We start from the raw sequence: 96,057 nt of genomic DNA, 5'->3' as shown, positions 1-96,057 counted from the left end.
CGTCTACAAAGTCTAATGAACAATCAAGAGATGAAGCATACCTCTGTTAATCTCTTCTCTCAGATATCTTTTATCCTAGTTGAAGATACGAATGAAACTTATACATTAATTCATAATAATGCTCATTATAATATCTCTCACCTCCTTAAAGAAGGTAGTCAGCGCATCACCCAAGAAGATAATTTTACTGTGACAAAAGGAACAATTGGGAGTTATCCAAATACAATCTTTCGCATGAAAGAATCTCAAATCCCTAATTTTGTGAATGCAATTAAAAATACTAAATCAGAAGCAAGTTATAGCAGGCTTCTTGATCGCTATGGAGTAAGAAGAAGTGACAAGAGGTTTTGGCCAACTCTCGATAAGATTCACGACATTGCTTTAAAAATAAAACCTATTGAATTTGGTCTCTATGATTTAAACCGTCTCGAAAATCGTTAAAGACACCAAATTTTAGTTAATATTTTAAAACGATCCTCCGACAGTTAAGTCATGGATAAAGTATTAATTTCGTGGGCGGGAAATGATGAGGTTGAATCCTTCTCTCCGTATTGTGCAACTATAAATAGAATTTTTTCATATTTGAATATCGATTTTAAACTCAAAACAGTTCACGTGAATTCTCAAATTCAAGGTGTGCCAGCTAAGATGAGTAGCCTACCTGCAATTATCGACGGCGAAAAAAAATTCCTAGGCCTTAGAAATTGTATCAATTACTTTAAGGATCTACGTGGGCAATCAGACTTATTTCTTTTAACAAGTGAAGAAGCAAGACAAGAGCAAGTCATACAGGATTGGTGTCTTAATTCATTATGGGCAAGTATCATTTACTTCTCATACAAAGATAATAGTGGCCTTAATGCTATGAAGAAGAAATTTGCTAAGCAAGCAAAGTATGTTCAAGACATCAATGAGACGCCGGAAGAAGTGATCTCATCAATAAGAGATGTCATTGTGAAAAAAATTTCTGAATATGAAATCTTTCATAAAGATCAAGACAGCGCTCTTGATCTCCTTGAATCGCAAATTATCTATATCAACGAGATCTTAGGTACGAAGAATTTTATTTTTGGAAATGAAATTAAATACATCGATATTCTTCTGTTCTGTCACTTAAATCGAATACTTATCACAGGGCTGGCCCCTGCTGACTTAATTAAGCAGAAGTACCATCGTATTATCAAGTGGCTACAAAGAGTTGCAGCACAAACACGTTCAAAAGATAATATCTATCCAACTCACTTAGAAAGTTAGGGGCAATATTTCTAATTATGTTCTTTTTCTATTAAACTTAGATAATAGTTATTAAATGGAGACATTATGAAGAATATTGCCATCGTCATGGCCATGGACTCAGAAGCGGCACCACTTCTTGAGAAACTAGGAATTGACTTCCAAGATAAGAAATTAGACCCAAACCTTCCAATGAAGTTATATCAGTGCGAATATCATGGGCACAAAATTTCAATCATCATTAGTGGTGAGTGTAAGCATCACAAGGTACAAAATGTCGGTACTTCTCCTGCTGTTGTTTCTACCCTTCTTGCTATTAGAGAGCTTGGAGCAGAAATGATTATCAATGCAGGTACTGCCGGTGGTTTTAGAAAACGTGGTGCAGAAGTTGGCGATGTCTATACGGCCGACACAACAGTATTCCATGATCGTAGAATCCCAATCCCTGGTTATGAAAATTACGGGGTTTATAAGACAACTCACGCTATTGCACAAGAATATGGAAAACTCCTGAACCTAAAGACTGCAATTATTTCAACAGGAAACTCACTTGATATGAGTGCAGAAGATGAGAAATTAATTGAAGCGAATCAAGCTGTTCTAAAGGATATGGAAGCAGGAGCTATTGGCTGGGTAGTTGATCAATTTAATATTCCAACACTCTTTTTAAAGTCTGTGACAGACATTGTTGACGGAGAGCATCCAACAGAGGAAGAGTTCTTTGCCAATTTAAGATTAGCATCGGATAATTTAGGTAAGAAATTAATTGAATTAATCGAAAAAATCTAAGGAGTGATTTATGAAACTACTAGCTGCGATGCTTTTTATCCTTCCAGTATTAGCTGCACCATGTGCTGGCCAAGAAGGTCAATATTGGATCAATAACGATGGGACACAAGGTGGATTCGTTGCTGATACTGCATATGTATCAAAGAATGTTTACATTGGGGAAAATGCACAAGTTTGTGATAAGGCCCAGGTAACAGGATTTGCAAAAATTACAGGAAACGCAATTATTTCAGACTACGCAAAAGTATGGGGAAATGCTCACGTGTATGAGAATGCACAAGTCTACGGCGAAGCGTCTGTATGGGATAATGCTGAAGCTTTTGGTGAATCTCGCATTTACGGATTTGCAGGCCTAAAAGGAAATGTAAAAGTATACGGAAAAGCACGTATGTTTGACGCTACTTACTCTTCAGGTCGTTATTACTAGGAATTAATATGAGAAAAATCTTTTTATTTTCACTGTCTCTTTTTCTAATTGTAGGCTGTAAGGAACAAACACAAGTAAAGCTTCGTGTTATTGAGACAACTGACCTTCATGGTTATTACAAAGACTACGACTATTATAAGAACAAAGAAAGTAAAAGATTTGGACTCGTTAAGACGGCGACACTCATTAAGAAGTATGCCGCTCAAGCAGATAATTATACTTTAATTGATAACGGTGATCTCCTTCAAGGGAATCCGATGGCCGACTTTGTGGCCACACATGGAAAAGAAGGAGTTCACCCTGCTTTTAAGCTAATGAATCATCTTAAATATGATGTTGGTAATATCGGAAACCATGAATTTAACTATGGTCTAGAATTTCTTGAGGCCTCTCTTAAAGACGCAAAATTTCCATATATTAATGCCAATGTCTACAAGGATGAAAATGGTAAACCTGGTCAAGCCTACTTCAAACAATATGTCATTTTAGAAAAGAAAGTGAAGGACACCAAAGGCCTTCCTCATAAGATTAAAATTGGCTACATAGGTTTTGTTCCGCCACAAATTTTGATTTGGGATAAGAATAACCTTGAAGGAAAAGTTGTCGCTCGCGATATTGTTGAAGTCGCAAAAGAATTAACGGCAAAAATGAAAAACGAAGGAGCTGACGTTATTATTGCAATTCCTCACTCGGGAATTAGCACTGATGAATACAAGCTCTACGCAGAAGATTCGGTTTATTACTTAAGTCGTGTTCCTTATATTGATGCCATTGCCTTTGGCCATACTCATGCCCTCTTTCCTTCTAAAGATTATGAAGGGATTCAAGGTATTGATGCTAAGAAAGGAACAATCAACGGTGTGGCCGCAGTTATGCCTGGCAAATGGGGATCACATGTTGGAATCATTGATTTAAAACTAAATTTTGATGGAAGTAAGTGGCATGTCATTGACGGTCAATCATCTGTTTACTCAATATATGATAAGGAATCAGACTCTAGTGTAAAACCAGATCTGGAGCTTGCAGAAATCATTGAAGATGATCACAAAAGAACAATTAAGCTGGCCGGCGAAAAAGTTGGTTTCTCTAAAGAGGAGTTTTACAGCTTCCTATCGCTAATTCAAGACGATGCTGCAACTCAAATTGTTTCAAATGCACAAATTGATTATGTAAAAAGAGCAATCCAAGGAGATGCGAACCTTAGCGGCCTTCCTGTTTTATCGGCCGTTGCACCTTTTAAAACTGGTGGAAGAAAGAATGATCCTAATGGTTATACAACTGTTGAGAAGGGAGTTCTTACTTTAAGAAATGCAGCTGACCTATACCTCTACCCTAATATGCTCTACGCTCTTAAACTTACGGGTAAAGAAGTAAAGATGTGGCTTGAATGTTCGGCCGGAATGTTCGCCCATATCGATCCGAAATATAGTAAAGATCAGCCACTTATTAATTGGGGAAATTTTCGTTCGTATAACTTCGACATGATTGATGGCCTAACATACGAAATCGACATCACAAAAAGAAGACACTACGATGAAAATTGTAAGGTTTTAAATAAGGATTCATTTAGAATCGAAAATCTAAAGTATCAAGGCAAGGCCGTAAGTGATAACCAAGAGTTTATTCTTGCTACAAATAGCTTTCGTGCAACAGGTGGAAAATTTCCAGGAGCTAAGAAGTCCAATGTCGTTTTCACGGCACCGGATAGTAATCGCCAAGTTCTTATTAACTACATTAGAAAAGAAACAAAAGAGAAAGGCTTTGTTGATGCACGTCCAAATGAAAATTGGAAAATCAAGCCAGTTCCAAACGCAGAAAAGCTAAAAGTTTACTTTGAAACTTCACCGTCAAAGAAAGCAACAAAGTACATAAGAAAGAATTCTAAATTTAAGCTTAATCGCATTAAGGGCCTAGATGATGAAGGCTTTGCAAAGTACTATATAATCCTCAAATAGACACATTGCTTCCACGAATATCCAAGGCGTAAGTCACTGAATTTACGCCTTGACGTATTAATAATATGACATTTACGCAAAGTTTAGATAAAATCTACGGTCCGAGGATTAAGTTCTCAAACGATTTAAAAGGATTTTATATGTCAGTATACGTCAATAGAACATTGAATATGAAAAAGATCAAGGCCATTGGTTTTGATATGGACTACACATTAGTTCGCTATAAAACAGAAGCATTCGAAAAATTTGTTTTCGAATTAGTACTTAAAAAACTAGTGGATGTTAAAAATTATCCAAAAGAAGTAACAGAATTAAAATTTGATTTTAACCAAGTTATTCAAGGTTTAATTATCGATCGTCTTCGTGGAAATATTCTACAAACAAACCGCTACGGAAAAGTGAAGATTGCAAAGCACGGTACAAAACCAATGGACTTTCATGATCAAAATGAAATCTACGGAAATAGTATCATTGATCTAAACTCTGATCAGTATCAATCACTGGATACAAACTTCTCTATTTCAAATGGAGCAATGTTTGCAAACCTTGTTGATCTAAAAGACCAAGGAATGAAGCTTCCTGATTACGAAACTCTCTCTCACGACATTAAAGAAGTTATCGATATCGCTCACTCTGACAATTCTCTTAAGGGTTATGTTGAAGAGCACCTTGAAGACTTTATTATCAAAGATCCAGAAGTAGCAAAACTTCTTGAGAGGTTTAAGCGTTTTGGAAAGAAGCTAATTCTTATTACAAATAGTGAATGGTCTTGGACGAAGAGATTAATGGAATACACAATCAATCCATTCTTAAAAGAACATGAGACTTGGACTGACCTATTTGATATTTCAATCTGTCTTGCATGTAAGCCAAGATTCTTTAACGTAAGTAATATGTTCCTAGAAATCCAAACGGATACAGGACTTATGACAAATGCCGAAGGACCTCTTGAGCAGAATAAAGTATACCAAGGTGGATGGGCAGGAAAGCTTCAAAAAGATCTAGGCCTTGAAGGTGAAGAGATTCTTTATCTTGGAGACCATATTTACGGTGACGTTCTTACATTAAAGAAAACATTTAACTGGAGAACGGCCCTTATCCTAGATCCACTAGAAGCAGAGATTGAAGCAATTAGACAGTCAACTCCGACACAAGCTCTTATAGATGCAGAAATGGAACAAAAAGAAAAACTGGAACATGAGCTAAACAAGCTTGAGCTTCTAAAGCACGAAGATCCAGAAAAGTATAATAAAGAAGATATTGGTAAAATCTTTAGTGAGATTGATAAGATCAACTCAAAAATTTCACATCATCTCGATACTTATCGTCAGTTCTTTAATGCCCATTGGGGTGAGATGATGAGAGCAGGCCTTGAAGAATCACGCTTTGCTGATCAAGTTGAGAAGTATGCATGTTTCTACATGGCAAAAATTACGGATCTTCTAGAGTACACACCACGTACTTACTTTAGGCCAAAGAAGAGAATCTTGGCCCACGAAGATTCGACTATGCTTTAAATTTAGATTGTACAAATTGTTGAAAGACTCGGTAAACTTCATCACCGTATCCCCCGGCCATAACCCATGCTTGGGGGATGCCTTTCGACTCTAATAATTCATACATATAATTATCCCTTTCAAGACATTGCTCTAAACTTAGCTGAATTCCCTTCGCACTTTCAAGAATATCTTTTTCATAAACATCCGCACCTTGAACGACAATACATAGATCGTAATCTTCTTTGATAAAGTCCCCTATCTGCTTGAGCTTCTCAAGATAGTTGTCTTCAGGTGTCACCGGAATATCAAGAGTACTTGGGATATAACTAGAGTTAGTTTTATCAGGGTTATCAAGAGGCCATCCATCTTTCATATGAATTGAGACACAGTCAATTGATTCATCATTAGCGACAATTTGTGCCGTTCCATCACCCTTATGCGCGTCCATATCCACAACGAGGCACTTCCCTAATCCTTTTTCCTTTTGAAGTTTTCTAATCGCAATCACAATATCATTAAACATACAAAAGCCACCAGGCCCATCACTCTTTGCATGGTGCATGCCTCCACCTAAGTGATACGAAAAACCAGATTCGAGAGCATTACAAGCAGCAAGAAATGTTCCTTCACAATGAGAAAGCGCACGATTAATAAAATCACTTAAGGGTTTCGTTGCGGCCATTGGATCATAACGATGGTAACTTCCATCATCATTAATAAGCTCGTAGGCTTCAAGGACAAGTCCAGTTGGGTCAAGCTTTGTTCGTGCACAAAAATCACGCTCATGAACAAGAGCAAGGTCACTTAAGAAAAAGTGAGTTGATCTTCTGCGCTCAAGAAAGGGAGAATTCTTAAATTCTTCTAAAATTTTTGTCACTCTTTCATCTTTTAAAGGAACACCAATACCGTAATCAGTATAGCTTCCAAGGGAGTCTTCCATATAATAGAGTCGACTTTTTTCTGGATGGTATTTCATAATCATTCCTTTATTAATGAAACTTAGCTTGCTTGATTATCCTAATATTATATAGTTATACCTTAAAATCGCCTGTAAATCTTACAAATTTAAGTATGAGACAAGGCCCTTTGCTATAGTAATCTATTAGCTTTGCTATAAGTATACGATTTTTTTGGGAGATTAAATTTCATGACAAATAGGACAATCTGGCTTCGCCATGAAACAAAACCATTTGAACAGCGTAGTGCTCTTACGCCACAAGCTGCCTTAGAGCTTAAGGAGCTTGGTCATGAAGTAATTATCGAACGCTCACCAAGTCGTATCTTTAAGGACGAAGAATTTGAGGCCCTAGGGCTTAAAATGATGCCGACAAATTCATGGATAAACTTTGCACCGGCCAATGCTTTTATCCTTGGACTAAAAGAACTTGATATTCACGAGTTCCCTCTAAGTCATCGCCATATTCACTTTGCTCACGTTTATAAAAACCAAACAGGTTCAAAGGAAATGCTTGATCGCTTCATTCAAGGAGACGGAAAGCTATACGACCTTGAATACCTTACTGACAGCAATGGAAAAAGAATTGCGGCCTTTGGAAAATGGGCAGGTTTTGTTGGAGCGGCGCTAGGACTTAAGAATTGGATTTGTCAGCAACGAGGAGCAGACTTCAATGAAAGTGCACCTCTAAGTTCATATTCATCTCAACATGATCTCGTAAACGAGTTATGTAAAGAGCTTGATGAGCTTGGCTCAAGGCCAAGAGTTTTAGTCATTGGAAATCGAGGGCGTTGTGGACGAGGAGCAAAAGAGCTTCTAGAGGCCGTAGGTGTTGAGATGACTGGTTGGGGAAGGGCCGACACGAAAGTTGCTAGGCCAATCAAGCAGATTCTTGACTATGATATTCTCGTTAACTGTACTTTAAATAAAACACCGGCGGAGCCATTCTTAGACTTAGATATCCTAAAGAATGAAAGAAATCTCTCTGTGATTTCAGATGTTAGTTGTGACCCGACAGGGCCGTGTAACCCACTTCCTATCTATCCAGATATCACAACGATTGATAAACCTACTTTCAAAGTTGAAGAACTAGATCAACTTCTCGAAGTTACGGCCATTGACCACTTACCTTCACTTCTTCCGAGAGAGAGTACTGAGGAATATGTAGAGCAACTACTTCCTTATTTAATTAATTTACTTAATGGTGATATTGAAGACTCTCCGTGGGAAAAAGCACTTGAGATCTTCTATCAAAAAACAATTGAGCTAGGATTAGAAAAGAAATTAGTGGAAGAGCCTCAGTTACTGATGTAATTTTCGATCGCTCTGACTTCATCGTAATTTTCAAAATTTTCGTACTTTTCATACCCTTTAATAAGGTATTGGCACTTCTTTAAGCAAAGCTGTGTTAGCACATCTACTCTTTCTTGCGAAAGCTGGCGATTTGCTTTGGCCCAGGCCATGGCCTTGACTCTCCAGTAGTCCATCGCAAAGAATTTAAATGACAGTTGATCGTCATGCCCAGCATGCTTGATAACGAAGGCTTCTTCTAAGAAAGCGATTTCATACAGAGACGTAATCTTAAGCCAGAGGTCATAATCTTCACAAACGATAAAGTCTTCATTAAAGCCACCCATTTCTTCAAATAAGCTACGCTCCATTAAGACACTTGATGGTGAGATTACACAATTTTTTAAGGAGCGAATAAACATATCCCCTCCAACTTTTTGATGTACTTTCTTTTGCTTTACAACCTCTCCATCTCTTAACCAATGCTCACCCGTATGGCAAAGACGAAGCTTAGAATTCTCCAGTAGGCCTAGTTGACTTTGAAGTTTGTTTTCACTCCACTCATCGTCTGAATCAAGGAATGCAATATAGTTTCCTGATGATTGGCCTACACCAAGATTACGAGCAGCAGAGACTCCTCGATTTTGTTGAAAGATATATTTGATACGCTCATCAGAAAAAGACTCGACGATATCTTTTGAATGATCACTCGAACCATCATCAACAATGATCAGTTCAAAGTTTTGAAAGCTTTGTTTTAAAACTGAGTCAATTGCACGGGCCAAGAAATTGGCCCTATTATAAGTGGGAATAATAACACTAACTAACACTATTAATGATATCTTCCAGCATATCTTTGGTTACTTTCTTTTCAAGAGAATTTAGAACTCCATCTAACTGATCATGATTTCTAGCACCACAAAGCACTGTACTTAATTCATCATGAGAAAGATTAAAATGAATTGCAAAGTCTAATCCGCTAAGCCCATGCTTCTCAAGTGCCGGCTGCATTCTTGCAACAATATCATAGCGACTCTCTTTATCCATCGCCTTCCACCATGGTGCCCATGAGCGGCAGTCACTTTTGTCAAACTTACGATCTTTTGTCACTCTTCCTGTAAGGATCCCCTTATCAAGAGTTCCCCAGCTCATGAAGCTTATGTCTTCACTTTTAATGATTGGGAAGATGTCATTTTTTACGTCTTGTTCAAAGAAGTTAAATTGAGATTGAATCACTTCGATCTTATCAATTTCAGAAGCTAACTTAAACTCTTCTGGCGTTGTATTACACAGGCCAATATGCTTAATTTTGCCTTCATGCTTGGCCTTCGCAATAACCTCAAGAGTTTTTCTAATATCCACTCTCTCATCAGGCCAGTGAACCATATAGAGATCAATATAGTCTGTATTTAAATCCCTAAGAGACTGTTCAATCATTCTTTGTGTAACGACTGGATCATTAGTCATATCCACGCGTTTATTCTCATGCCAAGTCACTCCTGACTTAGAGACAATAAATACTTTTTCGCGATTATTTTTAAAGGCTTCACCAATTCTCTTCTCACTCTCGCCAAAACCATAAATTGGTGCTGTATCGAAGATCTTAACTCCACGATCAAAGGCGTATTGTAAGAGACTAATAGAGTCTTCCTTACTAATATCACCAAATCCATAACCTGCGCCCTCTCCAGAGATGCTGGCGCCACCAAATGCGAATTGTCCAAATTGATCTAATATTTTCATAAGTCATGAATATCTATTTCGCCTAAATGCGTAAAGACTTGACGCACCGACAAGATAAGCGTTATCTCCTAGTTATGGATTTACTTGTATTTGCCCACCGCGGCGAGGCCCAAACATTTTTAAAAGAGATGGATTTTAAGTCCCATCCAGAATTTAACGACCTCTACTTAAGTGGTGATCAGAGTTACGGTTTAGTTCTCACAGGAGAGGGCCCACAGAATGTCATGATGGCACTTACCTATGCGATGGGTGTTCTAAAGACACAGGGAATCCAGCTAGGCCTACTTATTAACCTTGGAATCTGTGCCTCTTTTAATAAAGATCTTCGACAAGGTGAAATATTTGAGATTAGAACGATCTATGGGCAAAATGAATTCAAAAGCTTTCAGTGCCTAGGTGAATCTTCAAAGCTGGATCTTATTACCGCAAATGAACGAATTCTCGATACTGAGCTTGCAAAGGAACTTTCTCACTTTGCCCCACTTGCTGACCGCGAGGCCTGGGCCATTGGGTTAGTGGCCAAGAAATTTCAAACTCCTTTAAGAGCTTTCAAGTTAATTTCAGATCACGTTACGGATGCACCAATTTGTGAATATATCAAAGAACATGCACAGGATTACTCTCAAGAGCTCTACCGCTACTATGTAAGTTCGGTATCAAAAAAAGAAAAGTCCTTAAATAGTGAGCTTCCTCTTCTCGATGATAAAGACTTCTATTTTACTCTTTCTCTAGAACGTGAAGTGAGAAACTTAACAGGGCAAATCCTTGTTAAGTATGAAATGAACCTGAAAGAACTTTTAAACTTAAGTGCCATAAAAGATATTAAGGCCCTTGAAACAACGCCAAAGAAGAAGGCATTAGAACTTAGAGACTTCTTAAAAGAAAAGCTCTATCCGACTCGAACAAAAATTATTAAACAACTTGATAGCTTTGTTAAAGACACAGGCTTAGAAAAGAATGAACTAACTTATGATCCTTCACTTGAGAAAGTTATCCTTAATATACGATCAAAAGTATCTTCTGAAAAAGAACTGGTGAATCTCCAAAAGAAACTCTCTAAAATTGACTGGCAAAGATTTAACTCCCTAATGAATGGAGAAGAGCTTTGAAGATAGAAAAGATCTTTATTGAAGACTCAATTAAGGATGCCATTGTCGCAGCTCAGTTACCACTGAAGTTTCCAAAAGCAAAAGTCGAAATTATTTCAAACTATGCTGATATTTGGGGAAGGGTAAAAAAGCCTTATCTGCAAAAGAGAGACTCACTAAACCTCTTTATTGCTCGAAAGCAAGGCCAACTTGTAAAAGAAGCTCCTAATGCCTATGGTATCTCAGGAGAGCCCCACTACTATTTTATTCATGCCTATAATTGTATTTATGAATGTGACTATTGCTACCTACAAGGTTATTTCAATACTCCAGATCTAGTTCTCTTTGTGAATCATGAAGAGATCATTAATGAAATGCAGAAGCTGGCAGATAGGTCTCCAGAAAATATGTGGTTTCATGCGGGAGAATTTAGTGACTCTCTTGCCCTGACTCACCTTACTGGGGAGCTAAACTATTACCATGAATTTACGAAGAAAAATCCTCACTGCTATATTGAGCTAAGAACAAAATCGGCAAATATTAAAGAGCTTCTAAAGCTTGCACCACTGCCAAATTTTATTACGTCCTTTTCTCTTTCACCAAAGAGTAAGGTTAAGTCTCATGACCTAAAGACTCCAAGTCTCTCGGCCCGTCTTAGGGCCATTAAGAGTCTTTATGAAGCAGGCCACCCTATTGGTATTCACTTTGATCCTGTCATTCACAGTGAGAGTTTTGAAAGTGAATATGAAGAATTAATTAGTGAACTAAGTGAAGTCATTCCCTTAAGTAAGGTTGAGTATATATCAATTGGAGTTGTTCGCTTCACAAAGGATGTCTATTCTCAGGTGAAGAAGAACTACCCACAAACAACTTACTTTCATTCTGAATTAACAAAGGGTGAAGATGGAAAGATTCGTTATCCAAGGCCTATGAGAATGTGGATTCTAGGAAAGATAAAAGACCTTTGCCTAAGAGCAGGTGCCAGCGAAAAGAGTACCTATCTTTGTATGGAAGAATAATTACTCGTTTAAGAATTCTGGATAATTAAAATAGAGAATCTCAACCACAGAAGAAGAGAATCCTCGTTGTCTTTCACGATAATTGCGATAAACCTCTCCAGGGTTTACAACCTTAGCGTTCTTAGCTGAAGCCTGATCAAAGCCTGCCTGAGAAGTCGACATCTCATCATAAATTGCTTCAAGCTCAGAGAAGTACTCTTGATTCTTACTTGATAAACTTCCTACGGCCTTTAAAAGAGTAAGAGACATAAGAATATTGTCTTGCAAGCTATCAGTCTCAAGACTAACGACAAGTTTATTTACAGCACTGTCTACGATCTCCGCTCTTTGTGCATCCGTTAGCTTACCTTCACTCGACATTTCAATAATAGTTTCAAAGAGAACTGTAATATTGGACTGGCGGCAAACAAGAGGTGCTCGCATGATCGTTGCCATATCCTCTTCACTTATCTCATCCACACTATCAAGGGCCTCTTGCGCGTACTGAGGAAAGCGCTTTGCTATCGCTCTTCCTTCAAGATTCATCAGTAGATCTAAAGACCTATTTACCACATTTACGATGCTTTCATCTTGGGCGTAGAAGCTAGAATCAGGATCAATAATTTGAGCTGGGGGCAAATATTCATTAAAAGTAACTTCACAGTCAGAATTACTTTTTTTTAACTCTTCAATAGTTGAACTCAACTCAGAGAAGACGCCACTATCCGGTCCAAGCCCATTAAGTGCTACAACCTGATCATCAGACCTCTTATAGTCTGCCTGCTCATGGAATTGCTTGCGTGGAACGAATTTCTTCTTAGGTAGTGCGCGATCTGTAAAAGCGATTGGGGCATTCTGAGAGTACTGCTCCCTCAAGGCCTCTGGGTGGTATTCATCATTGTAATAAGTGTAGAAATAGTAACCGAGGGCCATTAAGACCAAGACCGACAAAAACAATAATATTCGTTTTTTCAAATCTCTTCCCTCGAAAAAAGTTCTAACTAGCTAGAATTACACTTAATAATAACTATATGATAACGACATTCCGCTGCTATGTCCAAATAACTTTGGTTTTTTGCAGTAAAAACCGTAGGATATTACGCAATTTGTACAAAAGTAGTTGCACTTTTACGACGTTATGTTTATATTCTACAACCTAATAACCCATATATTAATGTAGAGTTTATATAAATAAATAAGGATGAAGTGATGGCACGTACATGTGATTTAACTGGAAAAAGAAGACTTGTTGGTAACAAAGTTTCTCACGCTAAAAATAGAACTAAAATGACTCAAAAACCAAACCTTCAAACGAAGAGAGTTTTTGATCCTGTAACAGGTGAAACAATCAAGCTTAGACTTTCAACTAGAGCAATCAGAACTCTAGATAAAGTTGGTTCACTTTCTAAGTTCCTTAAGAAGTACAAGCACCTTTGGAACGCTTAATTAGATTATAATCGATTTAAGATAAAGAAAAGGCCAGCATTTTGCTGGCCTTTTTATTTGGGTAATTTTAATTTTTCTTAGTATTGAACATCTACTTGATCAATAGCAAATCCCCACTTCTGAACTGAACGATCAGACTTGAAAATAAGCTTAAGCGTATCACCTTCAGCGAAGAAAGAAGTATAGTTCTCACCTGAACCTGTAATCTTCTCAATTAGTACACCTCTAGCATCTCTAACTTCGATAAAGTCATAACGATTCTCAAGATCAAATTTACGAACTCTAACTCTCATAAATTTTGCACCTTCAACAGTGTAAGTCGTCTCAAGAGTTTGGTTCTCTAAGTATGGGTGCTCAGATTCAAAAGAAGAAACATTTACTGTTTCCCAATCTTCTGGATTTGGCTCATTTCTTTCAGGAACTGTATCAGTTAAAAGGTTGTAAGCATTGATACGACCAGCGTTGATTGTCTTACCTCTTAGCGCTGCTACAGGATCAGAAGTAACCATTACCTTATTTCTAATTTGTAGTGGAGTAAGTCCTTTGTTTTCAGAAAGGAAAAGACCAATTACACCAGAAACATGTGGCGTTGCCATTGAAGTTCCAGAGTAAGAAGCATAACGTCCACCCTTAACAGTTGAAAGAATCTCGTGTCCTGGAGCACCAATATGTACCGTTGAACGTCCGTAACAAGAGAAGCTTGCTAGTTCATCTGCAGCAGTTGTTGCAGCAACAGAAATTACGTTATCAACATTGTAGTTTGATGGGTAGTGTGGCTTTGAATCATTGTCTGTTGAAGAGTTACCAGCAGCTGCAGTGAATACGATCCCTGCTTCATTAGCTCTTTCGATTGCTTCTTTAAGAGCTTCTGAGCGGCCACCGCCTCCCCAAGAGTTTGACATAATATCAACACCAATTTTCGTTGCATAATCAATCGACTTAATTGCAGCTTCAGTTGATCCTGAACCACTATCTGTTAGGAATTTAATCCCTACGAATTGAACATCTCTCATTACACCAGCAACACCAATTGCGTTATGTGAAGCACCGATTGTCCCTGCACAGTGAGTTCCGTGAGAGTGACCGTCCATTGGATCACCATCATTATTTGCGAAGTCATATCCGTGGATATCATCGATATATCCGTTTCCGTCATCATCAATTCCGTTACCTGGAATTTCACCTTCATTTGTCCACATTTGATCTCTTAGATCCGGGTGGTTGTAATCAATCCCTGTATCGATAACTGCAATCTTAATTGCACGATCACCTTGAGTAATTTCCCATGCTCTTAGTGCATCAACGTCTGCACCTTCAAGACCAGAAACACCTCTTGGAGCATTTGAACCAGTATTTCTTAGTCCCCATAGTTGACCAAATTTTTCATCAGCTGGCGTGTAGTAAACACCTTCATCTGAAGAAGTGTTATAACTTAAGATCTCTTCTAATACATTTGTGTGTACGATTGGCTTAACGATTTCATAGATAAAGTTTGGCTCTGCATACTCTACCTCTGCTCTTTCGTTCATTTGCTTTGCAATCGCATCAATTGATACAAGAGACTCATTAAACTTAACAACATATAAGTCACCAGACGTTAGTTCGATACGACGGTCAAGTGAACTTCCATGTAATGATTGTCCAAAGAAACTTTCAACAGATACATCTTTCTTTAACTTTACGATTAGTTCACCTGGAACGTAATCAGCAGCTAATGGAGAAAGTGCCATTGCTGAAACAACAGCGGGTGCTAAAAATGCTTTTAATCTCATTAGATCCTCCTAATCTTTTTGTCTCCCTTCCATGGGAGACCCTATGCTAAGACTTTTGAATAATTGTCTATCAACTAGTTTAGCACTCTTTCAGAGGCAAAAATTTCAAAAGATACAAAATATTGAAAATGTGAGAAAATGTTAGTTAATGATACACGGTAAAAGTAGCGACCCAGTCCTAATAAAGAGAATCAAAGTTAACGTTTGGACACTTCGAGATGAAGTGGAAGCAGCGGTAAAACTAAGATACAAAAACGGCGAAAAGCCTAATATTGACGACCTCATCGAGATTTATAAGGATAAGGGCGAACTACCTATCAACGATAGCATTGAAGATGAAGAGGCAGCTCTTGATCCACAAGCTTTGGCCGATGCTGCCATGGCCGGAGACAATGTAACGCCGATCAAAGAAACAAAAATCATCAAGCAATTTATTCCTGATTTACCTCCTGCGAAGGTTTACGTAGGAAATATTCTCCTATCAGAACTCTATATGGATGGTATGTATTTCTTCTGTGAGAAGCAATTTACTCAAGGTCAATCAATTGTTGTTGATATTCAAATTCCAAATCGAATTATTCTAAATGGTGTCGTGATCTTCTCACGTACCTACAATATGAAGAGTCGTATTATCTCACAAACGAGCATGCCTTTCCGAACAGGTATCAAGTTTACATTCCTTAAAGAAGGTGAACGTACCCTACTTAGGAATTTTATCAAATCTATTGAGCCAGAAGTTAGAGAAGAACCTACTGCTCCAGCGGCGGCCAAAGAAAATAGCTCAGATGGTGATGATGACTTCGATCTCTTTGACGATCTCGAATAAGAATTCTAGAATTTCTTATGCAAAATATTAAACGTAATTACTTTTCAGCTAGCCTTGTCTCAATACTCTTTATTACTCTCCTATTTGGAGCAGTTATTAGTGAGTTTTTTCAGGCACCAGTTATTACATCAAAAGAACTTTCTAACCTCCAATTTCTTTTCACAAGTGATCAGGTTGATAAAGTTGATAATATTTCCCTTCAATCAAACCTTGGACGCTTTAGCCTCGCTAAAAACAAGAACCAATGGATTATTACAAAGCCTAGAAGAATTAATGCCAATGAGGCAATCATTAATAAACTCTTAGACTCACTAAAGAATGTGAAGATTAAAAAGATCTTTCCAAAGGATCCGATTAACCTTTCTAACTTCTCTCTTGATAACCCAACTTCGATTGTTACACTAAAGGGTGAAGATGGATCAGATGAAACAATCTCATTTGGTTTAATCAATCCAATTGATAACTCGACTTATGTTGTAAGTGATAAGGACAATGCTATCTATCACGTCAACGCAGTAAAGTTCTCTCTTGAAAAAATTGACCTTCCCTCTCTTATTGACTCACGAGTCTTTAGCTATGCACCAAGTGATATTAGAGGTGTTACAGTTATTAACTCTGGGAAGTTACGTTTTGAATTTAGCCGTAATGATAAAGATATTTGGGTTTCAGGAAATAAGGCCCTTGATGATGAGGCGGTACAAGAGTTCTTAGTAAAGCTAACAAGCTTTAAGTCAAACTCTATTCTTGATAAGAGAACAGAGAAGATGGATAAGGCAATTGAGCGCTATCTGGCCAAGCCATACTTTAAAGTCATCGTTAAGATCAAAACAGGTGAAGAAATTGAGTATGACCTCTCTTGGGTATTAACAAGCTTACCTGATCTTAATATTGAGAAAAAAGAGAATTTTATTATTCGAGCATCAAATAGAGAGCACCCTTTCTTAGTAAGCAAAGAGTACTTAAATGTTTTATACAAAAGGCTAAGATCTTTTAGACCAAGCCCTTTGAATAAAATTATTTATTAAGCGATTAAATTATTAAGGATATCAGAAGCCGCGCCTTCAACTTCATCAATGACGTGTTGAATGGCCTTACCGATACGGTGATGTTTGATTGGAAACTTCGCAAAAGGAATGAACATATAGTATGTCTCACCTTTGCAAGTCTCAAGAGCATTTAAGTCCTTAAAGATATTTTCATCAAAGTCAATTTTTACAGATTTTGCTTTTGTGCAATTTCCAATGACTTCATCAAACTCTTCGAATTTTTTCCCTGTAGCGCTGAGGAGTCCCCCAACCTCAGCACTAAGAGATATTTGGTCGGACTGCGATAGACTTAAGAAGTTCTTATGACCTTCAATTGATACAAGGATTCCCTTGCGACTCAATTGAACAATCTGTCCATCAACAGGTTTTAAAATAGAATTCCAAAATGAGAATTTAGCTTTTAAATTTGTATTCATTCTAAAGTCACGATGACTTAGAGAAAGATTATTAAGTAGGCGATCATAGACAAATAATTTGTAGATATCATAATCAACCCATCTCATTGAATGAAGATGCATAAATGGCCCGGCCTTATGCTTTAGAGAAATAAGCGTTTGCTTATTCACATCAAACCATAGGTGCTTAAGCCTAGGATCAATATAGAAGTTATACAGATCAAAGAGAGTTGTCTCCATCTCTCCTTTCTTATTAACAAGCCAAACTGGAATCTCTTTAAAGTTCTCAAGCTCTTCCTTTACTTCCTCAATACTCATTGAAGAATCACCATTTAAGTGTCGCTCTTTCATTGCACAAATTAGCTTTGACCAATTCGACCAATGTAGACTGTATGAACTGTCATCAAATAGTTGAATTGATTCAAATAATTTCGGGTCAGCAATATAATCTTCTAGATTCTTTAGCGCACTCATGGCCTTCTCACTTGTCAAAATTAGCTCAACATTCGTTCTATTCATTCAATATAGCAACTTAGTTAATTAATTCGAGACTTATTCAAATTAGCCTTTAATTTCTATTAATTCCGAGTGCTTAACTTATAAACTAAGGCTTTCTCCAATAATTTATAAAATTGCGAAATATTGCCTATTATTCTTGGTATTTAATGATTTTAGCGACTTAAGCTATAATATGAACATATGAAAGCAGAGGATATCTTCCGTAAATCACATTTAGCTTTAAACTTGACCCCTTTTACTATTAGGGAGCTTTTTAATATTCCAACAACACCATGTGATGTTTATATCTTCGAAGATGGAAAGTTTAAGCACAATCTCCATCGTGGCACATATGTTTCAAATGACACACTTAAAGAGATGATTGAAAAAGGTCATACGATTGTTTTTGCAACAACAGAGCAAAGACAAGAGCTTAAAGAATTGCAACAAGATTGTCTTAGACAAGTGACTCGCTCATTTTCCATGGGTGATACTTATCAGAATTGTAAGAGTCAATTGAATCTGATTACCATCAATCTTCGTTATCTTTTTGAAGATCCAACAGATGATAATGCATTAAATTTGCAGTATCAAAGTTTAAAAGTTCTGGCATCTTTCTTGATTAAGAACCCAAAAATGCACGAGGCCCTTTATCGCTACTTTGCGGCACAAGGACATCACTATATTTTTGCTCAGCCCCTACTTTCATCTATTTTTCTCGTAGGGATTTTGAAAACATCTCAGCTTTATAATGATAAGGATATTGAGAACTTTTTTATCACAAGTTACTTTAAAGATATTGGAATGTCGGCCATTCCAATTGATAAGTACGATAAAGAGAATCTCTCAGAAATGGATAAGGTGCTCCTTGCAAAACACCCTATTATTTCAGCGCGAATTCTTCAAGGGCGCATTCAATTAAGCCCTGCTCATATGAAGGTTATTGAAAACCATCACACGTTCAGTATTTTAGATAAGTATGATTCAGATAACCAATACTTAAAAAATTTAACTGTCACAGGTTTTGAAACAATCATGGTAAATATTTGTGATATTGTTGCGGCCATGATCTCTCCACGCCCTTATAGAGAGGCCCTTACAATCTTTGATGCCCTAGAGAAAGTCCGTTCACATATTAGTAAGGACTACCCTCACGAGTTTAAAATTATCATTAATTATTTTCGTAATTTCTTTACAACTTCAGTCAAGTAAAAAAAACTTTTCATAACGTTTTAAATATTTCACAATTATAAGTAACCAAGGACTAAGGTTAATATATTTTTTATTACATATATTTAAATTCAACATTTGCCAGATTCTAGGGAGGGAACATGGCCAACGAAGTAAGCCCGGTAACGGGAATTATTGCAGAAGAAAACGTCTTTATCGATTTTGGTGAACACGAAGGTAAATCAATTTTAGAAATCCAGGACACTCTGCCTGAGTACTACGATTTCCTCATTAACAAAAGAGAAGAAGGAATCTGTACGATCCGTCGTAACCAAGACAAGTCCTTCAGACTTTACGTATCAAATACATTACAATAATCACGCAGGGCGACATTGTCGCCCATTTTTTTAACAAAATCTTAATAAACACCATATTTACCATGTGCTAAATTCAATAAAACACTGAATTTAGGAGACACACATGATTAAGAGAATAATTGCACTTTGCCTTCTACTGGCAAGTTCAAGCACATTCGCTTTAAAGATTAATGCCGCTGGAGCATCTTTTCCATACGCAATTTATTCAAAATGGTTTTCAGAGTATTCAAAGCTTCACCCTGAAGTTCAATTCAACTATCAACCAATTGGATCAGGTGGAGGTATTCGCCAACTTCTAAAAGAAACTGTTGATTTTGGAGCTTCAGATGCTCCAATGAAAGCAAAAGATAAGAAGAAAGCTAAATGGCCAGTTCTTCACGTACCAATGGTGCTAGGAGCAGTTGCTATAGCTTATAATCACCCTCAAGTTCCAGATCAGCTAAAGCTTGATGGGCCAGCACTTGCAGATATCTACCTAGGTAAAATTACAAAGTGGAATGCAGCTCAAATTGCAGCTCTTAACCCAGGTGTAAAACTTCCTTCAGATGATATTCTCGTTGTTCGTCGTGCAGATGGTTCAGGGACAACAAAGAATTTTGCAGACTACCTTGTGGAAGTAAGTACTGAATGGAAGCAAAGAGTTGGAACAGGAAAGTCACTTCGTTGGCCAACTGGTGTTGGGGCCAAAGGAAATGACGGTGTAACTTCAATTGTAAGTAACACTAAGGGATCAATCACTTATATGGACCTTGCTCACGCAAGAAAGAATAATATTAAGACAGTTGCTCTTAAGAATAAGTCTGGTGTATTCATCAATCCAACAGTTGAGGCCGTATCAGCATCAGCTAAAGAGTTTAAAACTGATGGAAAAGAGTTAACAGGTTCACTTATCAACAGCAGCGCCAAAGACTCATACCCTATCAGTGCCCTTACTTATATTCTTCTACCAATGGTGGAAAAAGATCAGAAACAAGTTGAGATTTACAAATTTGTCGAATGGGCAATCAGTAAAGGTCAAAGTTATGCTAAAGAACTTTACTACGCTCCACTACCAACTGAACTTTCCAAAAAGGTATTAGAAAGGGTAAAATCTCTTTAATGAACCTACTTAAAAAAATAGGGCCAGCTTCTCCTTCAAAACAGGATAAGTTGGCCTATATAACACTTCGATTCTTTTCTCTTATTGTCATTGTCCTACTAATACTTATGATTGGTCAGCTATTCTACGCCAGTCGTGAAGCATTTAGTGAATTTGGTTTTAAATTCATCACTGATGATTTTTGGAACCCAATTGATGATGAATTTGGTGCGCTACCATTTATCTTTGGTACAGTTGTCACTTCCCTACTAGCTCTTCTCATTGCAGGGCCAGTTAGTATTTCAGTGGCACTCTTTATTACAGAATATCTTCCAAAAGGTATTTCGAGTATTTTAGGAACTTTCGTTGAACTTATCGCTGCCGTTCCTAGTATTATTTTTGGACTCTGGGGCCTTTACTACCTCGCTCCATTTGTAAAAGAAATGCTTACTCCGGCGCTAAAAGCAACACTTGGTTTCCTCCCATTCTTTCAAGGGCCAAGCTTTGGAATCGGTATTCTTACGGCCTCAATTATTTTGGCCATCATGATTATCCCAACAATTACTTCAGTTGCTCGAGAAGTATTTCGATCAATTAATATTCTCCACAAGGAAGCGGCCCTAGGTCTTGGTGCAACAAAATTTGAAATGATCAAGATTGCAGTCTTAAGGCCAAGCTTTTCGGGAATTGTTGGTGCCCTCGTTCTAGGACTTGGACGTGCTCTTGGAGAAACAATGGCCGTTGCTATGGTTATTGGGAATACACCACAAATTTCAAAATCTATCTTTGCCCCGGCCTCAACAATGGCCTCGGTTATGGCAAATGAATATGCAGAAGCAGAAAGTGATCTTCACCTTTCGGCCCTATGCTTAGTTGGTTTACTTCTTTTTGTTGTCACATTTGTCGTTAACTTAGTTGCACGTACAATTGTATGGAAGCAAACGAAGGGAGCATCAAAATGAAACTTCAAAAAAGTCGTATCATTAAGAACCAGGCCTTTAAAGGTCTACTTGTTCTCTCAGCATTACTCGTCATTCTTCCTTTAATTCTTGTCTTCATCTTCCTTCTTCAAAAGGGATCGACTTCAATTAGCTTAGACTTCTTTTTAAATGATCCAAAACCAGTTGGTGAAGTTGGTGGCGGAATGAGACATGCCATTTTAGGAACACTTATTATGGTTTCAATTGGCTCACTCATTGCTGTCCCTGTAGGAACACTATGCGGTGTCTACTTAAGCGAATATGGTAAAGGCAAGATTGCAACTTCTCTAAGATTTACAATTGACCTTTTAACAGGAGTACCTTCAATCGTTGTTGGTATTTTCTCTTACCTAATCTTTGTTGTAAGCTTCAAGTCATTCTCGGCACTGGCCGGAGCATTTGCTCTAAGTATAATCATTCTGCCAATTGTCACAAGAACGACAGAAGAAATCTTAAAACTAATTCCAAGACACGTAAGAGAAGCAGGTCTTGCCCTTGGACTTCCAAGATGGCGAGTGATCTACAATATCATTCTTAAAGGTTCAAGAAACTCTCTTATGACAGGTGTTATTCTGGCCATCTCACGTGCGGCCGGAGAAACAGCTCCCCTACTTTTTACAGCATTTGGAAGTATGTACATGAGCTACAATGTAACGGGCCCAATGGCCTCGCTTCCGGTACAAATTTATAACTATGCAATTAGTCCGTATAAAGAATGGCAACAACAAGCTTGGGCCGGATCATTTACACTTATCATTATTGTTCTAGGACTAAATTTAAGTGCAAAGTTTTTATTCAATTCAAAGAAACTTAAGAAATTCTTTGTGAGGAAATCATAATGTCTAATAGCGATATCATTTTAGAAGTTAAAAATATTCAAGCATGGTTTGGTGACTTTCACGCCGTGAAAGGAATTGACCTTAAGTATCATAAGAATACCGTGAATGCGATTATTGGGCCTTCAGGATGTGGTAAATCAACATATATTCGAACTCTCAATCGTATCCATGAAGAAGTACAAGGGGCACGAGTTTCAGGAGAAGTTCTACTTGAAGGAAATGATATTTACGCGCCTTCAGCAGACCCTGTTGAAATACGCAGAAAAATTGGAATGGTATTCCAAAAGCCAAATCCATTTGCGGCCATGAGTATCTATGACAATGTCGTCATTGGCCCAAGACTTTGGGGTAAGAAGAAAAAGAGTGAACTCGATGAGATCGCCTACAATTGTCTCTCAAAAGCTGCTCTTTGGAATGAAGTTAAGGATAAGCTACACCAAGAAGGAACTTCTCTATCAGGTGGTCAGCAACAAAGACTTTGTATTGCAAGAACACTAGCGACAAATCCTCCAATTGTTCTTATGGATGAGCCTACTTCAGCACTAGATCCAATTGCCACAGGAAAGATTGAAGACCTAATGAGTGAGCTTAAAAAAGACTACACGGTAATTGTGGTAACTCACAATATGCAACAAGCTGCTAGAATTGCGGACTATACAAGCTTCTTCATTCTAGGAGAGCTGATTGAGCATGGATTAAGTAGTGATGTCTTCACTAATCCAAAAGAAAAGAAAACAGAAGATTATATCACTGGCCGTTTTGGCTAAGGAGCATTCAATGGAATTAACTGTTGAAACACTAAGAAAAGATATTACAGAAATGGCAGCAGTTGTGGAAAAAATTCTCCACGTTGCAGTTGATGAAAAATCGAAAATGGAAAATCTTTATGAGCTTGAGAATGAAATCAATGAATTTCACAAGCTTGTGGATGACCATGTCTTTAAATTTATTGCTCTAAAGTCTCCTACTGCAATTGATCTTAGAACGGCCCTTGCCATCATGAAGATTAATTCTGAGTTAGAAAGACTTGGTGATGAGGCCGTAAACTTAAAGCGCTACCTAATGCGAATTTCAAACCAAGAAAAACACTGCAGTATTATTCAAGCTGAAGTCTTTGAAATGGTGAGAAAGAGTTTAATTGCCTTTGCTTCAAATAATATTCAAATGGCAACAGATGTTATCAAGGCCGACCACGAAGTTAACTCTCTCCACAGAGATCTTGTTAAGAAGTTCTACCAACTTCTAAAAGATGGGAAAGCAGAAGTTGATGAAGGTTTTGCAGTTATTCGCGTTTCAAAAATCTTTGAGAGATGCGGAGATCACGCAACAAATATTTGTGAAGATATTATCTTCCTAGAGTCAGGAAAAGACGTAAGGCACACAGAGGAACAGTAAGGCAAGTAATGAAAGCACTTATCGTAGAAGACGAACAATCTATTGCAAAATTAATTGGGGTTAACCTCAAGGCCATCGGAATTGATTACGATATGGCAAATACAGGAAACGATGCCATCTCGGCCATTGAGAATAATCAGTACGATCTCTTTGTTCTAGACCGAATGCTACCGGATCTAAGCGGTGTTCAAATTTGCCAATATATTCGAAATACTAAGAAGCTTAAGAGCGTTGGTATCCTATTTGTTACAGCATTAACTTCAAGCGAGTCAATTATTGAAGGACTCGATGCAGGAGCTGACGACTATATTACAAAGCCATTTGATATCGGTATTCTAAAGGCAAGAGTTAGTAGTCTTAAAAGACGAGTTGAAGGCCATCGCGACAGTTCACCTATCAATAATAAGAACACTTACAATCATATGGGTATCAAAATCGACGTCGACGGAGTGAAGACACTTATTGATGATAAGGAAATTAAACTCACAGTTTCAGAGTTCAAAATTCTTTGTGTCTTAATATCTTCTCCTGGAAAGGTTTTTACACGTAAGCAAATTGTTGATCTGATTAAAGGTGAAAATATCTACGTTACAGACCGTACTGTTGACACACATGTATTTGCCTTGAGAAAGAAGCTTGGGAGCAAATCAAAAGTTGTCGAAACAGTTCGTGGAATTGGATATCGAGTAAAGAGTGAAGAATAATTTTTTCAACTTTCTAAAAATAAAGTTCTTGAATGATATCATTTTTTATCAAACGATAATCTTTTGTTTATCCCTACTCTTTTTAGGGACATTCTTTATCATTAATTTTAAAGATAATTTTATCCACTCAATTGTCGATCAAGAATTAAACTCGCTTCGCCAAGATGGTATCGCTCAGATATGTGACAAGCAAACAAAACGCACACAATTCTATATTTTAAATGCAAATCGCACAATCAGGTGTGCTGCTCCAGGCTTTAAGATTGAAGACTTCAAAAATATTGTAATCGGTGGATATGACAGTGATGATAAGTATGTCTATCACCACCGTGTTCTTCACTCAAAAGGTAAAAGCTATACATTATTTTTAAGAGTTGAATCAGACGCACTGAAATTAATTTCAACAGAAGTATTTTCAAAGCTTTTTATGGCAATGGGAATCCTTGGAATTATCTTTATTGCTGGCCAATTCTTCCTCTTTCGTCACTACTTCACACCTCTTTATGACCTCTTTCATATCTTTAGAATGAAAGGAGTTATCGATACGACAGATAGCCGTGATTACTGGGACTATATTGAGTCTAAGTCGATTAAGAGCTTTAACAAAAGAAGAAAATTACAAAGAGACCTATTTAATACGAAACAGTACTATTCCGTTATTATCAATTCAATTGATGACCCTGTTGTGGTTACTGATTGTAAAGGCAAGATCATCTTTTGTAACAATGCCTTTAGAAAGTCATTTGCATCTTTTAACGGACGCTACCGTGGAGCTGAGCTCATTAGTATTATTAGAGACTATGACTTTATCAACCTAATTAAAAAGCATGGCTATCAAGCAAATCTAATTCACAACACACAGATGGCCCTGACAAAAGTAAGTGGTAAGACAAACTCTTTCCAACTTAAGATCAGTGATATTGAATCTAAGAATAAGAATAAAGAAATCCTATTCTACTTTAGTGATATTACAAAACTTCAAGATGTAAATAATATGCGAAGAGACTTCTTTGAGAATGTCTCTCATGAAATTAAAACACCTCTAACTTCAATTAAGGGCTACACTCAAACTCTAAAGTCCATCAATACTGATGATGACCAGCAAGAGATCATGGATATTGTCATTCAAAATGTTGATCGTCTTGATGAGCTTATCAATGGTATCCTCTCTCTTTCAAAAATTGAGAATGAAGGAAAAATTGAAGTGGAAGAAATTAATCTTCCATCATTTATTAACGCTCTTATTAATGATCAACAGCTTAAGATTAATGCCAAGGACATGAGTGTCAACTACTCTCAAACTGGCCCAGAAACGATTGTGGCCAACGGAAAACTACTCTATCACTGTATTTCAAACTTAGTTTCAAATGCCATCAAATACTCAAAGGATAGCACTCTCATTACAATTGAAAGTGGTCAAAGGGATAATCATCAATATATTGCTATTACCGATGAAGGTGTTGGTATCCCAAATGATAAGATCGCCAGAATCTTTGAAAGATTTTACAGAGTCGATCAATCACGAAGTATTAACACGGGTGGAACAGGTCTAGGACTTGCAATTGCAAAGCACTCGGCACAAAAAATGAAAGCTTCTATTGAAGTTGAGAGTATGGTTGATAAGGGAACTACTTTTACGGTTCTCTTCCCAAATAAGTCTTAATCTATTTCAAACTTAATTGGTGCATCCATTAACTTCTTTAGCACTTCTTCCACATTGGCATCATTGTAAAGAACATCGTAGAGTCCAGTAAAGATTCTTGCGCGGATATCATACTTTTGAGCTAATAAGAAAGCGGCCTTTGTCGTCTTATAACCTTCGACAACAGTACGTTGCGAGTTGATTATATCAAGAGGCCTTCTTCCCTTTGCGATTTCAAGTCCAAAAGTTTTATTACGTGAAAGGCCACCAGTTGTCGTTAGAATGAGATCCCCCATTCCACTTAGGCCATAGAAAGTTTCAGGTCGAGCGTTAAAAACTTTACCGAAACGTAGCATTTCAACAATCCCACGAGTAATCATGGCCGCACGAGTATTGTGGTTATAGCCTAGGCCTTCAACAATCCCACCGGCAATGGCCAAAACGTTTTTAAGAGCACCACCTAAGAGTACGCCTTTAATATCATAATTAGGAAGCGCCTTAAAATAAGGTGTTTCAAGCTTGGCCGCAACATCCATTAAGACGCTCTTAGAGCGTCCTGCAATTGTGACAAGAGTGATCTGTTTTTCCATAATCTCTTTTGCGAAACTAGGACCAGACAAGAATGTGATATTATCACGATATTGTGGGAAGAAATCATTTAACAGATCATCACTTAACTCAAGTGTATCTGGATCAATCCCCTTTGAAAGACTAATTAATGGAATTCCTTTTCCAAGGTAGCTATTAAAGCGAACAAGGTTCTCACTAAAGAAAGTTCTAATTCCATGAGTCGGAAGACCAGAAACAATAAGTTCTAGGCTCTCTTCTTCTTCAGTTTCCAGCTCACTCCAGTCTAGAATGGCCTTAATATTAGCATCTAGCTTAATTCCTGGAAGATAGACAGAGTTGATACGATCGTCATTTATATCCTTGTAGATATCTTCAGAACGTACCTTAAGAATTACGTTTTCAAACTTATGTGCCAGAATTGATGCGATAGAAGTACCAAATGCTCCGGCACCAACAACTAGTGCAGTCTTATATTCGAATTTTTCTTTTGTCATAGTGCAAGTATACCATGAAGACGTCCGACTCGTTCATAAATCGTTAACACTTCATCTGAACTATTGCATGTAACATTGAATGTGAAAGAAATATACTTACCTGTTTTAGATGGTTTTTCATGGTGTGGCTTTTCACCTACGGCCATAATTAACTCATCACGGTTTGAATCATTTCCAATAAATTTAAAATTATAGACTGCTGGCCACTCGTATTGATCGTCTAATAGGGCCTTAAGTTTTGTTAAATCCATTTTTTATCAACTCCTACTTTGGCCATGAATGTTTGAAATCAATCGGCTTACCATCGAAGTCTAAGACTTCTGGAACAATGCCGTGTACATAGCGGAAGATATCGATAACTTCTCTAACCGCACCATGGCCACCTTCTCTTTGAGTGACGTAGTCACAATAAACTTGAATCTCATGAGACGCATGAGGAGTTGTCGCTGCAAAGCCTGCGGCCTTTAATAGCGGAACATCAAAGAACTCATCTCCCATAAAAAGAACTTCTTCTGGTTTAAAGCCAAGATCGAGAACTTTATTAAAGGCCACTCTCTTATCCTCATCACCAAGGAAGGCGAAATCAAGTTTTAGGTTATTCACAAAGCGCTCTTGAACACCTTTTGAGGCACCTCCAGAAATGACTCCTACTTTAAATCCTGCTCTCATAAGCAGTTTTAATGCGTAACCATCTGAAGTATGCGATGAGCGGTTAAATCCCATCTCATCATCTTGGTACCATACATGTCCAGGAGTTAGTACTCCATCGATATCAAAAGCAAGAACTTTGATATCTTTTAATTTCTCTTTGTACTTTTGTGCTTTTGTAAATAAATCCATTAATTATTCCGTAATTGCGTTTTTAATTCTTAATAGTCTTTGGATAATCGCTCCTGCCTGATCAAGCGGTAAGCTTGTTGCCGCATCAGACTTCGCTTCAGCTGGGTTAGGGTGAACTTCCATAAAGATCCCATCAGCACCTGCAGCGACTGCAGCTTGAGCAAGTGTTAAAATCTGCTCACGTTTCCCACCAGTTGATGTTCCAAGCCCACCAGGTCTTTGAACACAGTGAGTAGCGTCGTGAATTGCACGAACTCCAAATGACTTCATAATTTGAAAACTTGCCATATCAACAACAAGATTATTGTAACCAAATGAAGTCCCTCTTTCAGTTAGAAGGATTTTATCTTTTGTAATAAACTCTTCGGCCTTCTTTACAATATTTCCAGTCTCTTCAGGAGAAAGGAACTGACCTTTTTTAATTTTCAATTGAGCATTGTGTTTCTTACAAGCTTCAGCTCCAGCTAGAATCATATCTGTTTGACGACATAGGAAAGCTGGAATTTGGATTGTATCAACAACACTTGCTACTGCATCTGCTTGTTCAGCAGTGTGAAAGTCAGTGATAAGTTGAACTCCATATTGTTTCTTAACCTTTTCAAGAATCTGTAGACCTTTTTCAAGTCCAGGGCCTCTGAAAGAATCAATCGAAGAACGGTTGGCCTTGTCGAAACTTCCCTTATAAGAAAAGTTGATTTGATCCTTAACAGGCTCAAGCATTTCTAAAAGACGTCCGCAAACGTCCATACACATTTGTTCAGACTCGATTACACAAGTCCCCATGAATAGATCAAATTTTTTATTTTCCATATTTATCTGCCTCTTTAATAAATTCGCTAAATACTGGGTGGGCCGCATATGGCCTCGATTTAAACTCTGGGTGGTACTGGCATGCAAAGAAGAAAGGATGATCCTTAATCTCAATCGTTTCAACAAGATCAAGCTCAGGATTCTTTCCACTGATAACTAGCCCACATTCTTTTAATTGCTCAACGTAAAGGTTATTAACCTCTAGACGGTGACGGTGTCTTTCATGAATAAGTTTTTCACCGTACATTTCAATAGCACGGCTGCCATCAAGAAGTTCACACTCATAACTACCAAGGCGCATACTTCCACCCTTAGCTCCGTCACGAGTTTGTCCTTCCATGTAGTGAATCAAGAGATCACCACCATTATTGAATTCTTCCGACGTTGCGTCTTTTAATCCACAAATATTTCTCGCATATTCAACAATTGCCAATTGCATACCAAGACAGATCCCAAAGAATGGAAGCTTGTTTTCACGAGCGTATTGAATGGCAGAAATTTTTCCTTCTGTACCACGCTCTCCAAAACCACCTGGAACAAGAACACCTTGAACATCTTTTAAAAGTTTTGCTGCGCCCTCTTTTTCAATATCTTCTGAGTCAACGTAGACAGGAACAAGCTTAAGCTGGTGAGCAAGAGCTCCGTGCTTAAGGGCCTCATCTAGTGACTTGTATGATTCGACAAGCTCTGTATATTTTCCAACAATCCCGATCTTTACTTCTCTTAGAGGGTGATCGAAGTTGTAAGCAACCTTTTCAAGGTCATCAATCTTTGGCGATGAAGACCAGATTCCTAAGATCTTTGTAATCTTCTCGTCTAAACCTTGTGAGTGAAAGTTTAGAGGAACCTTATAAATTGAATCCAAGTCTAGTGATTGAAATACATTGTCTTTTGGTACGTTACAGAAAAGAGAGATCTTATCCATAATCGACTGATCAATTTCGCGATCACTTCGACAAATAATAATATGTGGGAAGAGACCTTGTGAGCGAAGCTCTTTCACTGAGTGTTGAGCTGGCTTTGACTTTAACTCTCCAGCAGCTGAAAGATAAGGAATTAAAACAAGATGAACAAATAGAACATTCTCTTGCCCTACATCGTGAGCAAATTGTCTGATCGATTCAACATATGGAAGTGATTCAATATCACCAATTGTTCCACCAATTTCACCAATAAGAATATCTGCATCTTCTGCTGCAATATGAATACGACGTTTGATTTCATCAGTAATATGAGGAACAACTTGAACAGTCTTTCCTAAATACTTCCCTTCTCTTTCGCGCTCAATTACCTCGAGATAAACTTGACCAGTTGTGAAGTTTGATTGCTTAGAAAGTGTTAGTGAAGTGAATCTTTCGTAGTGGCCTAGATCAAGGTCTGTTTCTGCACCATCATCTGTCACAAAAACTTCCCCATGTTGAGTCGGACTCATTGTTCCTGGATCAACATTGATATAAGGATCCATCTTTAACATATTGATACGAATTCCTCGTCTCTCAAGTAAAGATGCAATCGATGCAGCAGCCAGTCCCTTACCAAGAGAACTTGCAACACCACCAGTAATAAAAATATACTTCTTTTGGCTATTTGCCATTTATCACTCCCTCCACGAATGGAATATCTTCTGGAGTATCAACTCCACATAATGTCATATCTGTAATTGCTGCACCAATAGTGTAGCCGTTATCTAATAGTCTTAGTTGCTCAAGGCATTCAATCTTTTCATTAGTCGACTCACCTAGTGAGCAAAAGCTTTTTAATACTTCAGGCCTAAATGAATAAATACCAATATGGAGATACCAATTAAGTCCTGGTGTATTTTGTCGATTGAATGGATGCGGGCTTCTTGTAAAGTAATGACAAATATTCTTTTCTTTTGAAAAGACGGCCTTTACCTTATTTGGGTTTAAGTAATCCTCATGATCATTATCAATCGACATCTCCTTAATCACCGTGGCCACATCAAAGCCTTGAGAGCTGTGAATTCTAAGAAGTTCACTCAGTAAGTCTGCTTGAATTAGAGGCTCATCACCTTGCACATTGATAACGAAATCAAATTCTTCTTCTTTGAAGAAACGATCATAGGCCAAGAAAATTCTTTCACTTCCCGAAGGCACATCATCATCGATACGAACCACATTGCGGCCCGAGTCTTTTAACATATTTTCAATTTCATCATTATCCGTTACGACACAAACTTTTGAACCAGGAAAATTTTCTACAATACCAGCACATCCATCATAAACATGAGAGACCATTGCCTTGCCGGCGATATTTGCTAGAGGTTTTCCGGGGAAACGAGTCGAGGCGAATCTTGATGGTATTAATACCAAAGCTTTTAAGTTCATTATTTACCTTTTTGACAGTAAATAATAACAAATACCTGTGCTACTTGCAAAGTGTGATATCATAAATCTATGAAATACTTCGCCTTAACACTCAGTGCCATTGTTTTTATTTATACGGCCTTAATTGAGCATAGACTTAATGCGCAAACGATTTCAGATTCCATCATTACCGACCCAAGTATTTCCCGCCGATGTGACTCTTTGATGAACCAACGACAAGAAAAAGTTGAACACCGTCAAAGACTTCTCTTCTTACTTGATCGAAATAAAAATCTCTTAAAATCGACTCCAGATAATAAGAAATCTATTGCCTCAAAACTGCGCGATAATCAATACCGCGTCATTCAAGAATTAAAGATTACAAATCTCAAAGTTATCAAACTCGAAGAACAGATTGTTCGTCGTGGTTGCCCAGGACTCACTCTCTAACGAGCAAGAGTTGCCATCTCATATCACGCAAGTCATAATTTTAGCAGACGCACAAAATTAGCAATTAGCTAAACGAGAGGGACTTCATTTATGACTAAAACAATAGGCTTTGTTTGCGCCTACCTATTTCTATCAACCTTTTCCTATGCACTAGAACAATCTCCAGAGATCTTCATTCAAGAGGCCAGCGAAGATAAAGTTGACGAGAGTGCTTATCGCCCCCTTGATATCGGAACTGTCATCGAGCAAGGAATGCGAAGCTATCAAGATAATATCATTCGTCGCAAGAATATTGAGATCCTTAAAAATCGACTTGAAGATACAAAAGAAGAATTCTGGACACCAAATCCTAAGATTAACTTTCAGTTAAATCCTCAACGAATTGGTACCCTTAAAAGTGGTAATAACGATCTAACTCGCACGGCCCGCACTGCAAGTGGAAGCGTCGGACTAGAGCTTGGGGAATACACTCTATTTAACTGGGGTAAGGATTACTTAAATTATAAGAATGAAAAGGAATCTCTTGAGCGCCAAATTGATCGCGATAAGGAAACACTTCGTGAATTTAAGCAAGAGCTTGTTCGCGAATATGTGAAGCTTATTCATGCAAAGGATTTAAAGATCATTGCTCGCCAATATCTACAAAGAGCGACACTTGTGTATCGTATGAATCGTGAAAAAGTTCTTCAAAAGAAAGTTACAAAGCACGAGTACTACCAGTCACGTGCCGAATACCTAAGAGCACAAGAAGCTTATACAAATGCAAAGACTAATGAAAATATTGCATCTGAAGACATGGCAAAGCGCTTAAATGATCCCCCGGGAACACTCTACTTCATTAAGGATGATTATCAGTATGAGAAATCAACTTATAGTAGAGACAATGCCATTGCGACAGCAAGAAAAGTCTCACCTTTTATTCTTGATAAGAAGGTCGAGAGAAATATCAAAAATCGTGAATACGAAATTGCGGTAAGAGACAATCTTCCTCTACCAAAGATCACTGTTAACTTTGGAACGTACTCTCAAATTTTTGATGGTAGCTCTGTAACAAATGACTACTACACAACGTCAGTGGGCAATTCTAATATTGACCTTGTGGCAAGCCTAAACGCCAGCTGGACTCTATTTGGCGATGGCGGGCTCTTTAATCGCAGAAAGCTTGCAAATGCAAGACTTGAAAAAGAGAAGGCCATGTATGACCTAAGCCTGACAAGAAGAAAAGTTGAAGAAGCTATTGTTAATATTTTCAACTTTTTAAACTCTTCAGTTGAGCAACTTAATATTATCAAGTCTCGTAATGATTCATTAAAAAAGAGAATGGAGACGGCCCTGTATCAATATACAAATCGCAAGACGCGCTACTTAGAATATCAGCTGGCCATGCAAGACTACTTTGACTCACTTACTAGAGAGTCTATGATAAAATTTCAATACCTAGCTAAAAGAGTTGAACTTGCTCAAATTGTCGGTATCGAAAATCTCCCGGACCAAGCTTTTGATAAGGCGATTATTAAAGGAGGAGGACGTTAATGAAAAAATTAAGTTTAATCTCTACTCTACTTTTAACTTTAAACTCTTCAGTATTTGCACAAGACCTAACAAGTTTCGAAGATATCAACGTCGTGGATAAAGACTATGGCTACGAGACTTCTCGCTACAATATTAAGGATGATAATTTCTCTCTAGAATTTAATTATGGTGGAATTACAAACCTAAGCGAATTTGCTTCGACAAATACAATTAGTGGAACACTTACTTTCTACAGCGAGAGGTACTCTCTAAGTCTATACGGTGCCCTAAATACTCTTGATGTTGCAAGCGTAACTCAATTTGACAACCTCGATGCAAGTCTAAGTGTTTATACAGTAGGCCTAGGACTAAGTAGGCGCTCAATTTTAATTAATGACTTCATTAATATTAAGTCTATTTACGATGAAATTCATGCCCATATTACTTATAATATGACAGACTCTGAAGCCTTTGGAACTGAACTATCTGGACTTGGATTTAATGCTGGCTATGGTTTAATTTATCGAGCTAGTAGTGGCCTTCATTTTTCAGCAAGGCTTATCTATAACCTGATGGCCTTAAAGAGTTCTGATGACACAATTACTGCAGAGGCATCGGCAAGTTGGGTAAGTGCTCAACTTGGAGTAGGTTTTATTTTTTAAAAGAATTGGATAAATTATGATTGAAAGATACGAAAAGAAAGAGATTAGTGAGATTTGGAGCGAGCAATTTAAGTTTGAGAAATTTCTCGAAGTCGAACACTCTTTAACAAAAGCTCTTGAGAGTGCAGGTATTATCAAAGAAGCATTCTCTAATAAGCTTAATCTTGTCACGGTTAACCCTGAACGAATCAAAGAGATCGAAAGAGAAACAAGACACGACGTCATTGCTTTTTGTACTTCTATTACAGAGCAACTAGAAACAAATGAAGGAAAGTACTTTCACTACGGGGTTACATCATCAGATATCATTGATACGGCCTTAACTCTGCAGATAAAAGAAACCCTCAAGCGTATTCTTCCGGCTTTTGAAAATCTTTTAAAAACCCTCGATGAAAAATCTCAAGAACATATCGACACAATTTGTATTGGACGCTCACATGGAATTTTTGCTGAGCCGATGAGCTTTGGACAAAAACTTAGAGGTCATCTTTGTGAATTTAAAAGACGCTATAACGACCTAAAAGACTTCTATGAAAATGAGTTAACTGGACAAATGTCTGGAGCAGTTGGAAATTACACAATCCTAACTCCAGAGATCGAAGAAGAAGTTTTAAGCTTTCTCGGCCTAAAAGTAGAACCAATTTCAACGCAAATTATTCCACGTGATCGAATTGCAAAACTAACTAATATCATCGCTCTTTTTGGGTGTGCCTTAGAAAGACTATGTGTCGAAATCCGCCATCTTCAACACTCTGATGTTGCCGAAGTTTTCGAGGGCTTTAAAAAAGGCCAGAAAGGGTCTTCCACAATGCCCCATAAGAAGAACCCAATCTCTAGTGAGAATCTTACGGGTATGGCAAGGATGCTAAGAACGTATAATCAGGTGGCAATGGATAATTGTCTTCTTTGGCACGAAAGAGACATTAGTCACTCAAGCGCTGAGAGATTCTTTCTTCCCGATATGTTTGGAATCCTACTCTACTCGATTGAGCGCATGAGTAGCACAGTCGAAGACCTTGTCATTGACAAGGAAGCGATGAAAGCTAAGGTAGTCCAAAACTTCAAGCACCTTTCAAGCTTTGTGTTACATAAGTTAATTGAGGTTTCAAATAATACAAGAGAAGACCTTTACCGTGTGGTTCAAAAGGCATCATTTGAAGCAAGTGATCGTCAGAGCTTCTTTGCGATTTTAGAAAATGAGCTTACAGCTAATGACGACAAGAAGCTTATCGGGCAACTAAAAGACCTCAATGATCTTGAAATCTATAGTGCCCATACAAAAAGAGTATTTACTCGTAGCTAAATCTAAACAGTAAATTCAGTAAATGGATGCGGAAGAAGTTCTTTAAAAAGAACTTTTTTCGTAATCCCTTTAAGATTCCCCAAGTAAACAGGAAAGTCTGCTTTTACGAATTCTGACATAACTTGAAGGCAGAATGCACATGGAACGGCCGGATCTTCTTGGTCTGTCACAACGACGATAAATTCAAAATCCTTTTTTCCAAATTGTGCGACACTTGAAAGGACACTTCCCCTTTCAGCACAAATTGTTCCACCGTAACTTGCATTTTCAACATTACAACCTGGGATAGGGTCTTCAACACCGCTAATCTTTAGGGCCGAACCTACTTGAAATTTTGAATACGGAGCATGAGCATGTGAACGTGCTTTAATAGCAATGTCATATGCTTGCTTAACTTTGTCTGATACTTCAATTTTATTTTCCATAAGATTTATTATAAAGGAAAACGCATCGAAGTCTATTTGAAAAAAACCGGCCCCCTTTTTACGTAAATTGAAGAGTAGAAGGCCGGACAAAACCTGGAGGAGTTTTGATGAGATTTAAAAACTTAAGCTAATATTACCGATGATATCCTTTTGGTTAATTAGGCCATGACCTTGCTCCAACGTCTCAACTGAAATCTTTCCTAAATCCATGCCAACAAGAGGAATAAGGGCACCGGCTTCAACTAAATGAGTGACTTCTCTTAAATAATTTCCATAGTCCTCCTGATCTATAATCCCGGAAGATGACACTAGGACAAATTCTTGCTCAATATTTGGCAAGGCCGAAATAAAGTCGTTAGGAAAGAATTCATCACGAACAGTAAAAAGAGATACCATACGAGTTTTCTCATTTACTATTGCTCTTAACCTGCGGATATATTGGTTAGGAGTGCTTGCACAAATAATATAATCAACCTTATCAACACCAAGTCTCTTTAATTGAGCTGCGATAGGAAGAGATCCATTAATTGTAATATCTGCCCCCATCTTCTTTGAGAACACCTTAGACTTTGCATCACCTGCCGTTGTCACAATTGTTAAATTAGTCAGTTTGCTGGCCAACTGGGTTGCCATTGCACCAATACTATTGGTTCCATCGATAATTAAAATTGTTTGCCCACGACTCTGCTCAGGGTCAATTTGTAATTTATCAAATAAGCTATCAAAGGCCATAATCGAAGCAAGAGGTAGCGTTGCAGCTTGTGAGAAATCTAAATTCTCAGGCTTAAGGGAAACAAGTCTTTCATCCACAATTTGAAATTCTGAATTAGTTCCACTTCTTTTCATGTCGCTTATATAGTAAACCTCGTCACCCACCTTAAAGTCTTGAACACCTTCACCTACTTCCGCAACAATACCAGAAGCATCAAAGCCGAGAGTCTTGCCCATATGAGTTGGTCTCATCTCATTATCATAAGTTCCGACCGAGACCGCCTTCACTTGGATGAGAAGATCTCTTCCCTTTGCCTTAGGGCGATTTACTTTTATCTGGGAAAAGCTCATTGGATTAATTTCGTTTACAATAAATGTTTTCATAAAAAAGTCTCCATGTAGTAGTTGTGTGATTACCACATGCTTATTATGGAATTTGACTGCGTTAAGTTTGTGGAGAATTAGTCAATTCGCCGTAAATAATAATTTTTATTGTAACTTTAACGAAAAGATAATTTGATTTAGTGAACAAAGCCTTTAAATGTTGCGTCAAATACTATACTATTTAGCCTTACACTTAAATAGGAAGAGAGACATGTCAGCTGATAAAATCAAGCATAGTGAAGATGTGAGTGCTTCACTAAAGAACCGTTTCATTGATCTAACAATCAAGAAACCAGAAAACTTAAAAAATGATTTCCTTTCGGGATTAACTGTTGCCTTAGCACTTGTTCCTGAAGCAATTGCATTTGCCTTTGTTGCAGGTGTTCACCCAAAGGTTGGTCTTTATGCGGCCTTCATGATGGGACTTATCACGGCAATCTTTGGTGGACGTCCTGGGATGATTTCAGGGGCCACAGGAGCAGTAGCTGTTATCTTCGCTCCCCTCGTTTATAAAGTCATGGAAATGAGCAAAGACAGTGGAATGACTTTTGATGCGGCCATGGACAATGCTCTAAGCTATCTTTTTGCAGCTGTCATTATCATGGGTTTAATTCAAATTATTTTTGGATTACTTAAGCTTGGTAAATTTATTCGACTTGTTCCACATCCAGTAATGCTTGGATTTGTTAATGGTCTTGCCATCATTATCTTCCGCGCGCAATTTTCACAATTTACAGTTGGTGGAGAACTTCTTCCTTCGACTCAACTCTTAGTAATGTGTGGGCTAATTGCTCTTACAATGGGAATTAGTGTTTTCCTTCCAAAGTTAACAAAGGCCGTTCCAGCAACTCTTGTGGGAATCGTGGTTTCAACAGTTATTGGATACCTCTTAAATGAAGCGAACCCAGGACTAGTTAGAACTGTACTCGACTTTGTTCAAGACCAGGATAAGACAATCACTACGATTGCAGCAGGTCTTCCGTCTTTTAAAATTCCATTTGTTGAACTAACGATGGATAACCTAAAGCTTATTATGCCATATGCCTTTCTTGCAGCGGCCGTTGGTCTAATTGAATCTCTTATGACACTTCAGCTTGTTGACGAGTTAACTGATACTCGCGGAAAAGGAAATCGTGAATGTATTGGTCAAGGTCTTGCTAACCTAGTAAACGGATTCTTCGGTGGTATGGGTGGTTGTGCCATGATCGGTCAATCAATGATTAATATTCGCGGCGGTGGACGTGGGCGCTTCTCAGGAATTACAGCAGCAATCCTACTTCTAGGTTTCGTTCTATTTGGAGCACCTCTAATTGAGATGATTCCACTTGGAGCACTTGTTGGTGTTATGTTTATGGTTGTTATCGGGACTTTTGAATGGTCAAGCTTACGCCTATTCAAGAGAATTCCACTTTCAGACTTCTTAGTAATCGTCCTAGTATCAGTTGTTACAATTCTTGCAGACCTAGCAGTTGCAGTTCTTGTTGGTATCATTGTTTCGGCCCTTGTATTTGCTTGGGAGCATGGAAAGACAATGCATGCTAAGAAGAAAGAAGAAGATGATAAGACAATCTATGAATTAGATGGGCCACTATTTTTTGGTTCAGTAACTTCATTTAAAGATCTTTTTGATTTTAAAGAAGATAAAGAGCATGTGTATATCGACTTTGATAATTCACGTGTTTGGGATCACTCAGGAATTGAGGCCCTACAAAATATTACTGAGCGTTACGCACAGCAAGGTAAGAAGTTACACCTTCTTAATTTAAGTAAAGACTGTCTAGTATTACTAGATAAAGCATCAAATATAGTTGAATTATCTGTGATTGAGGATTTAAATACTCATATTGCAGATGATCGACTCGATGGGTAATTGATTTTTCTGTACAAAGAAAGTCTTTTCCTAAACAATTATTAGAGACACTAATTAAAGGATTAAATTATGAGTGAAGAAAAAGGATTAAAAAAACCAGTTAAACTTAAAGCAGATCTTGCAGCAATGCTAGGTGAAACAGAACTACCAAGAACTGAAATCACTAAAAGACTGTGGGATTATATTAAAGAAAAAGGTCTTCAAACTAAGACTGAAAATGGAAAGCCAGAGAATGCAGGAAAGTTCATCGTAGCTGACGCAACTCTTCTTTCTGTCTTTAAGCACACTAACTCGACTTCTAAGTCTGGTAAAGTAACTGACCTTCGTAATATGAAGGAAGGTGAAACAATCAACATGATGCAAATGGCAGCTGTTGTTGGTGCAAATATCGAAAAATAATTTGCAAAAAATTGTATAAAAAAGAGGGCCTACTTAGTAGGCCCTTTTATATGGATATCAAGTCCAAGTTCTTTTTGAATTCTTTTAAAATAATTTTCTTCACTAGGTGAAATATAAGAGATGGCAATCCCTCTTCTTCCCCCGCGCCCTGTTCGGCCAATCCTGTGCGTGTAATTTTCAATCTGCTGTGGCAGATTAAAGTTTAAGACATAGCCCACACCATCGATATCAAGCCCACGAGCTGCAATATCAGTGGCCACAAGAACGTGCATATTACCTTTTTGGAATTCCTTTAAATTATAAATGCGTTGGCGCTGATCACGATCAGAGTGAATTGCACAGGCCTTAATATGATTGGCCTTAAGATGTCTTTCTAATTTATTTGCCTGAGACTTAGTCTTTACAAAAACAATAATACTTTTGATATGACGGTCTTTTAAAAATTTTAAAAGAAAGTCGGCCTTCTTTTCCTCTTCCACGAGGTAGGCCATCTGGCGAATCCCTTCATGCTTTGCTTTAACTGGTGCAATCTCAATTCGATGAGGGTTATTAAGAATTGTGTTGGCAATGACCTCAACGCCTTTAGGCATTGTTGCTGAAAAGAGCAGGCATTGCTTATTCTCAGGAAGTCTTTTCAAAACAAATTCTAAATCGTCTTTAAAGCCCATATCTAACATACGGTCTGCTTCATCGAGAACTAAGTGTGTGACTTCATCAAGAAAGATTTTATCGTCTCTAATTAGATCAACTAAACGTCCAGGAGTTGCAACTAAGACTTGAACACCCTTAGCAAGCTTTTGAACCTGAAGCTTCTTTGCGCTCCCACCGTAGACAGCAAGAGTTGAAAGGGCCAGCCCCTTACCATACTCTTTAAAACTTTCTTCAACCTGCATCGCAAGCTCACGAGTTGGAGCAATCACAAGAGATCTAATATGGTACGGCTTAAGTTTTGACTTACTCTTAGAGATTAAATCGAGAATAGGCGTCGAAAACGCAGCAGTTTTCCCACTTCCCGTTTGAGAAATTGCAAGAAGATCCTTGCCTTCTAAGACAGCAGGGATTCCCTCTGCTTGAATCTGAGTTGGTTGTGTATAACCCTTCTTTGAAAGAGCATCTTCAATAGTTTGGGATAGACCCAATTGCGTAAATTCTGCCATTCGTCATTTTTAGCAGAGTTTATAGGGGCCAGTCAACGAGTAATCCATTATACTAAGCATATGGAAGTTACATTTGATAAAGAACATCTTTTAAAATTCGTTCAAACGACAATGCCTTTTGGTAAGTACAAAGGCAGACTTCTTATTGATCTACCAGATGAGTACCTTGTTTGGTTTTCACAAAAAGGCTTCCCGCAAGGTGAGCTCGGCAGACTCCTTGAAGAGCTTGCCGAGATCAAATTAAATGGACTTGAATTTCTATTCAAAGACCTACGTTAGAAGCAATCTTCACCGACTCTATTTGGCATTTCATGCGTGAGAATATGCATAAACTTAAAGCCACGAATATCTGCGAGAATCTTCTCTTCAAGAGAAATATTGCACAGGCCTTCTGAATTCTTAGAAAATCTTTTTGTGAGAGTAATTTCAAAATCAATATCTTCGACGCCAGGGTTGTCTCCAACAACATCTTCCAATTTTCTCGTGTCGTGTGTAAAAAGGCATGGGCCATCCTCACCTACATTACGGTGATTCATAATTGTTTCACCTGCAAGCTCTGGCACAATAACCTTCACAAAGTGAATGCTTCCATACCCAAGATTTGTCCACTTAAGTTTTGCAGTACTTACATCAACCGGTAAAGTTACTGTACGCTTTGATAAAACTTTTTGATTAGCAAATGTCATTAATGAAAATAATAAGACAAATAGGACCTTCATTTCTCCTCCTCGATTCCTTTTGATGAAGAAAGAATGGCCTTTTTATTAAGATAAATAAAATAAGAGTTCTAACCTACTGAGATAAGAAATATTTATTATAAAGAATCGTGCTCCAAAACGCTAATCCTATAATATTTAAGACAATAATTTGGGTAACTCGAAAAATTTTAAACTGTTCTTTGTTCTTAATTCCTAATCCAAATTTATAAAGAGATAACAGATTGAGGATGACAGGAACGAAGATCATGCCAAAGATAGCAAGCCTTAGAGAGTCGTGCATATAATCCACTTCTTTATCTGACTTACTCTCTTCAGGGCCTAGAACCTCGATGCCATTCTTTTCTAAGATATACTTAGCGTCCACATAGTATAATTCCTCAACAGAGATCGTATACTCTTGCGCGGATGCTGAGTTTAAATAGATATGTTCATTTAGATGGCCACTTGAAGATTGAACCTTAATGCCGGCCTCTTCTAATATCGCCCTTACTTGCTTAGCATCTTCTAAAATTAATGTTGTGTAGATTCGCTTTGTTTTCATTTAGTTTGCAATTAGTCCCCTTATTGCCTCTGCACAATTTGTCTTACGAATAAATTGCTTTCCACCATAGAAATTCGGATTAAGAGTATCACGATTAATTTGACCTTGCTCAGCGGACTCAAGACGAAGTTCTTGAAACTCAAGTGCTTCTGGATAAATTGGCCCAGTATAAGCTCTTGCCTCTGATGAAATCGCGGATTGTTTCCCTCTAGGTCTCACTGCTTGCTCCCATCCATCAAAAACAGGATTATTCACCAATTGGTCTTTAAGAGGACGATAGAATTTCATCTTTGTATATTGATCGACGTTTGCAAGCCCTTCACCAATGATTGGACGATACTCTCGCATTTCAAGTCCTAAGTCATCTGTCATTTTCTTAAGATCTTCAATAAGCCTTGCTGGATTCTTAAGATATTCTTCATGACTAACGCTTTGTAATGTACCGGAAATTTCATCTGTCGAATTTAAGGCCTTATTTAAGATGGCCCTGAATAACTTCATCTGCAGAGCACTCTCATATGCATCACGTGGTGCATTCATCAAACGAACTTCGGCCTTTCTAATTTTTGGATTAACTCTAAAGGCCGGACGCCATGGTACTTTTGGATTAGAGATATCAAAATCATCACTAATAAATTTTTCAGGAATGACATCTTGAAAATATGCTGACACATCTAAGTGTGTATAACGGGCCTTACGTCCAACACGCTTATTAAAGTAACCCTCGTTATAAAGGGCCTTCTTAAGCTGCGTTTCTGTTCCATTCCAATTTGCAAGTTTTTGGGCAAATTCTTCAGAGATCGCAACAGGCTCAGCACTCTTCACACGATTTAAGTCTTGAAACATAAAAGCAATCACTGATCGATACTCATTAAAAACAGCAAGAAAACGAGCAAACTCGTGAGGCTTGCCGTCAAAAACAGTGAGGTCAATATTTAAGTGACCTCCCCCTGCTTTAATATACGGAAGAGCATTATTCTTTTGAAATGTATCAAATACGGCCTGCATCTCATCCATATTCGGCTCAAACTTTGGAGTGACAACTTCGATTGAGCCGGCCCTTACAGAATCAATAATCACATCTCCCGCAGGTGTATAGTTTCGGCCAATACCATCCCACTCAACTCTCCAAGAGCGATCCTTAGAGTCACGAATCTTAAAAGCAATATCAAGTCCGTGACCATGGCCATCTTCATAAAGCCTTTCGATTTGTGCTTCACCACCTAATCGATCACGTAGATCAGTTGCAAGCTTTTCAAGGTATGCTTCTTTCTCATCTGGTGACATGTCCACACGAGTTTGTAGCCACGACATCTTACCATCCATTAGCCTTTCTCGGTTATAACCACCATCTTCATTTTCAATCATTGCAAAATCACCTTGATACTTAAGAGGAAATTTTGCAGAGTATTCAATACCAAGATCGACCTTATTAACATCAATTGGCATATTAGTACCTGGCCTAAATTTATGAAAATTTTCGCGATCAGAAAAACTTCTCTGTGGCATCATATACTTTCTTATATCTTCAGTGATATTTGATGAGGCAACCCACTCTCTTTGAAGAGAGATGATGGCCTTTTTTAAGTTATCTCGATTGGTGTGCCTAAGACTACCAACATCTATAAGAAAGTCTCTTGTTAAGTTTTTAAGAATCGTTTTCTTGGTTTTTCCAAGCATTGGACATTCGTTATACCAATTCCAAAGAACGACATTGTAGCCACCAAGTGCAGCTTCATTAAGTTTATCTGCGGCCCTCTTTGCTTGCTCCATTGTTAAACCAAATCGATGCTTTAAATCTGATGCCTCTGCATAGTGCATTGTTTGATCGTCAATTAGAGTCCAGGAGCGAATCTTTTCAATTCCACTAAAGTCATTGCGAGAAAAGCGAGAAGCAAGGGATGCTTGAATAAAGCGTGCAACTCTTGCGTTCTTTGTTCCCGATCGAAATTCAATTGATACCGAGTTATTGACAAAGCGACCTTCATAATCAACTCTTAAAGGACCTCGGTCTGTTTCTTCACCGTCGATAATACCATTTGAAATTTCCCAGTCGTCTAAAATCTCTTTATAGTCGGCCGTTTCAATACCTGAGCGACCGGCAATACCTTCAAGAACAATTAATGCTTGGGCCGCCTTTGTCAGCTCTGCCGCTTTTTGGCGATTAAAACTATCTCCAATAGGAACCACCATACGTTGATGCCCAGGAGCTTGAAATAACTCTCCATTTCTTCCCATGGTCTTTTTAAACCATGCAATCATTTCTTGGAATTCACCATATGACTTTTGAGGTTTAAAGAGAACTTCCCAGCCAACAGAAGTTGATTCAATCCCATCAATATATTTTTGAGCAACGCCAATATTTGGAATCATGCTATGATAAGGTATCTGGTCCCCATCAGTATGAGGAAAGTCTCCCTTAAAAAATTGTCTTCTCGTTAAAGGCGAAAGATAACTAAATGGACTGTTATTTGTTTTACTTCCCCATTCATTCCACATTTCTTCAAGTTCATCCAAAGACGCTTCTTTTGGATTAAAACCATTTAGAAATGACATATTGATGGCCTTATTTCTGCCCTTCTCATCAAAGAGTTCTTTAGCTGGATCGTGGCGAATACCCTTATCATCGACCCAAACACGTATCGACTGTCCAGGAGTATTATTCATCCATCTTGAAAAGAATTCGATTAAAAATTTGATTCGATCTGCCTCATCAGCAGGAAGTATATCAAAGAATGCCCCAGATTCAGGACCTAGAATTCTCGTTACATACGAAGACGAGCCTTCTTTCTCTGCCCCCCAAGTGATAGAGCGTCGGCCAGAGCCTAAAACACCAGTGGCCTTTGCACTATAGCCAACCGAGGCCTCCATCATCTCACCCCAAATTTCATAAGCACTCTTTTGAGTTGAAGCAGGTGTTCGCCAATCGATTTCGGCCAAATTATTTTTAACAAAGTAAACTTGTGGGAAGACACCAAGTAAGAGGGTGAAGATTAGGATAAAAGAAGGGTTCTTAAAAAACTTCATGAACGTCCTTAATAAAGATTAATTATTCATTCACTTTTCGGAAAACTAGTAACCTTACTTGACTAAAAGACTATTTTTAAAATAATTACGACCACTTACAAGTTTGCCTAAGTAAGATGAGATACATATAATCGCGCCCATGAAAAATAAAAAACCACTAAATTACTGGCGTATCAGTTTCAAATTAGTCCTCCTAGTTCTAAGTATTTACATTTGGTTTGTGCTCTATCAAGGGATGACTGGTAAATAATGAAGGCCCTACTCATTGGACTCCTTTCATTAAATATCTTAGGGGCAATACCAGCTCCGGGCCTTTGCCTTGCAGATTACGCAACAAAGAGATACATCCAAAATGACTTCACAGCGCCTTATCCAAAGGAAGTGATCTTTAGTTGTCAGTACGCATGTCGCGATATGGAAAGTGAATTAACTGAGAAGATTACAGGGATCTCAAAAGTAGTTGTTACAAGTCTTTCTGATGATGCCTTAAAAGTTGTTTGCCAAGGCGTTGTCGTAAAGAAGTCAAAATGGGGATACGACTACGACCGCACCGAAGAGTTCTATGCTCATCAAACAAAGATTAAAGAAATAAAAGAATGGGCGAAGCTCTATATCCCTACAGAGAACGAATACACAGTTAAGCTTCTCATTGAGTTCAAAGAGCATTTAAAGAAGGTCTACCCTAGCTATAAAGTAGCGGGCCAGTCTAATACCGAAGTGGCAAAAGAATTTGCTCAAGCGGCACATACCTTAGAAGAGATGGCGCAACAATTACCAGAGAGTAGAATTTTATTTGATGAATATCGACTTATGCTTCAAGAAAGAAATGGTGATTCGGGAAGTGAATTAACAGCACAAAAGTTAATCATGGACCAAATACTCTTTGGAGCAAATTGGTCCATGAATATTTAAAATTAATCGCGACTATTTAACTTTGAAAGAAGTCTTAGAACTTCAATATAAAGCCATACAAGAGTTACCATTAAAGAGAATCCCGCATACCACTCAAGATATTTAGGAGCACCTTGATCGACACTCTTTTCAATAAAGTCAAAATCAAGAATTAAACTAAATGCAGCAACCCCAACAACGATAAGGCTGAAACCAATTCCAACTGGCCCATTACCATGAATCATCGGAATCGATGCTCCAAAGAATGACATGATAAAGCTTACCAGATAAATTCCCATAATCGAGAACATTGCCGTCATAATAATCTTTCTAAACATTCCTGTCGCTCTTACGAAGCCCCAACGATAAAGGAAGAATAAAGTGATAAAAGCCGCAAAAGTGATTGTTACGGCGTTAAAAACAATTCCTCTAAATTGGAATTCATAGATAGCTGAAATAGATCCCAGGAGAAGCCCTTCACATAGAGCATAGGCAGGAGCTGTAAACATCGCCAATCGAGGCTTAAAGATTGTCACCATAGCGAAGATAAACCCACCAATACCACCAATCATTGGATACATTCCCATTTGTGGCTGCATTGAGTTCTCTAGCGTTCCAAGCGTTACATTCCAAGTATAAATGAATGTCATAAGCATTAATGCAAAGAGAATCATCCCCTTATTAAATACTCCAGAAAAAGACATTCTTTCGTCAGATAAAGTTCCCGTATTGAATACGTCATTTCTTAGTGTCGGGTTAGTCGACCTCATAATTCCTCTTTTGTTATAATTTTAAAATATTATATCAAAAGCAAGGAGCTTTGGTCTAAGAAAACAGAGTCTTTTTAAATAACAAGGAGAATTGTGTACCGTGATTGTCAGGTGATACTTCTTTAGTCTTTGAATGCACTGAGATCGTACCGTGACTGAGTTCAACAAATGTCTTAACGATCGACATCCCAAAACCAGTTCCCTTCTCCCCACTTGTTCCAACTCTTGAAGGGATGGAATTATTTTCAAATAAGACTTCTAATAATTCCTCTTCAATACCAACACCTCTATCAATTAGATGAACTTGAACACCATCACTTCTTTCATCAACAGAAATTTCAATTTCCTGTCCTATTTCTGAAAATTTGATCGCATTAGATAAGAGGTTTCCAAAAATCTGGTATTTTAAGGCCGTTGAATTCCCCATAAAATAAATATGCTCATTAGCAGCATAGTCATATTTTAATTTAATATTCTTATCATGTAGTTTTGATTCAAACACTCGATACAAGTACTCAATAACTTGATTTAGGTAAACTTTTTCAAACTTAAGTTCAACCTTTCCTTGCTTAATTGATTGCAGGTCTCGAATTTGAGTCAAGATATTACTTATTCCAGATGTACATGAGTTAATACGAGTTAAGCACTTTTGGATATCAGGGTCTTCATTTGTGGATAGTAACTTACTCAGTCTTTTTGCGGAAAGGTTAACAACAGTAAGAGGATTACTAATATCGTGTCCTACTAATGTTAGAAGTGTATCAATCTGCTCTTTCTTTTCGACAATTGCATGATAGAAGCGATCGCGATCCACCATGTAGGCAAACATGAAAAGAGAGTTTAATAAAATAAAACCAATCATGATTAAAACGCGCCCTAAGACTTCCCCCGTTTCATTTAAATAACTTTGAAGAACGATGCCATTTAAGTGCAGAATGAATAAATATGTAGCGGCCACAATCGATAAAATAAACCAAAGAAGAAGGTCCCTCTTTGTTCCAATAAGGCCAGCAATCATAGGTAGGACGGCAAACCAAATTGGTGAAACACTAAAGAATCCACCGGTTAAAATTGACCAAGAAAACTCATGGATAAACCCGGCCAAAATAGTAATATTTAGCGCAAGGGATAAGGACCCAAAGAAGTAATAAAGAATTGGACTAAAGAAATGAATCAGACATGTCCCAATTCCGATTTGATAAAGTAGCGGGTTGTGGCAAAAGAAGTATGCGATAACCAAGTGTCCCCACATTAAGGGCGCAGTTAAGAAAACTGTATAGATATACAGACTGAGCTGCGACAGATCGCGTACCGACATATCTGGCTCCCTCAGGGCCAGAAATCTGATAATCTTATTAATTGGGTTGACTGGATTCATAACCATTTATTAATACCACAAACATAACTTTTATTTAGATAATTTCATCACTTTTAGTGGATAAGCACTTAAAAATAAAGAAAAAAATAAGCGCTTCCATAATTTCGTATTTTTTATAGAAGCGCGATGCAACAATAAATATTGCCCAAATATTGTGGCAAATTAGAATTGGATACTGGCCGAGATTTTTTTCAGCGGCATATACTCTATCCCCTCTAATTTTAAAGATTTATCCAAATTTCTTAGCTCTTGCTTGAAGTTTTCTGCAATTTTTCTTTGCTTTGGATCTTTAAACTTGTAGCGAGCATTAATTAGCTTTGTCACTGTTGTGGGAGAAAAGAATAAGTTATCGGCCATGGAATACTTCATCTGATCAATTGCATTTACAAGCTTTGACCTCTTTATCATTTTTGTCTCTTTATACGGTGGAGCTTGTCTTAATCGTAGAGGAACTTTTCTCTTATCAAGAATTCCATAATTATAATGATCTGTAGCATGCGCCACTGTAACAGTGAAAAGATAAGTCGTAACAGCACGAATTAATTTATCATCTTCGAAAATTTCTTCACTTGAAGGAAAATCATTTACGTGTTGATTACAATAGTCGGCCCATTTACTTATCCAAAAATCATCGACGCTAACATCGGCCAAGATACCTTTTACAAATTTATAAAATACTTCATAATAACGACTCAAATAAATCCCATACTTCCCTTCTACACTTGGAGACTTAAGAGAGTAAGAGAAAGGAGGGTAAGAAAGATTTCCTTTGATACCTTTATAGCCTTCCACAAGTAGGTCTCTTAGGCCCTCAGGTCCCCCAGGATATGGAGCATAGGTCATCCACCACTTCTCCTGTAAAAGAGAGCTCTTATAATTTAGAACTGCGTTCTCTAGTGGCAGAGTAAATCTGAAGTGTGGAGATAGAAGTCTAAAGAGAATATGATCTTTTGGTAATGACGTTTTTGAAATGGCATTAATTGAGTCAAAAGGAAAATGCAACAGAGGGTGGACAACAAGAGTTGCACATAAGGCCCCGCCTTGAAGAACAAAGTACTTTGCTAACTCTAGGCCATCACAAGGATTAGAAATATCAAAAACAGTCTCAGTCTTTTGAACATAAATCGCTTGAACCTTAAAGCGCTCTCCTTCTTTATAAAGAAGTGTTTTTGTCGCACTTACATGAATTCCTTTTAAAGGCTTAACAACACGAACAGCGTCGAGGTCTACAATAAACCAATCCTTTTCGTCTTTATTATAATCACTAAAGCACTGCCAATCTTCTTCATCTAGCTTATCTGTTAAGAATTTACTCATCATGGAGTAATTCAAGAGGTCTTCAAATTCATTATTTTCTACTTTTTTTAGGCCAGGAAAAATAAGACCTTTGATAAAGTAATATGGAGACAGAGCAAGTGTTGCGACATAGCGCGAACCAATGAATAGCCACCAATCGAGAGTTTCCCTAAGAGGAACATGGATAACTGCAGGAGACTCTCCCCATGGGTGAACAGGAGAAGGTTGTGGCCATGGGCCTTTTCTCTCATACATGAAATCTTTTTGAGAATAGAGGTGCTTCGGTGAGGTTGCACTATTGATTTGAGAACGGATTTTATCCTTAACTCTTACAGAGAACTTTCCTTGATTCTTCATTTTGCCTTCCTAGCTTAAAAAAATATTATTCGATTTCAATACCAAAGGGACTCAATAGATTGAGAACTTCAGGCATTGAAAACTTACAGTTTTTTAAATTTGTATTTGCAATATCAATATAGAAATTACGTGCATTAAGAAACTTAGAGCCCTTTAAATTTGCTCTCGTAAAATTTGTTCCTTGCAGATCACTATCAGAAAAATCACCATTCTCAAAAGTGCCTTGAGTAAAATCAGTCTCTCTAAGAGTTGAAGAGATAAACTGCGCACCATAGATTGTACAATCTTGAAATGAAGCATAGTTTAGAATACTACGATTGAACTTAAGTTCAAAAAGAGTATTACAGTCACTGAAATTTAGGCCAATACATTTGGAGTCAACGAATGTCACATCACGAAAGCTTGTCCCAAGTAATTTTAAATTACTCAAGTTACAATTTTTAAAAGTACATTCGATGAATTTCGCACTCGAGGCATCGAGTTCACTAATATCAACGCCACTGAATTCACAGCAGATAAACTCACTACCTCTAAACTCACTAACCTCGTTAATATTTTCAGTATCAAAAACTTCATCTTCAAAATATGGCATACGAGTATCTTAAACTAAATTTATTAACGAGGCTATTTTAAAATTTATGAGAAAATTGGTACAGGTTTTCGATCATCGTTGATGGCCACTAATGTGAAGCTTCCCTTCACAGCCTCAACCTGTCCTTCTTCATACATTCCTTCTAGCATAAGCCTTACTTCAACCACGAGGCTACTATTACCAACCTTTGTAATTTCACCGACTAGTTCAGCAAAGTGTCCGCCAGGAATTGGCATATTGAAATCCACTCGGTCACTAGAAACTGTCACAAACTTTTTTCGGCCAAAGCGTGTTGCCGTAATAAAGGCCACTTCATCCATCCATTTTAAAGTGTTTCCACCAAATAAAGTATCGTAGTGATTTGTACTATTAGGGAAGACGGCCCTAACTACCGTAGTCTTTGCGCGTGCAATCGCTTCGCTTAATTGCGCTTCATTCATTGATTCCTCCTCGGGACTTAAAGATTTCACTAGCTTGGGATCGGACTTTACCGTTGCGGGACAGTGCTGGAATTTCACCAGCTTCACCACCTAGCGCTAACCATCCTAAATCTCGAAAAACTTAAAGGCAATAAGAATTACAATTAAGCTGGCTAATTACCTTGGACGTGGTATTGAGAGTCAACAATAATTAATTAAGGACACATATTATGAAGAAAATACTATCTATTGCGGCCTTACTTCTTAGCTTTAACGCTGCGGCCGTTCAAACAACAGCAAGGCCATTTAGCTTTGATTTTTATGCTCCAACTAATGAGTTAAACTTTAAAGTAACTCTTGAGCAAAGATGTCGCTATGAAATTCCAGTTTGGGGAGATAGCGCAAAATTTGAAGAGAAGAATAAGTCGACACCTCTAGTAGAAAAGAAGTCTAATCAATCAAGTGGACTTACTCGCTACACTTTCTCTTTAAAGCAAACACAAAGCTTAGAAATGGGTGGATTTTTTAAGTACGGAAAAGAGTGTACAACGGGTATTAAGATTGTTGTTCAAAGTGCAAAGTATGCGATTGGTTGGGCAAATCAATTTAGCCGCCCAATTGAGTTTAGCTTTTTAAATGAAATGTATGCTTATAAAGAATATGATACAGTATTTGAACCAAGGGATAATGAGAATATTAAGCGATTTGAAAATAATGAAATCTCACTTGCTTTTAAGACTTTCCCTAAAGGGAATCAAGTAAATGTAACGATTTTATCAAATGGCAAGAAAATACCAAGTACCTTTAGTACAGGTGTTGCAAAGAATCCCGAAACAAACTTACCTTACAAATTAAAGTAATAAAAAAGGCCTCTTAGAATACTCCAAGAGGCCTTATATTTTTAGTATCCTAATTTATCGTAAACAACTTCTTCTTGCTCAGTCACACAATCAGTAACTGCAAAGTAAAAATCATTATTTAATCTTGGCCAACCATTGCGAGAAACTTCAATCATTTGATCATACTTAGTATATCCTTTGATTTCGCAAGTTGCTTCATACTCAGTTGCTGAATAAGAATCATCATCTCCCCAAACTTCATCTAGAATAACAAAGTCTAGAACACAAGAGTTTGTTTCAGCATTACATTTGAAAGTATCAAATCTAAAATTGAAATCACCTTCACACCAAGTGTCCCCACAGATATTATCAATCTCTGTTACAACTCTGCTTTCTTCTTGTGCAGTTAAAGTATTTGCAAAAATTGATGATGCAAAGAATGCTAGAATAATGATTTTTTTCATAACTGATCTCCCAAATAATGATTTTCCGGGAATATAGGACGTGAAAGGATGTATGTAAATCCTATTAATAGTATTTACACGATCTAAATATTAGATAGCTTAAAATAACTGCTCAATCATCTCAACTCCACGTGCAAGCTTACTAGAAGCTTCAGAGTCTCTTTCATTTCGATCCGCAATATCTCTTAGGTCACTAGATTTAATCTTCTTAGAGAGCTTAAATTTGGCCGTCGTGGCCTTCTTATCCACAAAGCCTGTAATCACGGCCGAAACATAGGCTTCATTCACTTGTGCGATGAAATCATTAACTGGACGGTATCTCTTGGCCTCTTTAATAAGCTTCTTTATTCGAGCTCCATCTTCAGAAACCTTAAGGCCTCGCTCCTTCATTTGTCGCATAAATTCCTGCATAACCCCTGCCCCACGAGTGGCCAGTCCAAGAAAAACCGAATCAATATTTTTTTGATTAACAGGAATACGACTTATATTTTTATAAATAAAAATTTCGGCACTAACTAAACCAGTCTCACTTGAAAGTGTTGCCATATCTCTTAAGTAGTTCGGGTCAATTTCATTTTTAGGATCATAGGCCCCTAGACAAATATTACAGGCCGAAACCTTTGCAGACTTATTCTCAGAGAAGCAGCACACTTCACAACCATAACTCACATCGATCCCATGTCCATGGCGATAACCTAAATTATGTAGTAGCTCATGAAATACAATTCCTTCGAGTTCGTCTCTAGGAGGGCCATTTTTAATTGAGTTTAGAAACCCCGATTTCATTTTTGGATTTAGTGAAACATAAGGCCCATTGATTCCCAAACTCTTTAATTTGTTACTACCGACAGATGCGTTGGCAATGGTTCCATCCCAAGAATAATCTTTCTGATGACAGATAACTGATGTCGGCTTTACCTTTCCGCTTAACTGAATATTTAGAAGATTGATTATATTTGCAATCTCACCTTTTGCACCAGTCTCTTTATTATTAGTTCCCAGTTCTGAAAGACAACTCATTCCCTTATCGAGAGAGTTTCTCATAAGAGTTTCAAAATTTTCATCACCAAAGTTATCAAGACAACTTTTATGAATATTCACTCCTGGTGTGAATTCATAGAAGCCATTATTAAGCTTTTCAAGAATTGGATCAAAGTCAGAAATTAGGCCATCAAGTGAGTTGATCGAATTTAAAAAGCTTTCATACGAACACATATTTACAGCTTCACTGTGCTGAGTATTTTGAATTCTTTTTTCAATGGCCAAAACACGCTTACCATTTTCAATACGGTAGAGTTTGTAAATAGACTCTTTCTCAAGTTTCTCAATTAGCTCTACTCGATCAAACTTTGAATCGAAATTATTATCAGATTCAATCGTCGTAAGCTCTCCCACGACCTTCATTTGATAATCAAATTTTCCATCGTAATTACGATCATTCAAGTGTTCAACTAGACGCTGATTTTGATAACGAAAGATATTATCAATTTTTCCATCTTTATTATCATCAAATTCAAAGGCCTGCCTATCTTCTGACCTGGCCTGAAGGCCAAAGAAGGACAAAATAAGAAAGATAAGAATTTTTGAGTTTGAATTCATCATGATATTTATTTATCGGAATAATCATGAAAAAAATGACAAAAAAGGCCCACAATTGTAGGCCTTAAGTATATGAAAATATGTTGTCTAGATTACCAAGTGTTGTAACAACGTTGACGGCTTAACTTCTTTTGAGTTTGGTTATAGTAGATTGTACAGCTATGGTACTCGTAGTGAAGCATCAGCTTAACATGATGGTCCTCTTCCTCACCTACTGGCCAAAAATTTGGTGCATGTGAAACCTGAAGGTCCCATAGACGATCTGCTGTACAGAAAGCTTCGACAGAGTCGTAATTTAAAAGATCAGCAGTGAATTGGATTGCCTCAACCTTAACTGCATCATTTTCAAATCTTAGGCATTCATTTGATCCGTTGATTGCAAATACTTGTGTACTAACAAATAGCGCCACTAGCATCATAAGTGTGTTTTTCATTTTTCCCCCTTATAAAAGTGAGGAAGTTTTACCTATCAAACAATAATATGACAAAACATATTGCGTTAATTAGGCAGCATTAGCAAGAAAAGTGCTATCAAAAGTTTGGAAGTCACTAATAATAGATACCAGCTCGATATTTTTGAATTCTGGTAGCTCTATTGGATAACCTCCACCAATAACAACTTCTATCTTTCGCTCAAGCTTTTCATCAATTTTTTGTAGATAAGGCACGATGCTTTTGAAATAGTCCCAACTATCAGAAGAGACAGCGCCTAGGATAAGTCCTTTGCAATTAAGCGCATTAATGGCCTCAGCTAGGCATTCAGCAGGGTTTGCGGCACCAAGATAGAACGTCCCCACTCTTCTTGTTCGACACAGAATATCTGCAATCATAATTGAAAGCTCGTGAAGATTTCCCTCCGGTGTGGCAAGGACGTAGCGACCGTTGAGATCATTATTAGGCAAACGAATTTGGCTCATTTGATCACGTATTATCGTGGAAATAATATGCTCTTGAGTAACGCTGTAACTTCCTTCAAAGACAAGTCTTCCAATCTTTTGCATAACTGGAAGAACTACTGAGAAGATAAAGTCTTGGGCACTAAGACTTAGCCTTAGAAACTCTATTTCATTTCTCACGTTTTCAATTTCATATTTAGCTAATGCCGAAAAGAGCTTATCAATCGATTGATCAACCTTGTCTTCTTCCGACAGGCTTGACTCACTAATGGCAAGACTCAACTCTTTGAGCTCATCTAGTGATAGCTTGGCCACCTTAGAGATCGTTTGTCCTGACTTTATAAGAGAAGCAATCATCTTGGCACGGGCCAAGTCTTCTGGGCCATACAAACGTTGACCGGCCTCATCGCGAATTGGGCTAAAAGCATTATATCTCTTCTCCCACATGCGAATTGTGTGAGGCTGAACATTACAAATACCTGATATTATTCGAATTGCGACATTTTGCTTCATTTTTAACCTCAATATCTTACAATTAAGTGTTTAACTGCTGTATATTGTATTATATATACAAGACCTATACAAGGAGTAATTAATGGGAATTCTAATTACTGGTGCAACAGGGCTTATCGGCCGTGAATTAATTCATGAATTGGCCATTCATGGCCATGAAGATATTCGAGTGCTGAGTCGAAATCCTGAGAAGGCGCAGGCCTCTTTTAATATTCCAATAAAGTGTTTCTACTGGCACCCTGAAAAAGCTCAGGTTGATAAGGCCGCATTTGATTCAGTTCATACTATCATTCATCTTGCTGGTGAAAATATTGGAGCAAGAAGATGGTCGAAACAGCAAAAAGAAAGGATCATTAACTCACGTGTGCTATCAACTCGCCTACTTGTGAATACCATTAATGAAAATAATACTTTGAAGATTAAGAAGTTTATTAGCGCAAGCGCCATCGGAATCTATGGCAATCGAAGTGGAGACCAAGTCTTAGACGAGCAAGCAGATTATGGAAGTGACTTTCTCGCTAAGACTTGCATTGCTTGGGAGAAAGAAACAGCTAATATCCAAAATAAAGAAATTATCGTCAATCATGTAAGAACAGGTATAGTCCTTGCCCGAAATGGTGGAGCACTAGAGAAGATGCTTATTCCATTTAAGCTAGGAGTGGCAGGAAAACTAGGAAGTGGTGAGCAGATGATGAGTTGGATTCATCTTGCGGACATGGTTTCGATTTATCGCTTCTTAGTGGAAAATGACTTTGGTGAAAATGTATTCAATGCAGTAGCACCTAAGGCCCACTCAAATTCAAATTTTACGAGAATTATGGGGAAGGTTTTGAAACGTCCAACATTACTTCCAGCTCCAGGTTTTGCATTAAAGATCGCTCTGGGAGAAATGGCCACACTTGTGCTTGATGGACAAAATGTATACCCAAAGAACCTTCTAGAAAAAGGCTACAAATTCAAATTTGATCATCTGGAAGACGCTCTTACGAACCTCGTTGGCCCAGAACAAGAATTTAAGCAAGTACAATGGGTGGAGCATCCATTAGATGAAGTTTTTGACTTCTTTAGTGACGAAAGAAATCTTGAAACAATCACACCCGACTCACTTAGCTTTAAAGTTCTTGGAAAAAGTACTGAACAAATTGAGGCCGGTACAATCATTGACTATAAATTAAGCCTCTATGGTTTACCATTCAAATGGAAGACTGAGATTTCGAATTTCAATCGCAATAAAGAGTTCACTGATACACAGCTTAAAGGGCCATATAAGAAGTGGGTTCATACTCACGGCTTTAAGAAATACGCCAATGGAACATTGATGACTGATAATGTTTCTTACAAAGTTCCTATGGGTGAGATCGGAAGTATCGTTGCGGGCGCCTTTGTTAGAAAGGATATTAATAAAATTTTTAATTATCGTAGCCAAAAATTATACAAAATTTTTGGTGAGACTAATAACCATGTTGAATAAAATTATAAAGGAGAAAAAATGAAGAAGCTCATGTTACTTATTGCCGTTTTATCAAGTTCACTTACTTTCTCTGGATCTTCACTCCCCCTGGATACAGTTGATTATGTCGAGCTACAAAAGTACCTTGGTAAATGGTATGAAATTGCACGCTTTGAGCAAAGCTTTCAAAAAGGTTGTGCCGCAGTTACTGCTAATTACAGTCTGAGATCTGATGGAGATATCGAAGTTCTAAACACATGTCGCCAAGACTCTCCATCTGGAGAATTGAAAACGGCCAAGGCAAGAGCTTGGGTTGTTGATAAAGAAACAAATGCAAAACTTAAGGTTCAATTCTTCCTACGTGGAATTAAACTACCTATCTTTGCTGGAAATTATTGGATCTTAGACCTAGGTGATAATTACGAATATGCCATGGTTGGAGATAAATCTAGAAAGTATCTATGGATTCTATCAAGAACTAAAGAACTTGATGAAAAGATCTACCTTGAGCTAGTTGCCAAGGCCAAGGATCTTCACTTTGATACATCTAAACTAATAAAAACAAAACACTAGTCACTAATAAGGAGAACCCAATGTCTTTGCGACCAAAAATTGCCATTAGCTCTTGTCTTTTAGGTGAGAATATTCGCTACAATGGCGGTCACTGCCGTGAAGACTGGGTTTTCTCTGAACTTTCAAAGTTTGTAGACTTTGTACCAGTGTGCCCCGAATTTGAAATGGGCCTAGGAGTTCCACGAGAAGAAGTTCATTTATTCAAAGTTGATAAAGACTCTAACGAAGTTCGCTTAAGGTCGAAATTTTCTAAAAAAGACCTCACAGAAGAGGCCAATGAAGTATATCAAAAGATTCAAGAACGAATTTCACATGAAAAAATAAACGGCCATATATTTACAAGAAAGTCCCCTACTTGTGGAACTGATAATGTAAAAACAATTACCCTTAGTGATGAAAATTATGTCACAAAGTCCACAGGCCTTTATGCTCAATATATTATGGAGGCCATGCCAACCCTTCCCTATATCGATAGTGGAAGGATAAAGAACCTAGAATTAAGAGAGAATTTTGTAAAAAAAATCTTTTCGCATTTAAGATTTCAAGAACTTGATGGATCAATTCGAGAGCTTCAACTCTTTCATCAGATGTATAAGTATTCCATCATGGAGCATAATCAGAATAATTTAAGATTACTCGGAGCAATTGCGGCAAATCACGACAAGCTAGAAGCGAAAGAAGTCTATGTGAAATACTTCAACCTCTTTATGGAAACACTAGATATACTTCCAACGAGAAAGAATCGCCTCAATGCCTGTTTTCATGTATTCGGTTACTTTAAAAAAGATCTAACTTCTCATGAAAAAGATATCCTGTTAAAAATGATGGAAGACTATAAGAATGGTATCTCTAACTATCTAACAGTGAATTCCTTTTTAAACATTCTCACAAATACACACAAGAAAACTTACCTTCAAGATCAATATATTTTTGGGCCTTACCCAAAAGACTTGAAGCTACTTAAGAATATTGCATAAGATGAAAAAGAAAGAAGAAGTTAATATATTTTGGTTTAGAAGAGACCTAAGATTAAAAGATAATCGCGGACTTCTCTACGCACTCCAGTCTAAAAAACCAGTCATTCCTATTTTTATTTTTGATAAGAATATTCTTTCTAAATTAAAAGATGAAGATGACCTGAGAGTAAGCTTTATCCATGATGCAATCAAAGAGATTAAAGACGAGCTCAATGAAATGGGGAGCGATCTCTTAGTCTTTCACTCAACTCCTGAAGATGCATATCAAGAATTATGCAAAAGTTATCATATAGCAGAAGTCTTTACTAATGAAGACTATGAGCCCTATGCAATTAAAAGAGATAATAAGGTAGAGCAAATTCTTAAAAAGAACGAGATAAAGTTTTCTCGCTACAAAGACCACTGCATCTTTGCCAAAGATGACATTCTTAAGGAAGATGGCAAGCCTTATGTCGTTTACACTCCTTTTAAGAATAAATGGCTATCAACTCTATCTCCCAAAGATATTGCGACAATTGAGACACATAAATACTTCGATAACTTTCACAAATTTAAAGCGAAGTATTTCCCAAGCATAGAAAAGTTAGGCTTTCTCTATAATGAGAAGGCAAAAGATCAGGTTAAAACGATAAAGGGCAAAGTTATTGATAGCTACGATCAAAACCGTGATATCCCTGCTCTTGATGCAACTTCTAAGCTAGGCATTCACCTACGTTTTGGAACAGTTTCTCCAAGAAAGTGTGCACAGGTTGGTTTTAAAAGAAATCAAGTTTGGCTAAGTGAGCTTATCTGGCGAGAATTCTTTATTCAGATCATGTATCACTTTCCTCATGTCGTTGATGGGCCATTTAGAGAAAAGTATAATCAAATTAAATGGGACAATAATAAGAAGCTATTTAAGAAGTGGTGTGAAGGAAAAACCGGCTACCCTATCGTTGATGCAGGAATGCGAGAGCTAAACGAAACTGGACATATGCATAATCGCGTTCGCATGATTGCGGCTTCATTTCTTGTCAAAGACTTACTTATCGACTGGAGATGGGGAGAGGAATATTTCGCCCGTAAGCTTAATGACTTTGAACTGGCCTCTAATAATGGCAATTGGCAATGGGTTGCTGGAACAGGCTGTGATGCTGCTCCTTACTTTAGAATTTTTAACCCTTATACTCAGCAGAAGAAATTTGATCCTGACTTTAAATATATAAAGAAATGGGTACCTGAATATGGAACATCAGAATACCCAGATGAAATTATTGATCATAAAATTGCTTACCATGAAACGCTTAAGGCCTACAAGGCCTGTAGTTAAATGCTAACACATGGACCGATATTACGAGTCACACTGAAGTCTGATCCATAGTCATCACTTAGCTTATATTCCACAACGATTTCGTCGTTTGAATACTCATCTGTAGCAAGATTTTCAACACAACTTAGTATTTCGATACGATCGTGTGAGCCTTGGTAATAGCGTCCATTCATGTCATTAGCTGCTTGGTAGATCTGATGACAAACTTGAGTTGCTTCGCCTACAAAACAAAATAGACGTGCCCTGATTTTATCATTCTCATTGTAGTTAAAACTCGAGTCACTAAAACCAATAATGGCCCCAAGCTTTAAATCCGATGTAACGATAAAAGTAGAATTTGGTGAATTTGCAAATGCTGAAACAGCACTCACAAATATGAGTGTTTTTAAAATGTTTTTCATATTGAGCTCCCTAATACTAAATATGCTTGGCAATTTCTAGCATGGTAAACTCAATAAATAAAATATTAATACAATCTTAACGAAATCTAAAAATTGATAACGAAAGTAGTATTCTCACTTTCATTGTCGATAAATAGCTTATATCCGGAACGTTCAATAATCTGCTTTGTAATGGCAAGTCCTACACCATGGCCCTTACCGCTTTTCTTTCTTGTATCACCTAATTCAAAAATCCCTTCTTGAACTTGCATAGGAATACCTGTTCCACTATCAATGATCTTAATAAAGCGCTCTGTGGAAGAAGTAACAACCTTAATCCAAGGTGAATCTGTTGTCTTTATCTCATCTAAAGAGTTTTTAATTAAGTTAACTAGGCAAAGACTTAACTCAGTCTCATTTCCTTCAATAGCAAAGTCATCTATTTCAATATCAACCCTCACACTATGTCGTGCAATCTTGTCGCCAACAAGCTCAAGTGCTTCCTGTGTGATATGAGAAATTGAAATTTTTTGTTTTGAAGATGAGTAGTTCTTTTTAAAGATATTCATATAGAGGTCAGTTACCTCAAGAATCTTACCGATGTGGCGACGTAGCTTTTGCGTATAAGGAGAAAGATCTTTATCGATCATTTTATCAAGTCGATCATTTGTCGTATTTAGAACAAAGAGATGATTTCTAATATCGTGAGCAATACTTGCAGAGGCAAAACCAAATTGGGCGACCTTTGAAAGCTTAACCATATCTTTTTCAAGGTTATACATCTTAGTAAAGGCCAAGTCCTGGTAGTACATATTAAAACGCATCGATTCAAATACATAACCAAGATAATAGATCGGCACAAGGTAACCAATTGTTTCTGTTCCAATCATCGTATCCCAGCAAGACACAAATAATGTGAGAAGAATACCTGCCTTGAAAAGATACTCCTTGCCTTCTCTCTTATTAAGCTCGTTCCAAATGACAACCGTTGTATAAAGAATTGTAATAATTCCGAAGAATCCAACAACGACAACTAAATTGCTTGGGTATATTGTTAAATTTAAGGCCTGAGTAAAAAGAGTTGCTGGTGGAGTTGCGCGAGGAATAAACATAAGGTCAATATCAGTGAGAAGGTAGAGGAAGCCTCCAACGACCTGGAAGATAGAATGACCAATACAGAAAACCTTAGCTGGTTTTAAGAGCTTTATATCATGGCCAAAGAAACCTTCGATTGCCTTGATATAACAATAGTAAGTAAAGTATGCGAAAAACCAATAGGTAAGAAGTAGGAAGTTTGAAAGCTTGATATCTGTAATATGAGTATTAAAAGCAATTAAGATGGCGTATGAGCCCGCACTTAAGCACATAGCGATATGCCAGAAGACCTTGCGACTAAGCAACTTCCTAGAGGTATAAACCCCTATCGAAGCTTGGTACAAGAAAAACGCAAATGCGAAGGTCGTTACATATCTAGTAAGTACCTTGTATTCTTCGATGCTCATAAATTAAATATACTATATTTAAAATAATTAAAACACCTAAAAATACCCGAATTTATTAAAATTATCTCAAGACAGTTGGTAAAGGTCTTATCACACCAAATTTTGACTCAATTGAGTTCTTCTTAATACTCTGTTTCTTCATTAAATCGACAATTTCTAAAGCGCTCATATTCGGATTTTGTTCCTTCAGATGAGCTGCCATATTAAGTGCCATTGGTGATGCCATCGAGGTTCCAGAATGACGAATCTTCATATCTCCAAGAAGAGCGGCCTCAACTTTTGTACCAGGGGCAAAGAAGTCAACATAGTTAGAGCTATAATTTGAAAAGTCGGCCATCTCATAATTTTCATCACGACGCCACTCACTATCAGTTGTTGCTCCAATCGCCACAACATTTGGATAAGAGTAACAAGCTGGGTACATACAATCACGACTACCATTTAAGAAACGCCCATCATTTCCTGCGGCAACAAAGAAGACCACATTAGGGTTATTTAAAAACATATTTTGAAGGCTGCGATAAGTCTTACGATCCACAAGTCCTAGGGATTGATGAGGAAAAGAAAAACTCATATTCACAAAATCAACTTCTGAATTTTGTAGTTTTTTAGAAATCATATCCAAATACTTCGACTCTCCGAAGTCTCCAGCAAATGCAAGAAGTGAAGCTGATTTAAGTCCTTTTAGAGCAATTGAAGAGACATGTGTTCCGTGAGAAGTAATTGGGCCAGTTGTCCCCTTTGCTTTAATCGTCTCAAAAGGAATACCATAAATACCGGCCTTCTGACTTGATGCACCTCCTGTACGAGGAAGGAAACCAGAAAAAGGATTCATAAATTTGATATCGCTGTCTCCATCAAAGTGGACACCTAGAATATTGTCGACAAAGCCGTCACCATCATTATCTTCTTTATTAAAAGATTCAATGGAGTTGATGAGGATATGGTCTTGAATATCTTGGTGATTATGATCAAAGCCAGAGTCAATAACAGCTATCTTAACAGTTGCATCACGAGGCCCGCCAGCGACCTCTCCTATTTCATTCTGAATATAATCACCAATCTTGACGTCATTATTATTGAAGACATCAAAACCGATAATGCGTTTATCATCATAGATAAACTTATATTTAAAGTCCTCTCCATCAGGGTTAATCACTTTTCTTTCAACAATTAAGTCATCAGAAATTGTATCGATATTTTCTAAAATATGAGTTCTCTTATCAAATCCATACTCTTTAAGGACAATTTCTTGTTCACCGATTTTTTGAATTAAAACCTTAGATTGGACGTGATTATTTTGAGTGTTAAATACCGTCTTATAAAAAGTGGAGTCACTTTTGTACTCGTAAGTAACTCTTGAGATCTGTTCTCCTTCTATCGTGTAGAAGTTTTGCTTTATCATTCTATTATTTAAAAAGAATTCTTCGGATGAGATTTTATTATTCTTTTCAAAGTATTTAGAAATACTTTTCTTAGTACCGTCAATACATGTTTTGACATTACCATCAAGAGTGCATGACTCTGTTGCTAAAATATTTGTAACTGAAACAAGGGAAATAAAAAAAGGGATTATTTTCATAATCCCTTTATATCTTAATTTTGAATTTTATATTTGAACTTTGAAAATTCTATGTCTAAGTTTAAAATTTAGACACTTCTTAGTTTAGCTCACAAGTGTAGTTAATTTCATTCTTCTTAAATAGAAAACAACGGTAGCTAATATCAATTGAAACAGAATTTGCATCGATAATAATTTTCTCTTTGTAATTAGAAGCTCCACCGAAATCACCACAAGCATCACCACCTGGACGATTAGAGTTTGTTGAAACTAAAAGTGTATCATTATCTAAAAGTTCTGCGCGATCAAGAAGAGCAACAGAAACTGGATTTGCATATAACTCAGGAGTATCAAACTCTACTCTTACAGCGTCACTATCACTCTCAACAAGAACAGTACAATTACCTCTTTCTTCACCATTCATCATAACCTTTCCAGATTTACCATTTAGGTCATTTAAATCTGAAACGAAGTTATCTAGATTAGAGTTTGCTGATACGTTTGCAGAAAGTGCAATTAAGACTGCTAAAGATAGTAATTTCATATGATTCTCCTTCAATTTTAATGTTTTATAGAGAATCTTATACCGAAGAAATAAAATTTAATCAGCTTAATATGTAATATTAACCTACCTGTCAAAAGTTTATGACAAAGGTTGTATTGGGCATATTTCGGTCCAAATCCAGCTCAAATCCGGCCCGCCCTAGTAATTCCTTAGTGATAGCAAGCCCAATCCCATGGCCACCATCGTTATTCTTAGTTGTATAACCTAGTTTAAATAGCTCTCGTTTACTGACATTCTGTATTCCACTTCCACAATCAATAATCGATAGCTTCCTCTCTTTAGAGACTGATTTAAGCTTAACCCAGGGAGATGTGTATTTTCCTTCACTTGAAACTTCCTCCAATGCATTTTTTAGGATATTAACCAAGCAAATTGTCACTTCCGTCTGATTACAACTCAATTCAAAGTCTTCAACTTCTACGATTAATTCCACCTGTGCTTTTTCAAACTTTTGCTTCACCAACTCTAGAGCTTCTTCAATAACGACATTAATCGATGTCAGAGCTTTCTCATTATTCGTATTTTTCTTAAAAACATTCATGTAGAGATCTGTAATTTCAGTGACTTTATTGGTGTGCTTATCAATTGATAAGTAGGTATTTTCAATATCCATTGGCCTCTTTTTAATCAGCCTTTCAACAGATGTTTTTATGATGAAAATATGATTCTTGATATCATGAGCAATACTGGCCGCAGCAAAGCCAAATTGCGCAATTTTAGAAAGTCGAATAACCTCGCTTTCGAGGTTGTACACTTTTCGATAACTAAGATGGCGATAATAGACATTGAACCTTACTGCCTCAAAAGCATTTCCAAAGTAGTATAGTGGCAAGATCGCACCTGTTACCTCAAGCCCAAGAAGAGAATCATTTAAGACCACAAGAAAGCTTACAACAATACCTATTCGTAGGAAGAGTTCTCGCTTTCTTAAGCGATTTAATTCAAGCCAAATCATCGTACACGAGTAGAAAACGACAATAGCACCAAGTCCTCCCAGGAGTTTTCCTAAAAGATTAGGAGAGACATTAAAATGCATTGTTTTGGCAAAGAGATTATCTTTTATGTAATGATGATTATCAAAGAGAAAGTTATAGTCAAAGAGAGTCGTAGAAAAGGAGCATACTAGAAGGATAGAAACAAAGCTTAAACAGTACAACTTAGCAAATGAAAGTCCTCTAACCTTGTGACCAAAATAAACTTCAACCGTTCGCAAATAACAGTAGAAGGAACTATATGCACAAATCCAAAATATAATTAAAATAAAGTCAGAGAGCTTTTGATTTATAAAATGAGTGTTAAAGGCAAAGACAAAACAATAGCAGGCCGTTGATAAACACATTGCTGCCGGCCAGAGTATATTTCGATCTCTTATCTGATAATAATTCGTTAGACTCGCAAAGAATTGATAAACGAAGAATGAAAAAACAAAAGTCGTTAAATATCTTGTAAATGATATATATAAGTCAAGTTCCACAAACGTTCCTCAAAAATTAATGACTTACTTCTTAGTATAGTTGCTATCAAAATATAATTTATCAGAATAACAAAAAGAACTTGAAAACCACCAAGGATATTAACCACTTACAATAGATTTATTCACTCAGATCAATCGTAAAGGTTGTATTGGGTGATTTATCATTTAGCCACAAATTAAAGCCGGAGCGACTTAAAAGCTCCTTAGTGATGGCAAGCCCAATTCCATGACCGCTGCTCTCCTTATTATAGGTGAAGCCAAATTCAAAAATATGCTCAGCAGTACGAGGCTCGATTCCGCCTCCACTATCAACGACATGAATAGATTTATCATGCCCTTTAAAGATAAGCTTCACCCACTTATTTGTACCTTCATGACCTTGAACAGCTTCAAGAGCATTTCTGATGAGGTTAACCACTGAGATAACTATTTCTGTTTTATTACAGTGAATGGTAAATTCATCGGCCACAATTTCAAACTTCACATTAGTGGCCTCAAACTTAGGAGACACTAATTCTTCAATATCTTGAATAATTTCTAAACTAGAATAGTCCTCTTTCTTTGAGCCAATATTATTTTTAAAAATATTCATATAGAGATCAGTTATCTCAAGAAGTTTATCATTGTGTTTTAAGATTTCCTCATAGGCCCTCTGCTTATCTTCGATTTTATTTCGAAGAAGCGAGCTAATCTTTACCTTGATAACAAAGATATGATTCTTTATATCATGAGCAATGCTTGCAGCAGCGAAACCAAATTGGGCGACCTTGGAGAGCCTAATGACTTCATTTTCAAGATTAAATAATTTTTCAAAGGCAAGCTTTCGATAAAAGAAGTTAAATCTAACGGCTTCAAAAGCATTTGCTAAATAATAGATTGGAATGAGGGCCCCTGAAACCTCTAAACTTAAGCATGTGTCATTAATTACCGATAAAATAGTTAAGACAATCCCTATTTTTAATAAGTATTCTTTCGAGTTCGACTTCTTTAACTCTTTCCAAATAACAGCACTTGCAAAGAAAACAGAAAGTGCACCTAGGCTGCCGACAATTTGTCCGAAGATATTAGGAGACATTGCAATCTGGGCCGACTGATAAAAGAATGACTCATTTACAGTACTCTGGCCTGTAAAGATAAAGCTATTGTCAAAGATGATATAAGATCCCAAAGAAATGAATTGAACAATAGTAAGGACGAAAATAACAACTTTAGGAATCTTTAAAAATCGTAAAGCCTTACCCAAGAATGCTTCAATTGCATGCATATAACAATAGAAAGCGATAAATGCAAAAATCCACAAGAGATTTAAAATGGCGTTAGACATCTTAATATCTGTAACATGAGTATTTATAGTGAAGAATAGACAGTACATAGCAGAGAAGAGACACATCTGCGTATACCAAAGACTAGAACGTTCCTTAATAGTGTAAGAGCTAACCAGTCCTGAAAAGAATTGATAAGTGAAGAAAGCCAAGAAAAATATCGTAAGATAACGTGTAATATGAATATAGATATCAAGGCTCACGCCATCTCCCTCTTAGCAGAATACACAAATATTATGTACCTTACGTATCAAACATTCAAGAATTACTGTAGATTCTCACCCCCATCATCCATGTGTTCAGGACGCTTCCAATAACTATACTGCGGAGTCCAGTCACTAGAAGAGACTCCGGCCAATGTTAGAATATTCCACATTGAACAAAATTCATCCCCAGGACCGAAAACCGCAGAATTCTTTCGATAGACCTTAGTGCCAACTTTTTGATAACAGACAATTCCAGGCATATTCACCTCACCCGCAACGACGCTTTGTTCTTTTATATAATCTCCTCCCCCATGAGATAATATATTGAAGCGCCACCCTCTCTCATTTGCAAAGCGACGTTGAATTTCTGGATCATCCTTAGAAACCAAAACCAACGAACACACACTCTCAATATGAGAAACAAGGCCGTTAATTCCATCTCCCCACAACGTGCAATAACGGCATGCTTGTCCCATATTATGAATCATAATAAGTTGATCTTTATCCCCAAAAAGATCATATAAATTCACGGCACCAGTTGTGCTTCGAAAAGTGTAATCTTTTACTTCTTGAGCTGGTTGATCTTTACGCAAAGCTGCAACCTTTTGAGTTAACTCAAATAGCTCTTTTTCTGCTTCTTTTAGTGCTGAAACATTTCCCATATAAACTCCAATCGAATGAAGATATATTCGTTTGTGGATACGGGGCCGTCAATTTACGAAAAGGTAAAGAATTGGAAATCTATTTTAAACAATTGATTAGTTCTGTAATAAGCTTTTTTGTATCTCTATTTTCAAGATAATTTTGCCTGACACAAATATAGATACCATGACTACTTTCTTTCTTCTTATAGATCTTTAGCTTTTTAGATTCATTAAAGCTTGATGAGGGAACAACACAAAAAAGACCACCAACTTCACAAAGAGTCAGCATTGCTTTGTGAGAGTTTACACAGCCGATTGCTTCAAATTTTGATCGCCAACTCTTTCCTAAAGAACGAGACAAAAAGTTTTCGGTATAGAGATCTTCTTTACGATAAGTAACAAGCTTTCTTTTTTGCTTGCTATCTTCATTTAGAGGGCCAACTAAGTATGTCCCATCACGACAGACCTCAAAGGCGGCCAAGCTTTTTTGCGTCGGAATAATATGGGTCATAATAATATCTAATTCACCTGCTTGTAGCTTTTCAATCAGGTTAACGGCAGAGTCAAAATGTAAATCAAAGTGACCAATATTCTTCCTATCGTGTAATTCACTTAAGGCCGGCAGTAGAAACTTCTCTCCAGCTTCAAAAATACTTCCGACCTTTAAATCAATTCTTTGTGCTTTATTTTGAATAGCACCACTTATTGTATTAAAGCTTGGAAGAACCTGATCGAGGAAAGCCTGGCCTTTAACAGTTAAAGAAGTTGTTTTATTTGATCGAACAAAGAGCTCATAGCCTAGTTCATCTTCTAGGAGCTTAATCTTACGAGAAATTGCAGGCTGAGAAGTATTAAGCTCTCTTGCCGTTTGCGAAAAGTTTAAGTTCTGCCCGAGATGGCAAAAGACTTCAATATAGTTGAGATTAATATTCATGCCATTTCATACCATATCATTTTAGTATTTCAAAGTGGCACTTATACTATTTTATTATTGCGTATAAAAAAGGGAGCATGAAGCTCCCTTTATATTTTTAGTAGCAATAAGCGTTTTGAGTAAGTAGAACTTTTTTTGAGTCCACTAGGTAAACCATTTCCTGCTCACAATCTGTTTTTACAGGAACATAAATTTGCTCACCTTCATCATAGTAAACATCAGTCGTCTCTTCTGACCATAGGACATTGAAGAAAACTTCTTTATCTTCTGCACTACTATTAGAGTAGTATACGTAAGTTTTTGGACCAAAATATGCATTTGCAGTTTTTTCAACAGCTTTCTTTGCTTGTGCAATTACTGAGTTTGAAACAGGTGCTGCAACTGAAGTAAGTGATAGCATTGCTACCATTAATAATTTTTTCATCTTATTCTCCTCATAGGTTTTTTGTCTAAATAACAATTTTTCTATTTAAACGTCTACGAGTATTCGTAGGTATGTAATTTATTCTTCTAAACATTTTAAATACTTATAGTGTCTATTTTTTTGACTCCCTTATGATTATTTACACTTATCACCACTTATTTCATCACTAAGCTATATTGCACGCATGAAAAATATAAGAAAGATCGTAACTAAAGGCATAATTTTATCAACTCTCGTATCGAGTGCTTTTGCACAAGAGAATAACTACTTCTGGCAACAGGAGTCTTTTAATCCTCTCCAACATAATTGTGAGTGGCGCTATGAAGGATGTGTATCCGTAGATGAAAGTCAAATTGATATGCGCTCTCAAGCAAAGAGGATGCTAGATGAAATCTATAGCTGTAAGAATACTATTCAAGGCTGTAGTGATGAAGAACAAAAACGCATTGATGATATGGAAGGTATCAAAGGGCGTATTGGTAATGAAACCATTCGTGGTGGAATGAACCCTAAAGAATTCTCTGAATTCCTAAGAAAGTATGATCCTAGTGATAATAAGAAGGGTTACTTTATTCCTCTAGGTCTAAGCGATAAAGAAGCACTTATGCTTGCCGCTTCCACTTCTCTTGGACTTGTTATGTTTGCTTCTGATGAAGAAACAATGGACTTCATTCAAGATCATAAGAATGGCTTTACTGAAAAACTAGTATACCCAACTAATAATCACGAGCGTCTCATTATGGGAGGTGCTGCTGCAGGGTCTTACTTCATGGGAGTAGTCCTTGAAGATGGAAAGCTTAAGAAAGCAGGTCTCTATGTTGTCACATCTCAAATTGCGACACAAATTGTAACGGAAGGCTTTAAGAAAACTTTTGGCCGTCAAAGACCAAATAAAGATCTTGGAGCGTATGCATTTGGAACGGAAGGAAAATCATTCTTCTCTGGCCACTCTTCAGGAGCATGGTCATTTGCAACTGTATTTGCTGAAATCTACAAAGACAATAAAGTCGTCCCATACCTTGCCTATGGTGTTGCTGCCCTAACTTCGTATGGACGTCTACACGACAGAAAGCACTGGTTATCTGACGTATTTGCAGGTGCTATCGCAGGTCACCTCATCACAAAGCTTGTTATCAGAATGCACGAGAGTGATGATAGCGAAGGTGGACTTATGGTCTTCCCAAGCTGGAACGCTGAATCGAGTACCTTCATGGTTAATTTTGAATGGACGCCTAAGAGAAAGAACTCGCAGGGAGAATTTCAGTGTAAAAAGATGCCAGAAGGAAAAGAGAAAATCCGTGCTTGTATCTATGAAGCTTACTTAAGATCACAAAACTAAAACCCGGGCCAGCAATGCTGGCCTTTATACGTATAAATTTTATCGACTAACTATGATAAATTTCGATATCCCCCTATAATCAGGCAACTTGGAGATATTATGAAGAAGTTGAAATTCCTAGCTCTATTAGCTCTTATTGGTATTAGCGCTCAAGCTCAAGCGGCCCGTATCTGGTCATCAATCCCCTTTGTAAGAGGAGCAGATCTTTGTGCCTATAAGCAAGCCTACTCTCAAACACGCTCGGAGTATATGAGTGAGATGACAGGTTTAGCATCAGAGCTTATGCAATCAGGAGCAAAAGGAAGCGAAGCCTTACAAATGCTTGTTACTTTCGATGCCTTATACGACAAGAACGTAAGACTTGCCACTCAACATAAGTATCTTGATGTGACGCTCGAAAATACATTAAAGGCATATTTTGATGGTTACTATCGTGACTTTCCAGTAGTTGATAGAAAACTAGAATTCGTCCAAATGAATAATATTCGTTATATCTTTAATTCAATCAATAACGGTCAAAGACCTGGATGGATTCCTGATAATGCAGGAGAGCTTGTTGATTATATGGCCTATGGTTCATATTCATTTGCCCCTAATTGTCGAGGTAATATCCAAGTAACTCTTACTCTTGTAGGATCAGATGGATCGACAAAGAATTATCAGGGAATAGGACAACCTTCTGTTGTGATGTCTCAAATTGCTTCACGTATGTTTGAGGACTTTCAAAGAACTCAATTTCCATCAACACTTAGAGTGAATGGAAGAAAGCTTACTATTATTGGAACTCATAATGGATCAGTCGGAAGAGTAACATCATTAAGACAAGCAGAACGAGCTTGTGACAATATGTATGCAAGACTTCCTAATGGATCTGAACTTGAGGCAATTGATGCTTACGGTGATTGGAACGGTGGAGTTTCAATTCATCAAAATATCTGGGCACTTCGTGGTGGAAAGGTATATCACCCAGGACTTATGAATCCCTCACCAGTACGTGATCCATGGTCAGTGAATGCAAAAGTCTTGAATTACTACTGTGTTCGCTAGAGCTTAAAAAGCTTTTTAATTTCAGTGTCGGGTTTAACCTGCCCGGCACGATAGTCCATAACTTTCTTTCTCTTCTCATTAAAGTAGTGATGAAGATGAATAAGAACTCCAAATTTATCGTCAATTTCCATTTTAGAAATAAGAAAGCCGGCTTTAAGCTTTGGGATAATAACCGCATTATTGGTAGCGCAGTGGCGAGAATAAACCATTTGAAAGCCCTCTGCCTCTAAAATAGCGAGAGTCTTATCAAGCATGGCCCCATAAATACCATGGCGACGATACTCAGGAAGAACGGCCGAGTTACACATATAATAAGTTGTACTATTTTCTTGGAAACCCCAACTCCAGCCAATGAAATTCTCATCCTTATCGAAGGCCGCAAGACAGAGTTGATATGGACTGCCCATATTCTCTTTTAGTCTTTTAATATTAGCTAATTCTTCTTCTGAGAGAATGTCCCAAAGAACATAACTATGGTCTTCTTCAAAGACTGCTTCTTTGTGTGCTTGATAATACTTATCAAATTCTTTGCCTTCTAGGATTCTAATTTCAAATTCCATCATAGAGAAATGATACAGGAAATACGGATGGGTGCAAATGAATTAAGCAAGATTTAAAGAGGAGGCTACGCCACATAACCTCCCCCATTTTAGAGTCTTAGAATCTAAAACCAATACCGACACCAACAAGGAGAGGATCGATATCAACTTCAGCATTCACAACTCCAGATCCAGTATCAACTGTTGCATCTGTTTGTAAGTAAAGTTTTTTTACGTCAAAGTTTAGATACATATTTTGTGCAACCTTGATATCTGTACCAAGCTGTAATGCATATCCAAATGAATCATCGTACTTAGTTGAGGCCATGTCTCCAGGAACTTCTCCATAAAAGATTGTGTAGTTGATCCCTGCTCCTACATATGGTTTAAGAATACCAAAGTCCATATGGTACTGAGCAAGTAATGTTGGAGGTAGAAGAGAAACACTTCCAAGGCTTCCTGTTCCATTTAGATTTACGTCATGAGTTGCTGTTGCAAGAATTAATTCAACAGCAAAGTTTGGATGGAAGAAGTAAGAGAAGTCGACTTCAGGTACTGATTCGTTATTAATTGCAATATTACCACCGATACTATCACTAACATCAGGGCTTACACCAAGCGCTCTTACACGCACCATCGCGTTTTCTTGCGCGAATGAAAAAGAATTAAACATTAAGAAAAATAGAATTGAAATGATTGATGTTTTTTTCACAAAAACTCCTTATGTGTTTTTTTATATAAAAAAAATAACAAAAGAGTTTTTAAATTTTTATGAGACAGATCAGAGATAAAAATAAAAATAAAAAAAAGCCTACTTTTGTAGGCTTTCATTTTTAATTCTTAGTAATGGAATCCCCACTGTTGCATGAATGCATGATCTGAATCATCAAACATTGGCCACCAGCCTTGAGAACCTAGCTGCTCACCAGTTTCATAATCGATCGTATGGTTGATCCAACCTGTTGGCTCTGGCCCAACAAAACGACGAAGAACAATTCTTCCATCAACAATATAATCTGAGCGGTGATACGTTACAGTGAAGACAGAACCGTCGGCCTTTCTTCTAAAGAAACGAATAACTTCACGATCAGTTAGATTATCACCAAGGTTCCACATAAGAGTTGTGTCACCAAAGTCTTTTGCCTTATACCAATCACCTACTAGGTAATCGTGCTTCATTGTTGAAACCATCGAACGAAATTCTTGGTATTCAGTCATAAGTGTTTTTGCGTCTGGGTGGTTATAACCAAAAACAAGGCAAGGCAGCATTGCCAGCATTAGAATGATAGATTTCATTAACTTCTCCTTTAAATTGAACGAGTATTTTCGCAATAAAGATCATGGAATGGCAATAAATGACAACTTAAGAAAGTTAAATTTATTGATTTTCACGTACTTACAACACTATAAATAGCAGTAATTCTTATAGGATTGAAGAAGGATAGGGCCATAACATACCTATTTATGGTAGTTATAGCGCTATGCAAGTAAACGTAAAATACCTCGACAATTTAAAAATCGAAGCCAGCTTCGACGACTTCAAAATCATTTCAGACCAGCCTGTTCGCTACAAAGGTGACGGTACAGCTCCTGGCCCATACGACTATTTCCTAGCATCATCTGCCATGTGTGCAGCCTACTTTGCCAAGGTCTATTGTATTAGTCGTGATATCCCGACAGAAGATATTCGTATCAGTCAGCAAAATATTGTGGATCCCGATAATCGTTACAAACAATCATTTGTGATTCATGCAGAACTTCCAGCTTCAATATCTGAAAAAGATAAGAAGGGAATTCTTGCATCAATGAACCGCTGTACTGTAAAGCGTGTGATCCAAAATGAAATCGACTTTAAAATCGAGGCCAAAGAAATCTTAGGAAATGATGTCAAACTTGAATATGAAGTAAATGACGCTAAGACCATGATTGCAGGAAAGGACTGTTCTCTCGAGGAAACAATTGAGAATATGACTTCGCTTCTTGCAGATCTGGGAATAAAGATTGAAATCGCCTCTTGGCGTAATCAAGTCCCTCATGTTTGGTCTGTTCATATCAGAGATGCAGACTCTCCAATGTGTTTTACGAATGGTAAAGGAGCAACAAAGGACGCTGCCCTTGCCTCGGCCCTTGGTGAATATCTTGAACGTATCAGCACGAATTACTTTTATAGTGATTACTATCTTGGTGAAGAGATCGCTAATGCAGACTTTGTTCACTACCCTAACGAGAAGTGGTTTGAAATACCAGAAGATGACACACTTCCAGAAGGTCTAATGGATAATACCCTAATTGCTGCTTATGATAATGATGGTGAGCTTTCAGCTTCTCACCTAGTTGATACAAACTCAGGAAATTATGAGCGCGGTATTTGTGCACTTCCTTATGAGCGTCAATCAGATGGTCAAACGGTTTATATCCCGGCAAACCTTATTGCCAACCTATTTGTAAGTAATGGGATGAGTGCCGGGAATACAAAGTATGAAGCGCGCGTACAATGTCTTTCTGAAATTTTTGAAAGAGCAGTAAAGAAACAAATTATTGTCGATGAAATAACTCTTCCAGATGTACCAAAAGCAGTTCTAGAAAAGTACCCAACAATTATGGAAGGGATTGCAAAACTTGAAGAAGCTGGCTTTCCAATTGTCATTAAAGATGCTTCTCTTGGTGGCCGATTTCCTGTCATGTGTGTGACGCTAATGAACCCAAGAAACGGTGGAGTCTTTGCTTCTTTTGGGGCACACCCTCGTTTTGAAGTAGCACTTGAGAGGTCATTAACAGAACTTCTGCAAGGAAGAAGTTTTGAAGGAATGAATGATACTTTCCCACCAACATTTAACGAGTTTGCAATTCGTGAACACAATAATATTGTTGATCACTTTATTGACTCAACAGGTGTTATCTCGTGGAAGTTCTTTGGGGCAAAACCACAATATGAATTTAACGAGTGGAACTTCTCAGGAACAACGCAAGAAGAATATAACTACTTGATGGATATTCTTAAGCAACTTGAGAAAGAAGTTTATATTGCCGATTACAATGAACTGGGTGCGGCAGCATGCCGAATTCTCGTTCCAAATTATTCTGAAATCTATCAGCCAGAAGATTTAATTTGGGATAATCATAATCAAGCTCTCGACTACCGAGAAGCGATACTGAATCTCCATGCTCTTGATGAAGAAGACCTGTCTGAACTCGTTGGCCAGCTAGAAGAAAGCTCATTGGATAATTACATGCCAGTATCAGAGCTTATCGGTGTGGCCTTTGACGAAAGTACCGTATGGGGACAACTTGTAATTGGAGAACTTAAGGCCCTGACTTATCTTGCACTAAAGCAATTTGAAGATGCCAAAGAACTAGTTGAAATGCTTGGAACATTCAATGACAATACGATTGAGAGAAGACGCTTCTATCAGGTACTTAATATCGCTCTCGATATTGAACTTGGTGAAGATCTAGAAATCACCGATTACAGCGAAAACTTAACTCGTATGTATGGTAGCGAATTAATGGAGCGAGTAACTAAGACAATTACTGGAGAGAATCGTTTTGATGGACTTACACCAACAGGAATGAATCTTGAAGGAATTGATAAGCATTTAAAGTTAATTGAAAGTTATAAAAAGCTTCAATTAGCACGCCACAACTTTCTAAAATAAATCTTTATGGTAACCTCTTAAAAAACTTTAGGAGGTTACCTATATGAATCTAAATACAATTCACTTTAAAGATGGCAAAGGACTAGATAAGACACTTAAGGACTTTGATGCCAAGGCTTATCTTATTGTTAATGTTGCTTCTAAGTGTGGACTGACTCCACAATATGAGGCGCTACAGAAACTTTACTCTGAGTATAAGGATCAAGGCCTAGAAATTTTGGCCTTCCCAGCAAATGAGTTCCTTGGGCAAGAGCCTGGAACTAACGAAGAGATTCAACAATTCTGTAATCTAGAGTACAACGTAACTTTTCCAGTAAATGAGAAAATAATAGTTAAGGGTGAAGGACAGCATCCTTTATACAAGGCCTTAACAGAAACAAAGAAGGAAGCTGTTAGAAATGACAAACCGGACTTTGAACAACTTCTGATTAGTAAGGGACTTATCTCTGGCCAATCTCATGATATTCATTGGAATTTTGAAAAGTTCCTTCTCGATAAGAATGGAGAGATTGTTGAAAGGTTCTTCCCAGATATCGCACCAACAGATGAGAAAATCACATCTAAGTTAAAAGAGCTTTTATAAGTGAGACCTGCACTAAGCAGGTCTCTTTCTTATGTCACTAACATTTTTATTCATCAAGAAGCGAATAAAATACTTATAAAAGAATTTTCTTATTCCTTTCGGATTTGTTCCAAATTTCTCATAGAATTCATCCGGTGTTTCATATAGCCCTAAATCTCTGACAATACCTTCTTTTTGAATATAAGTTGAGTTTCCACCTTTCCAGTCAACTTCGGGATTTTGTAAATCCTTACAAGCAACCCCATAGCCACAAAAAGAGCGTACATTTTTTCCGGCCATCTTTTGAATTGCTTCAAGATAGTCAGTATCGAGAATGAAGCCTTCAAGGTTATACCACTGCCCCTGATATTTCACTTCTACCCAGCTATGAAGGATTTCACGTGGGGCAATTTTATAAAAGATTCCGGTAATGGCCCCATATTGTAACTTCTTATCAATTGTAAAACCGTGTAGTCTATTTTCAATCCCACATGCCGTTAACAGACTCATAAGCAGCGTGGCCTTTGTATTACATTGGCCATAACCATCACGTAAGACCTCAGATGCAGTCAAATCATCACTCGAATTATAGCCAAAATTAATCTCATCTCTAACATAGCGGTAGCAAGCACCAATGATTTGAGACTCATCTCGAGAAAAGTCGAGAATTTCATTTTTTAATGCAACGATATCGGGATGGTCAAGATCGAGTAATTTTGATTTCATATATTCTCCTTAAGAAGATCATACGAATTTTTGTTATTCTATTCTTGTATAAACTGGCTATTTTTAAAGATTTCCTTCGGTGAAAGGCCAAAGCTTTGTTTAAAAAATTTTGAAAAATGAGCAGAGTCACTAAAGCCAGCAGCGATAGCGACATCCGTAATACTTCTTCCTTGCGCTTGAGCTTCCACTGCCCTTTTTAATTTTTGCCAAAGGATATACTTTCTAAATGTAACCCCTACTTCATCCTTAAATAAGTGTAGTAGCCGACTTTCTGAAAGGGCAACTTTAGTGGCCACATCCTTGAGCTTTATTTCATCGAGGTTTTCATAGGATTTAATGATATCAAATAATTTAACAATTCTTTGATCCATCTCTTTATCTGAAAGAAGCCCCAGCTCCTTTAGGAATTTTTCAACACTATTGTGATTGATATCTTCAAGCTCTAAGTCCCTAAGCTCAACAATCTTATGATCTAATTTAAAACTAGCTTCATCATCTATGAGAATATTTAGATTGTGGCATGCTTCACTTAGAAAGCGATGTTTTTTTAGAGAAGGAAGGTAGACGGCCATCTCTTCGAATACACCATCTTCTGTTTCGTATTTTAAGGGGCATGAATCGAGAGAGATCGAAATCTGTTGAGCAATATGAGAGTGAAACTCAACATTTAAGGATTTAGATTCAATAACAGTGAAATAGTCGAAGAGGTAAATTTTACGATTCATGGCCCTATTATAAGGGCCATTTGAATCAATTGCTAGTTTGTTATGCTGCGATTTTTTCTAATTTTTCAACAGCTGTTTTAATTTGTTCACTCTTTTTAACAAGATCTTCAACTTCACGAGCAGAAGTCTCTTGTGAACTCTTTAGTTGCCACTGAGATTCATTAAGAGTGTTAATCGATGTATTTACATCTGCAATACCATTTTCTTGCTCTGAAAGTGCACCAAGAATTTCATTACACATGCTAGAAGATTCCATTGATTGGCCAACCAGCTCCTCAAGGGCATCACGACAATCAGACATTAATTTCTGACCTTCAAGTAAATCCTTTTCTGTTACCTGAACAAGGTTTTCAACAGTCTTAGTCGTCATATCTGTTAGCTCTTTCACTCGACGAGTTGACTCTTCAATGATTGTTGCAATTTCAATGGCAGACTCGCCGCTGACTTTAGCAAGGCCTCCAATTTCTTCGGCCACAACACTGAATCCCTTACCGTGCTCACCTGCTCTCGCCGCTTCAACAGATGCATTGAAAGAGAGAAGTTTTGTTTGGAAAACGATATCACTAATGACTTCAGTCTTTTCTTGAATATCATTAATTGTATTTGAAATATCATTTAACTGAACACTATTGTCACGAATAACTTGAATAACTTCTTCATTATCTTTTTTAATAATATCAAACGATTGAACTAGTCTTAAGATTTTCTCTTTAGATTCGTTTGAGATATTTGCAGTATGTTTGGCAAGGCCACTTGATCGATCGGCGTTATCTCTTGTTGAGTCAACCATTGACTTTATTTCAGTGATGGCCGCTGCAACATTGTCCACAGAGTCAGTTTGCTTACTGGATACATCGAGGATTTGCCTTGAGCTCGAATTAATATTATTCGCAATGCGCTCTAGTTCAACATATTCTGTCTTAAGATTTCTAATCACGTTTTTAATTGGCGAGATAAAGTTTGCATACATTGAGTGGGCATTCCATAGAGATAGCCCCAGAGCAATGGCAACACAAATCATAAGTCCAATAAGAGTACTCTTTTTAGCTTCAAAGACGGCAACCTTTACGTCATCAATATAAACACCAGTTCCGATAACCCATCCCCAAGGAGCGAAGTATTTGATATAAGAAGTCTTTTCAATGACATCACCTTCTTTCTTACGAGCGCGGTAATAAGTGAGAGGCCCTTCCCCCTTTTCAAGTCCAATTTTTAGAAATTCTTTATAGAGATAAGTTCCCTTCCCATCTTGGTACTTGGCCATATTATTTCCGACTTTATAAGGGTCAGCACCATGAGCAACGACATTTAAATTCTTATCACTAACAAAGAAGTAGTTTTTGCCATCATAACGAAGGGCCTGTAGTAAATTCTTTGCATGTAGCTTTGCTTCTTGTTCTGTAATCTTTCCGGCCTGTGACTCATCATAAAGATACTTCACCATACTATAGGCGTTGTGAATTGCGACCTTTACGCTCTCATTCTTACCATTTCGGGCAGTCGAGTTAATCGATGGAAGGGTCACAGCAAATAGTAGGACAACAAAGACTGCCGATGACAAAATTGAATAAACTGACGCAGAAAAGAAGTATTTGATTCTCTCTCTTAAACTAACCATTAGTTTTCCTCCTAAATACCTCTTACTCCTCGTCAGTTTACAGAACAAATTAATGAACCAAACTCAATTATTTTTATGATTTTAATCAGGGTTAGAAAAATGTAAACTTTAATGAAGTTGATGCTTATCCCTAATGGAATTATCTTAAAAAGGATGTTTTTAATGAAAAAGCTAGTTTTCTTTGTCCCAAAGGCCAATGCAGAAATCGTCAAAGATGCGGTTTTCGATGCGGGAGCAGGGACAATTGGTAATTATGACCGCTGCTCATTTGAAGTAGAGGGTGTGGGGCAATTTAGGCCAAATCAAGAGGCCAATCCACATATTGGAAGAAATGGTGAAATAGAGAAAGTTGTCGAATTAAAAGTTGAGACAATTTGTCCAGATAATAAAGTCAAAGAAGTCTTGGAAGCGCTCAAGAAGGCCCATCCCTATGAAGAGCCTGCTATTGACCTCTACGATCTCGTTAACTTTGATTAGTTTGGAGGAGAATAGATGACAGCACTAAGTGAGAAAACTTGTATCCCATGTCAAGGAGGAGTTCCTCCCCTGCCAATGGATGAGAAACTTCAATTAAAGGATCAACTTGATCCTCGTTGGAGCTTTTCTAATGACAAAAGAAGACTCAGTCTTGAGCTCCCATGTGACAAATTTGATCAACCTATGGCCATAGCAAATGAGATTGCAAAAGTTGCAGACGAACAGTGGCATCATCCAGACCTCTTCATTAGTTTTGGAAAATTAAAGGTTGATCTATGGACACATAAAATTGATGACCTCGTTGAGAGCGACTTTATTTTTGCCAGCAAGATTGATCAGATTTTAAAGTCACATAAGCTTTAGTGCTAAGTTATAAACAAATGGTATAACCTCGATCGCAATTAGGATGATAATAATGATCTCCATTAAGTGGCTTTTGCGGTTATTTACTTCTGCCATATACATCTGAGAAACATCTAGAAGGTTCTTAAGCTTCTGGTCAACAAGAGATTGCCATTGTTCTACTTGTAAACGCTTTAAGCAGATTCGAAATAAGCGAGCATAGTAGATATCACCAATAACTTTTACAGAGTTCTCAATTCGATCAACTAACTCACTTGTCTCAAAGTACAACTGACTGGCATCCTTAGCAAGCACTGATACCTTACTAAAGATGGATGGGTTCTTTTCAACAACTTGTCGATATAGCCCAGATAATTTCTTATCGAGAAGATCATCGAAATAACGGAGTTCAAGAAGCTGAATATTTGCAAACTCAATAACATCACAAATATCATGGCCATCAACTTCAGAGTAGACAAAGGCATTATCCCAATCAATTGCCACAAGATCGTCAGGTCCATAACTAACAGTACAATCAACAACAGGTGCTAACATTGCCGGACTCAACTTTACATTCTTTTCCATCGCCAATAATTGATAGACGAAAGAATCTTCTAGCCAGTAATCTTTATTATGATACTTAGGAGAAGTGACAAAAATACTATATTCTTCACTTTGCTCCCATATTTTAGGCTTTACGAGTGACTCTCCTAGAGACTCAATAAAGAAGCTTATTCTTTCACGACAAAAATTCTCAACTGAATCCCCTTGAGACCAATTCTCAACCCATTCAATTAATTCTTTCTTGTCCACAAAGAATGGACATTCGATATCCACAGAAAAAGAAAGAGCACCATAGCTCCATAATTTTGCCGTGACGGCCACTTTCAAATTCTCAATCGAATGCTCTCCTAAGAAGACCACTAATGGTGGATCCTGAAAAAGCATATTCTTGGAAGGCCTATTTAGACTAAATTTTTTAAGAATAGTAAGGCTTTTAAGCTTTTCATAGGCCTTGTCTAATAATACCTCATGAGCAATATCAAAAATTCGATAAACCTTAAGGACACCCATCTTCTTATTCATAAATCACCGATACCAAGATTAAGAAAAAAGTGAAATAACACATTTAAGCTGTCCACTTCCATACTTGGCCATTTTTTCAAATTCATTAATCCCCACGGGGATATTAATATTATCAACCTTGTCCTGATTATCTTTCAAATCAGAGTCGTTAAAATAAATAAATTCATCATCGATATTCGTAATAACAATCCAATGAGGTACCTTCGTTTCAGTTAAGCGATAAGCACTTATTAGAACGAGGGCCAATCCTCCGCCTTCTATTATCTCACGAATTTTAGCGATGCCATAATTTTTAAAATGGGTTTTTACACTTACTTCTTTGAGCTTTTTTTCAAAATTTCGTTGAACGAGCTCAATAACCTCTTTCTTCTTTTTATCCCTGACAGAGTCTGTAAAAAGTGAAGACTTGCGATTAATATAAATCTCCGTTTTAAGCCCCCTCTTTGCTGCGGCCAGGGCAATCCCATGGGGGCCACATCCGCCATGCCCTGAGGCCATATAAATAGTTGTGGCCTCACGCCAGAGGTCTAGCTCAAGTTCTTGATTTAACTTTATCTTAGGTTTTAAAAATTTTAAGGCCATCATTAAGGCACTTGGCCCGCAGGTAAAGTCCGTCGTTTGCTGGTAGTAGGCAATATTTCTTTTGGCCTTGGCCGGGGCCTTACGGATACGCTTCTCATAGCAAAGAGCATCTTGGTGATCTTCATAATAATCTTGTTTTATTTTGAATTCTTTATAACCAAGTTTTTCATACAATGAGATAGCACCTTTATTCGTTCTCTTAACTTCAAGACGTAGGTATGAGCAAGAGTGCTCTTGCCCCACCTTTTCTGCCAATAACATAAGCTTTTTGGCAAGGCCCTGTCCCTGAAAGTCACGACTAATAGCAATCGAGTAAATTCTCCCTAAGGATGTCCCACGATGGAAGAAAATGAGAACATAGCCAGCAATAACCTTGTTAACAAGGATCAGCTTTAGGGCCCCATGGGACTTAGTAATGGCGTATTTAAAATTCGTGGCGCTCAGGCGATCGCCATCAAAAGACTCCTCTTCAATTTTAAGGAGTGCGTTCAGATCTTCTAAGGTTGCATCTCTAAAAATATGCATAAAAAACTCTCGCTTTTTTTTTATAATTTATATTATTCTTAGATAAAAAAATATCTTTATTTTTATGTGGAGATAAAAAAAGATGGAAAAACTTGTTGTCATCGTTGATCGTCTAAAAGACTGGCAACCCTACTTCCCTACCGACCAGGTCATTACGGCCAAGGACTACCTATCAAAAGAAGAGTATCATCAACTTAAGAACCTTAGGGTTTTGAATTTATGTAATTCTTCCAAGTACTTATCCCTTGGTTACTATACTTCTCTTATTGCTGAGGCAAGAGGCCATAAGGTCATGCCCACAGTAAAAACCATTAATGATCTTTGCAAGAAGAAGCACTATACATATGATCTTGACGAGCTTCAAAGCTTGGCCCAAGAAGTGGCCACAAAGTATATCGACAATAAAGAGGAAGTTCGCTCAATTGCTTTTCGAGTATTCTTTGGAGAAACAAAAGAGAAGCTCTTTAGAAATATTGGCAAAGTAATATTTAATAACTACCCTGTCCCTATTTTTGAGGTACGTTTAGTATTTAACAAGATATGGAAAATCAACTCCATTGTACCTATTCACATAACTGACCTTAATGAAGATCAGGAGACTTTCTTTGCCCAACATCTTGAACGTTTTAATAATCGTATCTGGCGTCTTCCAAATACCAGAAAACAATACAAGTATGACCTTGCAATCCTAGTGGATGATAAGGAAAAGCTTCCGCCGAGTAACCCTGAGGCGATAAGAAAATTCATCGATATTGGAAATAAGAACGGACTCTATGTTGAAACTATTTCCAAATATGACCTTGCACGAATCAATGAATTTGATGCCCTTTTTATTCGAACAACAACGTCTCTAGTAAACCCGACCTATGCCTTTGCAAAGACAGCTGTTGATGAAGGGCTCGTTGTTATTGATGACCCCAATGCAATCTTGAAATGTACGAATAAGATCTATCTTCACAATCTATTCAAGAAGAATGGAATTAACACAATAAAGAGTGAAATAGTCAGCGACTATAGTGATGCAACACTAGATCTTTTAGAAGAGAAGCTTAAGTTACCAATGGTTCTAAAAATCCCAGATGGAAGCTTCTCGATAGGAGTTTCAAAGGTTGAAACAAGACAAGAACTTAAAGAAAGTCTTAAGGAATTCCTACAAAAATCGGCCCTAATCCTAGTTCAGCAATTCCTATATACCGATTTTGACTGGCGTATTGGTGTTATTAACAAGAAACCATTCTATGCTTGCAAGTACTTTATGAGTAAGGAACATTGGCAAATCTATAATCATGCCAGTGGTGAAGAAGACAGCTCAGGGGATTCACAATGTTTAGCAATTGAAGATGTCCCACAGTATGTAATTGATACTGCGACTAAGGCCTGTACAAAAATTGGTGACGGACTCTTTGGCGTTGATATTAAAGATGACGGAAAGAAGGCCTATGTTGTGGAGGTTAATGATAATCCAAACTTAGACTTTGGTGTGGAAGACGAGTTAATTGGCGACGAGCTTTATGAAATTGTCATCAAGCATTTCATTCACAAAATTGAACAAACTAAGAATCTTTATTAGAACCATAAGTGTGGCCTAGCCACACTTTCTTTAATGCTTCATATAGAGCTTCATTAATATGCATTAACCTAGCATCTGAACTTTGCCCTAAGAGATATATTTGCTTAGCAAAATCCCCGATAACAGGTGCTTCATTTGGATCAAGTGTCTTTAATCGCTCAGGATACGCTTCTTTTAAGCGCTTACATATACTCATTGTTTTGCTCCCGTTCTTGTCACGGTAAGCAGCAACACCAAATGAGCGACAAACGGCAGGCCTTGTTAAATAATTCATACAATAACCTTTAGTCCCATCTTCAGAGTTACGATGATAAAAGACACAAGTTTTAGAAGGAGTCCCTTCAAGTTCTTCTAACAACTCTTCGACTCTTTCAATTCCTTCGTCATTAAGAAGACGAAATGCACTAGGTAACATTTCTGAAGTTGAAGCAGATATCTCCTGACTCAAGCAACATGCTCCACATCCACTAAGGCAAGGAAGTTCCTTGGTCAATTGATAGCTAGAGAAAGTCCTTGCAGACTCTTCAAAGATTGATTCAATATGCTTAGAGATCTCTTTATTTAAACTCACAAAACCTTCAACATGTAAAAACCGAAGGCCATTCTATTCATAAAAACTTAATTGGCAATAAAATTCGACATGCAAAACCACTTAAACAATTTCAACAACTTAACATTTAGTAATTTATACAACATAACTACTCTAGATAAATTTTCTAGAGTATAAAGCATCCATGAAAATCTTAATCGCTACCCTACTTCTAAGTTTCACAACTTATGCAAAAGTCTTTAATGTTATGGCCCCACTTCTTGTTGGTGATCCTAATAATTTAAATTCTGATTTTTCAAAATACCAAATTGAAGACTTTAAAAGACAGCTTCATGAAATGAAGGCCCTGGGGGCAACAGGCGTCAGTACAGATATTTGGTGGGGATTAGTTGAAAAAAATGATAACCAATTTGACTGGCACTACTATCAGGTCTTAAGTGATTTAATTATTCAGGCAGGCCTTAAATGGGTTCCAATTCTTTCCTTTCACCAATGTGGTGGAAATGTAGGAGATACTTGTAACGTTCCTATTCCAAATTGGCTCTGGGGTAAGTATGGACATGATGCCATGTCAAAGTCGGAGCAAGGAAATTACTCGAAAGAATTCTTATCTGTTTGGACAACTCAACAGGCCCTAGGTGAATTCTACGATGTTATGCACTCATTTAATTATCACTTTGGCCACAAGATGAATCATATATATGAAATCAATGTAAGTCTTGGGCCGGCGGGTGAACTCCGTTACCCATCATACAACTCTCATGACAATGGCACAGGTTATCCGACGAGAGGAGCAATACAAGCTTACTCAAGTCCCGCAATTGAAAGTTTTCAAAATGCAATGAAGTCAAAGTACAAGAGTGTGCAAAACTTAAATCAAGCTTGGGGCTTTCGGCTTCAAAACTTCGCTCAAGTTTTTCCACCAAATCCAAATTTCTTCTTTCAAAATAATGAACAGTATACTCAATACGGTAAGGACTTCTATCGCTGGTACTCTAATAGCCTAAGAGAGCATGGGAAGCGAATTCTCTCTGCGGCCATTGATGTCTTTAGAATCCATGCACATATTCAACTAGGCTTTAAAGTTCCCGGTATACACTGGCGAATGGCCCCAGGAGGAGACCGTCTAGCGGAACTGAATGCAGGTCTCATTTCAACTGATAATGATATTTATAGCGACCAAACTGGCCATGGCTATAACCGTATTATTGGCCTTGTTAACGAATTAAAGGCCGAAAAGAATTTTTATAATATCAACTTTCATTTTACTTGCTTAGAAATGGATAATTACGATGGGCCAGATCATGCTCAAAGCTATGCTAAGGCACTCGTTTTTTGGGTTGCCCAAGAAGCAAATCGCCAAGGCGTTAGAATTCTTGGAGAGAATGCACTTGCTGGAACACTCTACTCACAAAGAGCATGGGATAATATCGCCGATGCCCTATATTTCGGAAATTATGATGGTGTGACCTTTCTTAGAATGGGAACGATCCTAAGTAGTGGCCTTGCCAGAGATAATTTCTATCGACTTACTCATCCACACTAACTTTCTTTAGAAGAAAGTCCGTTCTTGCGCTAAGAGTATCGTAATTTTCTCTTGAGAGCTTCCCTCCCAAAAGAGAGAGCTCTCTTACGCTATCACCTAGAACAAAATCACTATACTTATTATTCAAGTAAATGACACTTGAGTTGACCCCTAAGACCATTTGATCGCGTCTTGTTATTCTCATGGACTGATCGATTGAAACTTTTTCTAAGTTTTTAAAATATCTTAAGAAATAATAATTCCCAACAATTGACCATTTCCCTTGAATAAACTCGGCCTTACTACTTGGTTTTTCAGAATAATTAGTCTCAGAAGAGAACCAATCATTCATTGAATCGCATTTAAAACTTCCAATAACACGAGAAGCATAGGTATAGAGTCCTTGCCAACGAGTGATGCTCAAAGACTTTAAATTATCACATTCCAAAGAAGATGAATTTTCACTTTCCGTTTGCGCAAATTCAAATGGATGATAATCAAAATTAGATGGACTATATTCAGTTTTATTAATTACACTTTCAATCCAAGTTTTATAATCCGGTAAGAATGTATACATCCCTTTTCCAGAAGAGCAATCGAGGTCCTCAACACCATCAAATGCAGCCTTAGCATACCCTTGAGTTGCACCAATTAAGAACGTCTGATTATCAATTGTAATTGTAGCAGGACCACCTGAATCCCCACGGCATGCTCCACTCTCATCTTCGTATAGAAGAATTGAGCGCTCTAAAAGATTACGCCTAATGGCCGTAGCTGTAACATCAACTTTTTTAGGCTTACCAACAACGCCGTTTGCATCTTGACCGAAGCCAATTAGCTTAACTTTCTTATTTAGAACTTCATGACTTTCTGATGCCTCAAGAATTTCAATAACCTCAGCACTCTCCGGAGCAGCTTCTTCTAATTCTAAAATCGCAATATCAAAATTGTGACCAAAGTCTCCTCTTACACTTTCCAGACCATGCATCTCTAACAACGCATCCTGTGCGAGGTATGCTTCTTTGATATTAATAAACTTAGGCACCTCAGAAACAAAGGCCACCTGCATATTTTTATAAGAGCTACCAATTAAGCAATGGGCCGCCGTAATAATATGATGTTTTGAAATTAAACTTCCTGTACAAAATGATTTATCAAGATCATTTTCTTTAGTAATGGCCACTGTATATTTGAGTTCATTGGCCTGAGCAGAGAGTTTCTCTCCACCAATAATGGCACCTGATTGTGTGTTAACTTTCAAGCCCCTTTCAGAACAAGAAATAAGTGATAGAAATAGGGCAATAAATAATGGGGCTTTTCTCATGCTAAGAATGTAGCAAAACAAGAGAGTGACATGTGAAACTTGGCCTAATTCAGATAGTAATTATATGTAAAAACCTTGGTCAGAACTAGTCATTTCAAACAGTTAGGAGAATAACGAGATAAGTAAATCTTATCCACTCCCTATTCATAACTACTTTATTTTACTACAAAGCAATATGAGAAAAATAAAACTTCTATTCCTAGCACTTATTCAATTATCAATCTTTGCCATCTCGTTTGAGGGTCGAGTTCTGTATATTCACGATGGTGATACCATGACAATTTATAGTGACTTTCTAGGAAAGAAGAAAAATATTCGCATGCTAGGAATTGATACACCCGAGGTCGACTTCAACGGAAGTACTCAAGGGCAGATCTCCCTTGATGCCAGAGACTACCTCAGAAAGCTTGTTCCAATTGGAAGTACTGTTGTCATTGACTTGGGAAGAGATGGAGACCTAAACACGCGTCGTCTACTTGGTACAGTTCTATACCAAGGCCAAGATATAAATTTAGAAATGCTAAAATCAGGATTAGCTGTACCTTACTTTATTGAACCTTTTGATAAAGACATTATGTACGAATATATGGCCGCTTCCGAAAAAGTCTTCCTTGAAGAGATTGGGATTTACGCACTTAACGTCCAGCTGCCATATGAATTTCGCATGAGTGTTCAAAATCGTATTGGAACAAATTACGTCGGTGACTTAGAGACAAAAATTCTTTATTCACCTGAAGATGGCCACATAGTGCCACCTTACCGCAGGCTCTTCATCCGATCATTTGAGAGAGCAAAGCAGTTAGGTTATAAGTTATATTCAAAATAAGCTATTCACATACGTGTCTAATAATTTCACTTACACCATCACCTGATTCAACTTCAGTTGTATAGATGAATTCATTGTCTTTAGGCCCGTATGCAATGGCCTCCTGCTGATAGAGCTTCTTAGTCGTTACGATTCTAAAATCATTTTTTGCATCTAACTTTCTTGCATTGAACTCTTTTAAAGAATTGAACTCAATATTAAATTCAAAAACAGCTCCATAAGTTAGAACAAGAAGTGTCTTACCGTCTTTAGAGATATCCATTGCCGTCGCAATTCTTCCCCAAAGGTTGTAGTTATAAAGATGATAAGGAAGATCAACTGTAGCGACCTCCTCTAATTCTGCCTTCTCATTTTTCTCGATAGCTTTAGCAACTTTCTTTTTGCCTAACTTAAAAAGCTTTGCAGGCATAGCACGGCGATTTTCTTCGTCCACAATCTTAGTTAAAATATAAATATCACCACTTGGATGAACAACCATACTCTCAGCATCGTACTTTTCTTTATTAGGATAAACGAAACGTAAGACAAACTCTGGCTCAACCTCAGTAGTATCCGCTTTCAATTTCATCTCATCGATGGCGACAATTGAAAGAAATTTTCTCTTCTTACGATTATCTCCAATATCTGCAATATAAACACACTTAAGATCACCACATGGCCCTAAAGACATATCTTCCATATCATAAGGCTTGAAATTGTTGACCTTAACTTTCTTTGTATTCTTTCCAGAAATCGTCGTCCAAAAAATCTCCGGCCCAGAGCCAGAATCATTTAAGTTATACATACGATCATCATGAATTTGTGAGATTGCAATCCCAGACGTCTCATTTAAAACTGAAGTATCAAGGCTTCCAATAACCTGTGGACCAGACCATTTCTGACAAATAGCAAAAGTTGAAATTGACACTAGAGTAAGTGTGAGTAGACGTAGCATAGCTCCCCCAAATTGTTGCTGGACTATTAAATCACTCGTCGTTTACTATGACAATACACATGCATGGAGAGATTAAATGCTAAACTTTAAGGCAAAACCAATAATTGCAGTTATTTATCTGCGCCCACTACTTGGCTACGCGAGTCATCCAGGAATAAATCAGGTCATTGATTACGCCCTTGAAGACCTTGAAGTTCTAAGAAAGTGCGGAGTCGATGCGGCCCTCTTAGAAAATGAGCACGACAGGCCTTATACAGTTGAGGCCTCTAAAGAAGTTATTGCAAGCATGAGTGTTGTGGCCAACATGGTCCAAAGACAAGCGGGCAACTACCCAATTGGCTCAGAGTTTTTAATCAATGATCCAGAAGCTTCCCTTGCAATTGCGAAGGCCGGTGGCAATTCTTTTATCCGTACTGATTACTTTGTTGATCGCATGGCACGTGAGGAATACGGCGGAGAGATGAAAATTGATCCTCAAGGCCTACTCAATTATCGCAAAAAAATCGCAGCAGACGATATTCAACTCTTAACAGATATTCAGGTTAAGTATGCAACCATGTTAGAAGAGAAAACCCTCGCCCAATCTGCTCGCGAAGCTTACGAGTTTAAAAGTGCTGCGGCCGTTGTCTCTGGCCGCGAAACAGGAATCGCTCCAAGTATAAAAGAAATCATGGAAGCAAAAGAAGGCGCACCAGAACTTCCAATTATCATTGGCTCAGGTCTTTCTCATAATAATCTAGATGAACTCTATCCTGCTCTTGACGGCGCTATCGTTGGAAGTGCACTTATGACAGACACTCGTATGGATTATGAAAAAATTGCACCATTTATGGATATCGTAAGAAGGCTTAGACAATAATGTATACCTTCATTGGCGATGCAGGTTTTGATGATTATACATCCGTACATGAAAGGCATCTTGGTGGTTGTTCTTTAAATGTGGCCACGCATTTTATGCGCAATTCAAATTCAAAGGCAACACTAATCTATCCCGCAGCAAGTGATGGCCAAGTAATTATCAACCATTGTCAAAAAGAAGGTATTCAGGCCGTTCCACTTTTTCGAGAGGGAAAGACTCCGGTTCAATTTATCGAGACCTTAGAAAGTGGCGAAAAGAACTTCACTGAATACAAAAGTGGTGTGCTTGAAAACTTTCAATTCACCAAAGAAGAACTTCAATTAATTAAAGAGCTTGAAGGTCATATCGTCTGCCCTCTCTACTCACAGATCCTTCCATTCGTAGACCAACTTATTGAAGCGAAACCTAGGGCAAAGTTTATTTTTGATTTTCATGATGCTCAAGGCTTTGAGATTGAAAAGTATTTAAAGGTAGCCGAGTTGGCACTCTTTGGACTAACACCAAGTCATGATCTTGAATTTTATCTTAGGGAGTTTGTAAAAGCTCATAAAATATCAGTACTCATCACAAGAGGTGCTGGTGAAATTTCTTTCTTTAATAAGAATGAATCGATTAGTTATACTCCTCAACCTGTTGATGTCGTCATCGACTCCACAGGAGCTGGCGACGCATTCCTTGGCGCATACCTCGCCCACAAAAATCTTGAAAAAGCCTCCCATTACGCAAAATCAATTTTATCAGTTAGGGGCGCGGGTACGAATCGAGATTTCGAAGACTTATAAATCAAAATCTGTATAATTAGCCCTCTTTTGCCCATACCCTATGAGATTTTAGCAACTAACTACTGGAATTCTCGATTCGTACCCGCGCCCCATTTTGAAAAAACTTAATATCAAAATGAAATTTAAATGCGTAAAAGATCTTAGGCGCCTATTACCTCTACAAACAAGTGAGGTAAATATGAATCAACTACTAATTAATTTTAAAGAATCAAAAACAATAAATGAATTATCGGAAGTATTAGATACTGGATGGCAAACGTATAAAGACAATGCCTTAATATACAGTGGCTTTACACTGGCCTTCACTCTACTAGTCTGGATACTCTCCGCTATTCCATTTTCTTCGTGCCTTATCACACCATTTTACTTAGCAGCAACTTACACAGCGATCACAAGATCAGAAACACAAAAACAACTTACGATTTACGATTTTCTTTCGATACCAAAAGAAAAATTCAATTTAATTTTTATAACGGGCTCTTTATCGACACTGATTACTTTCTTTGGCGTTATTCTTTTTATTATTCCAGGAATTTATTTCTTTGCTTCTTATCTCTTCGTTATGCCTTTAAGTCTTGAACAAGATGAACAAAATACAAAAGCATGGGATCTACTTGAGAAAAGTAGAAAAATCTTTTCAGAAAACTATCAAATTATATTAGCAGCAACACTCACCTACCTTGTTCTTGCTCTACTTGCAGTGCTTTCACTTGGACTAGGTCTTTTTATCGTAACACCTCTAATCGCATGTATTAATTATCAGCTCTATAAAAAACTTAAATTGCAAAATGTGGCGCTCTAAGCGCCATTTTTTTTTAGCGAGGAAGTAAATAATGCCAAAGAAGAAGCTAATTCGCCAAGGAGATTATCCTTACCATGTGACGACACGAAATAATAACCGAGACTGGTTTAGTATTCCCATGAATGAAGTATGGGATATTTGTAAAGAGTCTTTAATTTATGCGCAAGAGAAAGAAAAGGTACAAATAAACTGTTTTATTCTCATGTCAAACCACTACCATCTCCTACTGACTACTCCCGATGAAAATATCGATCGCTTTATGATGCATTTTAACTGGCGAATTAGTTATTTAATTTCTTTGAGGACAAGTAGAATCAATCATAAATTTAGTAATCGTTATAAGTGGTCTATCGTGGCAGATCAAAATTATCTTTATAATGTTTATCGCTACCTTTACCAAAATCCGATACGGGCAGGAATCTCTGAAGCTTGTATTGACTATCCTTACACATCACTACACTTTTCAAGACTTGAGGCAGAGCTATTTCAGTATCGGCCACATATCGATTATGCAGGGGCAAAACAACTAATTGAAAGAAGGTATGATACTGAATTTGATGATTGTATTAGAAAGTCTTTAAAGAAGAGCTACTTCACTCCAAAGCAAAGTATATCTGCACTATATCTAAAAAGACTCAAGGACTTCAAGATTACAATATAAGTATTGGAATTCTCGATTGGTACCCGCGCCCCTTTTAAGGGACATAAAGTGGCTTAAGTTTTATTTCACCTTTTTCAAATACGATTTCATGAATTGAAGAAATAAATCGATGTTCACTATCTGCTTTCTTTTCTTGAAAGATAATATATTTGAAAACTTCAGAAACCACGAGGGCCGCCTCTTCTAAGTTGTAACCGTATGAGGAAACGACTGACTGGCGAATTAAGCGATCAATTGTATTAACAGGACCACTACCACCAGCACATGCAACACCAACGGCATTATTTCTAACGAGATCAATATATGGGTAACTCAATCTTTCATCTAAATAACTAAGAGTAATATAATCACTTCTGCTCTCTTCCGCAGCACTCATGACCTCAAGAATAGAGTCAGCATCTTTTCCACGCGGCATAAGCCTTGTCACTAAGTTTCGATAAAAAACGATCGATGGAGTGGTTTCAATTGAAACCAGTGTCTTCTCTTTTGGCAGAAGGTTTAGAATTGTATTATAAAGAGTCGTCTTACCTGAACCAAAGTCACCTGCACAAAGAATACCTCTGTTTGATTCAACAATTCCTGTAATAATCTCTTTTCCTTTTTCTGTAAGTGCATTTAATGAAATATAATCTTCTAGAGATAAAATTTTCTTAGGTAGTTTTGTTAACTTAAGAGTTGGCCCTTTAATTGATATTGGCGAAAGAACAACTGAAACAGTTAGCACTTCTGTTATGTACCTAGAAAAGGAAACCTGTTTATCAGTTATACCGAAATTTTCCTTAAGAGAATTGATCACTCTTTCGTACTCATCTTTATTATTGAAGCATTGAACAGACTGCCACCCATCAACTCTTTTTACCGATACATCATGATAAGCACCGACACTGATCTCATCAACTGATTCATCACAAACAAATTTATATAAACTTCCAAGCACTTCTTCTAATTGATCTTTCATCATTTCTCCTACAGTTATTATCTACTGTAAGCATATTTGCTATTTCAAAATAATTCACCTAGGGACTTCCCTAGGACGCCTCTAACCATTTGAATTTTAGAGCATTTGTGACAGCTTCAGTTCGCTTACTAGCTTGCGTCTTTTTGAATATAGAGCTCATATGATACTCAATAGTCTTTTCTGAAATCGAGAGAGCATTGGCCATCTCTTTATTTGTGTAACCAAGTGAGACCAACGCCAGCACTTCTGCCTCTCTTGCTGTTAAGGGGTTCTCTGGTGAGATCGCTGATTGATCAACTGATTTTGTTAAAGATTCCAAGGTTTTAGCTACACGATTTAGACATAGTGATTGATTTTTACCACGTGAGTAAAGACGACATTCTTTAGCTAAATTGAGTAACTCTGCCTCTAAGGTTTTTATAAAAATCTCCCCATTAAACCAAAAACTTCTAAATAAAATATCTCCTACTATTCCTATCGGTTACTAGTCCCTAAATAATTAACTTATCTGAGCAACAATCACCACTAACCCACTGAAATCTCGATAGGTGCCCGCGCCCCTTTTAAGTAAGTATTACAAGAAGCAGTGTCAAATAAACTAAATAGAGTTAATTAAGTAGGTGTATCTAAAAATGAGAGGGACAAATGAAGATTTTATCGTTAATTGCCATTCTATTTACTCTAAATGCATCAGCAGGTTGCCTAGAGGATCAAACAAGTTGCGACTATGAATTTCAAGGCTGTGTGAACTTTGCGATTCAAATGCCATATGAAAAAGATATCACTCCAATGCTCTATCGCTGTCAGGAGAAATACTTAACAGTAATCACTTATGAACAATGTATGTCAGTGGCAGAAGAAATGATCTTTATGAGAGACAAAAACAAGGCCCGCGCAATTTGTGGCACACAGTTTGGTGGAGCTTTTAACTTTGATCAATGCCTAGCTCATGCTGAGGCACAGGCCTACACAGAAGATATCACTCGCCTTGGGCTTGAATGTTTTGAAAAACAAAAAGAAACAATCACCCTAGCACAGTGCTCACAAGTAGCAGCACTTATGCACTTTATAAAAGATAAGAACTATATAAATCGTTATTGCTTTGAAAAGTATTTTTAAGAAAAGCCTCCGATCGGAGGTTTTTTATTTTCGTATTAATTCGATATAAGCGAACATTGCTCTTCGTTTAAGCTTTTTCGAAAAGCCAAGAACCTCATTGGTCGATGAAACACCAGCATAAACTGATATCTTCTTTTTCTTATAATATTTTAAGGCCTCATTGTATAAGAGTTTTGAAACGCCACACCCTTGAGCATCTGGGTGAACAGAAATTGACATAATATGGCCAACATTAGTCCTTGAAATACTAGGTACAACAAAGCCAATCGCCTTACCATCCTCAACAGCAACTAATGCATCGACGTTATACTTGATAAGGTTCTCGACAAAACCAAGAAACATTTTACGAGGAAAGTTCTCACAGCGTGATGTTGTGCTGAACTTGTGAGCAAGATATTCAATATCGGCTACCTCGTCACTTAAGTCTTTGTTGAGTTTCACGACTTTAACATTTTTATCATACTCATATTTTGAAAGATACTTTAGGCCATCATCAACACTTGCCAAAAGTTCCTCACCACGACTTCTCCCACCTAAATCGAGCAACTGATTATATAATCGAGAATTTACTGGAACATAGAAATGGGCCCTTTTAATGCGTTTAACATTATTAAACACATCCTCAACCATGGCCTTCGTCTCACCTAGAGACCATTTTGGAGCAACTTGAACATCAACTTTTATAATTCTTAGACCTATATCGTATGAAGGAAAGAATTGATAAAAGTATTTATTTTTCTTCTCATCATGACGAGTATATATAGACTCATCACTTAAGCTCTTTTTAATATCATTTTTACGAATTGATGAATATTTCCTTGGTACTGAAATGCCCTTACTTTTGCAAAACTTAACGAGTGCTGAACTGTCATATAACAAATCAAGAAGTATCTTTTTCATTAAATTTCCAATAAGCTCTTAATAATTGGATTATTCATTTTCTCTAACTCTGCCTTGATATATTTCATCGAAGTTGCAAAGCTTCCATCATTCCAAATGCTTGAAGCATTCTCTTCTTTTTCTTCAATTAATTGCTTTGATGTCAGTCCAATCTTTTCAGTTTGAATTCTAGTAATCACTCCAATTAGCTCTCCAGTATTGCGGTCAACGATTGGAGACCCTGAATCTCCACCAGAAGCATCACAGCCTGTTGCAATTGAGAAGACCTTATCAAGCTTTTTAACTTTATCATCACCAAAGATGATTTGGCAGTCGTTAGAGTTTTCATAGCGAGCAAGTCCTAGTTTCTCATTATCAAAGAAACCGAACCCTACTGTTGTTAGAGGTGTTCCCTCTTCAGCTACTTTATCGAAGTTAAGCTTAACTGCAGAAACAGTCTTCATAAGGATTGCTTCCTTATCTTCCATATTGATTGATACAATTGCAAAATCAATATCATCGCTATAGAAGATTAGCTCTTTTGCCTTCAAAGAAAATTTTGGCCCTGCAATAAAATGAAAGAGCATATCATTGAAATTTTCGCGATCAATAACATGGGCGGCCGTTGCAACAAGGTGCTCACCTTCATACTTACCAAGATAGAAAGCTGTTCCAACATTTGTAAGTGTTAGCTTATTCGCTGTATTCACAACACCAAGACCAGTGATAAGGATTGAGCTCTTAAGCTCTTCAACATCTGGAGTGTCATTTTCACCAATATGAGTACGATTCCATTCATCACCAACTACATATTCTTTAATATTGAGGTCCTTTCTTTGATTTGAAAGAACATATTTTAAGTAAACACTAGGATAGTTGATATTTTCGTAAAGCTTAATAATGGCCCTATAGATCGAAGTTGAAGAACAAGTTCTTTCGATACGATTAACCTGTGTTACATAACCCCTAATACGATCTTTTCTCAGATCCATAAGATTCGTAATATATATGCCATCGACACTCATTACCTGCATTATTCTTGCAATTTCTTGAAGTGAAGATAGTTCTTGCTCTTCACTACATAATTCTGCATGAGAATTGAAAGTAATTAAAATAGTAATAAGAAGTGATAATAATCTAAAGCGCATTTTTAATTAAACCTTTATTAGAGTTAAGCTTTTTCTTTGTTAAACGGATTAAACGATTAAGAGAGATAAACTTTTCTTTTCCCTTACGTTTACATAGGCCATCATCTTGAGTCGCTATCTCAATTACGGCCTTACGTACATCTTCGTACGAATAGTTTGTATTCTTATATTTGCGGTTGACGCGATTAACGAATGTAAAAAAGAGGTTGTTTTCGCGGCTATACTTATTCTCTTGTAGTTCAAGAACTTCTTCTTCTATTTTTGAGTCAATATCCTGATTAGCAATTTCTTCTTCTGACAATTCCGACATCTTTAAAATGATATAAGTTCCAATGATCCCTTTCTCGTTCTTCAAAATATCAAAGAATGAAGCAACCGCTGTAATTCCGAGAACAACAGGTATTGAAAATGGAACAAAGGCCACAATGAAAACTGCAACAGGATGACTAACAACCTTTGCTAGCCAGTAATAGCCTTTTAACTTATATACCCAATCATTCTTGTCCTCATTGGCCGACTGATCCTTAGGGTACAAAGACTCGATCTTATCCTTATAAGCATCCATACACTGGTAATCAAAAGTGTTGGCCTGAACAGTACTCCATAAAATTGAAATACATAAGAATAGAGTTTTAAGTAGTTTCATCATAGTTGTAAGATTGAGATTAAATGAATTTTTAATAAATTACTTAAGATTTGAAATATCTACGCCTGTGTACATAGAGTGAACGGCCTTTAATTTCTAATAATACCAATCACTTGACTTAATTATTTAATTAAACATTCTTTAATCCATTCTATATATGTCGTTACCGAAGAAGTAGTTGTGGAAAATAAGCTTAATCTCGACATTCTCTTGGAAAATATTGATGGCATTGCCTATCGATGTCTAAATGATAAGCATTGGACAATGCTCTTTATGACCTCGGGGGTTGAGAGGATCCTAGGCTATAAGGCCGAGGAGTTTATCAATAATAAAGAATTATCCTTTTCAGATATTTACCACCCCGAAGACATAACAAGGGTCTGGAATGAAGTACAGATGGCCATCGATAATAAGACGTTCTTTACTATCGAGTATCGAATAAAGCACAAGAAAGGACACTATATTTATGTTTGGGAGCAAGGAATTGGCATATATGAAAATGACGAGTTAGTGGCCCTAGAAGGCTATATTTGTGATATCACCATAAGAAAGCTTACTGAAATGGAGCT

Annotated in this window: 101 protein-coding genes and 1 riboswitch; of the genes, 49 read left to right on the top strand and 52 right to left on the bottom strand. The window is 37.4% G+C overall.

Annotation, left to right across the window (positions count from 1 at the left end):
* From ABMA79_RS03040 to ABMA79_RS03015, 6 genes are all read left to right on the top strand, one after another.
* Positions 1-441 (top strand): fatty acid cis/trans isomerase (locus ABMA79_RS03040; RefSeq protein ID WP_393090212.1); only part of this gene is annotated, 441 nt, incomplete at its 5' end.
* A 51-nt stretch (positions 442-492) separates the two neighbouring features.
* Positions 493-1,254: a glutathione S-transferase C-terminal domain-containing protein gene (locus ABMA79_RS03035; protein ID WP_393090209.1), complete on the top strand. Its 762-nt coding sequence runs from the start codon at positions 493-495 to the stop codon at positions 1,252-1,254.
* Between the two features lie 66 nt (positions 1,255-1,320).
* Positions 1,321-2,022, top strand: coding sequence for a 5'-methylthioadenosine nucleosidase (locus ABMA79_RS03030; RefSeq protein ID WP_392856472.1), 702 nt, complete (start codon positions 1,321-1,323; stop codon positions 2,020-2,022).
* A gap of 10 nt (positions 2,023-2,032) precedes the next feature.
* Positions 2,033-2,449 carry a hypothetical protein gene (locus tag ABMA79_RS03025; protein WP_393090206.1) on the top strand — a complete coding sequence of 139 codons (417 nt, stop codon included), beginning with the start codon at positions 2,033-2,035 and terminating at the stop codon, positions 2,447-2,449.
* Positions 2,450-2,457: 8 nt separating this feature from the next.
* Positions 2,458-4,404, top strand: coding sequence for a bifunctional 2',3'-cyclic-nucleotide 2'-phosphodiesterase/3'-nucleotidase (locus ABMA79_RS03020; protein WP_393090203.1), 1,947 nt, complete (start codon positions 2,458-2,460; stop codon positions 4,402-4,404).
* Positions 4,405-4,544: 140 nt separating this feature from the next.
* Positions 4,545-5,921, top strand: coding sequence for an HAD-IG family 5'-nucleotidase (locus ABMA79_RS03015; RefSeq protein WP_393056219.1), 1,377 nt, complete (start codon positions 4,545-4,547; stop codon positions 5,919-5,921).
* Here the strand turns inward: ABMA79_RS03015 and ABMA79_RS03010 are convergent.
* Positions 5,911-6,879 carry a histone deacetylase gene (locus tag ABMA79_RS03010; protein ID WP_393090201.1) on the bottom strand — a complete coding sequence of 323 codons (969 nt, stop codon included), beginning with the start codon at positions 6,877-6,879 and terminating at the stop codon, positions 5,911-5,913. The two genes, ABMA79_RS03015 and ABMA79_RS03010, sit on opposite strands and share 11 nt — an antisense overlap.
* 171 nt (positions 6,880-7,050) lie before the next feature.
* Here ABMA79_RS03010 and ABMA79_RS03005 point away from each other — a divergent pair, with 171 nt between their 5' ends.
* On the top strand, positions 7,051-8,172 hold the full coding sequence (locus tag ABMA79_RS03005; protein WP_393090199.1) for a saccharopine dehydrogenase: 1,122 nt from the start codon (positions 7,051-7,053) through the stop codon (positions 8,170-8,172).
* On the opposite strand, the gene ABMA79_RS03000 is transcribed toward ABMA79_RS03005, so the two are convergent.
* Together ABMA79_RS03000 and ABMA79_RS02995 are read right to left on the bottom strand one after the other, a co-directional pair.
* On the bottom strand, positions 8,157-8,978 hold the full coding sequence (locus ABMA79_RS03000) for a glycosyltransferase family 2 protein (protein WP_393090197.1): 822 nt from the start codon (positions 8,976-8,978) through the stop codon (positions 8,157-8,159). The two genes, ABMA79_RS03005 and ABMA79_RS03000, sit on opposite strands and share 16 nt — an antisense overlap.
* Positions 8,968-9,891 (bottom strand): aldo/keto reductase, encoded by a 924-nt coding sequence (locus ABMA79_RS02995; protein WP_393090194.1) that lies wholly within the window; start codon positions 9,889-9,891, stop codon positions 8,968-8,970. The genes ABMA79_RS03000 and ABMA79_RS02995 overlap by 11 nt, the downstream gene beginning before the upstream one ends.
* Positions 9,892-9,965: 74 nt before the next feature.
* Here ABMA79_RS02995 and ABMA79_RS02990 point away from each other — a divergent pair, with 74 nt between their 5' ends.
* The gene (locus ABMA79_RS02990; protein ID WP_393090191.1) at positions 9,966-11,000 is read left to right on the top strand and encodes a hypothetical protein; all 1,035 of its coding nucleotides are present in this window, start codon (positions 9,966-9,968) and stop codon (positions 10,998-11,000) included.
* Positions 10,997-11,998, top strand: coding sequence for a radical SAM protein (locus ABMA79_RS02985; RefSeq protein WP_393090188.1), 1,002 nt, complete (start codon positions 10,997-10,999; stop codon positions 11,996-11,998). Before ABMA79_RS02990 ends, ABMA79_RS02985 begins: the two co-directional genes overlap by 4 nt.
* Here ABMA79_RS02985 and ABMA79_RS02980 read toward each other — a convergent pair whose 3' ends face one another.
* A complete protein-coding gene (locus ABMA79_RS02980) occupies positions 11,999-12,952 on the bottom strand; it encodes a hypothetical protein (RefSeq protein ID WP_393090185.1) in 954 nt (317 codons plus the stop codon).
* A 234-nt stretch (positions 12,953-13,186) separates the two neighbouring features.
* Between ABMA79_RS02980 and rpmB the strand changes: the two genes are divergently transcribed.
* Positions 13,187-13,423 (top strand): 50S ribosomal protein L28, encoded by a 237-nt coding sequence (gene rpmB / locus ABMA79_RS02975; RefSeq protein WP_021266376.1) that lies wholly within the window; start codon positions 13,187-13,189, stop codon positions 13,421-13,423.
* Positions 13,424-13,500: 77 nt separating this feature from the next.
* On the opposite strand, the gene ABMA79_RS02970 is transcribed toward rpmB, so the two are convergent.
* On the bottom strand, positions 13,501-15,195 hold the full coding sequence (locus tag ABMA79_RS02970; protein ID WP_393090182.1) for a S8 family serine peptidase: 1,695 nt from the start codon (positions 15,193-15,195) through the stop codon (positions 13,501-13,503).
* Between the two features lie 148 nt (positions 15,196-15,343).
* Here ABMA79_RS02970 and ABMA79_RS02965 point away from each other — a divergent pair, with 148 nt between their 5' ends.
* Both ABMA79_RS02965 and ABMA79_RS02960 read left to right on the top strand, forming a co-directional pair.
* Complete coding sequence (locus ABMA79_RS02965) at positions 15,344-16,021, top strand: hypothetical protein (protein WP_393090179.1); 678 nt, start codon at positions 15,344-15,346, stop codon at positions 16,019-16,021.
* A gap of 17 nt (positions 16,022-16,038) precedes the next feature.
* The gene (locus ABMA79_RS02960; RefSeq protein ID WP_392856494.1) at positions 16,039-17,046 is read left to right on the top strand and encodes a DUF4340 domain-containing protein; all 1,008 of its coding nucleotides are present in this window, start codon (positions 16,039-16,041) and stop codon (positions 17,044-17,046) included.
* On the opposite strand, the gene ABMA79_RS02955 is transcribed toward ABMA79_RS02960, so the two are convergent.
* Positions 17,043-17,981, bottom strand: coding sequence for a hypothetical protein (locus ABMA79_RS02955; protein WP_393090176.1), 939 nt, complete (start codon positions 17,979-17,981; stop codon positions 17,043-17,045). The genes ABMA79_RS02960 and ABMA79_RS02955 overlap by 4 nt on opposite strands.
* Before the next feature lie 180 nt (positions 17,982-18,161).
* Between ABMA79_RS02955 and ABMA79_RS02950 the strand changes: the two genes are divergently transcribed.
* The 9 genes from ABMA79_RS02950 (at position 18,162) to ABMA79_RS02910 (ending at position 26,166) form a co-directional block, all read left to right on the top strand.
* Positions 18,162-19,172 (top strand): HD-GYP domain-containing protein, encoded by a 1,011-nt coding sequence (locus tag ABMA79_RS02950; RefSeq protein WP_393090174.1) that lies wholly within the window; start codon positions 18,162-18,164, stop codon positions 19,170-19,172.
* Between the two features lie 119 nt (positions 19,173-19,291).
* Positions 19,292-19,507, top strand: a complete 216-nt coding sequence (locus ABMA79_RS02945) for a hypothetical protein (protein ID WP_021266044.1) — start codon at positions 19,292-19,294, stop codon at positions 19,505-19,507.
* 103 nt (positions 19,508-19,610) lie between these two features.
* The gene (pstS, locus tag ABMA79_RS02940) at positions 19,611-20,606 is read left to right on the top strand and encodes a phosphate ABC transporter substrate-binding protein PstS (protein WP_392856500.1); all 996 of its coding nucleotides are present in this window, start codon (positions 19,611-19,613) and stop codon (positions 20,604-20,606) included.
* Positions 20,606-21,547 (top strand): phosphate ABC transporter permease subunit PstC, encoded by a 942-nt coding sequence (pstC, locus tag ABMA79_RS02935; protein ID WP_393090171.1) that lies wholly within the window; start codon positions 20,606-20,608, stop codon positions 21,545-21,547. Before pstS ends, pstC begins: the two co-directional genes overlap by 1 nt.
* Positions 21,544-22,404 (top strand): phosphate ABC transporter permease PstA, encoded by an 861-nt coding sequence (gene pstA / locus ABMA79_RS02930; protein ID WP_393090168.1) that lies wholly within the window; start codon positions 21,544-21,546, stop codon positions 22,402-22,404. Before pstC ends, pstA begins: the two co-directional genes overlap by 4 nt.
* A complete protein-coding gene (gene pstB / locus ABMA79_RS02925) occupies positions 22,404-23,171 on the top strand; it encodes a phosphate ABC transporter ATP-binding protein PstB (protein ID WP_392856505.1) in 768 nt (255 codons plus the stop codon). The genes pstA and pstB overlap by 1 nt, the downstream gene beginning before the upstream one ends.
* A gap of 10 nt (positions 23,172-23,181) precedes the next feature.
* Complete coding sequence (gene phoU / locus ABMA79_RS02920; protein ID WP_392856506.1) at positions 23,182-23,799, top strand: phosphate signaling complex protein PhoU; 618 nt, start codon at positions 23,182-23,184, stop codon at positions 23,797-23,799.
* An 8-nt stretch (positions 23,800-23,807) separates the two neighbouring features.
* The gene (locus ABMA79_RS02915; protein ID WP_393090166.1) at positions 23,808-24,503 is read left to right on the top strand and encodes a response regulator transcription factor; all 696 of its coding nucleotides are present in this window, start codon (positions 23,808-23,810) and stop codon (positions 24,501-24,503) included.
* Complete coding sequence (locus tag ABMA79_RS02910) at positions 24,493-26,166, top strand: ATP-binding protein (protein WP_393090163.1); 1,674 nt, start codon at positions 24,493-24,495, stop codon at positions 26,164-26,166. Before ABMA79_RS02915 ends, ABMA79_RS02910 begins: the two co-directional genes overlap by 11 nt.
* Here ABMA79_RS02910 and ABMA79_RS02905 read toward each other — a convergent pair.
* From ABMA79_RS02905 to ABMA79_RS02880, 6 genes are read right to left on the bottom strand one after another with little or no spacing between them, the layout of a single operon-like run.
* Positions 26,163-27,209, bottom strand: a complete 1,047-nt coding sequence (locus ABMA79_RS02905) for an NAD(P)H-dependent glycerol-3-phosphate dehydrogenase (RefSeq protein ID WP_393090160.1) — start codon at positions 27,207-27,209, stop codon at positions 26,163-26,165. The two genes, ABMA79_RS02910 and ABMA79_RS02905, sit on opposite strands and share 4 nt — an antisense overlap.
* The gene (locus ABMA79_RS02900; RefSeq protein ID WP_393090158.1) at positions 27,206-27,460 is read right to left on the bottom strand and encodes a DUF493 family protein; all 255 of its coding nucleotides are present in this window, start codon (positions 27,458-27,460) and stop codon (positions 27,206-27,208) included. Before ABMA79_RS02900 ends, ABMA79_RS02905 begins: the two co-directional genes overlap by 4 nt.
* Before the next feature lie 13 nt (positions 27,461-27,473).
* Entirely contained in the window at positions 27,474-28,049 is a 576-nt protein-coding gene (locus ABMA79_RS02895; protein WP_392856516.1) for a KdsC family phosphatase, read from the bottom strand.
* A gap of 3 nt (positions 28,050-28,052) precedes the next feature.
* Entirely contained in the window at positions 28,053-28,859 is an 807-nt protein-coding gene (kdsA, locus tag ABMA79_RS02890) for a 3-deoxy-8-phosphooctulonate synthase (protein WP_393090155.1), read from the bottom strand.
* Positions 28,849-30,453, bottom strand: coding sequence for a CTP synthase (locus ABMA79_RS02885; RefSeq protein ID WP_392856520.1), 1,605 nt, complete (start codon positions 30,451-30,453; stop codon positions 28,849-28,851). The genes kdsA and ABMA79_RS02885 overlap by 11 nt, the downstream gene beginning before the upstream one ends.
* The gene (locus ABMA79_RS02880) at positions 30,443-31,207 is read right to left on the bottom strand and encodes a 3-deoxy-manno-octulosonate cytidylyltransferase (protein ID WP_392856522.1); all 765 of its coding nucleotides are present in this window, start codon (positions 31,205-31,207) and stop codon (positions 30,443-30,445) included. The genes ABMA79_RS02885 and ABMA79_RS02880 overlap by 11 nt, the downstream gene beginning before the upstream one ends.
* 69 nt (positions 31,208-31,276) lie before the next feature.
* Here ABMA79_RS02880 and ABMA79_RS02875 point away from each other — a divergent pair, with 69 nt between their 5' ends.
* The 4 genes from ABMA79_RS02875 (at position 31,277) to purB (ending at position 35,113) form a co-directional block, all read left to right on the top strand.
* Positions 31,277-31,636 (top strand): hypothetical protein, encoded by a 360-nt coding sequence (locus tag ABMA79_RS02875; protein ID WP_392856523.1) that lies wholly within the window; start codon positions 31,277-31,279, stop codon positions 31,634-31,636.
* A 90-nt stretch (positions 31,637-31,726) separates the two neighbouring features.
* Positions 31,727-33,169, top strand: a complete 1,443-nt coding sequence (locus ABMA79_RS02870) for a TolC family protein (RefSeq protein WP_392856525.1) — start codon at positions 31,727-31,729, stop codon at positions 33,167-33,169.
* Positions 33,169-33,810, top strand: coding sequence for a hypothetical protein (locus ABMA79_RS02865; protein ID WP_393090152.1), 642 nt, complete (start codon positions 33,169-33,171; stop codon positions 33,808-33,810). Before ABMA79_RS02870 ends, ABMA79_RS02865 begins: the two co-directional genes overlap by 1 nt.
* Positions 33,811-33,826: 16 nt before the next feature.
* On the top strand, positions 33,827-35,113 hold the full coding sequence (gene purB / locus ABMA79_RS02860) for an adenylosuccinate lyase (protein WP_393090149.1): 1,287 nt from the start codon (positions 33,827-33,829) through the stop codon (positions 35,111-35,113).
* 2 nt (positions 35,114-35,115) lie between these two features.
* On the opposite strand, the gene cdd is transcribed toward purB, so the two are convergent.
* Complete coding sequence (gene cdd / locus ABMA79_RS02855) at positions 35,116-35,538, bottom strand: cytidine deaminase (RefSeq protein ID WP_392856531.1); 423 nt, start codon at positions 35,536-35,538, stop codon at positions 35,116-35,118.
* Between the two features lie 114 nt (positions 35,539-35,652).
* A complete protein-coding gene (locus tag ABMA79_RS02850) occupies positions 35,653-36,633 on the bottom strand; it encodes an alcohol dehydrogenase catalytic domain-containing protein (RefSeq protein WP_393090146.1) in 981 nt (326 codons plus the stop codon).
* Between the two features lie 211 nt (positions 36,634-36,844).
* Between ABMA79_RS02850 and ABMA79_RS02845 the strand changes: the two genes are divergently transcribed.
* Positions 36,845-38,503, top strand: coding sequence for a SulP family inorganic anion transporter (locus tag ABMA79_RS02845; RefSeq protein WP_393090143.1), 1,659 nt, complete (start codon positions 36,845-36,847; stop codon positions 38,501-38,503).
* 69 nt (positions 38,504-38,572) lie between these two features.
* Positions 38,573-38,902, top strand: coding sequence for an SWIB/MDM2 domain-containing protein (locus ABMA79_RS02840; protein ID WP_393090140.1), 330 nt, complete (start codon positions 38,573-38,575; stop codon positions 38,900-38,902).
* Between the two features lie 29 nt (positions 38,903-38,931).
* Here the strand turns inward: ABMA79_RS02840 and ABMA79_RS02835 are convergent, their stop codons facing one another.
* Complete coding sequence (locus tag ABMA79_RS02835; protein ID WP_393090137.1) at positions 38,932-40,059, bottom strand: DEAD/DEAH box helicase; 1,128 nt, start codon at positions 40,057-40,059, stop codon at positions 38,932-38,934.
* A 60-nt stretch (positions 40,060-40,119) separates the two neighbouring features.
* Here ABMA79_RS02835 and ABMA79_RS02830 point away from each other — a divergent pair, with 60 nt between their 5' ends.
* Positions 40,120-40,338 (top strand): DUF3820 family protein, encoded by a 219-nt coding sequence (locus tag ABMA79_RS02830; protein WP_392856544.1) that lies wholly within the window; start codon positions 40,120-40,122, stop codon positions 40,336-40,338.
* On the opposite strand, the gene ABMA79_RS02825 is transcribed toward ABMA79_RS02830, so the two are convergent.
* The 3 genes from ABMA79_RS02825 to ABMA79_RS02815 all read right to left on the bottom strand — a co-directional run bounded on the left by ABMA79_RS02825 (position 40,335) and on the right by ABMA79_RS02815 (position 44,346).
* Positions 40,335-40,778 carry a hypothetical protein gene (locus tag ABMA79_RS02825; protein ID WP_392856546.1) on the bottom strand — a complete coding sequence of 148 codons (444 nt, stop codon included), beginning with the start codon at positions 40,776-40,778 and terminating at the stop codon, positions 40,335-40,337. The genes ABMA79_RS02830 and ABMA79_RS02825 overlap by 4 nt on opposite strands.
* Positions 40,779-40,851: 73 nt before the next feature.
* Positions 40,852-41,319, bottom strand: a complete 468-nt coding sequence (locus tag ABMA79_RS02820; protein WP_392856548.1) for a hypothetical protein — start codon at positions 41,317-41,319, stop codon at positions 40,852-40,854.
* Positions 41,320-44,346 (bottom strand): hypothetical protein, encoded by a 3,027-nt coding sequence (locus ABMA79_RS02815; protein WP_393090134.1) that lies wholly within the window; start codon positions 44,344-44,346, stop codon positions 41,320-41,322. It lies immediately after the preceding gene.
* A gap of 249 nt (positions 44,347-44,595) precedes the next feature.
* Here ABMA79_RS02815 and ABMA79_RS02810 point away from each other — a divergent pair, with 249 nt between their 5' ends.
* The gene (locus ABMA79_RS02810; RefSeq protein ID WP_393090131.1) at positions 44,596-45,258 is read left to right on the top strand and encodes a hypothetical protein; all 663 of its coding nucleotides are present in this window, start codon (positions 44,596-44,598) and stop codon (positions 45,256-45,258) included.
* A gap of 2 nt (positions 45,259-45,260) precedes the next feature.
* Here the strand turns inward: ABMA79_RS02810 and ABMA79_RS02805 are convergent, their stop codons facing one another.
* From ABMA79_RS02805 to ABMA79_RS02785, 5 genes are all read right to left on the bottom strand, one after another.
* Positions 45,261-46,007: a Bax inhibitor-1/YccA family protein gene (locus ABMA79_RS02805; protein ID WP_392856555.1), complete on the bottom strand. Its 747-nt coding sequence runs from the start codon at positions 46,005-46,007 to the stop codon at positions 45,261-45,263.
* 55 nt (positions 46,008-46,062) lie between these two features.
* Complete coding sequence (locus ABMA79_RS02800) at positions 46,063-47,325, bottom strand: sensor histidine kinase (RefSeq protein WP_393090128.1); 1,263 nt, start codon at positions 47,323-47,325, stop codon at positions 46,063-46,065.
* Positions 47,326-47,547: 222 nt separating this feature from the next.
* Complete coding sequence (locus ABMA79_RS02795) at positions 47,548-49,038, bottom strand: hypothetical protein (RefSeq protein ID WP_393090125.1); 1,491 nt, start codon at positions 49,036-49,038, stop codon at positions 47,548-47,550.
* 25 nt (positions 49,039-49,063) lie between these two features.
* A complete protein-coding gene (locus ABMA79_RS02790; RefSeq protein WP_392856562.1) occupies positions 49,064-49,630 on the bottom strand; it encodes a pentapeptide repeat-containing protein in 567 nt (188 codons plus the stop codon).
* 44 nt (positions 49,631-49,674) lie between these two features.
* Entirely contained in the window at positions 49,675-50,070 is a 396-nt protein-coding gene (locus ABMA79_RS02785) for an acyl-CoA thioesterase (RefSeq protein ID WP_392856563.1), read from the bottom strand.
* Positions 50,071-50,089: 19 nt separating this feature from the next.
* A riboswitch (cobalamin riboswitch) is annotated at positions 50,090-50,194 on the bottom strand.
* Positions 50,195-50,279: 85 nt separating this feature from the next.
* On the opposite strand from ABMA79_RS02785, the gene ABMA79_RS02780 reads away from it, so the two are divergent.
* On the top strand, positions 50,280-50,909 hold the full coding sequence (locus ABMA79_RS02780; protein ID WP_392856565.1) for a hypothetical protein: 630 nt from the start codon (positions 50,280-50,282) through the stop codon (positions 50,907-50,909).
* A gap of 41 nt (positions 50,910-50,950) precedes the next feature.
* Here ABMA79_RS02780 and ABMA79_RS02775 read toward each other — a convergent pair whose 3' ends face one another.
* From ABMA79_RS02775 to ABMA79_RS02760, 4 genes are all read right to left on the bottom strand, one after another.
* Positions 50,951-51,352, bottom strand: a complete 402-nt coding sequence (locus ABMA79_RS02775; RefSeq protein WP_392856568.1) for a hypothetical protein — start codon at positions 51,350-51,352, stop codon at positions 50,951-50,953.
* 99 nt (positions 51,353-51,451) lie between these two features.
* Entirely contained in the window at positions 51,452-52,954 is a 1,503-nt protein-coding gene (locus ABMA79_RS02770; RefSeq protein WP_393090122.1) for a hypothetical protein, read from the bottom strand.
* A gap of 89 nt (positions 52,955-53,043) precedes the next feature.
* Positions 53,044-53,385 (bottom strand): hypothetical protein, encoded by a 342-nt coding sequence (locus tag ABMA79_RS02765; protein ID WP_392856571.1) that lies wholly within the window; start codon positions 53,383-53,385, stop codon positions 53,044-53,046.
* 69 nt (positions 53,386-53,454) lie between these two features.
* Complete coding sequence (locus ABMA79_RS02760; protein WP_393056256.1) at positions 53,455-54,360, bottom strand: MerR family transcriptional regulator; 906 nt, start codon at positions 54,358-54,360, stop codon at positions 53,455-53,457.
* Positions 54,361-54,442: 82 nt separating this feature from the next.
* On the opposite strand from ABMA79_RS02760, the gene ABMA79_RS02755 reads away from it, so the two are divergent.
* From ABMA79_RS02755 to ABMA79_RS02740, 4 genes are read left to right on the top strand one after another with little or no spacing between them, the layout of a single operon-like run.
* The gene (locus ABMA79_RS02755; protein WP_393090119.1) at positions 54,443-55,831 is read left to right on the top strand and encodes a TIGR01777 family oxidoreductase; all 1,389 of its coding nucleotides are present in this window, start codon (positions 54,443-54,445) and stop codon (positions 55,829-55,831) included.
* A gap of 18 nt (positions 55,832-55,849) precedes the next feature.
* Positions 55,850-56,383 carry a lipocalin family protein gene (locus ABMA79_RS02750; protein WP_393056260.1) on the top strand — a complete coding sequence of 178 codons (534 nt, stop codon included), beginning with the start codon at positions 55,850-55,852 and terminating at the stop codon, positions 56,381-56,383.
* A 20-nt stretch (positions 56,384-56,403) separates the two neighbouring features.
* The gene (locus ABMA79_RS02745) at positions 56,404-57,360 is read left to right on the top strand and encodes a YbgA family protein (RefSeq protein WP_393090116.1); all 957 of its coding nucleotides are present in this window, start codon (positions 56,404-56,406) and stop codon (positions 57,358-57,360) included.
* 1 nt (position 57,361) lies between these two features.
* Positions 57,362-58,669 carry a cryptochrome/photolyase family protein gene (locus tag ABMA79_RS02740; RefSeq protein WP_393090827.1) on the top strand — a complete coding sequence of 436 codons (1,308 nt, stop codon included), beginning with the start codon at positions 57,362-57,364 and terminating at the stop codon, positions 58,667-58,669.
* Here ABMA79_RS02740 and ABMA79_RS02735 read toward each other — a convergent pair.
* From ABMA79_RS02735 to ABMA79_RS02695, 9 genes are all read right to left on the bottom strand, one after another.
* Positions 58,666-59,070, bottom strand: coding sequence for a hypothetical protein (locus tag ABMA79_RS02735; protein WP_392856581.1), 405 nt, complete (start codon positions 59,068-59,070; stop codon positions 58,666-58,668). The two genes, ABMA79_RS02740 and ABMA79_RS02735, sit on opposite strands and share 4 nt — an antisense overlap.
* An 86-nt stretch (positions 59,071-59,156) precedes the next feature.
* Entirely contained in the window at positions 59,157-60,551 is a 1,395-nt protein-coding gene (locus tag ABMA79_RS02730) for a sensor histidine kinase (RefSeq protein WP_393090113.1), read from the bottom strand.
* 61 nt (positions 60,552-60,612) lie between these two features.
* Positions 60,613-62,133 (bottom strand): S8 family serine peptidase, encoded by a 1,521-nt coding sequence (locus tag ABMA79_RS02725; RefSeq protein WP_393090111.1) that lies wholly within the window; start codon positions 62,131-62,133, stop codon positions 60,613-60,615.
* A gap of 79 nt (positions 62,134-62,212) precedes the next feature.
* Positions 62,213-62,656: a hypothetical protein gene (locus tag ABMA79_RS02720; protein ID WP_392856584.1), complete on the bottom strand. Its 444-nt coding sequence runs from the start codon at positions 62,654-62,656 to the stop codon at positions 62,213-62,215.
* A 91-nt stretch (positions 62,657-62,747) separates the two neighbouring features.
* Entirely contained in the window at positions 62,748-63,890 is a 1,143-nt protein-coding gene (locus ABMA79_RS02715; RefSeq protein ID WP_393090108.1) for a sensor histidine kinase, read from the bottom strand.
* A 379-nt stretch (positions 63,891-64,269) separates the two neighbouring features.
* Complete coding sequence (locus ABMA79_RS02710) at positions 64,270-65,676, bottom strand: sensor histidine kinase (RefSeq protein WP_393090106.1); 1,407 nt, start codon at positions 65,674-65,676, stop codon at positions 64,270-64,272.
* A 62-nt stretch (positions 65,677-65,738) separates the two neighbouring features.
* On the bottom strand, positions 65,739-66,341 hold the full coding sequence (locus ABMA79_RS02705; RefSeq protein ID WP_392856589.1) for a DUF899 family protein: 603 nt from the start codon (positions 66,339-66,341) through the stop codon (positions 65,739-65,741).
* Positions 66,342-66,420: 79 nt separating this feature from the next.
* Positions 66,421-67,257: a LysR family transcriptional regulator gene (locus tag ABMA79_RS02700; protein WP_393090104.1), complete on the bottom strand. Its 837-nt coding sequence runs from the start codon at positions 67,255-67,257 to the stop codon at positions 66,421-66,423.
* A gap of 97 nt (positions 67,258-67,354) precedes the next feature.
* A complete protein-coding gene (locus tag ABMA79_RS02695; RefSeq protein ID WP_393090102.1) occupies positions 67,355-67,681 on the bottom strand; it encodes a hypothetical protein in 327 nt (108 codons plus the stop codon).
* Between the two features lie 184 nt (positions 67,682-67,865).
* Between ABMA79_RS02695 and ABMA79_RS02690 the strand changes: the two genes are divergently transcribed.
* Entirely contained in the window at positions 67,866-69,020 is a 1,155-nt protein-coding gene (locus ABMA79_RS02690) for a phosphatase PAP2 family protein (RefSeq protein ID WP_393090099.1), read from the top strand.
* A 99-nt stretch (positions 69,021-69,119) separates the two neighbouring features.
* A complete protein-coding gene (locus ABMA79_RS02685) occupies positions 69,120-70,067 on the top strand; it encodes a hypothetical protein (RefSeq protein WP_393090097.1) in 948 nt (315 codons plus the stop codon).
* Here the strand turns inward: ABMA79_RS02685 and ABMA79_RS02680 are convergent.
* From ABMA79_RS02680 to ABMA79_RS02670, 3 genes are all read right to left on the bottom strand, one after another.
* Complete coding sequence (locus ABMA79_RS02680; protein ID WP_393090094.1) at positions 70,064-70,630, bottom strand: GNAT family N-acetyltransferase; 567 nt, start codon at positions 70,628-70,630, stop codon at positions 70,064-70,066. The two genes, ABMA79_RS02685 and ABMA79_RS02680, sit on opposite strands and share 4 nt — an antisense overlap.
* Positions 70,631-70,724: 94 nt before the next feature.
* Positions 70,725-71,318, bottom strand: a complete 594-nt coding sequence (locus ABMA79_RS02675) for an OmpW family protein (RefSeq protein ID WP_393090091.1) — start codon at positions 71,316-71,318, stop codon at positions 70,725-70,727.
* A 128-nt stretch (positions 71,319-71,446) separates the two neighbouring features.
* The gene (locus tag ABMA79_RS02670) at positions 71,447-71,902 is read right to left on the bottom strand and encodes a hypothetical protein (protein ID WP_021266502.1); all 456 of its coding nucleotides are present in this window, start codon (positions 71,900-71,902) and stop codon (positions 71,447-71,449) included.
* Positions 71,903-72,087: 185 nt separating this feature from the next.
* Between ABMA79_RS02670 and ABMA79_RS02665 the strand changes: the two genes are divergently transcribed.
* Complete coding sequence (locus ABMA79_RS02665; protein WP_393090088.1) at positions 72,088-74,262, top strand: OsmC domain/YcaO domain-containing protein; 2,175 nt, start codon at positions 72,088-72,090, stop codon at positions 74,260-74,262.
* Between the two features lie 43 nt (positions 74,263-74,305).
* On the top strand, positions 74,306-74,845 hold the full coding sequence (locus ABMA79_RS02660; protein WP_393056277.1) for a glutathione peroxidase: 540 nt from the start codon (positions 74,306-74,308) through the stop codon (positions 74,843-74,845).
* A 12-nt stretch (positions 74,846-74,857) separates the two neighbouring features.
* Here ABMA79_RS02660 and ABMA79_RS02655 read toward each other — a convergent pair whose 3' ends face one another.
* The 3 genes from ABMA79_RS02655 to ABMA79_RS02645 are packed head-to-tail and all read right to left on the bottom strand — an operon-like array spanning position 74,858 to position 77,893.
* Positions 74,858-75,550 (bottom strand): transglutaminase family protein, encoded by a 693-nt coding sequence (locus ABMA79_RS02655; protein WP_393090085.1) that lies wholly within the window; start codon positions 75,548-75,550, stop codon positions 74,858-74,860.
* Between the two features lie 38 nt (positions 75,551-75,588).
* Positions 75,589-76,275 (bottom strand): helix-turn-helix domain-containing protein, encoded by a 687-nt coding sequence (locus ABMA79_RS02650; RefSeq protein ID WP_393090082.1) that lies wholly within the window; start codon positions 76,273-76,275, stop codon positions 75,589-75,591.
* Between the two features lie 40 nt (positions 76,276-76,315).
* Positions 76,316-77,893 carry a methyl-accepting chemotaxis protein gene (locus ABMA79_RS02645; RefSeq protein WP_393056281.1) on the bottom strand — a complete coding sequence of 526 codons (1,578 nt, stop codon included), beginning with the start codon at positions 77,891-77,893 and terminating at the stop codon, positions 76,316-76,318.
* A gap of 162 nt (positions 77,894-78,055) precedes the next feature.
* Here ABMA79_RS02645 and ABMA79_RS02640 point away from each other — a divergent pair, with 162 nt between their 5' ends.
* Positions 78,056-78,370 (top strand): NGG1p interacting factor NIF3, encoded by a 315-nt coding sequence (locus ABMA79_RS02640; protein WP_393056283.1) that lies wholly within the window; start codon positions 78,056-78,058, stop codon positions 78,368-78,370.
* Between the two features lie 15 nt (positions 78,371-78,385).
* Positions 78,386-78,733, top strand: a complete 348-nt coding sequence (locus ABMA79_RS02635; RefSeq protein ID WP_393090080.1) for a 4a-hydroxytetrahydrobiopterin dehydratase — start codon at positions 78,386-78,388, stop codon at positions 78,731-78,733.
* On the opposite strand, the gene ABMA79_RS02630 is transcribed toward ABMA79_RS02635, so the two are convergent.
* On the bottom strand, positions 78,719-79,798 hold the full coding sequence (locus tag ABMA79_RS02630; RefSeq protein ID WP_392907087.1) for a hypothetical protein: 1,080 nt from the start codon (positions 79,796-79,798) through the stop codon (positions 78,719-78,721). The two genes, ABMA79_RS02635 and ABMA79_RS02630, sit on opposite strands and share 15 nt — an antisense overlap.
* 18 nt (positions 79,799-79,816) lie before the next feature.
* A complete protein-coding gene (locus ABMA79_RS02625) occupies positions 79,817-80,905 on the bottom strand; it encodes a GNAT family N-acetyltransferase/peptidase C39 family protein (RefSeq protein ID WP_393090078.1) in 1,089 nt (362 codons plus the stop codon).
* 82 nt (positions 80,906-80,987) lie between these two features.
* Here ABMA79_RS02625 and ABMA79_RS02620 point away from each other — a divergent pair, with 82 nt between their 5' ends.
* A complete protein-coding gene (locus ABMA79_RS02620; protein ID WP_393090075.1) occupies positions 80,988-82,475 on the top strand; it encodes a RimK family protein in 1,488 nt (495 codons plus the stop codon).
* Here the strand turns inward: ABMA79_RS02620 and ABMA79_RS02615 are convergent.
* A complete protein-coding gene (locus ABMA79_RS02615) occupies positions 82,459-83,046 on the bottom strand; it encodes a YkgJ family cysteine cluster protein (protein ID WP_393090072.1) in 588 nt (195 codons plus the stop codon). The two genes, ABMA79_RS02620 and ABMA79_RS02615, sit on opposite strands and share 17 nt — an antisense overlap.
* Before the next feature lie 163 nt (positions 83,047-83,209).
* Between ABMA79_RS02615 and ABMA79_RS02610 the strand changes: the two genes are divergently transcribed.
* Complete coding sequence (locus ABMA79_RS02610) at positions 83,210-84,571, top strand: family 14 glycosylhydrolase (RefSeq protein WP_393090069.1); 1,362 nt, start codon at positions 83,210-83,212, stop codon at positions 84,569-84,571.
* Here ABMA79_RS02610 and ABMA79_RS02605 read toward each other — a convergent pair.
* Positions 84,555-85,874, bottom strand: coding sequence for a S1 family peptidase (locus ABMA79_RS02605; protein WP_393090067.1), 1,320 nt, complete (start codon positions 85,872-85,874; stop codon positions 84,555-84,557). The two genes, ABMA79_RS02610 and ABMA79_RS02605, sit on opposite strands and share 17 nt — an antisense overlap.
* Positions 85,875-86,049: 175 nt before the next feature.
* On the opposite strand from ABMA79_RS02605, the gene ABMA79_RS02600 reads away from it, so the two are divergent.
* On the top strand, positions 86,050-86,700 hold the full coding sequence (locus tag ABMA79_RS02600) for a thermonuclease family protein (RefSeq protein ID WP_393090064.1): 651 nt from the start codon (positions 86,050-86,052) through the stop codon (positions 86,698-86,700).
* A 1-nt stretch (position 86,701) separates the two neighbouring features.
* On the opposite strand, the gene ABMA79_RS02595 is transcribed toward ABMA79_RS02600, so the two are convergent.
* The gene (locus ABMA79_RS02595; RefSeq protein ID WP_393090061.1) at positions 86,702-87,634 is read right to left on the bottom strand and encodes a hypothetical protein; all 933 of its coding nucleotides are present in this window, start codon (positions 87,632-87,634) and stop codon (positions 86,702-86,704) included.
* Between the two features lie 76 nt (positions 87,635-87,710).
* Here ABMA79_RS02595 and ABMA79_RS02590 point away from each other — a divergent pair, with 76 nt between their 5' ends.
* From ABMA79_RS02590 to ABMA79_RS02575, 4 genes are all read left to right on the top strand, one after another.
* Positions 87,711-88,493, top strand: a complete 783-nt coding sequence (locus ABMA79_RS02590) for a BtpA/SgcQ family protein (protein ID WP_393090059.1) — start codon at positions 87,711-87,713, stop codon at positions 88,491-88,493.
* Entirely contained in the window at positions 88,493-89,275 is a 783-nt protein-coding gene (locus ABMA79_RS02585; RefSeq protein WP_393090057.1) for a carbohydrate kinase family protein, read from the top strand. Before ABMA79_RS02590 ends, ABMA79_RS02585 begins: the two co-directional genes overlap by 1 nt.
* Before the next feature lie 178 nt (positions 89,276-89,453).
* Entirely contained in the window at positions 89,454-90,077 is a 624-nt protein-coding gene (locus tag ABMA79_RS02580; protein WP_393090055.1) for a hypothetical protein, read from the top strand.
* A gap of 31 nt (positions 90,078-90,108) precedes the next feature.
* Entirely contained in the window at positions 90,109-90,738 is a 630-nt protein-coding gene (locus ABMA79_RS02575) for a transposase (RefSeq protein ID WP_393090052.1), read from the top strand.
* Positions 90,739-90,772: 34 nt separating this feature from the next.
* Here ABMA79_RS02575 and ABMA79_RS02570 read toward each other — a convergent pair whose 3' ends face one another.
* Entirely contained in the window at positions 90,773-91,696 is a 924-nt protein-coding gene (locus ABMA79_RS02570; protein ID WP_393090050.1) for an ATPase, T2SS/T4P/T4SS family, read from the bottom strand.
* 70 nt (positions 91,697-91,766) lie between these two features.
* Entirely contained in the window at positions 91,767-92,015 is a 249-nt protein-coding gene (locus tag ABMA79_RS02565; RefSeq protein ID WP_392856645.1) for a response regulator transcription factor, read from the bottom strand.
* 326 nt (positions 92,016-92,341) lie between these two features.
* On the opposite strand from ABMA79_RS02565, the gene ABMA79_RS02560 reads away from it, so the two are divergent.
* Entirely contained in the window at positions 92,342-92,815 is a 474-nt protein-coding gene (locus ABMA79_RS02560; RefSeq protein WP_392856647.1) for a hypothetical protein, read from the top strand.
* 24 nt (positions 92,816-92,839) lie between these two features.
* On the opposite strand, the gene ABMA79_RS02555 is transcribed toward ABMA79_RS02560, so the two are convergent.
* The 3 genes from ABMA79_RS02555 to ABMA79_RS02545 are packed head-to-tail and all read right to left on the bottom strand — an operon-like array spanning position 92,840 to position 95,491.
* Positions 92,840-93,715, bottom strand: coding sequence for a GNAT family N-acetyltransferase (locus ABMA79_RS02555; protein WP_393090047.1), 876 nt, complete (start codon positions 93,713-93,715; stop codon positions 92,840-92,842).
* Positions 93,715-94,842: a serine protease gene (locus ABMA79_RS02550; protein WP_393090044.1), complete on the bottom strand. Its 1,128-nt coding sequence runs from the start codon at positions 94,840-94,842 to the stop codon at positions 93,715-93,717. Before ABMA79_RS02550 ends, ABMA79_RS02555 begins: the two co-directional genes overlap by 1 nt.
* The gene (locus ABMA79_RS02545; RefSeq protein ID WP_393090041.1) at positions 94,832-95,491 is read right to left on the bottom strand and encodes a hypothetical protein; all 660 of its coding nucleotides are present in this window, start codon (positions 95,489-95,491) and stop codon (positions 94,832-94,834) included. The genes ABMA79_RS02550 and ABMA79_RS02545 overlap by 11 nt, the downstream gene beginning before the upstream one ends.
* A gap of 177 nt (positions 95,492-95,668) precedes the next feature.
* On the opposite strand from ABMA79_RS02545, the gene ABMA79_RS02540 reads away from it, so the two are divergent.
* The coding region (locus ABMA79_RS02540) for a PAS domain-containing protein (RefSeq protein ID WP_393090038.1) at positions 95,669-96,057 on the top strand (389 nt) is incomplete at its 3' end.

The sequence above is a fragment of the Halobacteriovorax sp. HFRX-2_2 genome, from assembly GCF_043196705.1.
Lineage (GTDB): Bacteria > Bdellovibrionota > Bacteriovoracia > Bacteriovoracales > Bacteriovoracaceae > Halobacteriovorax_A.
The sequence above is the reverse complement of the archived record's forward strand: the minus strand, read 5'-3'. Positions and strand labels throughout refer to the sequence as shown.

Coding starts and splice junctions, on each gene's coding strand:
- ABMA79_RS02560 (WP_392856647.1), top strand. CDS start 92,342: ATGAAGATTTTATCGTTAATTGCCATTCTATTTACTCTAAATGCATCA.
- ABMA79_RS02895 (WP_392856516.1), bottom strand. CDS start 28,049: ATGGATTTATTTACAAAAGCACAAAAGTACAAAGAGAAATTAAAAGAT.
- ABMA79_RS02690 (WP_393090099.1), top strand. CDS start 67,866: ATGAAAAATATAAGAAAGATCGTAACTAAAGGCATAATTTTATCAACT.
- ABMA79_RS03005 (WP_393090199.1), top strand. CDS start 7,051: ATGACAAATAGGACAATCTGGCTTCGCCATGAAACAAAACCATTTGAA.
- ABMA79_RS02870 (WP_392856525.1), top strand. CDS start 31,727: ATGACTAAAACAATAGGCTTTGTTTGCGCCTACCTATTTCTATCAACC.
- ABMA79_RS02845 (WP_393090143.1), top strand. CDS start 36,845: ATGTCAGCTGATAAAATCAAGCATAGTGAAGATGTGAGTGCTTCACTA.
- pstC (WP_393090171.1), top strand. CDS start 20,606: ATGAACCTACTTAAAAAAATAGGGCCAGCTTCTCCTTCAAAACAGGAT.
- ABMA79_RS02785 (WP_392856563.1), bottom strand. CDS start 50,070: ATGAATGAAGCGCAATTAAGCGAAGCGATTGCACGCGCAAAGACTACG.
- ABMA79_RS02960 (WP_392856494.1), top strand. CDS start 16,039: ATGCAAAATATTAAACGTAATTACTTTTCAGCTAGCCTTGTCTCAATA.
- pstB (WP_392856505.1), top strand. CDS start 22,404: ATGTCTAATAGCGATATCATTTTAGAAGTTAAAAATATTCAAGCATGG.
- ABMA79_RS02665 (WP_393090088.1), top strand. CDS start 72,088: ATGCAAGTAAACGTAAAATACCTCGACAATTTAAAAATCGAAGCCAGC.
- ABMA79_RS02850 (WP_393090146.1), bottom strand. CDS start 36,633: ATGAAAACATTTATTGTAAACGAAATTAATCCAATGAGCTTTTCCCAG.
- ABMA79_RS02740 (WP_393090827.1), top strand. CDS start 57,362: ATGAAAAAGAAAGAAGAAGTTAATATATTTTGGTTTAGAAGAGACCTA.
- ABMA79_RS02670 (WP_021266502.1), bottom strand. CDS start 71,902: ATGAAATCTATCATTCTAATGCTGGCAATGCTGCCTTGCCTTGTTTTT.
- ABMA79_RS02620 (WP_393090075.1), top strand. CDS start 80,988: ATGGAAAAACTTGTTGTCATCGTTGATCGTCTAAAAGACTGGCAACCC.
- ABMA79_RS02790 (WP_392856562.1), bottom strand. CDS start 49,630: ATGCCATATTTTGAAGATGAAGTTTTTGATACTGAAAATATTAACGAG.
- ABMA79_RS02865 (WP_393090152.1), top strand. CDS start 33,169: ATGAAAAAATTAAGTTTAATCTCTACTCTACTTTTAACTTTAAACTCT.
- ABMA79_RS02545 (WP_393090041.1), bottom strand. CDS start 95,491: ATGATGAAACTACTTAAAACTCTATTCTTATGTATTTCAATTTTATGG.
- ABMA79_RS02700 (WP_393090104.1), bottom strand. CDS start 67,257: ATGAATATTAATCTCAACTATATTGAAGTCTTTTGCCATCTCGGGCAG.
- ABMA79_RS02875 (WP_392856523.1), top strand. CDS start 31,277: ATGAAATACTTCGCCTTAACACTCAGTGCCATTGTTTTTATTTATACG.
- ABMA79_RS02905 (WP_393090160.1), bottom strand. CDS start 27,209: ATGACAAAAGAAAAATTCGAATATAAGACTGCACTAGTTGTTGGTGCC.
- pstS (WP_392856500.1), top strand. CDS start 19,611: ATGATTAAGAGAATAATTGCACTTTGCCTTCTACTGGCAAGTTCAAGC.
- ABMA79_RS02645 (WP_393056281.1), bottom strand. CDS start 77,893: ATGGTTAGTTTAAGAGAGAGAATCAAATACTTCTTTTCTGCGTCAGTT.
- ABMA79_RS02625 (WP_393090078.1), bottom strand. CDS start 80,905: ATGCATATTTTTAGAGATGCAACCTTAGAAGATCTGAACGCACTCCTT.
- ABMA79_RS02605 (WP_393090067.1), bottom strand. CDS start 85,874: ATGAGAAAAGCCCCATTATTTATTGCCCTATTTCTATCACTTATTTCT.
- pstA (WP_393090168.1), top strand. CDS start 21,544: ATGAAACTTCAAAAAAGTCGTATCATTAAGAACCAGGCCTTTAAAGGT.
- ABMA79_RS02585 (WP_393090057.1), top strand. CDS start 88,493: ATGTATACCTTCATTGGCGATGCAGGTTTTGATGATTATACATCCGTA.
- ABMA79_RS02945 (WP_021266044.1), top strand. CDS start 19,292: ATGGCCAACGAAGTAAGCCCGGTAACGGGAATTATTGCAGAAGAAAAC.
- ABMA79_RS03025 (WP_393090206.1), top strand. CDS start 2,033: ATGAAACTACTAGCTGCGATGCTTTTTATCCTTCCAGTATTAGCTGCA.
- ABMA79_RS02880 (WP_392856522.1), bottom strand. CDS start 31,207: ATGAACTTAAAAGCTTTGGTATTAATACCATCAAGATTCGCCTCGACT.
- ABMA79_RS02990 (WP_393090191.1), top strand. CDS start 9,966: ATGGATTTACTTGTATTTGCCCACCGCGGCGAGGCCCAAACATTTTTA.
- ABMA79_RS02730 (WP_393090113.1), bottom strand. CDS start 60,551: ATGAGCATCGAAGAATACAAGGTACTTACTAGATATGTAACGACCTTC.
- ABMA79_RS02575 (WP_393090052.1), top strand. CDS start 90,109: ATGCCAAAGAAGAAGCTAATTCGCCAAGGAGATTATCCTTACCATGTG.
- ABMA79_RS03030 (WP_392856472.1), top strand. CDS start 1,321: ATGAAGAATATTGCCATCGTCATGGCCATGGACTCAGAAGCGGCACCA.
- ABMA79_RS02950 (WP_393090174.1), top strand. CDS start 18,162: ATGAAAGCAGAGGATATCTTCCGTAAATCACATTTAGCTTTAAACTTG.
- ABMA79_RS02840 (WP_393090140.1), top strand. CDS start 38,573: ATGAGTGAAGAAAAAGGATTAAAAAAACCAGTTAAACTTAAAGCAGAT.
- ABMA79_RS02635 (WP_393090080.1), top strand. CDS start 78,386: ATGACAGCACTAAGTGAGAAAACTTGTATCCCATGTCAAGGAGGAGTT.
- ABMA79_RS02915 (WP_393090166.1), top strand. CDS start 23,808: ATGAAAGCACTTATCGTAGAAGACGAACAATCTATTGCAAAATTAATT.
- ABMA79_RS02640 (WP_393056283.1), top strand. CDS start 78,056: ATGAAAAAGCTAGTTTTCTTTGTCCCAAAGGCCAATGCAGAAATCGTC.
- cdd (WP_392856531.1), bottom strand. CDS start 35,538: ATGGAAAATAAAATTGAAGTATCAGACAAAGTTAAGCAAGCATATGAC.
- ABMA79_RS02970 (WP_393090182.1), bottom strand. CDS start 15,195: ATGAGATTAAAAGCATTTTTAGCACCCGCTGTTGTTTCAGCAATGGCA.
- ABMA79_RS02630 (WP_392907087.1), bottom strand. CDS start 79,798: ATGAATAAGAAGATGGGTGTCCTTAAGGTTTATCGAATTTTTGATATT.
- ABMA79_RS02965 (WP_393090179.1), top strand. CDS start 15,344: ATGATACACGGTAAAAGTAGCGACCCAGTCCTAATAAAGAGAATCAAA.
- ABMA79_RS03035 (WP_393090209.1), top strand. CDS start 493: ATGGATAAAGTATTAATTTCGTGGGCGGGAAATGATGAGGTTGAATCC.
- ABMA79_RS02885 (WP_392856520.1), bottom strand. CDS start 30,453: ATGGCAAATAGCCAAAAGAAGTATATTTTTATTACTGGTGGTGTTGCA.
- purB (WP_393090149.1), top strand. CDS start 33,827: ATGATTGAAAGATACGAAAAGAAAGAGATTAGTGAGATTTGGAGCGAG.
- ABMA79_RS02745 (WP_393090116.1), top strand. CDS start 56,404: ATGTCTTTGCGACCAAAAATTGCCATTAGCTCTTGTCTTTTAGGTGAG.
- ABMA79_RS02825 (WP_392856546.1), bottom strand. CDS start 40,778: ATGAAGGTCCTATTTGTCTTATTATTTTCATTAATGACATTTGCTAAT.
- ABMA79_RS02900 (WP_393090158.1), bottom strand. CDS start 27,460: ATGGATTTAACAAAACTTAAGGCCCTATTAGACGATCAATACGAGTGG.
- ABMA79_RS02595 (WP_393090061.1), bottom strand. CDS start 87,634: ATGCTACGTCTACTCACACTTACTCTAGTGTCAATTTCAACTTTTGCT.
- ABMA79_RS02555 (WP_393090047.1), bottom strand. CDS start 93,715: ATGAAAAAGATACTTCTTGATTTGTTATATGACAGTTCAGCACTCGTT.
- ABMA79_RS02685 (WP_393090097.1), top strand. CDS start 69,120: ATGAAGAAGTTGAAATTCCTAGCTCTATTAGCTCTTATTGGTATTAGC.
- ABMA79_RS02760 (WP_393056256.1), bottom strand. CDS start 54,360: ATGAAGCAAAATGTCGCAATTCGAATAATATCAGGTATTTGTAATGTT.
- ABMA79_RS02805 (WP_392856555.1), bottom strand. CDS start 46,007: ATGAGGTCGACTAACCCGACACTAAGAAATGACGTATTCAATACGGGA.
- ABMA79_RS02725 (WP_393090111.1), bottom strand. CDS start 62,133: ATGAAAATAATCCCTTTTTTTATTTCCCTTGTTTCAGTTACAAATATT.
- ABMA79_RS02810 (WP_393090131.1), top strand. CDS start 44,596: ATGAAGGCCCTACTCATTGGACTCCTTTCATTAAATATCTTAGGGGCA.
- ABMA79_RS02995 (WP_393090194.1), bottom strand. CDS start 9,891: ATGAAAATATTAGATCAATTTGGACAATTCGCATTTGGTGGCGCCAGC.
- ABMA79_RS02650 (WP_393090082.1), bottom strand. CDS start 76,275: ATGAATCGTAAAATTTACCTCTTCGACTATTTCACTGTTATTGAATCT.
- ABMA79_RS02655 (WP_393090085.1), bottom strand. CDS start 75,550: ATGAAATCAAAATTACTCGATCTTGACCATCCCGATATCGTTGCATTA.
- ABMA79_RS02820 (WP_392856548.1), bottom strand. CDS start 41,319: ATGAAAACAAAGCGAATCTACACAACATTAATTTTAGAAGATGCTAAG.
- ABMA79_RS02750 (WP_393056260.1), top strand. CDS start 55,850: ATGAAGAAGCTCATGTTACTTATTGCCGTTTTATCAAGTTCACTTACT.
- ABMA79_RS02800 (WP_393090128.1), bottom strand. CDS start 47,325: ATGTCGGTACGCGATCTGTCGCAGCTCAGTCTGTATATCTATACAGTT.
- ABMA79_RS02815 (WP_393090134.1), bottom strand. CDS start 44,346: ATGAAGTTTTTTAAGAACCCTTCTTTTATCCTAATCTTCACCCTCTTA.
- ABMA79_RS02835 (WP_393090137.1), bottom strand. CDS start 40,059: ATGGCAGAATTTACGCAATTGGGTCTATCCCAAACTATTGAAGATGCT.
- kdsA (WP_393090155.1), bottom strand. CDS start 28,859: ATGGAAAATAAAAAATTTGATCTATTCATGGGGACTTGTGTAATCGAG.
- ABMA79_RS02600 (WP_393090064.1), top strand. CDS start 86,050: ATGAGAAAAATAAAACTTCTATTCCTAGCACTTATTCAATTATCAATC.
- ABMA79_RS02680 (WP_393090094.1), bottom strand. CDS start 70,630: ATGATGGAATTTGAAATTAGAATCCTAGAAGGCAAAGAATTTGATAAG.
- ABMA79_RS02720 (WP_392856584.1), bottom strand. CDS start 62,656: ATGAAATTACTATCTTTAGCAGTCTTAATTGCACTTTCTGCAAACGTA.
- ABMA79_RS02795 (WP_393090125.1), bottom strand. CDS start 49,038: ATGAAGAATCAAGGAAAGTTCTCTGTAAGAGTTAAGGATAAAATCCGT.
- ABMA79_RS02770 (WP_393090122.1), bottom strand. CDS start 52,954: ATGATGAATTCAAACTCAAAAATTCTTATCTTTCTTATTTTGTCCTTC.
- ABMA79_RS02695 (WP_393090102.1), bottom strand. CDS start 67,681: ATGAAAAAATTATTAATGGTAGCAATGCTATCACTTACTTCAGTTGCA.
- ABMA79_RS02610 (WP_393090069.1), top strand. CDS start 83,210: ATGAAAATCTTAATCGCTACCCTACTTCTAAGTTTCACAACTTATGCA.
- phoU (WP_392856506.1), top strand. CDS start 23,182: ATGGAATTAACTGTTGAAACACTAAGAAAAGATATTACAGAAATGGCA.
- ABMA79_RS02775 (WP_392856568.1), bottom strand. CDS start 51,352: ATGAAAAAAATCATTATTCTAGCATTCTTTGCATCATCAATTTTTGCA.
- ABMA79_RS02660 (WP_393056277.1), top strand. CDS start 74,306: ATGAATCTAAATACAATTCACTTTAAAGATGGCAAAGGACTAGATAAG.
- ABMA79_RS02580 (WP_393090055.1), top strand. CDS start 89,454: ATGAATCAACTACTAATTAATTTTAAAGAATCAAAAACAATAAATGAA.
- ABMA79_RS02705 (WP_392856589.1), bottom strand. CDS start 66,341: ATGGGAAATGTTTCAGCACTAAAAGAAGCAGAAAAAGAGCTATTTGAG.
- ABMA79_RS03015 (WP_393056219.1), top strand. CDS start 4,545: ATGTCAGTATACGTCAATAGAACATTGAATATGAAAAAGATCAAGGCC.
- ABMA79_RS02735 (WP_392856581.1), bottom strand. CDS start 59,070: ATGAAAAACATTTTAAAAACACTCATATTTGTGAGTGCTGTTTCAGCA.
- ABMA79_RS02570 (WP_393090050.1), bottom strand. CDS start 91,696: ATGAAAGATCAATTAGAAGAAGTGCTTGGAAGTTTATATAAATTTGTT.
- ABMA79_RS02755 (WP_393090119.1), top strand. CDS start 54,443: ATGGGAATTCTAATTACTGGTGCAACAGGGCTTATCGGCCGTGAATTA.
- ABMA79_RS02780 (WP_392856565.1), top strand. CDS start 50,280: ATGAAGAAAATACTATCTATTGCGGCCTTACTTCTTAGCTTTAACGCT.
- ABMA79_RS03020 (WP_393090203.1), top strand. CDS start 2,458: ATGAGAAAAATCTTTTTATTTTCACTGTCTCTTTTTCTAATTGTAGGC.
- ABMA79_RS02590 (WP_393090059.1), top strand. CDS start 87,711: ATGCTAAACTTTAAGGCAAAACCAATAATTGCAGTTATTTATCTGCGC.
- ABMA79_RS02550 (WP_393090044.1), bottom strand. CDS start 94,842: ATGCGCTTTAGATTATTATCACTTCTTATTACTATTTTAATTACTTTC.
- ABMA79_RS02955 (WP_393090176.1), bottom strand. CDS start 17,981: ATGAATAGAACGAATGTTGAGCTAATTTTGACAAGTGAGAAGGCCATG.
- rpmB (WP_021266376.1), top strand. CDS start 13,187: ATGGCACGTACATGTGATTTAACTGGAAAAAGAAGACTTGTTGGTAAC.
- ABMA79_RS02830 (WP_392856544.1), top strand. CDS start 40,120: ATGGAAGTTACATTTGATAAAGAACATCTTTTAAAATTCGTTCAAACG.
- ABMA79_RS02765 (WP_392856571.1), bottom strand. CDS start 53,385: ATGAAAAACACACTTATGATGCTAGTGGCGCTATTTGTTAGTACACAA.
- ABMA79_RS03010 (WP_393090201.1), bottom strand. CDS start 6,879: ATGAAATACCATCCAGAAAAAAGTCGACTCTATTATATGGAAGACTCC.